This window comes from Arthrobacter sp. TJ-265 (assembly GCF_058269135.1).
Map to the genome: position 1 here is coordinate 1,010,310 of NZ_JBZCND010000001.1, position 112,176 is coordinate 1,122,485.

The 112,176-nt window shown below is 69.5% G+C and carries 105 protein-coding genes, 5 tRNA genes and 1 other RNA gene (2 of these 111 running past the window's edge); 67 read left to right on the plus strand and 44 right to left on the minus strand.

Going from position 1 to position 112,176, the window contains the following annotated elements:
- On the plus strand, positions 1–804 hold the 3' portion of the coding sequence (locus AC4D2E_RS04845) for a C40 family peptidase (protein ID WP_490951823.1). 39 nt of this gene lie to the left of the window's left edge; the window shows 804 of its 843 coding nt (coding positions 40–843); its start codon lies beyond the left edge, outside the window; its stop codon occupies positions 802–804.
- Positions 805–967: 163 nt separating this feature from the next.
- On the opposite strand, the gene AC4D2E_RS04850 is transcribed toward AC4D2E_RS04845, so the two are convergent.
- From AC4D2E_RS04850 to AC4D2E_RS04860, 3 genes are read right to left on the minus strand one after another with little or no spacing between them, the layout of a single operon-like run.
- A complete protein-coding gene (locus tag AC4D2E_RS04850; RefSeq protein WP_490951824.1) occupies positions 968–1,933 on the minus strand; it encodes an NAD-dependent epimerase/dehydratase family protein in 966 nt (321 codons plus the stop codon).
- Positions 1,930–4,551, minus strand: a complete 2,622-nt coding sequence (locus AC4D2E_RS04855; protein ID WP_490951825.1) for an alpha/beta fold hydrolase — start codon at positions 4,549–4,551, stop codon at positions 1,930–1,932. The genes AC4D2E_RS04850 and AC4D2E_RS04855 overlap by 4 nt, the downstream gene beginning before the upstream one ends.
- Positions 4,545–5,570, minus strand: a complete 1,026-nt coding sequence (locus tag AC4D2E_RS04860) for a 3-oxoacyl-ACP synthase III (protein WP_104165406.1) — start codon at positions 5,568–5,570, stop codon at positions 4,545–4,547. Before AC4D2E_RS04860 ends, AC4D2E_RS04855 begins: the two co-directional genes overlap by 7 nt.
- Before the next feature lie 230 nt (positions 5,571–5,800).
- Between AC4D2E_RS04860 and smc the strand changes: the two genes are divergently transcribed.
- A complete protein-coding gene (smc, locus tag AC4D2E_RS04865; protein ID WP_490951826.1) occupies positions 5,801–9,406 on the plus strand; it encodes a chromosome segregation protein SMC in 3,606 nt (1,201 codons plus the stop codon).
- Here smc and AC4D2E_RS04870 read toward each other — a convergent pair.
- Positions 9,403–10,767: an MFS transporter gene (locus AC4D2E_RS04870; protein ID WP_490951827.1), complete on the minus strand. Its 1,365-nt coding sequence runs from the start codon at positions 10,765–10,767 to the stop codon at positions 9,403–9,405. The genes smc and AC4D2E_RS04870 overlap by 4 nt on opposite strands.
- A gap of 75 nt (positions 10,768–10,842) precedes the next feature.
- On the opposite strand from AC4D2E_RS04870, the gene ftsY reads away from it, so the two are divergent.
- The 5 genes from ftsY to AC4D2E_RS04895 all read left to right on the plus strand — a co-directional run bounded on the left by ftsY (position 10,843) and on the right by AC4D2E_RS04895 (position 14,945).
- Complete coding sequence (ftsY, locus tag AC4D2E_RS04875; protein ID WP_104165401.1) at positions 10,843–12,033, plus strand: signal recognition particle-docking protein FtsY; 1,191 nt, start codon at positions 10,843–10,845, stop codon at positions 12,031–12,033.
- Positions 12,034–12,230: 197 nt separating this feature from the next.
- Positions 12,231–13,571: an ammonium transporter gene (locus tag AC4D2E_RS04880; RefSeq protein ID WP_490951828.1), complete on the plus strand. Its 1,341-nt coding sequence runs from the start codon at positions 12,231–12,233 to the stop codon at positions 13,569–13,571.
- Positions 13,568–13,906 carry a P-II family nitrogen regulator gene (locus AC4D2E_RS04885; RefSeq protein ID WP_043445797.1) on the plus strand — a complete coding sequence of 113 codons (339 nt, stop codon included), beginning with the start codon at positions 13,568–13,570 and terminating at the stop codon, positions 13,904–13,906. Before AC4D2E_RS04880 ends, AC4D2E_RS04885 begins: the two co-directional genes overlap by 4 nt.
- Before the next feature lie 203 nt (positions 13,907–14,109).
- Positions 14,110–14,466, plus strand: a complete 357-nt coding sequence (locus tag AC4D2E_RS04890) for an ArsR/SmtB family transcription factor (protein WP_490909508.1) — start codon at positions 14,110–14,112, stop codon at positions 14,464–14,466.
- Entirely contained in the window at positions 14,463–14,945 is a 483-nt protein-coding gene (locus AC4D2E_RS04895) for an SRPBCC family protein (RefSeq protein ID WP_490909507.1), read from the plus strand. The genes AC4D2E_RS04890 and AC4D2E_RS04895 overlap by 4 nt, the downstream gene beginning before the upstream one ends.
- Positions 14,946–14,966: 21 nt before the next feature.
- Here AC4D2E_RS04895 and AC4D2E_RS04900 read toward each other — a convergent pair whose 3' ends face one another.
- Positions 14,967–16,409, minus strand: coding sequence for a glucose-6-phosphate dehydrogenase (locus AC4D2E_RS04900; protein WP_490951829.1), 1,443 nt, complete (start codon positions 16,407–16,409; stop codon positions 14,967–14,969).
- Positions 16,410–16,592: 183 nt separating this feature from the next.
- On the opposite strand from AC4D2E_RS04900, the gene ffh reads away from it, so the two are divergent.
- The 13 genes from ffh (at position 16,593) to AC4D2E_RS04965 (ending at position 26,641) form a co-directional block, all read left to right on the plus strand.
- The gene (ffh, locus tag AC4D2E_RS04905) at positions 16,593–18,176 is read left to right on the plus strand and encodes a signal recognition particle protein (RefSeq protein ID WP_104165394.1); all 1,584 of its coding nucleotides are present in this window, start codon (positions 16,593–16,595) and stop codon (positions 18,174–18,176) included.
- Between the two features lie 62 nt (positions 18,177–18,238).
- Positions 18,239–18,946: an alpha/beta fold hydrolase gene (locus tag AC4D2E_RS04910; RefSeq protein ID WP_490910515.1), complete on the plus strand. Its 708-nt coding sequence runs from the start codon at positions 18,239–18,241 to the stop codon at positions 18,944–18,946.
- A gap of 24 nt (positions 18,947–18,970) precedes the next feature.
- Positions 18,971–20,077: an amidohydrolase family protein gene (locus AC4D2E_RS04915; RefSeq protein WP_490951830.1), complete on the plus strand. Its 1,107-nt coding sequence runs from the start codon at positions 18,971–18,973 to the stop codon at positions 20,075–20,077.
- 54 nt (positions 20,078–20,131) lie between these two features.
- A complete protein-coding gene (locus AC4D2E_RS04920) occupies positions 20,132–21,031 on the plus strand; it encodes a VOC family protein (RefSeq protein ID WP_490951831.1) in 900 nt (299 codons plus the stop codon).
- A gap of 154 nt (positions 21,032–21,185) precedes the next feature.
- Complete coding sequence (gene rpsP, locus AC4D2E_RS04925) at positions 21,186–21,590, plus strand: 30S ribosomal protein S16 (protein ID WP_104165388.1); 405 nt, start codon at positions 21,186–21,188, stop codon at positions 21,588–21,590.
- A 1-nt stretch (position 21,591) separates the two neighbouring features.
- Complete coding sequence (locus AC4D2E_RS04930; RefSeq protein ID WP_104119805.1) at positions 21,592–21,837, plus strand: RNA-binding protein; 246 nt, start codon at positions 21,592–21,594, stop codon at positions 21,835–21,837.
- A gap of 135 nt (positions 21,838–21,972) precedes the next feature.
- A complete protein-coding gene (rimM, locus tag AC4D2E_RS04935; protein ID WP_490909503.1) occupies positions 21,973–22,575 on the plus strand; it encodes a ribosome maturation factor RimM in 603 nt (200 codons plus the stop codon).
- Entirely contained in the window at positions 22,575–23,363 is a 789-nt protein-coding gene (gene trmD / locus AC4D2E_RS04940; protein WP_104165384.1) for a tRNA (guanosine(37)-N1)-methyltransferase TrmD, read from the plus strand. The genes rimM and trmD overlap by 1 nt, the downstream gene beginning before the upstream one ends.
- A 214-nt stretch (positions 23,364–23,577) precedes the next feature.
- On the plus strand, positions 23,578–23,937 hold the full coding sequence (rplS, locus tag AC4D2E_RS04945) for a 50S ribosomal protein L19 (protein ID WP_104166690.1): 360 nt from the start codon (positions 23,578–23,580) through the stop codon (positions 23,935–23,937).
- A gap of 87 nt (positions 23,938–24,024) precedes the next feature.
- The gene (lepB, locus tag AC4D2E_RS04950; protein ID WP_490951832.1) at positions 24,025–24,624 is read left to right on the plus strand and encodes a signal peptidase I; all 600 of its coding nucleotides are present in this window, start codon (positions 24,025–24,027) and stop codon (positions 24,622–24,624) included.
- Positions 24,625–24,709: 85 nt separating this feature from the next.
- On the plus strand, positions 24,710–25,558 hold the full coding sequence (lepB, locus tag AC4D2E_RS04955; RefSeq protein WP_490951833.1) for a signal peptidase I: 849 nt from the start codon (positions 24,710–24,712) through the stop codon (positions 25,556–25,558).
- Positions 25,555–26,307, plus strand: coding sequence for a ribonuclease HII (gene rnhB, locus AC4D2E_RS04960; protein ID WP_490951834.1), 753 nt, complete (start codon positions 25,555–25,557; stop codon positions 26,305–26,307). The genes lepB (AC4D2E_RS04955) and rnhB overlap by 4 nt, the downstream gene beginning before the upstream one ends.
- Before the next feature lie 7 nt (positions 26,308–26,314).
- On the plus strand, positions 26,315–26,641 hold the full coding sequence (locus AC4D2E_RS04965) for a DUF2469 domain-containing protein (protein ID WP_043445771.1): 327 nt from the start codon (positions 26,315–26,317) through the stop codon (positions 26,639–26,641).
- Between the two features lie 24 nt (positions 26,642–26,665).
- On the opposite strand, the gene AC4D2E_RS04970 is transcribed toward AC4D2E_RS04965, so the two are convergent.
- Positions 26,666–26,968 (minus strand): Rv3202a family protein, encoded by a 303-nt coding sequence (locus AC4D2E_RS04970; protein ID WP_490951835.1) that lies wholly within the window; start codon positions 26,966–26,968, stop codon positions 26,666–26,668.
- A 183-nt stretch (positions 26,969–27,151) separates the two neighbouring features.
- Between AC4D2E_RS04970 and AC4D2E_RS04975 the strand changes: the two genes are divergently transcribed.
- The 6 genes from AC4D2E_RS04975 to AC4D2E_RS05000 all read left to right on the plus strand — a co-directional run bounded on the left by AC4D2E_RS04975 (position 27,152) and on the right by AC4D2E_RS05000 (position 32,778).
- On the plus strand, positions 27,152–27,517 hold the full coding sequence (locus tag AC4D2E_RS04975) for a YraN family protein (protein WP_181033540.1): 366 nt from the start codon (positions 27,152–27,154) through the stop codon (positions 27,515–27,517).
- Positions 27,517–29,052 carry a YifB family Mg chelatase-like AAA ATPase gene (locus AC4D2E_RS04980; RefSeq protein ID WP_490909498.1) on the plus strand — a complete coding sequence of 512 codons (1,536 nt, stop codon included), beginning with the start codon at positions 27,517–27,519 and terminating at the stop codon, positions 29,050–29,052. Before AC4D2E_RS04975 ends, AC4D2E_RS04980 begins: the two co-directional genes overlap by 1 nt.
- Positions 29,049–30,248 (plus strand): DNA-processing protein DprA, encoded by a 1,200-nt coding sequence (gene dprA, locus AC4D2E_RS04985; protein WP_490951836.1) that lies wholly within the window; start codon positions 29,049–29,051, stop codon positions 30,246–30,248. Before AC4D2E_RS04980 ends, dprA begins: the two co-directional genes overlap by 4 nt.
- A 93-nt stretch (positions 30,249–30,341) precedes the next feature.
- Entirely contained in the window at positions 30,342–30,965 is a 624-nt protein-coding gene (locus AC4D2E_RS04990; protein WP_490951837.1) for a methylated-DNA--[protein]-cysteine S-methyltransferase, read from the plus strand.
- A 151-nt stretch (positions 30,966–31,116) separates the two neighbouring features.
- A complete protein-coding gene (locus AC4D2E_RS04995) occupies positions 31,117–32,049 on the plus strand; it encodes a tyrosine recombinase XerC (protein ID WP_490951838.1) in 933 nt (310 codons plus the stop codon).
- 225 nt (positions 32,050–32,274) lie between these two features.
- Positions 32,275–32,778 carry a DUF3145 domain-containing protein gene (locus AC4D2E_RS05000; RefSeq protein ID WP_104165366.1) on the plus strand — a complete coding sequence of 168 codons (504 nt, stop codon included), beginning with the start codon at positions 32,275–32,277 and terminating at the stop codon, positions 32,776–32,778.
- 71 nt (positions 32,779–32,849) lie between these two features.
- On the opposite strand, the gene fabF is transcribed toward AC4D2E_RS05000, so the two are convergent.
- From fabF to aceE, 6 genes are all read right to left on the minus strand, one after another.
- Positions 32,850–34,085 (minus strand): beta-ketoacyl-ACP synthase II, encoded by a 1,236-nt coding sequence (fabF, locus tag AC4D2E_RS05005; RefSeq protein WP_104165365.1) that lies wholly within the window; start codon positions 34,083–34,085, stop codon positions 32,850–32,852.
- Positions 34,086–34,200: 115 nt separating this feature from the next.
- Complete coding sequence (locus tag AC4D2E_RS05010) at positions 34,201–34,446, minus strand: acyl carrier protein (RefSeq protein ID WP_104118510.1); 246 nt, start codon at positions 34,444–34,446, stop codon at positions 34,201–34,203.
- 76 nt (positions 34,447–34,522) lie between these two features.
- Positions 34,523–35,578 carry a beta-ketoacyl-ACP synthase III gene (locus AC4D2E_RS05015; protein WP_490951839.1) on the minus strand — a complete coding sequence of 352 codons (1,056 nt, stop codon included), beginning with the start codon at positions 35,576–35,578 and terminating at the stop codon, positions 34,523–34,525.
- Positions 35,575–36,540, minus strand: coding sequence for an ACP S-malonyltransferase (locus AC4D2E_RS05020; protein ID WP_490951840.1), 966 nt, complete (start codon positions 36,538–36,540; stop codon positions 35,575–35,577). The genes AC4D2E_RS05015 and AC4D2E_RS05020 overlap by 4 nt, the downstream gene beginning before the upstream one ends.
- A gap of 78 nt (positions 36,541–36,618) precedes the next feature.
- Complete coding sequence (locus AC4D2E_RS05025; RefSeq protein WP_490951841.1) at positions 36,619–37,935, minus strand: PucR family transcriptional regulator; 1,317 nt, start codon at positions 37,933–37,935, stop codon at positions 36,619–36,621.
- A gap of 114 nt (positions 37,936–38,049) precedes the next feature.
- Entirely contained in the window at positions 38,050–40,803 is a 2,754-nt protein-coding gene (gene aceE / locus AC4D2E_RS05030; RefSeq protein WP_490951842.1) for a pyruvate dehydrogenase (acetyl-transferring), homodimeric type, read from the minus strand.
- Positions 40,804–41,151: 348 nt separating this feature from the next.
- Here aceE and AC4D2E_RS05035 point away from each other — a divergent pair, with 348 nt between their 5' ends.
- The 6 genes from AC4D2E_RS05035 to AC4D2E_RS05060 all read left to right on the plus strand — a co-directional run bounded on the left by AC4D2E_RS05035 (position 41,152) and on the right by AC4D2E_RS05060 (position 45,097).
- Complete coding sequence (locus tag AC4D2E_RS05035; protein ID WP_104165356.1) at positions 41,152–41,571, plus strand: DUF3052 domain-containing protein; 420 nt, start codon at positions 41,152–41,154, stop codon at positions 41,569–41,571.
- Between the two features lie 3 nt (positions 41,572–41,574).
- Complete coding sequence (locus AC4D2E_RS05040; RefSeq protein ID WP_104165355.1) at positions 41,575–42,039, plus strand: redoxin domain-containing protein; 465 nt, start codon at positions 41,575–41,577, stop codon at positions 42,037–42,039.
- A gap of 23 nt (positions 42,040–42,062) precedes the next feature.
- Positions 42,063–42,998 (plus strand): NAD-dependent protein deacetylase, encoded by a 936-nt coding sequence (locus AC4D2E_RS05045; RefSeq protein ID WP_490951843.1) that lies wholly within the window; start codon positions 42,063–42,065, stop codon positions 42,996–42,998.
- Positions 42,999–43,113: 115 nt separating this feature from the next.
- Positions 43,114–43,710 (plus strand): hypothetical protein, encoded by a 597-nt coding sequence (locus AC4D2E_RS05050; protein WP_490951844.1) that lies wholly within the window; start codon positions 43,114–43,116, stop codon positions 43,708–43,710.
- A 46-nt stretch (positions 43,711–43,756) separates the two neighbouring features.
- Positions 43,757–43,969, plus strand: a complete 213-nt coding sequence (locus AC4D2E_RS05055) for a hypothetical protein (protein ID WP_490951845.1) — start codon at positions 43,757–43,759, stop codon at positions 43,967–43,969.
- 96 nt (positions 43,970–44,065) lie between these two features.
- Entirely contained in the window at positions 44,066–45,097 is a 1,032-nt protein-coding gene (locus AC4D2E_RS05060) for an acyltransferase family protein (RefSeq protein ID WP_490951846.1), read from the plus strand.
- Positions 45,098–45,187: 90 nt separating this feature from the next.
- Here the strand turns inward: AC4D2E_RS05060 and AC4D2E_RS05065 are convergent.
- Positions 45,188–45,263: transfer RNA gene (locus AC4D2E_RS05065), tRNA-Val, on the minus strand.
- A 90-nt stretch (positions 45,264–45,353) separates the two neighbouring features.
- On the minus strand, positions 45,354–46,580 hold the full coding sequence (gene rlmN / locus AC4D2E_RS05070; protein ID WP_490909489.1) for a dual-specificity RNA methyltransferase RlmN: 1,227 nt from the start codon (positions 46,578–46,580) through the stop codon (positions 45,354–45,356).
- Positions 46,581–46,809: 229 nt separating this feature from the next.
- Here rlmN and gnd point away from each other — a divergent pair, with 229 nt between their 5' ends.
- Entirely contained in the window at positions 46,810–48,246 is a 1,437-nt protein-coding gene (gnd, locus tag AC4D2E_RS05075) for an NADP-dependent phosphogluconate dehydrogenase (RefSeq protein ID WP_490909488.1), read from the plus strand.
- Positions 48,247–48,323: 77 nt separating this feature from the next.
- Here gnd and epsC read toward each other — a convergent pair whose 3' ends face one another.
- From epsC to msrA, 3 genes are all read right to left on the minus strand, one after another.
- Positions 48,324–48,911 (minus strand): serine O-acetyltransferase EpsC, encoded by a 588-nt coding sequence (gene epsC, locus AC4D2E_RS05080; protein ID WP_104165343.1) that lies wholly within the window; start codon positions 48,909–48,911, stop codon positions 48,324–48,326.
- Between the two features lie 45 nt (positions 48,912–48,956).
- Complete coding sequence (cysK, locus tag AC4D2E_RS05085; protein WP_104165342.1) at positions 48,957–49,892, minus strand: cysteine synthase A; 936 nt, start codon at positions 49,890–49,892, stop codon at positions 48,957–48,959.
- 111 nt (positions 49,893–50,003) lie between these two features.
- On the minus strand, positions 50,004–50,528 hold the full coding sequence (gene msrA / locus AC4D2E_RS05090) for a peptide-methionine (S)-S-oxide reductase MsrA (RefSeq protein WP_104165340.1): 525 nt from the start codon (positions 50,526–50,528) through the stop codon (positions 50,004–50,006).
- A gap of 105 nt (positions 50,529–50,633) precedes the next feature.
- On the opposite strand from msrA, the gene AC4D2E_RS05095 reads away from it, so the two are divergent.
- The 3 genes from AC4D2E_RS05095 to AC4D2E_RS05105 all read left to right on the plus strand — a co-directional run bounded on the left by AC4D2E_RS05095 (position 50,634) and on the right by AC4D2E_RS05105 (position 53,346).
- Positions 50,634–51,542, plus strand: coding sequence for a Nif3-like dinuclear metal center hexameric protein (locus tag AC4D2E_RS05095; RefSeq protein WP_104165339.1), 909 nt, complete (start codon positions 50,634–50,636; stop codon positions 51,540–51,542).
- Between the two features lie 86 nt (positions 51,543–51,628).
- Positions 51,629–52,378: a zinc ribbon domain-containing protein gene (locus AC4D2E_RS05100; protein WP_490951847.1), complete on the plus strand. Its 750-nt coding sequence runs from the start codon at positions 51,629–51,631 to the stop codon at positions 52,376–52,378.
- Positions 52,375–53,346 (plus strand): reverse transcriptase-like protein, encoded by a 972-nt coding sequence (locus tag AC4D2E_RS05105; RefSeq protein ID WP_490951848.1) that lies wholly within the window; start codon positions 52,375–52,377, stop codon positions 53,344–53,346. The genes AC4D2E_RS05100 and AC4D2E_RS05105 overlap by 4 nt, the downstream gene beginning before the upstream one ends.
- Before the next feature lie 69 nt (positions 53,347–53,415).
- On the opposite strand, the gene AC4D2E_RS05110 is transcribed toward AC4D2E_RS05105, so the two are convergent.
- Entirely contained in the window at positions 53,416–54,177 is a 762-nt protein-coding gene (locus AC4D2E_RS05110; protein ID WP_490951849.1) for a YaaA family protein, read from the minus strand.
- Between the two features lie 80 nt (positions 54,178–54,257).
- On the opposite strand from AC4D2E_RS05110, the gene rnpB reads away from it, so the two are divergent.
- Together rnpB and AC4D2E_RS05120 are read left to right on the plus strand one after the other, a co-directional pair.
- An RNA gene (gene rnpB, locus AC4D2E_RS05115) (RNase P RNA component class A) lies at positions 54,258–54,656 on the plus strand.
- Positions 54,657–55,218: 562 nt separating this feature from the next.
- Positions 55,219–56,511: an MFS transporter gene (locus tag AC4D2E_RS05120; protein ID WP_104165333.1), complete on the plus strand. Its 1,293-nt coding sequence runs from the start codon at positions 55,219–55,221 to the stop codon at positions 56,509–56,511.
- Positions 56,512–56,540: 29 nt separating this feature from the next.
- On the opposite strand, the gene def is transcribed toward AC4D2E_RS05120, so the two are convergent.
- The 4 genes from def to orn form a co-directional block, all read right to left on the minus strand.
- Complete coding sequence (gene def, locus AC4D2E_RS05125; RefSeq protein ID WP_490951850.1) at positions 56,541–57,113, minus strand: peptide deformylase; 573 nt, start codon at positions 57,111–57,113, stop codon at positions 56,541–56,543.
- 5 nt (positions 57,114–57,118) lie between these two features.
- Positions 57,119–58,291 carry an acyl-CoA dehydrogenase family protein gene (locus AC4D2E_RS05130; RefSeq protein WP_104165329.1) on the minus strand — a complete coding sequence of 391 codons (1,173 nt, stop codon included), beginning with the start codon at positions 58,289–58,291 and terminating at the stop codon, positions 57,119–57,121.
- Positions 58,292–58,443: 152 nt separating this feature from the next.
- Positions 58,444–58,516: transfer RNA gene (locus AC4D2E_RS05135), tRNA-His, on the minus strand.
- A gap of 138 nt (positions 58,517–58,654) precedes the next feature.
- Positions 58,655–59,257: an oligoribonuclease gene (gene orn / locus AC4D2E_RS05140; RefSeq protein WP_104165327.1), complete on the minus strand. Its 603-nt coding sequence runs from the start codon at positions 59,255–59,257 to the stop codon at positions 58,655–58,657.
- 260 nt (positions 59,258–59,517) lie between these two features.
- Here orn and mptB point away from each other — a divergent pair, with 260 nt between their 5' ends.
- From mptB to ettA, 6 genes are all read left to right on the plus strand, one after another.
- Positions 59,518–61,038, plus strand: a complete 1,521-nt coding sequence (mptB, locus tag AC4D2E_RS05145; protein ID WP_490951851.1) for a polyprenol phosphomannose-dependent alpha 1,6 mannosyltransferase MptB — start codon at positions 59,518–59,520, stop codon at positions 61,036–61,038.
- Between the two features lie 49 nt (positions 61,039–61,087).
- Positions 61,088–61,507, plus strand: a complete 420-nt coding sequence (locus AC4D2E_RS05150; RefSeq protein ID WP_490909484.1) for a DUF3224 domain-containing protein — start codon at positions 61,088–61,090, stop codon at positions 61,505–61,507.
- Positions 61,508–61,575: 68 nt separating this feature from the next.
- Positions 61,576–61,648 (plus strand) — tRNA-Arg (locus AC4D2E_RS05155).
- Between the two features lie 256 nt (positions 61,649–61,904).
- Positions 61,905–62,510 carry a single-stranded DNA-binding protein gene (gene ssb, locus AC4D2E_RS05160; protein ID WP_490951852.1) on the plus strand — a complete coding sequence of 202 codons (606 nt, stop codon included), beginning with the start codon at positions 61,905–61,907 and terminating at the stop codon, positions 62,508–62,510.
- A gap of 36 nt (positions 62,511–62,546) precedes the next feature.
- Positions 62,547–63,089 carry a DUF6993 domain-containing protein gene (locus AC4D2E_RS05165; protein ID WP_490909480.1) on the plus strand — a complete coding sequence of 181 codons (543 nt, stop codon included), beginning with the start codon at positions 62,547–62,549 and terminating at the stop codon, positions 63,087–63,089.
- 117 nt (positions 63,090–63,206) lie between these two features.
- The gene (gene ettA / locus AC4D2E_RS05170; RefSeq protein WP_104165318.1) at positions 63,207–64,889 is read left to right on the plus strand and encodes an energy-dependent translational throttle protein EttA; all 1,683 of its coding nucleotides are present in this window, start codon (positions 63,207–63,209) and stop codon (positions 64,887–64,889) included.
- A gap of 105 nt (positions 64,890–64,994) precedes the next feature.
- Here ettA and tesB read toward each other — a convergent pair whose 3' ends face one another.
- On the minus strand, positions 64,995–65,915 hold the full coding sequence (gene tesB / locus AC4D2E_RS05175) for an acyl-CoA thioesterase II (RefSeq protein WP_490951853.1): 921 nt from the start codon (positions 65,913–65,915) through the stop codon (positions 64,995–64,997).
- 186 nt (positions 65,916–66,101) lie between these two features.
- Here tesB and AC4D2E_RS05180 point away from each other — a divergent pair, with 186 nt between their 5' ends.
- Both AC4D2E_RS05180 and AC4D2E_RS05185 read left to right on the plus strand, forming a co-directional pair.
- Entirely contained in the window at positions 66,102–66,575 is a 474-nt protein-coding gene (locus tag AC4D2E_RS05180; protein ID WP_490951854.1) for an acyl-CoA thioesterase, read from the plus strand.
- Entirely contained in the window at positions 66,572–67,228 is a 657-nt protein-coding gene (locus AC4D2E_RS05185; protein ID WP_490951855.1) for a DUF8185 domain-containing protein, read from the plus strand. Before AC4D2E_RS05180 ends, AC4D2E_RS05185 begins: the two co-directional genes overlap by 4 nt.
- Positions 67,229–67,275: 47 nt before the next feature.
- Here AC4D2E_RS05185 and AC4D2E_RS05190 read toward each other — a convergent pair whose 3' ends face one another.
- The 4 genes from AC4D2E_RS05190 to pepN all read right to left on the minus strand — a co-directional run bounded on the left by AC4D2E_RS05190 (position 67,276) and on the right by pepN (position 71,625).
- Positions 67,276–67,770 carry a globin gene (locus AC4D2E_RS05190; RefSeq protein ID WP_490951856.1) on the minus strand — a complete coding sequence of 165 codons (495 nt, stop codon included), beginning with the start codon at positions 67,768–67,770 and terminating at the stop codon, positions 67,276–67,278.
- Positions 67,767–68,402, minus strand: coding sequence for a mechanosensitive ion channel family protein (locus tag AC4D2E_RS05195; protein ID WP_490951857.1), 636 nt, complete (start codon positions 68,400–68,402; stop codon positions 67,767–67,769). Before AC4D2E_RS05195 ends, AC4D2E_RS05190 begins: the two co-directional genes overlap by 4 nt.
- 110 nt (positions 68,403–68,512) lie before the next feature.
- On the minus strand, positions 68,513–68,992 hold the full coding sequence (locus tag AC4D2E_RS05200; RefSeq protein WP_490951858.1) for an OsmC family protein: 480 nt from the start codon (positions 68,990–68,992) through the stop codon (positions 68,513–68,515).
- 80 nt (positions 68,993–69,072) lie between these two features.
- Positions 69,073–71,625: an aminopeptidase N gene (gene pepN, locus AC4D2E_RS05205; protein ID WP_490952322.1), complete on the minus strand. Its 2,553-nt coding sequence runs from the start codon at positions 71,623–71,625 to the stop codon at positions 69,073–69,075.
- 217 nt (positions 71,626–71,842) lie between these two features.
- On the opposite strand from pepN, the gene AC4D2E_RS05210 reads away from it, so the two are divergent.
- On the plus strand, positions 71,843–72,313 hold the full coding sequence (locus tag AC4D2E_RS05210) for a ribose-5-phosphate isomerase (protein WP_104166680.1): 471 nt from the start codon (positions 71,843–71,845) through the stop codon (positions 72,311–72,313).
- Positions 72,306–73,187, plus strand: a complete 882-nt coding sequence (locus tag AC4D2E_RS05215; protein ID WP_490951859.1) for an Fpg/Nei family DNA glycosylase — start codon at positions 72,306–72,308, stop codon at positions 73,185–73,187. The genes AC4D2E_RS05210 and AC4D2E_RS05215 overlap by 8 nt, the downstream gene beginning before the upstream one ends.
- Before the next feature lie 55 nt (positions 73,188–73,242).
- Here AC4D2E_RS05215 and AC4D2E_RS05220 read toward each other — a convergent pair.
- Positions 73,243–73,313 (minus strand) — tRNA-Gly (locus AC4D2E_RS05220).
- A gap of 114 nt (positions 73,314–73,427) precedes the next feature.
- Between AC4D2E_RS05220 and AC4D2E_RS05225 the strand changes: the two genes are divergently transcribed.
- The 5 genes from AC4D2E_RS05225 to clpX all read left to right on the plus strand — a co-directional run bounded on the left by AC4D2E_RS05225 (position 73,428) and on the right by clpX (position 78,158).
- Positions 73,428–73,501: transfer RNA gene (locus AC4D2E_RS05225), tRNA-Pro, on the plus strand.
- 69 nt (positions 73,502–73,570) lie between these two features.
- Positions 73,571–75,109, plus strand: coding sequence for a trigger factor (gene tig / locus AC4D2E_RS05230; protein ID WP_490951860.1), 1,539 nt, complete (start codon positions 73,571–73,573; stop codon positions 75,107–75,109).
- A gap of 246 nt (positions 75,110–75,355) precedes the next feature.
- Positions 75,356–75,982: an ATP-dependent Clp protease proteolytic subunit gene (locus AC4D2E_RS05235; protein WP_306738385.1), complete on the plus strand. Its 627-nt coding sequence runs from the start codon at positions 75,356–75,358 to the stop codon at positions 75,980–75,982.
- A gap of 46 nt (positions 75,983–76,028) precedes the next feature.
- A complete protein-coding gene (locus AC4D2E_RS05240) occupies positions 76,029–76,703 on the plus strand; it encodes an ATP-dependent Clp protease proteolytic subunit (RefSeq protein ID WP_043445666.1) in 675 nt (224 codons plus the stop codon).
- Between the two features lie 162 nt (positions 76,704–76,865).
- Positions 76,866–78,158: an ATP-dependent Clp protease ATP-binding subunit ClpX gene (clpX, locus tag AC4D2E_RS05245; RefSeq protein WP_490951861.1), complete on the plus strand. Its 1,293-nt coding sequence runs from the start codon at positions 76,866–76,868 to the stop codon at positions 78,156–78,158.
- A gap of 54 nt (positions 78,159–78,212) precedes the next feature.
- On the opposite strand, the gene AC4D2E_RS05250 is transcribed toward clpX, so the two are convergent.
- Positions 78,213–79,637, minus strand: coding sequence for a glyceraldehyde-3-phosphate dehydrogenase (locus AC4D2E_RS05250; protein WP_490952323.1), 1,425 nt, complete (start codon positions 79,635–79,637; stop codon positions 78,213–78,215).
- A 273-nt stretch (positions 79,638–79,910) separates the two neighbouring features.
- Here AC4D2E_RS05250 and AC4D2E_RS05255 point away from each other — a divergent pair, with 273 nt between their 5' ends.
- Positions 79,911–80,528 carry a mycothiol-dependent nitroreductase Rv2466c family protein gene (locus tag AC4D2E_RS05255; RefSeq protein WP_490951862.1) on the plus strand — a complete coding sequence of 206 codons (618 nt, stop codon included), beginning with the start codon at positions 79,911–79,913 and terminating at the stop codon, positions 80,526–80,528.
- 65 nt (positions 80,529–80,593) lie between these two features.
- On the opposite strand, the gene valS is transcribed toward AC4D2E_RS05255, so the two are convergent.
- A complete protein-coding gene (gene valS / locus AC4D2E_RS05260) occupies positions 80,594–83,218 on the minus strand; it encodes a valine--tRNA ligase (RefSeq protein WP_490951863.1) in 2,625 nt (874 codons plus the stop codon).
- Positions 83,219–83,305: 87 nt separating this feature from the next.
- On the minus strand, positions 83,306–84,829 hold the full coding sequence (locus AC4D2E_RS05265; protein WP_490951864.1) for a SulP family inorganic anion transporter: 1,524 nt from the start codon (positions 84,827–84,829) through the stop codon (positions 83,306–83,308).
- A 178-nt stretch (positions 84,830–85,007) separates the two neighbouring features.
- Here AC4D2E_RS05265 and AC4D2E_RS05270 point away from each other — a divergent pair, with 178 nt between their 5' ends.
- Positions 85,008–85,370 (plus strand): MerR family transcriptional regulator, encoded by a 363-nt coding sequence (locus AC4D2E_RS05270; protein ID WP_490952324.1) that lies wholly within the window; start codon positions 85,008–85,010, stop codon positions 85,368–85,370.
- A gap of 17 nt (positions 85,371–85,387) precedes the next feature.
- Here AC4D2E_RS05270 and AC4D2E_RS05275 read toward each other — a convergent pair whose 3' ends face one another.
- From AC4D2E_RS05275 to AC4D2E_RS05285, 3 genes are all read right to left on the minus strand, one after another.
- Positions 85,388–86,923: an arsenic transporter gene (locus tag AC4D2E_RS05275; RefSeq protein WP_490951865.1), complete on the minus strand. Its 1,536-nt coding sequence runs from the start codon at positions 86,921–86,923 to the stop codon at positions 85,388–85,390.
- 80 nt (positions 86,924–87,003) lie between these two features.
- Positions 87,004–87,426, minus strand: coding sequence for an arsenate-mycothiol transferase ArsC (locus AC4D2E_RS05280; RefSeq protein WP_490951866.1), 423 nt, complete (start codon positions 87,424–87,426; stop codon positions 87,004–87,006).
- 43 nt (positions 87,427–87,469) lie between these two features.
- Positions 87,470–87,754 (minus strand): ArsR/SmtB family transcription factor, encoded by a 285-nt coding sequence (locus AC4D2E_RS05285; RefSeq protein ID WP_258069789.1) that lies wholly within the window; start codon positions 87,752–87,754, stop codon positions 87,470–87,472.
- 289 nt (positions 87,755–88,043) lie between these two features.
- On the opposite strand from AC4D2E_RS05285, the gene AC4D2E_RS05290 reads away from it, so the two are divergent.
- The 5 genes from AC4D2E_RS05290 (at position 88,044) to AC4D2E_RS05310 (ending at position 92,577) form a co-directional block, all read left to right on the plus strand.
- Positions 88,044–88,514, plus strand: a complete 471-nt coding sequence (locus AC4D2E_RS05290; protein WP_490951867.1) for an arsenate reductase ArsC — start codon at positions 88,044–88,046, stop codon at positions 88,512–88,514.
- A 59-nt stretch (positions 88,515–88,573) separates the two neighbouring features.
- A complete protein-coding gene (trxB, locus tag AC4D2E_RS05295) occupies positions 88,574–89,560 on the plus strand; it encodes a thioredoxin-disulfide reductase (RefSeq protein ID WP_490951868.1) in 987 nt (328 codons plus the stop codon).
- Positions 89,553–90,977, plus strand: coding sequence for an NAD(P)-binding protein (locus AC4D2E_RS05300; protein WP_490951869.1), 1,425 nt, complete (start codon positions 89,553–89,555; stop codon positions 90,975–90,977). The genes trxB and AC4D2E_RS05300 overlap by 8 nt, the downstream gene beginning before the upstream one ends.
- Before the next feature lie 84 nt (positions 90,978–91,061).
- On the plus strand, positions 91,062–91,712 hold the full coding sequence (locus AC4D2E_RS05305) for an arsenate-mycothiol transferase ArsC (protein WP_490951870.1): 651 nt from the start codon (positions 91,062–91,064) through the stop codon (positions 91,710–91,712).
- 70 nt (positions 91,713–91,782) lie between these two features.
- On the plus strand, positions 91,783–92,577 hold the full coding sequence (locus AC4D2E_RS05310; protein ID WP_104165269.1) for an SDR family oxidoreductase: 795 nt from the start codon (positions 91,783–91,785) through the stop codon (positions 92,575–92,577).
- A gap of 40 nt (positions 92,578–92,617) precedes the next feature.
- Here AC4D2E_RS05310 and AC4D2E_RS05315 read toward each other — a convergent pair whose 3' ends face one another.
- Positions 92,618–93,946 carry a cytochrome P450 gene (locus AC4D2E_RS05315; RefSeq protein ID WP_490951871.1) on the minus strand — a complete coding sequence of 443 codons (1,329 nt, stop codon included), beginning with the start codon at positions 93,944–93,946 and terminating at the stop codon, positions 92,618–92,620.
- A 404-nt stretch (positions 93,947–94,350) separates the two neighbouring features.
- On the opposite strand from AC4D2E_RS05315, the gene ileS reads away from it, so the two are divergent.
- From ileS to AC4D2E_RS05345, 6 genes are all read left to right on the plus strand, one after another.
- On the plus strand, positions 94,351–97,650 hold the full coding sequence (ileS, locus tag AC4D2E_RS05320; protein ID WP_490951872.1) for an isoleucine--tRNA ligase: 3,300 nt from the start codon (positions 94,351–94,353) through the stop codon (positions 97,648–97,650).
- The gene (locus AC4D2E_RS05325; RefSeq protein WP_490951873.1) at positions 97,643–99,046 is read left to right on the plus strand and encodes a bifunctional folylpolyglutamate synthase/dihydrofolate synthase; all 1,404 of its coding nucleotides are present in this window, start codon (positions 97,643–97,645) and stop codon (positions 99,044–99,046) included. The genes ileS and AC4D2E_RS05325 overlap by 8 nt, the downstream gene beginning before the upstream one ends.
- Before the next feature lie 8 nt (positions 99,047–99,054).
- Positions 99,055–99,501: a DUF4233 domain-containing protein gene (locus AC4D2E_RS05330; protein WP_490951874.1), complete on the plus strand. Its 447-nt coding sequence runs from the start codon at positions 99,055–99,057 to the stop codon at positions 99,499–99,501.
- Between the two features lie 70 nt (positions 99,502–99,571).
- Positions 99,572–99,988, plus strand: coding sequence for a nucleoside-diphosphate kinase (gene ndk / locus AC4D2E_RS05335; RefSeq protein WP_490951875.1), 417 nt, complete (start codon positions 99,572–99,574; stop codon positions 99,986–99,988).
- A 61-nt stretch (positions 99,989–100,049) separates the two neighbouring features.
- Complete coding sequence (locus tag AC4D2E_RS05340) at positions 100,050–101,015, plus strand: aldo/keto reductase (protein ID WP_490909454.1); 966 nt, start codon at positions 100,050–100,052, stop codon at positions 101,013–101,015.
- A 285-nt stretch (positions 101,016–101,300) separates the two neighbouring features.
- Positions 101,301–102,785 (plus strand): DHA2 family efflux MFS transporter permease subunit, encoded by a 1,485-nt coding sequence (locus AC4D2E_RS05345; RefSeq protein ID WP_490951876.1) that lies wholly within the window; start codon positions 101,301–101,303, stop codon positions 102,783–102,785.
- 10 nt (positions 102,786–102,795) lie between these two features.
- Here AC4D2E_RS05345 and AC4D2E_RS05350 read toward each other — a convergent pair whose 3' ends face one another.
- Positions 102,796–102,942: a hypothetical protein gene (locus tag AC4D2E_RS05350; protein WP_181033538.1), complete on the minus strand. Its 147-nt coding sequence runs from the start codon at positions 102,940–102,942 to the stop codon at positions 102,796–102,798.
- 185 nt (positions 102,943–103,127) lie between these two features.
- Between AC4D2E_RS05350 and AC4D2E_RS05355 the strand changes: the two genes are divergently transcribed.
- The gene (locus AC4D2E_RS05355) at positions 103,128–104,564 is read left to right on the plus strand and encodes a hypothetical protein (protein ID WP_490951877.1); all 1,437 of its coding nucleotides are present in this window, start codon (positions 103,128–103,130) and stop codon (positions 104,562–104,564) included.
- Positions 104,565–105,072: 508 nt separating this feature from the next.
- Here AC4D2E_RS05355 and AC4D2E_RS05360 read toward each other — a convergent pair.
- The 8 genes from AC4D2E_RS05360 to AC4D2E_RS05395 all read right to left on the minus strand — a co-directional run.
- Complete coding sequence (locus AC4D2E_RS05360; protein ID WP_490951878.1) at positions 105,073–106,035, minus strand: sugar kinase; 963 nt, start codon at positions 106,033–106,035, stop codon at positions 105,073–105,075.
- Entirely contained in the window at positions 106,032–106,709 is a 678-nt protein-coding gene (locus tag AC4D2E_RS05365; RefSeq protein ID WP_490951879.1) for a bifunctional 4-hydroxy-2-oxoglutarate aldolase/2-dehydro-3-deoxy-phosphogluconate aldolase, read from the minus strand. The genes AC4D2E_RS05360 and AC4D2E_RS05365 overlap by 4 nt, the downstream gene beginning before the upstream one ends.
- 61 nt (positions 106,710–106,770) lie before the next feature.
- On the minus strand, positions 106,771–107,538 hold the full coding sequence (gene kduD / locus AC4D2E_RS05370) for a 2-dehydro-3-deoxy-D-gluconate 5-dehydrogenase KduD (protein ID WP_104165248.1): 768 nt from the start codon (positions 107,536–107,538) through the stop codon (positions 106,771–106,773).
- Positions 107,535–108,560, minus strand: coding sequence for a zinc-dependent alcohol dehydrogenase (locus AC4D2E_RS05375; RefSeq protein WP_490951880.1), 1,026 nt, complete (start codon positions 108,558–108,560; stop codon positions 107,535–107,537). Before AC4D2E_RS05375 ends, kduD begins: the two co-directional genes overlap by 4 nt.
- Before the next feature lie 56 nt (positions 108,561–108,616).
- Complete coding sequence (locus AC4D2E_RS05380; protein ID WP_490951881.1) at positions 108,617–109,483, minus strand: fumarylacetoacetate hydrolase family protein; 867 nt, start codon at positions 109,481–109,483, stop codon at positions 108,617–108,619.
- A gap of 36 nt (positions 109,484–109,519) precedes the next feature.
- Complete coding sequence (locus AC4D2E_RS05385; protein WP_490952325.1) at positions 109,520–110,269, minus strand: SDR family NAD(P)-dependent oxidoreductase; 750 nt, start codon at positions 110,267–110,269, stop codon at positions 109,520–109,522.
- A gap of 48 nt (positions 110,270–110,317) precedes the next feature.
- Complete coding sequence (locus tag AC4D2E_RS05390) at positions 110,318–111,031, minus strand: GntR family transcriptional regulator (RefSeq protein ID WP_490951882.1); 714 nt, start codon at positions 111,029–111,031, stop codon at positions 110,318–110,320.
- Positions 111,028–112,176, minus strand: partial view of a fumarylacetoacetate hydrolase family protein gene (locus tag AC4D2E_RS05395; RefSeq protein WP_104165239.1) — the 3' portion only. Its footprint extends 51 nt past the window's final position; only the last 1,149 of its 1,200 coding nucleotides appear in the window; its start codon lies beyond the right edge, outside the window; its stop codon occupies positions 111,028–111,030. The genes AC4D2E_RS05390 and AC4D2E_RS05395 overlap by 4 nt, the downstream gene beginning before the upstream one ends.

Genomic DNA, 112,176 nt, shown 5'->3' on the forward strand with positions numbered 1-112,176 from the left:
ACGCGCATCAACCCCTTCATCACGGCATCCCGCGCCGTCTCCGCAAGCGCCTCCGTCGCCGGCAAGCCTGCCGCCGCCGTCGCCGTCGCTTCGGGCATCATGTTCGGCGCATCGCTTCCCGCGAACGCCGCAGGCGAGATCAGCACCCAGCCGGCCGCAGCCTCCACTGCTGCCGCAGGCACCCACACCGTGCAGGCCGGCGACACCCTCGGGTCCATCGCGGCGATGCACGGCCTGAGCGTCGACAGCCTGTTCGCCGCCAACGGACTCGGCTCCGCCTCGGTGATCTACCCCGGCCAGTCGATCTCCCTCGGCGGTTCCGCTGCTCCCGCGCAGTACTCCGTGCAGTCGGCATCGATCGTCGCCGTGCCTGCTGCGGCCCCCACTGCAGTGCCCGCCGCGGCGCCTGCCGCTGCTCCGGCAGCGACCCCCGCGGTCAGCTTCCAGTCCACCCCGTCGATCACCCCTGTGGGTAACGGCGGCGTCGTCGGAGCGGCGATGCAGGGTGTCGGCTCGGGCTACGTGTACGGCGGGACCTCCTTCGGTGCCTGGGACTGCTCGGCCTTCGTGCAGTGGGCCTACGCCCAGAACGGCGTCAACCTGCCGCGCACCACCTGGGCCCAGTTCGCTGCCATGACGCCCACCAGCAACCCCCAGCCGGGTGACCTGGTGAGCCAGAACGGTGGCAGCCACGTGGGGATCTACCTCGGCAACGGCCAGATGGTCAGCGCCCTGAACCCCTCGCAGGGCACCGTGGTCCACTCGGTCAACGCCATGTCCGTGGATGGTTACTACACCCGCTAACTGAGCCGCCGGCCGTACGGCCGGCGCCACCAGTGAGACGGTCGGAAGGACGGGATGCATCGCGCATCCCGTCCTTCTGAGTATCCGGTGGGAGCACGTCGTGCACGTGGGGTGGGTGGTCGACGGCGACACCCGCCACACCCGCGCACTCAGGCGGAGAGCCTCAGCGGTAGTACGCCGCCAGGCGCTCGAGCCCTTCATCGACGCTCACGGACGGGCGCCAGTCGAGCACGCTGCGCGTATCCCGCTGGTCGAACCAGTGCGCGGTCGAGAGCTGTTCCGCCAGGAAGCGGGTCATGGGAGGCTCATCCGTCCTGCCGAGCCGCAGCCAGGCCCGCTCGATCACGGATCCCGCGCCGCGAGCCAGTGCTCCCGGGACGGACCAGGCGGGTGGCTCCACGCCGCCGGCGCGGCAGATCCCGCCGAGCAGTTCGGCGATGGGACGGGGCTCGCCGTTGGTGACGACGAGGGCCCGGCCCTGCGCCGCATCCATGCGCCGCAGGCACGCGACGATGGCCGAGGCCGCATTGTCCACGTAGGTCGTGTCGATCAGGGCCGTGCCGCCGTCGAGCAGGGGCAGGCGTCCGTGCCGTGCGCGCTCGATCACGCGTTCCACCAGCTGGGTGTCGCCGGGGCCCCATACGATGTGCGGCCGCACCGCGGCGACGCGGAACGCCGGCGTCGAGCGACCCAGGGCGAGCAGCTCGGCCGCGGCCTTGGTCCGGGCGTAGTCCCCGCGTGCGTGTGCCGGGTCCGCGGGGCCGGCGGGAGCACCGACGAGCGAGGAGCCGGCGTGTGCCACGGACGGCGAGGACACGTGGACGACGTCGGCGACCCCGGCCGTACGGGCGGCGTCCAGCAGGATCCGGGTCCCGTCGATGTTGGTGCGGTCGAACTCGGCGGAAGTCCCGGTGAAGGAGACCTTCGCCGCCAGGTGGATCACGGCGCGGCAGTCCTGGACCGCTGAGGCGACGGCGTCCGGATCGGTGATCGAGCCCAGGACGTCCTGCGCGCCGGACACGGAGGATGGCCGGCGCTGGAGGCACCGGACCTCCTCCCCGGAGGCGACGAGGTGTTCGGCGACGGCGCGCCCCAGCATCCCGCTCGCACCGGTGACGAGGACCGTCACAGGGACCCCGCGCGGGCACCGGAGAGGAACCGGCTGCACCACTGCGCGATGCGCGTGCGGTCGATCTTCGCGTTGTGCCGGATGTCCACCGGGAGGCCGGGAACGGCGACGACCGCGGCGAGGCCGACACCGTGCCTCAGCGCGGCAGCCCGTGCCGCCTCCGCGAGCGGAGCATCCGCCAGGGCCGGGCGCCGTCCTGCGGCGTCCGTCTCGAGGACCGCGACGACGGCCTGGGTGCCGGCGGGTCCGACGCCCACGAGGGCAGCCAGCCGGACGCCGTCGATCGTCTCCAGCGACTGCTCGAGGGCGACGGGCGTCAGGACGCCGGAGGCCGCCGTGATGATGTGGCCGAGCCGGCCCTCGACCCACAGGCGCCCCTCGGCGTCGAAGTGGCCGACGTCACCGGTCCGGTGCCACGGGGGAGTCCGCGCGGACTCGCGCTGCGTCCTCCACAGCCGGAAGTAGCGGTCCTTGACGTGGGGGGCGTCGACGAGGATCTCGCCGGTCCGCCCGGGCGCCGTCGTCGCCTCGCCCGTCGCCGCACCGTCGTCGTCGAGCGGACTGACGGCGACGCGGGCGCCGTGCACGGGGAGGCCGACGCACACCCCGCCGCCGGCGCCGTCGAGCCCGTCCCGCGCGTCAGCCGACGCGCGACGGATGCCCGCGAGGTCGATGTCCGCGACGAGGAGGGATTCCGTCATGCCGTAGGGCGTGTGCAGGGCGGCCGACGGCACGAGGTCCTGGACGGCTTCGAGGAGCGGGACGGGGATCGGCGCTCCGGCCAAGAGCAGCAGGGAGATCCGGCCGAGGGCCGTCCTGCCCTCGTCGGTGAGCGCACCGGCGGTGGCGAGCACGTTGCGCAGGGCGGCCGGTGAGGCGAAGACGACGGTCGCGTCGATCGCGGCCGCGGCGTCGGACAGCGCCTGCGCGGTCAGCGTCCTGGGGGCCGTGACGTCCATGGCCGGGGTGACGGAGGTGGCCCCGAGTGCCGGGCCGAGCAGCGCGAACGGCGCGAAGCCCGCGACGAGCGAGGCACCCTCGCCGAGGCCGAGGGTCGCCGCGACGGCGTCCCGCATGGCGGAGAGCTGCCGGTGCGTGTAGACGACGCCCTTCGCGGGGCCTGTGGAGCCCGAGGTGAAGAGGATGGCGGCGTCGGCGTCGGCGGCGGGCGCCTCCACGGCGGACCGGGCCGGGCGTGCGGCGCGCAGGTCGTTGAGCGAGGCCTCCACGCGCAGTGCCCTGCGCCTGGCCGGGGACAGGGGAGCGGCACTGATGCGCCGTCCGGGCCACCCGAAGGCGCGGGCCGCGACCAGGGCGCGTTCGATGCCGATGACGACGTCGGGCGCCGACCCCTTCACGGCACGGCTGAGTCCACGGGCGCCGAGGCCGGCGTCGGCGACGACGATCACGGCACCGATGCGCAGGCAGGCGTAGATGAGCACGGTCAGGTCCACGCCGGGCGGGACGAGGAGGCTCACGCGGCTGCCGGGACCGTAGCCGAGCGCGGTCAGGCCGGCGGCGACGGCGGCGACGTCGTCGTCGAGCTCCCGCCAGGACAGGGTCCGGGGCGGGCCGGAGGGCTTCATCTCCGCGACGGCGGTCCGTGCGGCGTCCCGCCCGGCGGCCAGGTCGGTGAGCCGCCGGCCGAGCGGGGCGTAGGGCGCATCATCGCGCGGCGGGACGTCAGCGCGGGGCGCGGGGTGCCCGACCGACCGTTCGGCCAGCCACTGCAGGGCCGTCGACGCCGTGTCGGCGTCCTCCTGCACGAGATGGCCCGCATGCTCGAAGCGGTGGACGTCGGCTCGGGGGAGCCGGCGGGCGAGGTCCTCCAGGTAGGGGTCCGAGAAGATCGGGTCGTGCGGTCCCCACATCATGAGCACGGGGACGTCCAGGGTGCGGATGCCCTCGGCCGTCGCGGTCAGGGCCGGGTAGCTGGGATGCGACGGATCCGCGGGGATGTCCGAGACGAAGTGCGCGATGCCCTGGCGGTCGGCGGCGGTGCGGTACGGGTCCCGGAAGGCGCGGCGCACGTCCGGGGCGAGGGCGGGTCGGGCGAGGGCGAGGGTCACGTCGAGGAACGCGCTGGTGGTCCGGGTGCCGAGGCCGTGGACGCCCGGGGCGAGGGCGAGCCTGAGCGGTGCGGGGATGCGACGGTCCGGGTCCTGGTGGATGGCGGTGTTCGTGAGGACGACGCCGGCCAGGTCCTCCCGGTTCCGGTCGGCGTAGCCGAGGCTGACCACGCCGCCCCAGTCGTGCCCCACGGTGACCACGGGACCGGTGAGCCCGACGGCGGCCGCGAAGTCCTCGAGGTCGGTGATGCGGTCGGCCAGCCGCCGGAACACGCCCGTCCGCTCGGAGTAGCCCATGTCGAGCTGGTCCACGGCGACGACGCGCCAGCCCGCGGCGCGGCCGGCCGCCAGGTAGGTCCGCCACAGGTAGGACCAGGTGGGGTTGCCGTGGACGCAGAGCAGTGTTCCCCGGACCGTGCTGTCGGCGAGGTCGGCGCCGTTGTCGAGGTAGTGCCAGCGATGACTGGTGCCGGGGCGGTCCGCCCCGCTGGTCGAGGGCACGTCGATGTACGTCGACCAGGAGGGGTCGACGCCGGGGAGTGCTACCACGCAATCTCCATCATCGACGTGTTCAGTCCGGACCCGACGCCGAGGCACAGGACGCGGTCCCCGGATCTCAGGGACGAGGCTTCCTGGGCGAGGGTCATGGGCAGGGACGCAGGCCCGACGTTGCCCCAGTGCGGGAAGGTGATCGGCACCCGATCGCGCTCGAGGTCGACGGCCTTGATGATCGCGTTGGTATAGGAATTGGAGACCTGGTGGGTGACGTAGCGGTCCATGGAGTCCCACGCCCAGCCGTCCGCCTGCGCCTCGTGCCACGCGGTGACCACGAGGTCCAGGCCGCCTTCGAGCAGGCCCTTGGTGTCGGTGTACATGCCGTCGATCCCGCCGACGCAGAGTTCGTGGTGCTCGGTCCCGGCGCGGGAGACGCCGCCGAGGATCCGGTGCGAGCCCGGGTGCAGATCCGCGGGGCCGAGGACGGCGGCGGCCGCCCCGGAACCGAGCGTGAGGGTCGCGAATTCGCTGAGGAAGTCCTGGCGCGTCGAGTCCTCCCGGTTGAGCCGCCGGAAGGTGGCTTCCTGGGTCTTCTGGGCGTCCTCGCCCGCGACGATCAGCGCGTACTTGATCTGCCCCGAGTCGATCATGTTCGCCGCGAGGGTCATGCCGTTGACGAACCCGAGGCAGGCGTTGGCCAGGTCGAAGTTCATGGCCGAGGAGGGGAGGCCGAGCGAGTGGTGGATCTTCACGGCGACGGACGGCTCGAGGTTGCGCCGCGTCACCGAGGTGTTGATGAGGAGGCCCACCTCGCCCGGCTCGATGCCCGCCTCGGCCATGGCCTTGGCGCCGGCCTCGATGGCGGCGTCGTCGAAGTCGGAGCCGGGGGACCACCACCGGCGTTCGGTGACGCCCGCGACGCGCTCGAGGAGCCGCTTGGAGAGGCGCAGCCTCTTCAGGCTGGGGGCGAGCCGTTCGTCGAACTCTGCGGAACTGACGACTACCGGCGCCTCCACAGTCGTGACGGCGAGCAAGGCCGTGTTGTCATGTCGGAAGGTCGCGTTACCGGTCAAATTTCCTGCCTCGTCAACTGATAGCGCCGGTCTGTGGCCGGGAAGGACCCACGAATGGGTCAGCCTGGACGCCTTCGGATACTGCTGAAACTTTCGTAAGCCTACTTGGTAATACTGCGGCGGTCATTCCGGAGGCGTCCGGGACGGACATCCTGGCTACCTGCTACCGATACCGTCGGTGTACTCCGGTAGATTAGGTAGGTCCTACCCCATCTGGAGAGCCTGCCACCGTGCATCTGAAGAGTCTAACCGTGCGAGGGTTCAAGTCTTTCGCCTCGGCAACCACCTTCGACTTCGAGCCGGGCGTCACCGCCGTCGTCGGCCCCAACGGGTCAGGCAAGTCGAACGTCGTCGACGCGCTGGCGTGGGTCATGGGCGAGCAGGGGGCCAAGACGCTCCGCGGCGGCCGGATGGAGGACGTCATCTTCGCCGGGACGACCGGCCGGGCCCCGCTCGGGCGCGCCCAGGTGTCGCTCACCATCGACAACGCCGACGGCGCCCTGCCCATCGAGTACGCCGAGGTGACGATCTCCCGCACGCTCTTCCGGGCGGGCGGCTCCGAGTACGCCATCAACGGCAGGAGCTGCCGCCTCCTCGACATCCAGGAGCTCCTCTCCGACTCCGGGCTGGGCCGCGAGATGCACGTCATCGTCGGCCAGGGCCAGCTGGACAAGGTGCTGCATGCCACACCCGAGGAACGGCGGGGCTTCATCGAGGAGGCCGCGGGGATCCTCAAGCACCGCCGCCGGCGCGAGAAGACCGTGCGGAAGCTCGACGCGATGGAGACGAACCTCGCACGGCTGTCCGATCTCACGGGGGAGCTGCGCCGCCAGCTCACCCCGCTCGGGAAGCAGGCCGAGGTCGCCCGGCGGGCCCAGCAGGTGCAGTTCGCTGTACGGGACGCGCGGTCGCGCCTGCTCGCCGACGAGCTCGTGGCCCTGCGTGCCGGGTTCCAGCGGGACACCGCGGCCGAGGCCGCCCTGCAGGCGCGCCGCGACGAGATCGGGACGCTGCTCGGCGTCGGCCAGGAGCGGCAGGCGGACCTCGAGCAGGCCGCGGCCGCGTCCGTCCCCGCGCTCGACCGGGCACGCGAGGCCTGGTACGCGCTCTCGAGCGCCCGGGAGAAGCTCGGCGCCCTGGCCACGCGCGCCGAGGACCGCGGACACCTCCTCGGGCAGGCAGTCGAGCCGGACCGGGGGCGCGATCCCGACCACCTCGACCGGCAGGCCGGGCGCGTCCGGGCGGGGGTCGCCGGGCTGGAGGAGGAGGTGGCCTCCCTCCGTCACGCCCTCGAGCAGACCCTCGCGGCCCGTCGCACCGCGGAGGAGGCATCGGCCGCCGAGGATGCGAGGCTCGCGCTCCTCCTGCGGGCCGCCGCGGACCGGCGCGAGGGAGACGCCAGGCTCGCCGGCGCGGTGGGCGCGGCTCGCTCCCGCGTCGAGTCCGCGGTCGCCGAGCTCGGGCGCCTGCGCGCGTCCGTCACCGCGGCCGAGGAACGACGGCGGACCGCCGAGCGCGAGTTCCAGGCGCTCGAGGGCCGGGTCGCGGGGGACGAGGCGGGCGAGGAGGGCCTCGATGCGGAGTACGAGGCGGCGTCGGACGTCCTCTGCTCCCTCACCGAGGACGTGGCAGCGCTCGTGGAGGAGGAGCGTGCCACGGAGCGGGAGCGTGGTGCCCTGGCCGCGCGGCTCGAGGCGCAGCGCGAGGGTCTGCAGCAGCGCGACGGCTCCGCGGCCCTCCTCGCCGCCGGGCTCGACGGCGTGCTGGAGCCGCTCGCCCAGCTCCTGCACGTGGTGCCGGGCTTCGAGAAGGCAGTCGTCGCGGCGCTCGCCGGTTCCGCCGACGCCGTCGCCGTCGGGAGCATCGCGGCGGCGGAGCGAGCGGTGGAGCTCATGAAGCGCGACGACGCCGGCCAGGTCTCGCTCGTCGTCGCCTCCGGACCCGGTGCGGCCACCCGGCCGGACAAGGCGGGCGCGGGACCGGGACCCGGCTCCGCCGTCGTCCCCGCGCTCGCCCTCGTGACCGCCCCGCCCGCGCTGCAGCCGGCCGTGGCCGCGCTGCTCGACGGCGTGGTGGTGGTCGCGGATCTCGGGGCGGCGCGTCGTGCCGTCGAGGACGGCACCGCCCGGACGGCGGTCACCCACGACGGCGACGTCCTGTCCCGCCACACGGCCCGCGGGGGCACCCCGGGTGCGGCGGGATACCTCGAACGGCGGGCCGCCGTCGAGGACACGGAGGAGAAGCTGGCCCGGACCTCCACCGCCGCCGACCGGCTCCGGTTCCGCCTGACCGCGGCGCGGACCCGCCGGCAGGAAGCGCAGCACCGCGTCGACGCCGCGCTCGAGCGCCTGCACGAGTCCGACGCGCGGATGGCCGCGGTCGCCGAGAAGCTCGGCCGGCTGCACGGCGAGCTCCGGTCCGCGGGCGGGGAGGCCGAGCGGCTGGCCGTCCTCGTGCGTGCGGCCGAGGCCAATCTCGCGCAGGAGGAGGCACGGCTGCGGGAGGCCGCCGAGCGGCTGTCGGACCTCCAGGAGCAGCCCGTGGAGGCCGAGCCCTCGAGCGAGCACCGCGACGCCCTGCGGCGCGCCGCGGCGGATGCCCGCCAGGCCGAGCTCGAGGCCCGCCTCGCGCTGCGCAGCCGGGAGGAACAGCTCGCCGCGCTCGGGAACCGGGCCGCATCGCTCGAACGCGCGGCGCAGTCCGAACGCCGCGCACGGGAGGAGGCGGCGGAGAAGGCGAGGATCCGTGAGGTCCGGGCCGTCCGGGCCGTGGCGGTCGCCGCGGCGGCGCGGCGGGCGGAGCAGCGCGCGGCGCGGTCCGTGGCCGTTGCGGCGGACCAGCGTGACGCCGCCGAGCGGCTGCGCGCGCAGCAGGATGCCGACCTCCAGGAGGTGCGGGGGTCCAACGCAGCCCTCGGCGTCGAACTGGCACGGCTCACGGACTCGGTGCACCGGGACGAGCTCGCCCGCGCCCAGCAGCGCCTGAGGATCGAGGCGCTCGAGAACCGCTCCATCGAGGAGCTCGGCCTCACCCCGGACCACCTCGTGGACGAGTTCGGGCCGCACCTGCCCGTACCGGGGGACGCGGCGACGGAGGACAAGTGGGCCGCGCTGCGCGCACCGGTCGACGACGACGGCAACCCCGTGCCGCAGGGCGTCCCGTTCGTGCGCCAGGAGCAGGAGAAGAGGCTGAAGCGGGCCGAACGGGATCTCGCCGCGCTCGGCAGGGTGAACCCCCTCGCCCTCGAGGAGTTCGCGGCGCTCGAGGAGCGGCACCAGTTCCTGAGCACCCAGCTCGCCGACCTCAGGGCGACCCGGAAGGACCTGCTGGACATCATCCGGGAGGTCGACGAGCGCGTGGAGCAGGTCTTCACGGCTGCCTACCTGGACACCGCCGAACAGTTCGAGCGCGTCTTCGCCACCCTGTTCCCGGGCGGCGAGGGCCGGCTGGTGCTCACGGACCCGGCGGACATGCTCGCCACCGGCATCGAGGTCGAGGCCCGCCCTGCCGGCAAGAAGATCAAGCGGCTGTCGCTGCTCTCGGGCGGCGAACGGTCGCTGACCGCCGTCGCGCTGCTCGTCGCGATCTTCAAGGCCCGGCCCTCCCCGTTCTACGTCATGGACGAGGTGGAGGCCGCCCTCGACGACACCAACCTCGGGCGGCTGATCACGATCTTCCAGGAGCTGCGGGAGTCGAGCCAGCTGATCATCATCACCCACCAGAAACGCACGATGGAGGTCGCCGACGCCCTCTACGGCGTGACGATGCGCGGCGACGGCGTGTCCACGGTCATCAGCCAGCGCATCGGCGTCGCGAGGCAGGACGCCCTCGGCTAGGACCCCGGGGTGCCCTGCTCCTCCGCGGACGGGCCGGCGCGGCGGGCGCCCGGGTCGTCGCCGGCGGGCCCGTCCGGTGCCGTGCGCTCCGTCCGCGGGAGCGTCTCCCGGGACAGCATCCACACCCCGGCGGCGAGGGCGGTCAGGACCCCGGTCACGGTGAAGGCGAGGGCGAAGGAGCCGAAGGCGAGCTGGTCGATGATGAGGCCGGCGAGGATCGGGCCGAGGATCGCGCCGAAGTCGGAGCTCATCTGGAAGGTCGCGAGGACCCTGCCGCCGCTGCGGTCGTTGCCGACGACGTCCGCCACCGCCGCCTGCTGCGCGGGATTGAGGATGCCCGTGCCGAGGCCCGCGACGACGCACAGGGCGAGGAAGACGACCACGTTCCCGGAGAAGCCGAGCGCGATCATCGCGGCCCCGTTCACGAGGAGGCCCGTGATCACGAGCGGCCGCCGGCCCAGCGAGTCGGCGAGCCCGCCGGACACCGTGAGGGCGAGCGCCGTCCCCGCGGCGAAGAAGGCCAGGGAGATGCCGGCGATCTCCGTGCCCGCTCCGAGGACCGCATCCGCGAAGAGCGGCACGAGCGCCATGCGGACGCCGAAGGAGGACCAGCCGTTCGCGAAGCTGGACGCGAGCGCCGCGCGGTACCCGGAGTCCGTGACCGCCTCACGCACCGTCAGGGCCGGCTTTCCGCGCGCCGCCGTGCGGTCCGAGAGCGAGGTGTCCTTCAGCTGGAAGAAGACGACGGCGGAGGCGACCAGCAGGGCCGCCGCGTAGACCAGGAACGGCACCCGCAGGCCGAAGCGGGCGAGCAGGCCGCCCACGATCGGACCGCCGATGCTCCCCAGCAGGAACGCTGTGGCATACGCGCCGGAGACACGGCCGCGGATGGCCGGCGGGGCGAGCCGCACGATCAGGCCCATCGCGGAGACCGTGAACATCGTGGAGCCGATACCGCCGAGGGCGCGGAAGACGAGGAGCTGCCAGTAGTCAGCAGCGAAGGCACAGGCGGCGGTGGACAGCGCCACGATGAGCAGCCCCACGATATAGACGGGCCGTTCGCCGAGCCGCTCCACGAGCCGGCCCCCCGCGGGTGCGAAGACGAGGCGCGTGAACGCGAAGGCGCTCACGATCACCGCCGACGCCGTGACGCCGACGTCGAAACTCTGCGCGAACTGCGGCAGGATCGGCGCCACGAGGCCGAACCCGATCGCGATGACGAACGCGGCCGCGATGAGGACCCTGATCTCCCGCGGGATCCGCTGCCGCTCCCCGACGGGTGCGGTACCGTCCCCGGTCCGGTGTCCCGGACGGGGGATGCGGAAGGGGGAGCGCTTGGGTACGCGAGGGAATCCGGCCATGGTCCTCGCATTCTGTCACCGCCCCGGCGCCGGGGTTCAATCCGTGCGCGCAGGGCCGTGTGAGAAGGTGGATCAGTGAACGACATCCTCCTGCCTGTCATCTTCGTCATCCTCGCGATCGCCGTGCTCGGCTCGCTCGCCGTCGTCCTCGTGCGCGGCAGACGGACCCCTCCCGGCCTGTACTCCTCGCCCCGGGACCCCGATGACCAGGTGGAGGGCGGGGCGCACGGCGCCACGTCCACGGACGTCCTGGAACGGCCCGACGGACTCCCGACGGACGTGCTCGTCCCGAACGACCTCAGCGGCCTGGAGGAAGCGCCGGCCCCGAGCCTGGACACCGTCGACCCGGTGCAGGGGCGGCTCGCACGGCTGCGTGCCCGCCTGGTGCGGTCCAACAACGCCCTCGGCAAGGGCCTCCTCGCCCTCCTGTCCCGGGACAGGATCGACGAGGACGTCTGGGACGAGGTGGAGGAGACCCTCCTCATGGCGGACCTCGGCACCGAGCCCACCATGGAACTCGTGGACGCGCTGCGTGAGCGCGTCAAGGTGGCGGGCAGCCGCAGCCCGGCCGAGGTCAAGGACATGCTCCGCGAGGAACTCGTGAAGCTCGTCGACCCCACCATGGACCGGTCCCTGGCGACCCACCGCCACGCGGACCGCCCCGCCATCGTCATGGTGGTCGGCGTCAACGGAGTAGGCAAGACCACCACCGTCGGCAAGCTCGCCCGCGTCCTCGTCGCCGACGACAAGGACGTGCTCCTCGGCGCCGCGGACACGTTCCGTGCGGCCGCCGCCGAGCAGCTGGCCACCTGGGGCGCGCGCGTCGGCGTGCCGACGGTCAAGTCCGACGTCGACGGCGCCGATCCCGCGTCCGTCGCCTTCGAGGCGGTCAAGACCGGCATCGAGCAGGAGGTCGACGTCGTCCTCATCGACACCGCCGGGCGCCTGCAGAACAAGGTGGGCCTCATGGACGAGCTCGGCAAGGTCAAGCGCGTGATCGAGAAGCAGGGCACCGTCGACGAGGTGCTCCTCGTCCTGGACGCCACGACCGGCCAGAACGGGCTCAGCCAGGCCCGCGTGTTCGCGGAGGTCGTGAACATCAGCGGCATCGTGCTCACCAAGCTGGACGGGACCGCCAAGGGCGGCATCGTCGTGGCGATCCAGCGCAGCCTCGGCGTTCCCGTGAAGCTGATCGGTCTGGGCGAGGGTGCGGACGATCTCGCGCCGTTCGACGCCGAGGGGTTCGTCGACGCCCTCCTCAGCTAGAGCGGAGCGGGCTGCGACCTGCCCCGCGTCAAGGCCCGGGGAGCCGGGAAACCTGCAGGAAACACGATCGACACGGGGTCTTTACTCCAGCGCTCGCCCTGTAACCTGCGCGCAACGCGATGCCCCCGGGATCGAAACACGTCCATCGCATTCTGGAGGAGCGGGAAGTCCCCGCCCCTTTGGAAGGATCGTGTTTGATGGATCTGACAGCAGGCCACGTCTGGGTGATGATCTCAGCCGCCCTCGTACTACTCATGACCCCCGGGCTCGCCTTCTTCTACGGCGGCATGACCCGCGCCAAGGCCGCACTGAACATGATGATGATGAGCTTCATCGCCGTCGGACTCGTCGGGATCGTGTGGGTCCTCTGGGGCTACTCGATGACCGGCGGCGACGGCGTCGCCCAGCTCTTCGGTAACCCGTTCGCCTCGTTCGGCATGAGCGGACTCATCGGCACCGAGGACCTCATCGGCGCCGGCTACGGCGCGACGTTCGCCATCATCACCGTGGCCCTGATCAGCGGTGCCATCGCCGACCGCGCGAAGTTCGGTGCCTGGGTGATCTTCGTCCCCATCTGGGTGACCCTCGTCTACTGCCCGCTCGCGTTCATGGTGTGGGGCGGGGGTCTCCTGAGCGCCGACGGCGCCGTCGGAGGCGCGGTCGGCGAGGCTGTCGACTTCGCCGGCGGCACCGTGGTGCACATCAGCGCCGGCGTGGCGGCCCTCGTGCTCGCCGTAATCCTCGGCAAGCGCCAGGGATTCGGCAAGGACCCGGCGCAGCGCCCGCACAACATCCCGTTCGTGATGCTCGGAGCCGCACTCCTGTGGTTCGGCTGGTTCGGCTTCAACGGCGGCGCGGCCGGATCGGCCGAGGAAGCGGGGCTGATCTGGATCAACACCATGGCAGCCCCTGCTGCCGCGATGGTCGGCTGGCTCATGACCGAGCGCATCCGTGACGGACGCCCGACCTCGCTCGGCGCCGCGTCCGGCATCGTGGCCGGACTCGTGGCCATCACCCCGGCCTGCGCGAACGTCAGCCCCGTCGGCGCCATCTGCCTCGGCATCGTCTCCGGCGCGGTCTGCGCGCTCGCCGTCGGCATCAAGTACCGGCTCGGGTTCGACGACTCGCTCGACGTCGTCGCCGTCCACCTCGTCGCCGGCATCGTCGGCACCCTGTCCCTCGGGTTCATCATGCTGCCCGTCGAGGGTGAGGGCGGCGGCCTCTTCTACGGCGGCGGCGCCGGCCAGCTGGTCGCGCAGATCGTCGCCGCGGCCATCGCGATCGCCCTCTCCGCGATCATGACCGCGATCATCGGCCTCGCCATCCACAAGACCATCGGCTTCCGGATCAGTTCGGACGACGAGGTGTCCGGCGTCGACCTCACCGAGCACGCGGAGACCGCCTACGAATTCGGCGGGCTCGGTGTCGGTGGATCCTTCCACCCGTTCGCCGACCAGGTGGTCAGCCAGCAGGGCGCCAAGCACAGCAGCAAGCAGAACTCCGCACAGCAGGACGTCACGGAAGGCGCGCATTCATGAAACTCGTCACAGCAATCGTCCGGCCCGACAAGCTCGACGGCGTCCGGGGGGCCCTGGAGAACTACGGCGTGCAGGGCCTCACGGTGAGCCAGGCGAGCGGTTACGGCCGCCAGCGCGGTCACACCGAGGTCTACCGCGGGGCGGAGTACACGGTGGACCTCCTGCAGAAGGCGCGCGTCGAGGTCCTGGTCGCCGATGCGTGGGTGACCGACATCGTCGACGTCCTGGTCTCCACGGCCAACACCGGCCGCGCGGGGGACGGCAAGGTGTGGGTCATCCCCGTCGAGGAGGCCGTGCGCGTCCGCACCGGCGAACGGGGGGAAGCCGCCCTGTAGGGCAGGCCCCGCCGCACGAAGAGCGCAGGACGCACCTTCTCAGAACGCCCGACCGGGCAATCCGGCCGGGCGTTCTGCGTCCGCGCGCTCTTGCCGTCACCGGGCATCGGGCATATCCTTGGACAACCTTCTCATTGATCAACGAATACATTGATTAATGGGACAGTGATCAATGAGGAAGTGCAACTTCAGAAGAGGACCCCGTGACCGACGACGAGCACCTCGACATCGCCTTCCTGGCACTTGCCGATCCCGTCCGCCGCCGCATCATCGCCCGGCTCAGCCGGGGCCCGGCCACGGTCAACGAACTGGCGGAACCCTTCGCGATCACCAAGCAGGCGGTCTCGAAGCACATCCAGGTCCTCGAGCAGGCGGGGCTCGTCACGCGCACGCGCGACGCCCAGCGCCGGCCCGTCCACCTGAACCCCGCACGGCTGGAGGCGCTCACCGCCTGGATCGACCAGTACCGGCTGATCCACGAGGAGCAGTTCCGCAGCCTCGACGCCGTGCTATCCACCCAGGCCGCGGCACGCGGCCCGCAGGCAAAGGACTCGACATGAGCAACGCCCTGACACTCACCGTCCCGGAGGGCCTCCCCTTCATCGACCTCGACCGCGAGTTCGACCATCCCGTGGCGGAGGTGTTCCGCGCCCACAAGGAGCCCGACCTCGTTGCACAGTGGCTGGGCCCGCGGCGTCTCCGCCTCGGCATCGACCAGTACGACTTCCGGACCGGCGGCAGCTACCGCTACACCCACACCGGTCCGGACGGCGTCGACCACGTGTTCAGCGGTGTCTTCCACACCGTCCGGGAGAACGATTTCGCGATCCAGACCTTCGAGTACGACGGCTACCCGGACGTCGTCAGCATCGAATTCCTGACCTTCCAGGACGTGGGTGGCGGCAGGACCCGGCTGACCGCTCATGCCGTCTACCCGAGCATGGAGGCCCGCGACGGCATGGTGCAGTCGGGGATGGAGGGCGGTCTGTCCGAAGCGTACGAGCAGCTCGACGAGTTGCTGCGTCGCGCGACGGTCTGAGCGGGCGGGCCTCGTGCGGCCCTACTCCTTCCGGCCGTGCGAGGACGGCCACCCCTCCGGCCCGTCCGAACCCGCCCGGTACTCCTCGAGGGGCACGCGGCCCTCCGACCACGCCTTCAGGACCGGCTCCACGATGCGCCAGCAGTCCTCTGCGGTGTCGCCGCGGACCGAGAGCGTCGGATCGCCGGCGAGGACACCTTCGATCACCTCACCGTAGGGGAGCAGGTCCGTCTCGTTGAGGTCGGCGCTGAGGGTCGCCCGGTCGAGGGAGAAGATGTCCCCGGGCCCGTTGACGTCGATCTCGAGCTGCAGCGTGTCGGGGCCGAACCCGATGCGCAGCTTCGTCGGCGCGTCCTGGCCCGTGAACCCGACGGGCAGGTGGCTCACCGGACGGAAGGTGATCACGGCCTCCTTGCGCTTGACGCCGAGCGCCTTGCCGGAGCGGAGGACGAACGGTACGCCGGACCAGCGCTCGTTGTTGATGGACACGGTGATCTCCGCGAGAGTCTCCGTGCCTTTCTCCGGGTCGACGCCGGGCTCGGCGGCGTAGTCGGGGACCTCCCGGTCGCCGATCGTGCCCGCCGCGTAGCGTGCCCGCCGGCTGCTGCCCGGGCTGTCCAGGTCCACCGTGCTGGCCCGGAGGACGGAGCCGATGTGGTCGCGGAGGTCCCTCTCGTGCAGGGTGGACGGCGCGTTCAGGGCCAGGAGCGCCATGACGTGCAGCAGGTGGCTCTGGATCATGTCGCGGAGCGCGCCCGCGCCGTCGTAGTACCGGGCCCGGTTCTCGAGCGCGAGGTCCTCGTCGAAGATCACCTCGACCTTCTCGATGTGCAGGTTGTTCCAGACCGGCTCCAGGATGCGGTTGGCGAACCGCAGGCCGAGGATGTTGAACACCGTCGCCTTGCCGAGGAAATGATCCACACGGTGGATGTTCTGCTCGGGCACCAGCTTCGAGAGCTTCTCGTTGAGGCGGTGCGCACTGGCCTGGTCCGTGCCGAAGGGCTTCTCCATCACGAGACGGGTGCTCGTCGGCAGGGAGCCCGGCCCGAGCGCGCTGCAGGCGAGCTGGCTGACGGCCGGGGGCAGCGCGAAGTAGATGGCCACGGGACCCTCGAGGCCCTGCACCAGGTCGGCCAGCCCGTCCTTCGTGACATCGAGGAGGTGGTACCGGCTGTCGTCGCGCACCTGCTGCAGCGACGCCCGTCCGGCGTCGTCCGCCTTCTCGCGGGCGACGGCGAAGGAGCTGTCCAGCCGCTCACGCCACTGCTCGTCGGTCCAGTCGTCGGAACCCGCGCCCACGAGCTTCAGGCCGTCGGCGCGTCCGAGGCGGATGAGCCGTGCGAGTCCCGGCAGGAGCAGGCGCCCGGTCAGGTCGCCGGAGGCGCCGAGGATCAGGAGCGTCCTGACGCGGGTGTCGGCGTCGGCGGGAATGGTGTCGTGCTCTGCGAGCGAGGAAGTATCCACCTCCTCACCTTGCCACTTCTGCCCCCGGGTGTCCTGTGCCGGCGGGGTGCGTCGTGGTTTGCGCGCGGCGGTCCGGCGGGGCAGGAGGCGTCGGAGGGCGGGACGCCGAGCTCCCGAGCGCCCCCAGTTGATACCCTTGGGAGTTGAGTCTCCAAAGTCCCCGATGAAAGTAGTGCACGGCACGTGTTCAATTCACTCTCCGACCGGCTGACTGCGACCTTCAAGAATCTCCGCGGCAAGGGCCGCCTCACCGAGGCGGACATCGATGCCACGGTGCGCGAGATCCGGCGCGCCCTGCTCGACGCCGACGTCGCCGTTCCCGTGGTGCGCGCCTTCACGGCCGCCGTCAAGGAACGCGCCCTCGGCCTCGAGGTCTCGCAGGCCCTGAACCCGGGCCAGCAGATCGTCAAGATCGTCAACGAGGAGCTCGTCGGGATCCTCGGCGGCGAGACCCGGCGCATCCGGCTCGCGAAGAACCCGCCCACCGTGATCATGCTGGCGGGCCTCCAGGGCGCGGGAAAGACCACGCTCGCGGGCAAGCTGTCCAAGTGGCTCAAGGGCCAGGGCCACAGTCCGCTGCTCGTCGCCTGCGACCTCCAGCGCCCCAACGCCGTCCGCCAGCTCCAGGTCAACGGCGAGCGGGCGGGCGTGCCCGTCTACGCGCCGCACCCCGGCGTCAGCTCCGAGTTCGAGGCCGCCACCGGCGACCCGGTCGCGGTCGCCCGCCAGGGTGTCGCCGAGGCACGGGCCCGCCTGCACGACGTCGTCATCGTCGACACCGCCGGTCGCCTCGGCGTGGACGCCGAGCTCATGCAGCAGGCGGCCGACATCCGGGCGGCGATCAGCCCCGACGAGGTGCTGTTCGTCATCGACGCGATGATCGGCCAGGATGCCGTGAACACCGCGCTGGCCTTCAACGAGGGCGTGGACTTCACCGGCGTCGTCCTGACCAAGCTCGACGGCGACGCCCGCGGCGGCGCCGCCCTCTCGGTCGCGTCCGTCACCGGCAAGCCGGTCATGTTCGCCTCCACGGGTGAAGGGCTCGGCGACTTCGAGCTGTTCCACCCCGACCGCATGGCCTCCCGCATCCTCGACATGGGTGACGTCCTCACCCTCATCGAGCAGGCCGAGCAGTCCTGGGACAAGGACGAAGCCGCCCGGATGGCGAAGAAGTTCGCCGACCAGGAGGACTTCACCCTCGACGACTTCCTCGCGCAGATGCAGCAGATCCGCAACATGGGCTCCATGAAGAAGATGCTCATGATGATGCCGGGCGCCGCCAACATGCGGGAGCAGCTGGAGAACTTCGACGAGCGCGAGATCGACCGCGTGGAGGCCATCGTCCGCTCGATGACCCCGCACGAGCGCGTCGCCCCGAAGATCATCAACGGCTCCCGCCGCGCGAGGATCGCCCGCGGTTCCGGCGTGCACGTCTCCGAGGTCAACGGCCTCCTGGAGCGCTTCACGCAGGCACAGAAGATGATGAAGAAGATGGCTTCGGGCGGGGGCATCCCGGGCATGCCGGGCATGGCCGGTCCGGGAGGCTTCGGTGGCCCGCGCAAGACCAAGGCAGCCGCCGCCAAGGGCAAGAAGAAGCCGCGCTCGGGCAACCCCGCGAAGGCCGCGCAGGAGCTGCAGGAAGCGGAAGCGCGGCGCGCCGCCGCACGCACGGCCACGCCCACCGGTGCCGCCTTCGGCGGCCAGCAGGACTTCGACCCGTCGGCGATGAACCTCCCCAAGGGCTTCGAGAAGTTCCTCGGGAAGTAGCGCGCGCGTGCCCTGCGAGGATCCGACCCGCCGAGGCCCTCACTGATGGGTGTCGGGCTGTGATGGGCGCCGAGCGCGTGGTGTTCGTGCACGGCAGCGGTCCCTTCGGTGCCGCGGCGTGGCCCCGGCAGCACGGCCTGTCCATCGACTTCGACTGCCTGTACGTCCGCCGGCACGGGTTCTCGGCCACCGAGGAGCCCGCCGCCACCGATCATGACCGGGACCAGGAGATCGTCGCCGACGCCCTGGGCGGTGGGGGACACGTCGTCGCCCATGCCCAGGGCGCCGTGGCGGCCATGATGCTCGCCGTCGAGCGTCCCGACCTGGTGCGCTCGCTCACCCTGGTGGAGCCGGCGTGCTTCTCCCTCACGGCGGAGCTCCCGGCGACGGCGGCGCACATCGCGCTGATGAAGCCCCTCTTCGCGGAGCGCCATGCGATGTCCGACGACGACGTCCTCCGTGCCTTCGCGCGGCAGGTCGTCGACGACGATGCTCGGACGCCCGCCACGGCCGAGGCCCAACGCGACGCCGCGAGGCTCCGTCTCCAGAGCCCTCCCTGGGAGGCACCGCTGGCCATCGTCCCCGGCGTGCCGACCCTGGTGCTGACCGGAGGGTGGGAACCCCTGTACGAGGAGGTCGCTGAGTACCTCGCCGGCACCGGCGCGATCCACCGGGTAGCACCCGGCGGACACCGGCCGCACGACACCGCCGAGGGGGATGCGCTCATCCGGTCCTTCCTGCGCGCCGGGCGGCACCAGGCCGCCGCATGAGGACCGTCGCCGGACCGTCCCGTGGTGCCTGACGGACCCGGGTTCCTGCATCTCACCGGGACGGTGCTGCTGTCGCCGACGTGGACGGTGCCGGACGTCTACGTGCAGGAGGGCCGCTTCACCTTCCGGCGTCCGTCCGGCCGTCCGCTCCGGACCATCGAGGGGTGGGTGCTGCCCGGCCTGGTGGACGCGCACTGCCATGTCGGCCTCGACCGGCGCGGACGGGTGCCCGACGAGCTGGCGGAGCAGCAGGCCCTGCAGGACCGCGATGCGGGCACGCTGCTCATCCGCGATGCGGGCGTCGTCAACGACACGCGGTGGGTGCAGGACCGCGCGGACCTGCCGCGCCTGGTGCGCGCGGGCCGGCATGTGGCACGGACGCACCGCTACTTCCGCGACTACGCCGTCGAGGTGGAGCCCGCGGACCTGGCCGGGGCCGTCGCGGAGCAGGCGCGGCGCGGCGACGGGTGGGTCAAGATCGTGGGGGACTGGATCGACCGCTCCCTCGGCGACCTCGCCCCCGCCTTCCCTCCCGAGGCCCTGAAGGACGCCGTCGACGCCGCGCACGCGGAGGGTGCCCGGGTGACGGCCCACTGCTTCGCGGCAGAGACACTCGACGGCATGCTCGACGCCGGGATCGACTGCATCGAGCACGCCACCGGCATGCTCCCGCGCCACGTCCCCCGGTTCGTGGAGCAGGGCGTGGCCATCGTCCCCACGCTGATCAACATCGACACCTTCCCTGCCATCGCCGACGGCGCCGCCGGCAAGTACCCCGACTACGCGGCGCACATGCGCCGGTTGTGGGGCGGGCGTGAGGCGATGGTCCGGCGGGCGTACGACGCCGGGATCGCCGTCTATGCGGGCACCGACGCCGGCAGCGTCATCGCCCACGGCCGGCTCCCGGACGAGGTGACGGCACTGGCCGCTGCGGGCCTCGGCCCGGCCGCGGCCCTCGACGCGGCCTGCTGGTCCGCCCGCGCCTGGCTGGGCTTCCCGGCGATCGAGGAGGGTGCGAGCGCCGACGCCGTCGTCTGCGCGGCAGATCCGCGCCTCGACGTGGGTACCCTCGCCTCCCTCCGGGCCGTGGTGCTGCGCGGAGAGGTCATGGCGAGAACACCGCCGGAATAAGTTGAAGCTTCAATGAGTTGGACGGGGGGAGACCTTCTACTCCGAGGAGCCGACATGCCCGTGCAGGACCTGCTGCCCACCGACACCGCCATGGGACCGCTGACGCTCAAGGTCGGCGACCTGGCCGGACTGGCCCGCTACTACACGGCCGCGCTGCGCCTGGAGGTGATCGACGACGGGACGGACGCCGTCGTCCTCGGAAGGCGGGGGAGCGCCGTCCTCCGCCTCGAATCGGCCCCTCATCTGCACCTGCCCCAGCGTGGGGACGCCGGCCTCTTCCACACCGCCCTCCTCTTCGCGGACCGCGCGGACCTGGCCGCCGCCGTCGCTTCCGCCGCGCGGCATCCCCTCAGTGCGTACGTGGGCAGCGCCGACCACCTCGTGAGCGAGGCGTTCTACTTCACCGACCCCGAGGGGAACGGCATCGAACTGTACGTCGACCGGCCCCGGGACAGCTGGAACTGGACGAGCGACGGGCGCGGCACCCGCTCGGTGGTGATGGACAACCTCCCCTTGCCCCCGCGGGACTACATCGAGCGGCACCTCACCGAGGACGCCGTGTCACAGGCGGAGTCCAGGGCGGCCGGCGTGGGCCACGTCCACCTACAGGTCGGTGACGTCGGGACGGCCCAGAACTTCTACGTGGACGTCCTCGGTTTCGAGCGCACGACGGGATGGCACGACCAGGCCCTGTTCGTCTCCGCCGGCGGGTACCACCACCACATGGCGATGAACGTCTGGAACAGCAGGGGCGCAGGTCCGCGGAAGGACACCCTCGGCCTCGGGGAGGTCCTCATCCGGGTACCGTCGGAGGACGAGGTCGGGGCACTGGCGGACCGCCTGGCCCATGCGGGCGTCGCGAACCACCACACGGGGGCCGAACTGCGTTTCGAGGACCCCTGGCGGAACCGGCTGCGGGTCGCCGTCGACGCCGCGCCGGGCGGAATCGCCTAAAGAACGGCCGTCTGGCACAATGGTTCCGTACTCGATCCGTGCAGCCCCTCTCTCTGCGCGTGCATTGTGTCCTTTGAACCCTCATGAATGGCCCGCCCCACGGGAGCAGGATGACGGGTTCGCCCCTTTTCATTTACAAGGAGTGACCACACAAGTGGCCGTAAAGATTCGCCTCAAGCGCATGGGCAAGATCCGCGCACCGTTCTACCGCGTCGTCGTCATGGACTCACGCTCCAAGCGTGATGGCCGTGCCCTCGAAGAGATCGGCAAGTACAACCCCACCGAGGAGCCCTCGTTCATCGAGATCAACTCCGAGCGTGCGCAGTACTGGCTCGGTGTCGGCGCGCAGCCCACCGAGCAGGTCTCCGTCCTGCTCAAGATCACCGGTGACTGGCAGAAGTTCAAGGGACTCAAGGGCCAGGAAGGCACCCTGAGGACCAAGGCCGCCAAGGAGGCGTTCGTCGCCCCCGAGAAGGGCTCCGTGATCGTCCCCGAGGCCATCACCCCGAAGGCGAAGAAGAACGACGACGCCGCCGCGGAAGCCACCGAGGCAGAGTAACTTGCTGGCCGAAGCTCTGGAGCATCTCGTCCGCGGCATCGTCGACAACCCTGACGACGTCAGGGTCTCCGCGAAGACCAACCGCCGCGGCGAGACGCTCGAGGTCCGCGTGCACCAGGAGGATCTCGGTCGCGTGATCGGCCGGCAGGGGCGCACCGCCCGCGCCCTGCGCACCGTGGTGTCGGCCCTCGCGGACGGCGAGCCCGTGCGGGTCGATGTCGTCGACACCGACCGCCGCCGGGACTGACCGGCCCCGAGCTTCACGGCACACAGCATGCTGAACGGCCCCACCACCAGGACCTGGTGGTGGGGCCGTTTCCGTCCACCCATGCAGTACCCAGGTAGTACCCATGTATCAGCCAGACAAAGCAGGAGCACCACGATGGACGTACTCGTAGCCAGGATCGGGAAGCCCCACGGCATCCGTGGAGAGGTGACGGTGCAGCTTTTCACCGACGCCCCCGAGGACCGCTTCGAGCCGGGCGGGACCTTCCGCGTGGAGGGCGCCGCCGTCACCGAACTCACCGTCGTCAAGGCTCGGTGGAACAAGGACATCCTGATCGTCGGCTTCGAGCAGGTGGCGGACCGGAACCAGGCCGAGACCCTGCGCGGCGCCCAGCTCTTCGTCGACACCGCCGGTGCCCAGGAGAACGACGACGACGCCTGGTACGAGCACGAGCTCGTCGGCCTCGATGCCCGTGTCGACGGGACGTCCGTGGGCAAGGTCACCGCCCTGCGAACCATGGCGGTCCAGGACCTCCTCGTCGTCGAACTCGCCGACGGCCACGAAGCGCTGGTGCCGTTCGTCACGTCGATCGTGCCCGAGGTGGACCCGGAGGCCGGTTTCCTGACCATCGTGCCGCCGGCAGGCCTCTTCGACCTCAACACCCCGGGCTCCAACCAGGCGCCCGACGACGGCGACGACGTCGCGCGCGACCCGGCCGCCGACTCGCCCCACCCTGCGCCGGGCCGGACACGCGACTAGTGCGCATCGACGTCGTCTCCATCTTCCCGGAGTACCTCGCCGCTCTCGACCTGTCCCTCATCGGGAAGGCGCGCCAGGACGGCGTGCTGGACGTGCGGATCCACGACCTGCGCGCGTTCACGACCGACAGGCACCGTACGGTCGACGACACCCCCTACGGCGGTGGCGCCGGCATGGTCATGAAGCCCGAACCCTGGGCGCAGGCGCTCGAAGCGGTCCGGTCCGAGGCTCCTGCCGGCTCCCGGCCCGTCCTCATCGTGCCGTCCCCGGCCGGCGCCGTGTTCGACCAGGCGATGGCCCATGAGCTCGCCGAGGTGGACCACCTCGTCTTCGCGTGCGGCCGGTACGAGGGCATCGACGAACGCGCGGTGGACTGGGCCCGCGAGGAGTTCGACGTCCGGCCCGTGTCACTCGGCGACTACGTCCTCAACGGCGGGGAAGTGGCGGTGCTCGCCATGGTCGAGGCCGTCGCGCGGCTCATCCCCGGCGTCGTCGGCAACCCGGAATCCCTCGTGGAGGAATCCCACGCGGACGGCCTGCTCGAGTACCCCGTGTACACCAAACCGTCGTCCTGGCGCGGCCGCGACGTCCCCGAGGTGCTGCTGAGCGGCAACCACGCGAAGATCGCACAGTGGCGGCGGCTCGAGCAGTTCCAGCGCACCGCCGACCGGCGGCCCGACCTCCTCGGCCGGGTGGATGTCGCCGCCCTCGGGAAGGCCGACCTCACGGCGCTGCGCGCGGCGGGTTTCGACGTCGTCGACGGCAGGCTCACGAGACCGCAGCATTAACGGTTGGCGTCCGCGCTGTGGAATAATCGTGCTTTGTGTCCACTGGGCCGGACCCTGCCACAGGGGGCGTGCGGCCAACAGTTCAACACACCGACCACCGAATCATCGGATCGGCCGGAAAACCTACTTCGGCGGTATCGCCCGGGCCGTGCGCCCTGTCCTTGACCGCCGTGACCAACGTGGATGACCTGTGGCGTCCACCAGGAGCATGACCATGCATATTCTCGACTCAGTCGACGCCGGATCCTTCCGCGACAACGTCCCCGACTTCCGCGCCGGCGACACCGTCAACGTCCACGTCAACATCATCGAAGGCAAGAACACCCGTGTTCAGATCTTCAAGGGCTTCGTCGTCGGCCGCCAGGGCGACGGCATCCGCGAGACCTTCACGGTCCGCAAGGTGAGCTTCGGTGTCGGCGTGGAGCGTACGTTCCCCGTCCACAGCCCGGTCCTCGACAGGATCGAAGTTGTCTCCAAGGGCGACGTGCGCCGCGCCAAGCTGTACTACATGCGCGAACTGCGCGGCAAGGCAGCGAAGATCAAGGAGAAGCGCGACCCCAAGACGGTCAAGTAACCTCCTCTGGTGCATGAAACGCCCGCTCCCCGGTCCCCGGCCGGAGGGCAACCGAAACGCCGGCCCCACTCTGTGGGCTGGCGTTTCGTGTTCTCCGTCGTGCTGGTCGCCGTCATGGTCACCGGACTCGTGCGCGGCTTCCTCCTGGACGTCTACTTCATCCCGTCCGCGTCCATGGAACCCCTGCTCGCCGAGGGCGACCGCGTGCTCGTGGAGAAGCTCGCGGATTCGGACGTCCGGCGCGGCGACGTCGTCGTGTTCGACGGCCGCGGGTCCTTCGACCCCATCACGGACCCGCGGAGCCTTCCCGAGCAGGTCCTCGCCGGCGCGGGGCAATGGCTCGGGCTGGCGGGCAGCGACACCACGTACGTCAAGCGCGTGATCGGGGTCGGCGGGGACCACGTGGTGTGCTGCAGCGGGGACGGATCACTGACGGTGAACGGGGACACCCTCGAGGAGCCGTACGTCCATCAGGGCGACGCCGCCAGCACCACGAGGTTCGACGTCGTCGTCCCCGAGGGGCGGCTCTGGCTCCTCGGCGACCACCGGTCGGCGTCGATGGACTCGCGGTCCCTGCTCGGCGCACCCGGCGGGGGGCTCGTCGCCGAGGATCGGATCATCGGGCGGGCCTTTCAGCTAGTCTGGCCACTGGACCGGTCCGGCCCGATCGACCGACCGTCCGGCTGACGTCCCGGTGGCCAGGTCGCCCGTCGGAGGCCGTTCCCCGCACCGGCGGCCGCCGGTCATCACGAGTACAGAGGAAACTGTTCACATGGCACGGAGCTTCCGCAGGAAGTCCTCTTCGCGGGCCGAGGCCCCTGCACCACCGGCGTCCGGTCCCGACGCACCGTCCGCGGACGGTGCCGTGCCCGATGCCCCCCGGGAGCGGCAGCGCGGCGGCAAGGACCGCGATCGCGGCTTCGGTGCGTGGCTGAAGGAGATCGGCACGATCATCGTGATCGCGCTGGTGCTCTCGTTCCTCATCAAGACGTTCCTCTTCCGGGCGTTCTTCATCCCCTCCGGTTCCATGGAGGAGACCCTGGAGATCGACGACCGCATCTTCGTCAACCAGCTGGTGCCGCAGCCCTTCGACCTGCAGCGCGGGGACATCGTCGTCTTCAGCGACACCGGGAACTGGCTCCCCGCCCAGGCCGACGCGCAGGTCAGCTGGTTCAAGGAAGCGCTCATCTTCATCGGGCTCGCCCCCGACGAGTCCCAGCAGCACCTGGTGAAGCGCGTCATCGGGCTGCCGGGCGACCACGTCGTCTGCTGCGACGCCCAGGGCCGCCTCACCGTCAACGGTGAGCCGCTCGACGAGCCCTACCTGTACCCGGGCGCCAACCCCTCCGACCTGCCGTTCGACGTCGTCGTACCCGACGGCAGGCTTTGGGTGATGGGGGATCACCGCAACGCCTCCGCCGACTCGCGGGCCAACCAGGACAAGACCGGCGCGGGCTTCGTGGCCATCGACGACGTCGAGGGCAAGGCCGCGGTCATCGCCTGGCCGCTGAGTCGCCTCGGCTTCCTCGCCACGCCCTCGGACGTGTTCGAGGGCGTGCCCGATCCCCAGCCCGGCGCGCAGCCCACCCCTGGTCCCACCCCTTCACCCTCGGGGCCATGACGGCCCTGCGCAGGAAGCGCTCCACCGCCCCGACCCTGAGCGTCGAGAAGTCCTTCGCCTCCGCGGGTCACCGCTACGTGGCCGGATGCGACGAGGTGGGCAGGGGGGCCCTCGCCGGACCCGTGTCGGTGGGCATCGTCGTCGTCGACCTCGGCGCGCCCGCCCCGCTGCGGGGGGTGCGGGACAGCAAGCTGCTCCCTCCGGCGGAGCGCGAGGCGCTGGTGCCCCGCATCCGCCGCTGGTCCGTCGCGTCCGCCGTCGGCCATGCCTCGGCGGCCGAGATCGACGCCCTGGGACTGATGTCCGCGCTACGCGCGGCCGGGAGCAGGGCATGGGCCTCCGTCCTCGACACCGTGACCCCCGACGTCGTCATCCTCGACGGCAACCACGACTGGCTGTCCGCGCGGTCCCAGGGGGTGCTCTTCGGGACGGACGACGGCGAGTACGCCGCGGTCGAGCAGGTAAATCCGGCCGGCTGTACAGCCCCGGTGCACACGCGGATCAAGGCCGACCTGAAGTGCCTGAGCGTCGCGGCGGCCAGCGTGCTCGCGAAGGTGGAGCGCGATGCCCTGATGGTGTCCCTCGCCGCCGATCATCCGGACTTCGGGTGGGACGTGAACAAGGGCTACGCGACGGAGAGCCACCGTGCGGCCATCGACTCGGCCGGGCCGAGTGAGTACCACCGAAGGACCTGGCGTCTGGGAAGCCTGGAGCGGCCCGACGCAGCCCGTATGGAAAGTGGAGGATGATGATCGAATGAGTGCCGAGGATCTTGAGAACTACGAAACCGACATGGAGCTCCAGCTCTACCGCGAGTACCGCGACGTGGTGGGGCTGTTCAGCTATGTCGTGGAGACGGAGCGCCGGTTCTACCTGGCGAACCACGTGGACCTCCAGGCGCGCTCGGCCGACGGTGAGGTCTACTTCGACCTGACGCTGCAGGACGCCTGGGTGTGGGACGTGTACCGCTCGGCCCGCTTCGTGAAGAACGTCCGTGTGATCACCTTCAAGGACGTCAACGTCGAGGAGCTCGCCAAGTCGGACGACATCGCCCTGCCCAAGGACGGCACGCTGGGCAACTGACGCCCTCCGCGGGTCCTGACGCCGTCAGGACCCGTCGTCCTCCCCGCCTCCGTGCGGGAAGGCGTCCTCGGCATCGAGCGGCACGTCGGCGGCCTGCTCCAGGCGGTCGGCCTCCGAGCCGCCCGTCCCTTCGCCGGCGATCCCCACGCCGTCCGCGGTGGCCCCGGCCTCGAGCGGCGTGTCCTGTTCCTGCCGGTCGGCCTCCGAGCCTCCCGTTCCGCTGCCGGCCGGAGCCCTGGTCCCCGCCCCGGCGTCCTGGGCCGGGGTCCGTTGCTCCTGGAGGTCCGCTTCGCTCCCACCGGGCACGACGTTCCTCTGCTCTGACACGGTGTCCTCCATCCGTCGTCGGGCGCGGCCGCCGGCCGGCTGCCGCTGCACCCCCACGCTAGGCCGACGCGCGGCCGTCCGCCAGTGTTCCGACCGCCGAGGGGGACGGCGTCGCCCGGTTGTCCACATAGCCGCCTGCCGCAGCTCCGGGACTCCCTCCCTCGACGAGCCTTGGGGGCGGAGGTGACAGCCATGGTGGCGAAGGATCAATTGGGGCGTCGAGGGGAAGCGGTAGCCGCCGCCTTCCTGGAGCGGGCCGGTCTGACGATCGTCGACCGGAACTGGAGATGCCCGGCGGGGGAGATCGACCTCGTGGCGGTGGACGGGTCCACCCTCGTGATCGTGGAGGTCAAGACGCGCAGCTCGGATGACTTCGGGCAGCCCCTCGAGGCCATCACGGCCACCAAGCTCGAGAGGCTCTACCGGCTCGCCTCGCAGTGGGCCCGCGCGCACCACCTGCGGTTCAGCGGCTTCCGCATCGACGCCGTCGGCGTGCTCGACGACGGCACGGGAGCGCCGCGTATCGAACACGTGCGGGCCGTGATCTGATGGCGCTCGGACGGACCTACGCCGTGTCCCTGGTCGGCATGAACGGGCACGTCGTCGAGGTCGAGGCGGACATCGGGCAGACCCTGCCTGCGTTCGTGCTGCTTGGCCTCCCGGACGCGTCGCTCAACGAGGCCAAGGACCGGATCAGGGCCGCGGCCCGCAATGCCGGCGTGCCGCTCAGCCGCCGGAAGATCACGGTCAACCTCATCCCCGCATCCCTGCCGAAGCGCGGGTCGTCCTTCGATCTCGCCATCGTCATGTCGGCGCTGGCAGCGGCGGGGGACGTCCGCGGTGTCGGGTCCACGGTCTTCATCGCCGAACTGGGACTGGACGGGCAGCTCCGGCCGGTCCACGGGGTGCTGCCCGCCGTGATGGCTGCCGTGGAGGCCGGGCACCATCGCATCGTCGTCGCGGAGGAGAACGCGCCGGAGGCGGCTCTCGTCCCCGCAGCCGAGGTCGGGTCCTACCGCACGCTCGCCGAGGTGGCGCTGGCCTTCGGGGCGGATGCGGCGCGGGTCGCGCTTCCCGAACCCTCCGTCCGCAGCGAACCGGTCCTGCCGGTGGTCCGGTCCGGTCCCACCCGGGATCTCTCCGACATCGCGGGCCAGCACGAGGCCCGGTTCGCTCTGGAGATCGCTGCCGCAGGGGCGCACCACCTCCTGATGGTCGGACCACCCGGCGCCGGCAAGACGATGCTCGCGGAGCGACTGCCGGGCATCCTCCCGGATCTCGAGGACGACCACGCGATGGAGGTGACGGCGATCCACAGTCTGTCGGGCGAGCGGCACTGCACCGAGCTCGTGCGGAAGCCGCCCTTCGAGAGCCCGCACCACACGGCGACACCCGCCTCCATCATCGGGGGTGGCAGCGGCATCCCGAGGCCGGGGGCAGCATCCCGGGCGCATCGGGGCATCCTGTTCCTCGACGAGGCGCCGGAATACGAGAGGCGCGTCCTCGAGGCGCTGCGCGAGCCGCTGGAGAGCGGCAGGCTGGTCCTGCACCGGGCCTCCGGTACGGCGTCATACCCCGCCCGCTTCCAGCTCGTCCTGGCCCTGAACCCCTGCCCCTGCGGTCTAGCGAACGGCAAGGGGATCGACTGCCTGTGCACCGCGCAACAGCGCCGGAGATACTTCAACCGCCTCTCCGGGCCGCTGCTGGACCGCGTCGACCTGCAGTTGGCCGTCCAGCGTCTGAGTCTGGCCGACTACGTGGACGTACGGTCGCCGGAGACCTCCGCCGCTGTCGCCGGCAGGGTCGCCGAGGCGCGTGCCGCCCAACGGGAACGCCTCCTCCGATGGAACTACGCGACCAACGCGGAGGTCCAGGGCCGGATCCTCCGGGGTGAGCTGGCGCTCCCGCGGGCCGTCACGGCCTCGCTCGACCGGGCGCTGGACCGGAACCTCGTCAGTGCGCGCGGGTGGGACAGGGTCCTGCGCGTGGCGTGGACCATCGCGGACCTCGGGGGGCGCTCCCGTCCGGACGCGGACGACGTCGTCACCGCCCTCGGCTTCCGCCTGCAGGAGCGTGCCGCGTGAGTGGGGCGCAGCAGGATCTCCGTCTAGCCAGGGCCGCACTGTCACGACTGTTCGAACCCTCGGACATCGTCGGCCTGGCCCTGGTGTCGGTCGTCGGACCCCGGGATGCCCTGCGCATCGCCCGCCGCGAGACCGGGGTGGGTGTGGACGTCCACCGCCGGCTGGGCGAATCCCTGGACGTCCCGGACGGCGGACGCCGTCCCCTGGAGGACGGGCTGGAACGATGGGCGCCGCGCTTCCGCGACCTCGCACCCGAGAGGGATCTGGCGACCCTGGACCGGCTCGGCGGACGCCTCGTCGTCCCGGAGTCCGCCGACTGGCCGGCGGCGCTGGACGACCTGCAGCAGGCGGCACCGCTGTGCCTCTGGGTGCGGGGCCGGCACGAGGTGCCGCCGTCCGCGCGTCTCGCCGCCCTGGTCGGGTCGCGGGACAGCACCGCCTACGGCTCCTTCGTCACCGCCGACCTGGCCTCGGGACTCGCCACCCGCGGCTACACCGTCGTCTCCGGCGGCGCCTACGGCATCGACGCTCAGGCGCACCGGGCCGCGCTCGCCACCACAGGGGGTGGGGACCACGCGGCCACGATCGCCATCCTGGCCTGCGGTATCGACCGGTACTATCCGGCCGGGAACGAGGACCTGCTGCGTGCGATCGCTGACCAGGGCGTCCTTGTCTCGGAAGTCCCGCCCGGCAGCTCCCCGACGCGTTGGCGGTTCCTCCAGCGCAACCGGCTGATCGCGGCGCTCAGCGCGGTCACGGTCGTGGTCGAGGCGCGGTGGCGCTCGGGGGCACTCAACACGGCCCATCATGCCGCCGGACTCGGCCGGCCGGTCGGAGCGGTACCGGGCTCCGTGCAGTCGGCGAACTCCGCAGGGTGCCACCGCCTGCTGAGGGACGGTACGGCGGTATGCGTCACGGACGCCGCCGACGTCGTCGAGCTCGCCGGCCCCCTCGGCGCCGAGCCGCTCGGCGACCGGGCTCGAGCCGACGCCGCTCCCGTTCTGGACCACGACGGCCTGACCATCCCGGACCTGCTGCTGCTGGACGGCCTCCCTGTGCGGGCGCCGACGACGGTGGACAGGCTGTCTGTCGTCGCGGGTCTCTCCACGCGGGAGGTCATCAGCGGACTCGCGCGACTCGAGCTGGCAGGACTCGCCGTCAGGGCCGGTGGCGGGTGGTGCCGCCGGAGACCCTGACGCCGTCGCACTGCCGAACACACCGGCGCGTGCCGCAGCCGACACCGCCGCTGAGACCCCGCCGTCCAGACCCCACTCCCCAGGAGGACTCCCATGACCAGCACCCGTCCCGCCGACCCGGGGACCGACCGGTGGCACCATGAGCTCCAGTCACAGGTGGGGCCCCTGGTGATCGTCGCCTGTGCCGGAGCGATCGTCGGTCTCTATCACGCGGGGCACGCCCCGGCGCCGGACCCGGTGCGTCTCGGGCACCGCGCCGTCGCTGATCAGCTCGGCGGGCGGGGTGCCCCGCCGACAGCAGAGGACCGGGCGATCACACCTCCCGCCGCTACCGTCGCTCTGCTCCTCCGGGCGGACCGGGAGCTGGGTGAGTACTTCGCAGGGTCGCGGCGCGCCTTCGGGTCCCCGGTCGAACTCCACGGCACGACCTTCCAGCTACGGGTCTGGGCCGCACTGAGGGCGATCCCCTACGGAGAGACCCGCAGCTACCGCGACCTCGCCACCCGGCTCGGCAACCCCCGCATGGGTCGCGCGATCGGGGCGGCAGTGCGCAGCAATCCCGTATCGATCATCGTGCCGGGCCACCGGGTGGTCGGCAGCACCGGCGCCGTGGTCGGATATGCCGCGGGAACCGCGACCAAGACCGCACTGCTGGAGCTGGAACGCGCCCACGGTGCGCCTCCCGATCCGGTGACCGCGGCAGACATCCGGTGGTGATCCGGCCCGGGGCCGTGGTGGTCCGGACCGCCGGTCCGAGGCGGGTCGCGGTGGCGATCCGGCCGGCCGCCGCCGGAACCGCGGACGCCCCGCCGTGTCGGAGCACCCAGGGGACGCGGGATGCCGTGGATACTGGGGAGCGGAGGATTTCATGGCAGACAGCGGCGCGGTACTGGCGGGCGAGCTCCGCGCCGGCCTCGAAAGATTCGGGGACTACCTGACGCGGGAGCGCAACCGTTCGGAGCACACCGTGCGGGCATACCTGAAGGACATCGAGCTCTTCCTGCTGCACGCGGGGGACTCGGGCGTCACCACGCTGGTGCAGCTGGAACTGCGGCACTTCCGCGCGTGGCTCGGTGCGCTCGACACCGCGGGGCTTTCCCGGGCGACGATCGCCCGGCGCGCCGCATCCGTCCGCACCTTCATGGACTGGGCGGTCCGCGAGGAACTGATCCCCGCCAACCCGGCCCTCCGCCTGCGCGCCCCCAAACGCACCAGCAGCCTGCCCGCCGTCCTCAGCCAGCCGCAGGCCGCCGCGATGTTCACGAACGCGGCCGAGCGGAGCGGGCCGGGGGACCCGCACGAACTGCAGCTGCGGGCGATGCTCGAGCTGCTGTACGGGACGGGTGTCCGGGTCGGCGAGCTGGTGGGTCTCGACATCGACGACCTCGACACCGAGCGACGGACGCTCGTCGTGCTCGGCAAGGGAGCGAAGGAGCGCACCGTCCCCTACGGCGTCCCTGCCGCGCACGCCGTCGACGACTGGCTCCGCCGCGGACGGCCGCAGTGGGTGACGTCGAAGAGCGGTCCCGCCCTCTTCCTCGGACGGCGCGGAGGACGCATCGACCCGCGCGCCGTGCGAGCCCAGGTCAGGACGACCCTCGACGCGCTGGGCGACACCGCCGCGCGCGGGCCGCACGCCCTGCGCCACAGCGCTGCGACCCATCTGCTCGACGGCGGTGCCGATCTCCGTGCCGTCCAGGAGATCCTCGGACACTCCAGCCTGGCCACCACGCAGCTGTACACGCATGTATCCGTCGACCGGCTCCGCCGCAGCTACGAACAGGCGCATCCCAGGGCCTGACGCACCGACGCCCGGGGGCGCCGCGTCCGACGCACCCTGTCCACGGGATAGGCGCGCGGGCGCCGAAGTGGCGAAATTCACTCCTCTCGTGCAGAATGAGCAGGAGTCAGGCGGATCCCGCGTGGTATCGCGGGAGGGTCTCGGGAAGCTCTGCCAGGTTCATCGCACTGTCATCATCCGTTGCAGGTCGTTGGGGAAGACGTACCTACAGCTATGGAGGATGGAATGTCTGTTGTGATGGCGCGCGGTGTCTTGTACGTGCACTCAGCCCCTACTGCGTTGTGCCCCCATGTCGAATGGGCGATCGGCTCGGTGCTCGACAAGCGCATCGACATGGAGTGGACACCGCAGCCTGCCGCGCCCGGAATGCTGCGCTCGGAGCTCTCCTGGGTGGGCCCCCAGGGAGCGGGCGCGCAACTCGCCTCCGCCCTCCGTGGCTGGGCGCACCTGCGCTACGAGGTCACCGAGGAGCAGAGCGCCGGTGCTGACGGCGGCCGGTGGTCGCACACGCCCGAGCTCGGGATCTTCCACGCCACGACGGACGTCCACGGCAACATCATGGTGACCGAGGACCGCATCCGCTACGCCTACGAGGCGGGAGCCGGCGATCCCGCCGCCGTCTATCACGAACTGTCCCTCGCACTCGGGGAGTCGTGGGACGAGGAACTCGAACCCTTCCGCCACGCCGCCGAGGGCGCCCCCGTGCGCTGGCTGCATCAGGTGGGCTGACCGCCCGGATACGCTCCCACACACGGGAAAGGCGCCACCCGCGCGGGTGGCGCCTTTCCTGCTGTCCGGGGTCAGACGTTCCGGACCACGATGACGGCGTTGTGGCCGCCGAACCCGAAGGAGTTGCTCAGGGCGACGATGTCGCCCTGAGGCAGGTCGCGCGGGGCGGTGACGACGTCGAGGGGGATCTCGGGGTCCTGGTTGTCGAGGTTGATCGTCACGGGGGCCTTGCGCTCGTGGATGGCGAGGACCGTCATGACGGCTTCCACGGCACCGGAGGCTCCGAGCAGGTGACCGGTCTGCGACTTCGTCGCCGAGACCGCCACGTCATGCACGTGGCTGCCGAGGGCCGCCTTCAGCGCGGTGTACTCGGGCTTGTCGCCGACCGGCGTCGAGGTGGCGTGCGCGTTGACATGGACGACGTCCTCCGCCTGGGCGCGGGCATCGAACAGGGCCGCCTTGAGGGCGCGGGTCGCGCCCAGGCCTTCGGGATCGGGGGCGGTGATGTGGTAGGCGTCCGCGGTCACGGAGGTGCCGGCAAGCTCGGCATAGATGCGGGCACCGCGGGCCAGGGCGTGCTCCTCGGCCTCGATGACGAGTGCGCCCGCACCCTCGCCCATGACGAAGCCGTTACGGTCCGTGTCGTAGGGGCGCGATGCCAGCTCGGGCTCGTCGTTCCGCCGGGACAGGGCCTGCATGGCCGCGAACGCGGCGATCGGCATGGGGTGGATCGCGGCCTCCGCGCCACCGCACATGACGACGTCGGCCTTGCCGGACCGGATCAGGTCGAGGCCGACGTGCAGTGCCTCGGTGCCGGAGGCGCAGGCGGACACCGGAGTGTGGGCGCCGGCGCGGGCGCCGAGGTCGAGGCTGACGGCTGCCGCGGGACCGTTGGGCATCAGCATGGGCACGGTCATCGGCAGGACCCGCCGGGGGCCCTTCTCGCGCAGCGTGTCCCAGGCGTCGAGCAGCGTCCACACGCCGCCGATGCCGGTGGCGAACGCGACGGCCAGGCGATCCTTGTCGACCTCCTCGATGCCCGAGTCCCGCCACGCCTCGCGGGAGGCGACGACGGCGAACTGGGTGGAGGGGTCCATCCGCTTGGCCTCGACCCGGGTGAGGACCTCCGACGCGGGGGTCGTGATCTGGGCGGCGAAGGTGACCGGCAGCTCGTACCTCTGCACCCAGTCGGCTTCGATGGTCCGTGCGCCCGAGACCCCCTTGAGGGAGTTGGCCCACATGGTCGGGACGTCCCCGCCGATAGGGGTGGTGGCACCGAGTCCGGTGATGACGACTTTGCGTGGCATGGTCACTCTTTCGAAGCTGGGAGGTGCGCCGGCACGACCGGGGCGGGGGGATTACGAGTACGGCCGCTCACGGCGGGGACGCCGGGAGCGGCCGCAGCGCTCGGAACCGCAGGAACTAGGCCTGTGCGCCCGAGATGAAGTTGACGGCGTCGCCGACGGTCTTCAGGTTCTTGACTTCCTCGTCCGGGATGCGCACGCCGAACTTCTCCTCGGCGTTGACGACGATGGTCATCATCGAGATGGAGTCGATGTCCAGGTCATCGGTGAAGGACTTGTCCATCTCCACGGACTCGGGGGCAAGACCGGTCTCCTCGTTGACGATCTCGGCGAGACCGGACAGGATTTCTTCGTTGCTAGCCATGGTGGCTCCTTTTCTGTTCTTGCCGGTGCACCGGCGGGGATGGTCAAACCGCACTCTCGCGGTCTGGGCTTGAAAACTAGGGGAGAACGACGACCTGCGCGCCGAACACGAGGCCCGCGCCGAAGCCGATCTGCAGGGCGAGCTTCCCGCTGAGCGTCGGTTGTTCCTTGAGGGTGCGGTGCATGGCGAGGGGGATCGAGGCTGCCGAGGTGTTGCCGGCGTCCACGATGTCCCGCGCCACGTAGACGTGCTCGGGGAGCTTCAGCTGCTTCACCATCTCATCGATGATACGGATGTTGGCCTGATGGGGGAGGAACACCGCGAGGTCGTCCGCGGTCACGCCGGCCGCGTCGAGGGCTCTCTGGGCGACCTTGGCCATCTCCCAGACGGCCCAGCGGAACACCGTGGGGCCGTCCTGGACCATGGTGGGCCACAGGCTCTGGCGCTCGGCGTCGGCCTCGCGCTCCGCGTCCGTGGCGACGGCACCGATGGCGTAGTCGCGCACGTCGATGAGGGATCGGTTCATGCGGATGGCCTCGTGCTTGCTGCCGTCCGATCCCCACACGGAGGGGCCGATGCCCGCGGTGTCGCCGGGGCCGATCACCACGGCTCCGGCGCCGTCGCCCAGGAGGAACGAGATGGTGCGGTCGGCGTTGTCGATGAAGTCGGAGAGCTTCTCGACGCCCACCACGAGGACGTACTCGGCGGTGCCGGCATGCACCAGGGCGTCACCCTGCGCGATGCCGTAGCAGTAGCCGGCGCAGGCCGCGGAGATGTCGAACGCCGGTGCCGGCGTCGCCCCCAGCCGGTCGGTCAGCTGCGCGGCCGCCGACGGCGTGGCGTAGGGGTGGGTCACCGTCGAGACGAGGACGGCGCCGAGCTGTGACGCGTCGATCCCCGCGGCTTCCAGCGCCTCACGGGAGGCGGCCTCCGCCATGTCGATGACGCTGACATCGCGGGGCGCACGGTGCCTGGTGACGATGCCGGTCCGCTGCCGGATCCACTCGTCGGAGGAGTCGATCCACTGGCACACGTCTTCGTTGGTGACGATGACCTCCGGCCGGTACGCGCCGACGCCGAGGATGCGGGTGTGCTCGCGGAGGGGGGCTTGCTTGATGGCGGTGATGCTCACTGAGGTCCTTCGGAGGTAAGGGACGGATCCAGGTCCGGGGTCCGCGAGTGCTCCGTGATGAAGCTGCGGGCGGCGTCGAGGTCCTCGGGCGACTTTACTGCGAGTGCCGCCGTACCGCGCATTCCGCGCTTGGCCAAACCGGTCAGCGTGCCCGCGGGCGACAGCTCGACCATCCCGGTGACACCCATCGCCTGCATCGACTCCATGCAGAGGTCCCAGCGCACTGGGCGCGACACCTGCGCGATCAGGCTGTCCAGGTTGCCCTCCCCGGCGGCGACCGGCCGGCCGTCATAGTTGGACACGAGGGTGGCGAGCGGGTCGCTGGGCGTGAGGCTGGGGCGCAATGCCTCGAGGGCCGTCACGGCCGGGGCCATGTGAGCGGTGTGGAAGGCCCCGGCGACCTTCAGGGCGATGACGCGGGCTTTGGCCGGGGGAGCGTCGGCGAGGGCCGCCAGCTGCTCGAGGGTCCCGGCGGCGACGACCTGCCCGCCTCCGTTGGCGTTCGCGGCAGTGAGCCCGAGGTCCGCGAGCACGGCGGCCACCTCGTCGGGATCGCCGCCCAGGACGGCGCTCATGCCCGTCGGCAGGGCGCCGGCGGCCTGGGCCATGGCATTGGCACGCACACGGACGAAGGCGACGGCGTCGTCCTCGCTGAGCGCTCCCGCGACGGCCGAGGCGGTCAGTTCACCCACGGAGTGCCCTGCGACCACGGTGGCCGCGGTGAGCGGGTGGTCCTGGAGGAGCAGGCGCGCGGTGACGAGGCCGGCCGCGACGATCAGCGGCTGGGCGACGGCGGTGTCCTTGATGCTCTCCTCGTCGGAGACGGTGCCGTGACGAATGAGATCCGTGCCGGCACGGTCGCTGAGCTGTTCCAGGTGCTCGCGGACTCCCGGGAGCTCGAGCCAGGGGCTCAGGAAGCCCGGTGTCTGTGAGCCCTGTCCGGGGCAGGCAATTGCAAGCACTCTTCCAGCTTTCCAAATGGGCGGAGCATTATCGGGTGTTCGGCCGAACCAAGCTCACTGATGGTCTTTGTGGGAAGTCTACAAGGACACCGCCCGCGGGGCGGCCGTCGTCGCTCCCTGGTCGGCGGGTGCGGCACGTGCCGCACGCCCCGTTGCGGGCACCGCTCCCGGGCTGGCCGCCTGGGGTGGAGCTAGGCGGCCGACGACCAGCGCCGTCTGGAGGACGTACGCCTCGCGGGGGACGAGAGGATCCCAGCCGGTCACGTCGCAGACGCGGCGGAGCCGGTACCGGACGGTGTTCGCGTGCACGAAGAGGGACCGCGCGGTGGCCTCCAGCGAGTGCCCGAGGCTGAGGTAGGCGGACAATGTCTGCTCCAGCCCGTTCGAGGCCGCGAGGAGCGGGCGGTAGATCATCCTGACCAGGGCGCGCCGCGCGGTGTCGTCGCCGGACATGACGCGCTCCGGCCACAGGTCCTCGGAGGAGACGGGCCGGGGTGCTCCCGGCCAGGCGCGGGCGGCGGTCAGCCCGGCGAAGGCCGCCTGGGCCGAGCTGCTCGCGGCGACGAGCGATTCCGCCTCGGGGCCGAACACGACGGCGCCGTCGCCGAAGAGTTCGCTGATCCTCGGATACGCCTTGTCCGCGTCGCGGACACCGCCCAGCACGAGGATGAGCCGCTCTCCCTGGATACCCACGAGGACGTCCTCGGCCAGCCGGCCGGTCACGCGGCGGAGTTCGTTGAGGAAGCCGGCGTTGGGTTCCTGCGGGGCGCTGCCGACCATCACCGTGATGCGGGCCTGGGACTTCCACCCGACGGCGGCGATCCGGGAGCGGAGGGCGTCCGAGCTCTCGCCGCGCAGGATGGCGTCCACCACGAGCGCTTCGAGCCGCGTGTCCCAGGATCCGCGAGTTTCGGCGGCCCGGGCGTAGACGTCGGCCGCGGCGAAGGCGACCTCGCGCGAGTAGCGGAGCACGGCCTCACGCAGGGGCCCCTGGTCGGCGGCGGGCGCGAGGAAGGGCACGTGGTCCTCGACGACCTGCACCACCACGCGGATGAGCTGCAGGGCCTTCTGGAGGCTGATGGAACGGGTGAGCTCCGTGGGCGCCGTGCCGAAGACGTCGCTGAGGACCCAGGCCGGTGAGACGGGCTTCTGGTACCAGTTGACGAAGGACGCGATGCCCTTCTGCGCCACCATCCCGAGCGCGGAGCGCTCGTCGGGCCGCAGTCCGCGGTACCACGGCAGGTCGGCGTCGAGCTGCCGCAGCGTCGCGGTGGACAGCGACCCGATGGTGGCGCGCAGCTTCTCGACGGTCGCCGGATCCGGGGGAGCGGCGCCCGCGTTCGTCGCCCCTCCCGTCGTCGGGACGCTGGGAGGGACGTCGTCAAGCTGCGGCATCCTCCGAGCATACGGTCTCCGGCCCGTGGCCTCCCATTTGTGTGAAGGCTACAAAAAGGGCGACGGCGGGCGCAGTATGCACTGCTCCCGCCGTCGCCCCTGGGGAACCGGGACCTAGGCGTCGCCACCCGTGTTGCCGGTGGTTCCGGCGTTCACATCGAGCAGCCGGTACTTCTCGATCGCTTCCTTCGGCGCGTTGGCGTCGACCTCGCCGCGGCGGGCGAGCATCTCGAGCGCCCGGACCACGACGGAGTGGCTGTCGATCTTGAAGAACCGGCGTGCCGCCGCGCGGGTGTCCGAGAAGCCGAAGCCGTCGGCTCCGAGGGTCGCGAACTCGTTCGGCAGGAACTGCCGGATCTGGTCGGGGACGGCCTTCATGAAGTCGGAGACCGCGACGATCGGACCCGTGGCGCCTTCGAGCTGCTGCGTGACGAACGGCTTGCGTGCCTCGGCGCCCGGGTTGAGGAAGGCGTCCTCCTCGGCGTCCAGGCCGTCGCGGCGCAGCTCGTTCCAGGAGGTCACGGACCAGACGTCGGCCGAGACCCCCCACTCGTCGGCGAGGATCTGCTGCGCCTCGAGGGCCCACGGAACGGCGACACCGGAGGCGAGGAGCTGGGTCCTCGGTCCGTCGACCTTCGCGGGCTTCAGGAGGTAGATGCCCTTGAGCAGGCCCTCGACGTCCAGTTCCTCCGGCTCGCCGGGCTGCTGGAACGGCTCGTTGTACACCGTGATGTAGTACATGACGTTGCGGAAGGATTCCGGCTTGTCGCCGATGTCCCCGTACATCCGGTTGAGCCCGTCGCGGACGATGTGCCCGATCTCGTAGCCGAACGCCGGGTCGTACGTGATGACGGCGGGGTTCGTCGAGGCGAGGATCGGCGAGTGGCCGTCGGCGTGCTGGAGGCCCTCACCGGTCAGCGTGGTGCGTCCGGCGGTCGCCCCGATGATGAATCCCCGCGCCATCTGGTCGGCTGCGGCCCAGATGGAGTCGCCGGTGCGCTGGAAACCGAACATCGAGTAGAAGACGTAGATCGGGATCAGCGGTTCGCCCTGGGTGGCGTAGGCGGTGCCGGCGGCCGTGAAGGCTGCCATGGATCCCGCCTCGTTGATGCCGGCGTGGAGGATCTGGCCCTGGATGGACTCCTTGTAGGCGAGGACGAGGTCGCGGTCCACGGACAGGTAGTTCTGGCCCTTGGGGTTGTAGATCTTGGCCGTCGGGAAGAACGAGTCCATGCCGAAGGTGCGTGCCTCGTCGGGGATGATCGGCGTGATGCGCTTGCCGAACTCCTTGTCGCGCATGAGGTCCTTCAGGATGCGCACGAACGCCATGGTGGTGGCGGCCATCTGCTTCCCGGACCCCTTCTTGGCGGTCTCGTACGCCTTGTCGCCGGGCAGCACGACGTCCGCGTGCTTGGTCCGGCGCTCGGGGACGAAGCCGCCGAGCTCACGGCGGCGCTCGAGCATGTACTTGATCTCGGGTGCGTCGGCGCCCGGGTGGTAGTACGGGGCGTTGTAGAGGTCGTCGTCGATCTGCTCGTCGGTGACCGGGATCCGCAGGTGGTCGCGGAACGCCTTCAGGTCGGCGTTGGTGAGCTTCTTCATCTGGTGGGTCGCGTTGCGGCCCTCGAAGTGCGGGCCCAGGCCGTAGCCCTTGACCGTCTTCGCCAGGATCACCGTCGGCTTGCCCTTGAACTCGGTGGCGGCCTTGTACGCCGCGTACACCTTGCGGTAGTCGTGGCCGCCGCGCTTGAGGTTCCAGATCTCGGCGTCGGTGAGGTCCTCGACCATGGCCTTGGTCTCGGGCGACTTGCCGAAGAAGTGGTCACGGACGAAGCCGCCGGACTCGGCCTTGTAGGTCTGGTAGTCGCCGTCGGGCGTCTGGTTCATGATGTCCACCAGGGCGCCCTCGTGGTCCTTGGCGAGCAGCGAGTCCCACTCGCGGCCCCAGACCACCTTGATGACATTCCAGCCGGCGCCGCGGAAGAAGGCCTCGAGCTCCTGCATGATCTTGCCGTTGCCGCGGACCGGCCCGTCGAGGCGCTGCAGGTTGCAGTTGATCACGAAGTTGAGGTTGTCCAGGTTCTCGTTCGCGGCGAGCTGGAGCAGGCCGCGCGATTCGGGCTCGTCCATCTCGCCGTCGCCGAGGAACGCCCAGACCTGCTGCTCCGAGGTGTCCTTCAGGCCGCGGTTGTGCAGGTAGCGGTTCGACTGCGCCTGGTAGATGGCGTTCATGGGGCCGATGCCCATCGACACGGTCGGGAATTCCCAGAAGTGCGGCATCAGGCGGGGGTGCGGGTAGGAGGAGAGGGCGTGGCCCTCCTTCGACTTCTCCTGACGGAACCCGTCGAGGTCCTCCTCGGTGATGCGTCCCTCGAGGTAGGCACGCGCATACATGCCGGGGGAGGCGTGTCCCTGGAAGAAGATCTGATCGCCGCCGCCCGGGTGGTCCTTTCCCCTGAAGAAGTGGTTGAAGCCCACCTCGTAGAGGGTCGCCGCGCCGGCGTACGTCGAGATATGACCGCCGACGCCGATCTCGGGGCGCTGCGCGCGGTGCACCATCACGGCCGCGTTCCAGCGCATCCAGGCGCGGAACTTGCGCTCGATCTCCTCGTCGCCCGGGAACTCCGCTTCCTGGTCCGCCGGGATGGTGTTGACGTAGTCGGTCGTCGTGACCATCGGCACGCCGACGGACTGGGCGCCGGCCCGCTGGAGGAGCGAGCGCATGATGTACTGCGCACGTTCGGTGCCCTGGACGCGAATCAGCTCGTCGAGGGATTCGATCCACTCGGCGGTCTCCTCGGGGTCCCCGTCGGGTTTGCCAACGGTCAGACCGCTGAGGATGTCCGCCGTACCTTGTTCTGCAGCCACGTGATGTCTCTCCACTTCCACAGATTCTGTCTGTGTCGCTTTATGCCTGCACACGGCTCGTAGGCCCGCGCAGAGATGTATGCCCGGCGTAAGCCACCCAGGCCATATAGTGCCTTACTCTATCGCCGCCGTGCGTCCGATGCGTAGCGGGAGCCGGGCCGCCGGACAGATTACGCCGAGGGCGTGTAGGGGGCGTCCCCCGCAGGAGAGCCGGACGTGCGCGGCGACGCCGCACCCGAAATCCGCCCGCTGGCTTGATGCTGGGCGCAGAAAGGTGTTGGCTGGTAGACATGCACATCTATAGCAGGACCCGTCGGGCGACAGTCCCGTCTTTCCAGGAGGAGACAAGTGAGCGAGGCTGAAGCCGCCACCGCGGTCGACGTGGCAGGCAAGTTGGGTTTCAAGCAGGGGGATCTTGTCCAGGAACTCGGGTACGACGACGACGTCGACTTCGACTTCCGCGAAACCCTCGAGGACGGCATCGGGTCCGAATTGCTCACGGAGGACGACCAGGACGTCGTCGACGGTGTCCTCCTCTGGTGGCGGAACGGCGACGGCGATCTGGTGGACGCTCTCGTGGACGCCCTGACCTCGCTGGGCGGCAACGGGGTCGTCTGGCTCCTCACCCCGAAGTCGGGCCGACCCGGATACGTACCGCCCGCCGACATCCAGGAAGCCGCCCCGACGGCAGGACTGCACTCCACGTCCTCCGCCGGTGTGTCCAAGGAATGGGCCGCCACCCGGCTCGTCAACCGCCGGAAGCAGTAGGACGTGCCCCTCGACGTCGGAACGGTGGCACCCGGGTTCGCCCTGGCGAACCAGTTCGGCGAGACCGTGACGCGGTCGTCCCTTGTCGGCGGCTCCGTCGTCGTCTTCTTCCCCTTCGCGTTCTCCCGCGTCTGCACCGACGAGCTCGGCCAGCTCCGGGACAGTCTGGAACTGTTCGACGCCGCCGGCGTCACGCTCGTGGCGGTCTCGGTGGACCACAAGTACACGCTGCGGGCCTTCGCCGACGCGAATGACATCTCCTTCGACCTCCTGGCCGATTTCTGGCCGCACGGCGCGACCACGCGCGCCTATGGGGCGTTCGACGAGGAGCAGGGCTACGCCGAACGCGTCAGCTACGTGCTCGATGGTGCGGGCGTGGTCCGTGCCGTCGTGTCCTCACCCCATGGGCAGGGCCGGCCGATCGCCGACTACGCCCAGGCGCTGAGCTCGGTCGAAGCGGCCCTGTGACCGGTCCGGGCGGCGGCATGCGGATGCGTGACGACCTGCCCGGACCGGAATCGAACCCGGGGCTCGGGCTGACGGGGTTCGTGCGCGAGCCCCCGGCGTCGGTCCTCCCGGTGCTGCAGCCGGCCGAGCTCGGCCCCCTCGACGAGGCCGTCGCCCTGCTCGGCGGGCTGCGACTGGTCGTGCTGACCGGTGCCGGGCTCAGTACCGACTCCGGCATCCCGGACTACCGCGGCCCGCAGTCGGTGCCCCGGAACCCGATGACCTACCAGCAGTTCGTCGGTGACGAGGCGCTCCGGCGCCGCTACTGGGCGCGAAACCACCTGGGGTGGCGGCACCTCCGCCGGGCCGACCCCAATGCGGGGCACGCCGCCGTCGCCCGGTTGGAGCAGCGGGGCCTGCTGTCCGGCCTCATCACGCAGAACGTCGACAGGCTCCACTCCTCGGCCGGCAGCATCAACGTCATCGACCTGCACGGGACGTTCGACCGCGTGGTATGCCTGCAGTGCGCCTCACTCTTTGCGCGGTCCCGGATCGCGGAGATCCTCGAGGCACTGAATCCGGGCTACCTCGAGCGGGAGTCCGGCGCCGGGGACATCGCCCCCGACGCCGATGCCGACGTGGACGACACCGGCGATTTCCTGATGGCCCCGTGCCCCGCGTGCGGCGGCATGCTCAAGCCCGACTTCGTGTACTTCGGCGAGAACGTGCCCAAGGGCCGCGTCGCCGACGCGTACGCCATGGTCGACGCCGCCGCCGCGCTGCTGGTCGCCGGTTCCTCGCTGACCGTGATGAGCGGGCTGCGGTTCGTCCGCCACGCGGCGAAGGCGGGCAAGCCCGTCGTCATCATCAACCGCGGATGGACGCGCGGGGACGAGTTCGCCTCGCTCAAGATCGAGGCGGGTGTCTCCGAGGCGCTCACCTACCTCGCCGGACGGCTCCCGGACCTGACGCAGCCGTAGGGAGAGCACTGCGTCCCCAGGTAGTCAACTTTCCGTCCGAGTAGTGGCTTCGGTGTCGGCACCGCACGCACCGCCGTAGCGTCGGTCCATCAGGTCTCTCAAGCAAGGTGGAACAATGCGGCACACGACACGATCTCTTCTGCTGGCTTTCGGATCCGCCGCGGCGTTGGTCGCGGCACCCCTGGCGCTGGACGTCCAGGGCGGGACGGTCGCGGACCACGCCGTGGCAGGCCCCCGCGCGGCGACCACCCCGTCGATGGCGATTCCTGCGGTCCCCGGGGCCGCGGATGGTCCTCCTGCCGTAGGCGCATCCACCGAGGACCCGGTCGAGGTGGTTCCGGTGACCACGACGACGGTCCAGGTTCCGCCTCCCGTCGACGCCGGACCGGAGGGCGACCTCCTGTCGGAGGTCCCGCCTCCGCCTCCCTCCCCGCAGTGCCCGATCACCGAGGAGGGCGCCTGGTGGACCGACCCCGCCGATCCCCATACCTGCCTGCGGCCCGGGTCCATACCGTTCTTCGAGCCCACGCCCCCCGGCATCGCGCCCGAGCTCCTCGAACCGATCTTCGAGGACCCGCCGACGTCGCCCGGTGCGGGCGAGGACTGCCGCCTCACCGGGGCGCAGGAGTGCGTCGTCGGCATCATGGGCCAGGACTACGTGGTCACCTTCGCCGACGGCAAGCCGGTCGGTGTGGTCGAGGCGCAGCGGTAGGAGCGCGCGAGCCCGTCGCGGTCAGGTTGCGGCTAGAGTGGACGGCGTGCTGGGACAGTGGCGGTGGGATCGGAGGACGGCGGTCTTCGTGGCGGGCGCGAGCATGATCGCGCTGTCCATCGCCGCCCGCAGGCTGGGTCTCGGCGTCGACGACGACGGCGGGCCGGCTCTGTGGCTCGCCCTTCTCTTCGTGGTGGGCGCGTCCCTGATGCTCATCGTCCTGGCCGGGAGGCTGATCGCCGTTCTGAAGAAGCGCTGACCGTCGCCGCAGCGGGGACCCCGGACTACTTGTCCCCGCGGTGTGCGGCAGCGAAGGTTGTGAACCCACACCTCAAGGGGCGACGCCTACCTTGGGATGGACCACTTCGACCGGGAGGAGCACGTGGCGACCCTGCGCGCACCAGCACCAGGCGCCACAGCGACCCGATCCGGAGCCATTGACGCTCTGCGTGTCCTCGCGGTCGTCGGTGTCGTCGCCGGGCATGTCTGGTCGGGTCCGCTCGTCGACGCAGGGCTCTACACGTGGCACGTCCCTGTGTTCTTCCTGCTCGCCGGATACCTCTGGAGGACTCGGAGGCCGGGTGCTCGACGGGCGGAGGTGACGGAGGCGAAGAAACGCTTCCGGACGATCATGACGCCGTACCTGGCATGGTTGGCCGTGACCCTGATCGTTCATGTCGGCATCCTTCGTCAGCGCGGGTCGCTGGCACCCGAAGCCGTGATCCTGCCTCTCATGGGCGGGTCCCTCAACGCGGGACCGTTCGGTGCGTACTGGTTCATGACCGCGCTGTTTCTTTCGGCCCTCATGTTCCGGGCACTAGAGCGTGTCCCCCTCGTCCTCCGGACCGCGCTCATCGTCGATCTTGCGGTCGTCACGCACGTGTTCAGGGAGGTCCTCGCCCCGCTGCCCTTGTCCATCGGGGTGGCCGGCGCCGCGCTCGTCTTCATGCTCGCGGGTCAGGCACTGCAGCACCTCCGCAGTCGGGTGCGCGGGCCGGTCCGGGTCGGGGCGGTGTGCCTCGTCGTGGGGGTCGTGCCTGTCGTCGCCGGGGTGTCGGCACCACTGGACATGAAGTACGGCGAGCTCGGCACGCCGGTTCTCAGTGTTGTCGTAGCGGTGCTGATCACCGTCGGCCTCTTGTTGATGCTCGAGGGCGTCTTTCCCCTGCTGCCCGGATCGGTCCATGTCCTGTCCGAAAGGTTTGCTGCGGGCTGCCTGATGGTGGTGCTGACCCACACCTACGTTCTGTGGCTCCTTGCCGTACCGGACACGGAGAGGTCGTTCTGGGTACTGGTTGCGGCGCTGGTCCTGCCGTGGGCTGTCGCCATGATCCTCCATCGGACACCACTCTCCCAGGTGTTTCTCGGGATGCCACGCGCCACCTGATCGCGGGGTTTCCTGCTGCCCGGGAATGACGCGGGCAGCAGAAAACCCCGCCCATCCCGGGAGTCGTCCCAGGAATGGCGGGGTTTCGAGTGGTGGGTCCTACCGGGATCGAACCGATGACATCCACGGTGTAAACGTGGCGCTCTACCAGCTGAGCTAAAGACCCTCATCCCGTGACACCGGACCATCGGCCAGGGCGGCATCACGAGGATCGACTATACCGGCTCGCCGATCGTCCGCGCCAATCCTGGCACGCCTACTCCTCGGCGGCGAGCTGGCCGCACGCGCCGTCGATCTCCTTGCCGCGGGTGTCGCGGAGCGTCGTCGGGATACCGGCGTCCCGCAGCCGGTTGATGAACTCGGTGGAGACGCTCTTCTCGGAGGCCGTCCAGATGGATCCGGGCGTGGGGTTGAGCGGGATCGGATTGACGTGCACCCAGCCGCGCCCGCGCTGGTTGAGCTTCTTCGCCAGCAGGTCCGCGCGCCAGGGGTGGTCGTTCATGTCCTTGATGAGCGCGTACTCGATGCTGACGCGCCGTCCGGTGACCCGGTAGTAGTTGTAGGCGGCGTCCAGCGCCTCGTCGACCTTCCAGCGCGTGTTGACCGGGATCAGCTCGTCGCGGAGCTCGTCGTCGGGCGCGTGGAGGGACAGCGCGAAGGTGACCGGGAGGGACTCCGCGGCGAGTTTGTTGATCGCCGGCACGAGGCCGACCGTCGACACCGTGATGTTGCGTGCGGACATGCCGAGGCCCTCGGGGGAGTCGTCCACGAAGCGGTGGAGGGCGGCCATGACGCGCTTGTAGTTCGCCAGCGGCTCACCCATGCCCATGAAGACGATGTTGGTGACGCGGTCGGCGTCGTGCCCGCCGTCCGTGCGCAGGTCGCCGAGGGCGCCCTCGGCCAGGGCGCGGTTCGCGGCGACCACCTGGTCGACGATCTCCGCGGTCGACATGTTGCGCGTCAGGCCCGCCTGGCCGGTCGCGCAGAACGGGCAGTTCATGCCGCAGCCGGCCTGGGAGGACACGCAGAGCGTCACCCGGCCCGGGTAGCGCATCAGCACCGACTCCACGAGGGCGCCGTCGAAGAGGCGCCACAGGAACTTGATGGTGTCGCCGTTGTCCGTGGTCAGGCGCTTCACCTCGGTGAGCAGCGGCGGGAACATGGCCGCGACCAGTTCCTCGCGCCCGGCCTTCGGCAGATCGCTCATCGCCGCGGGGTCGGTGCTGTAGTGCGAGAAGTAATGAGTGGACAGCTGCTTGGCGCGGAAGCCCTGGTGTCCCAGTTCCTTCAGCCGCTCCTGCCGCTCCGGCAGGGTCAGGTCCGCCAGGTGTACCGGCGGCTGGCTGACCCGCGGGGATTTGAACTGCAGGAGCGGCCTGCCGTCGCTGGCGACGATCGGCTGGGCGCCCTCCACCTCGGGGCGCACCTGGGGGCGCGAGGAGGCGGGGGCAAGGGCAGGAGGGGTAACGGTAACGTCGGACATCCTTATCATTCTTTCACGGATGGCACCAGCGTCCCAGCCGGGGGCACGGTGGACAGCTCACGGAATGCGTGAGCCGGGCGACACATAACGCCGCGGAGGCCCGCGGGTGTGGCGGCGCGGAGCGCGACGGTAATAGTGTGAAAGCGACCGGAGGAGCCGCGTGGGAACGCGCCCGAAGCACCGGCACATGCAGCGCGTTGCATGCAGTCGACCAACGACGGAGAACACATTGAGCGCACAGATCGGCGTCACGGGCCTGGCAGTCATGGGAGCCAACCTCGCCCGCAACCTGGCCCGCAACGGCTACACCGTGGCCCTGCACAACAGATCCAACGAGAAGACGTACGCCCTGCTGGAGAAGCATGGCGGGGACGGCGAGTTCATCCGCACGGAGACCATGCAGGAACTCGTCGACGCGCTGGAGAAGCCCCGCCGGGTGCTCATCATGGTGAAGGCCGGCAAGCCGGTGGACTCCGTGATCGAGCAGCTGGTGCCGCTGCTGGAGCCCGGGGACATCGTGATCGACGGCGGCAACTCCCACTACGAGGACACCCGCCGCCGTGAGGCGGCCCTGTCCGCGCACGACCTGCACTTCGTCGGTGTGGGTGTCTCCGGCGGGGAGGAGGGTGCGCTCCTGGGCCCGTCCATCATGCCCGGCGGGTCCCGCGAGGCCTACGACTCGCTGGGTCCCATGCTCGAGAAGATCTCCGCCAAGTACAACGGGGAGCCCTGTTGCCGCTGGATCGGCACGGACGGCGCCGGCCACTTCGTGAAGATGGTGCACAACGGCATCGAGTACGCGGACATGCAGGTCATCGGGGAGGCCTTCGACCTCCTGCGCTCCGGCGCCGGCATCGAGCCGGCCGACCAGGCGACGATCTTCACGGACTGGAACGCCGGGACGCTGTCCTCGTTCCTCATCGAGATCACCGCCGAGGTGCTCGGCCACACGGATGCGCGCACCGGCAGGCCGTTCGTCGACGTCGTCGTCGATGCCGCCGGGCAGAAGGGGACCGGCCGGTGGACCGTCGTGTCGGCGCTGGAACTGGGCAGCCCGACGTCGGGCATCGCCGAGTCCGTCTTCGCGCGCGCCCTGTCCTCCCAGCTCGAGCAGCGCCTCCAGGCCCAGGACGTCCTGCAGGGGCATGAGGGGACGGTGGAGCTCCCGGACACGTTCGTGGAGGATGTCCGACTCGCGCTGTACGCCTCGAAGCTCGTGAGCTACGCGCAGGGCATCGACATGCTCACGGCCGCGGCGAAGGAGTACGGCTGGGACCTGAGGCTCGACGAGATCGCGTCCCTGTGGCGGGCCGGCTGCATCATCCGCGCCGAGCTCCTCGACGACATCATGAAGGCGTACGCCGGCAGCGACCGCCCGGCCAACCTCCTGCTGGCCCCCGCCTTCGCCGAGGCGATCGCCGGCGCCGTGCCGGCCTGGCGCCGCGTGGTCGCCACCGCCGTCCAGCTGGGCATCCCCGTACCGGTCTTCTCGGCGTCGCTGGCCTACTACGACGGCCTGCGCCGCAAGCGCCTGCCGGCCGCCCTGACGCAGGGCCTGCGCGACCTCTTCGGCGCGCACACCTACAACCGGGTCGACGGCGAGGGCACCTTCCACACGCTGTGGGGCGAGGACAAGTCCGAGATCGAGGCCGTCGACACCCACTGACCGGGCCGTCAGCGACGGCACGGACGACGAGAGCCCCGGACCTCGGTCCGGGGCTCTCGTCGTCCGACGGTGCCGCGTCAGATGTAGATGGCCGGGTCCACGTACTCCGCGGGATCGACGGCCGGCTGTGTCTCCCGGCGCGAGTCCCGGTGGCGGAACGTCGCCGGGATGCCGGTGATGATCGAGTCCGGGGGCGTGTCCTTGACCACGACGGCGTTCGCGCCGACCGCGCTGCCCGCACCGATGGTGATGGGCCCGAGGACCTTCGCGCCCGCGCCGATCGTGACGCGATCCCCGATGGTGGGATGGCGCTTGACCTTCTCAAGCGAGCGTCCGCCCAGGGTGACGCCCTGGTACAGCATGACGTCGTCGCCGATCTCCGCGGTGCTCCCGATCACGACCCCCATCCCGTGATCGATGAAGAACCGACGACCGATGGTGGCCGCCGGGTGGATCTCGACGCCGGTGAGGGCGCGCGCCAGCTGGGCCAGCGCGCGAGCGGGGAATCGGAGCCTCTCGTCGCGCCACATGCGGTGGGTCAGGCGGTGGACCCAGATGGCGTGCAGCCCCGAGTACACGACGGTGGTCTCGAACGGGCCACGCGCAGCCGGATCGTGGGTGCGCGCGGTCTCGAGGTCCTCACGCAGTCGTTCTAGAAAGCTCACCGGCTACCTTTTCGTGGAGTGGTTGGGACGGACGTCGCGGCGGGATCAGCCGCGGATGTCGTCGAACAGGATGGTGGAGATGTAGCGCTCGCCGAAATCGCACACCACGGCCACGATGAGTTTACCGGCGTTCTCGGGGCGCTTCGCGAGTTCGAGCGCCGCCCAGACGATGGCCCCCGACGAGATCCCGCCGAGGATGCCCTCCTGGGTACCGAGCGCGCGGGCCACCCGCACGGAGTCCTCCACGGTCGCGTCCATCACTTCGTCGTAGATGTCGCGGTCGAGGTTGTCCGGGACGAAGTTGGCGCCGAGGCCCTGGATCTTGTGCGGGCCGGGGGCGCCGCCGTTGAGGATGGGCGAGTCGGCGGGCTCGACGACGACGATCTGCACGCCGGGCTTGCGCTCCTTGAGGACCTGGCCCACGCCGGTGATCGTCCCGCCGGTGCCCACACCGGCCACGAAGATGTCCACCTCGCCGTCGGTGTCCTCCCAGACCTCCTCGGCGGTGGTGGTGCGGTGGATCTCGGGGTTCGCCGCGTTCGCGAACTGCTGGGCCCAGATGGCGTTCTCGGTCGTCGCCACGATCTCCTTGGCGCGGTCGACGGCGCCCCGCATGCCCTCGGATCCGGGGGTGAGGACGATCTCGGCGCCGTAGGCCCGGAGCATGACGCGCCGCTCGGTGGACATGGTCTCCGGCATGGTCAGCACCACCTTGTACCCGCGGGCCGCCCCTACCATCGCCAGGGCGATCCCCGTGTTGCCGGAGGTCCCCTCCACGATCGTGCCGCCGGGGCGCAGGGCGCCCGCCTTCTCGGCGGCGTCGATGATGGCGACGCCGATGCGGTCCTTGACGCTGTTGGCGGGGTTGTAGAACTCGAGCTTGACGGCGACCTGCGCCCCGAGTCCCTCGGTCAGCCGGTTGAGGCGGACGAGGGGGGTGCGCCCGACCAGTTGAGTGACGTCGTCGTAGATCTTTGCCATGGGGAGCCTGCCTTTTCGGGGGTTCAGCGTACGGGGAGTCGTCGTGGGTGGGGCGGCGCGGGCGCGCCCCGGGGCAACGGCGGTCAGCCTAACGGCCGGGCGCCGGTGCTCCTACGCGGCCAGCCACTGGGCGTAATACTTCCGGGCCTTCGCGAGCTTCGGGTTGATGATCACCTGGCAGTAGCCCTGCTCGGGGTGCTTCGCGTAGTAGTTCTGGTGCCAGTCCTCGGCGACGTGGAAATGGGGGAGCCGGCTGACCTCCGTGACGATCGGGTTCTTCCAGTTCTCCTGGTTGCGGCGGATGGCGTCCTCGAAGAGTTCCTTCTGCGCGGCGTCCTGGTAGTACATGACGCTGCGGTACTGGGTTCCGACGTCGTAGCCCTGCCGGTTGAGGGTGGTGGGGTCGTGGGACACGAAGAACATGTCCAGGATGACGTCCTCGGGCACGACGTCCTCGTCGAAGCTGACCGCGACCACCTCGGCGTGTCCCGTGATCCCCGAACACACGCTGTCATAGTCCGGGTGCCTCGTATGGCCGCCGGTGTATCCGGAGACGACCTCCGTCACGCCGCGGGTCTTCTGGTAGACGGCATCGAGGCACCAGAAGCAGCCCCCTCCAAGCACAAAAGTCTTCATGACTGTGTCAATGCGCGCCACGTGCCGATGATTCCCGCGCCTGTTCCGCCGCCGGTGGACGGGGCGGACTTGGCGGGCCCTGCTTCGGCGGGTATTACTGGTGTCATGGACCAGAACGAGCACGACTCCGGCGTCGCTCCGTCCGGCATCGACGCACCCGAACCACCGGGCATGCATGCTCCGACCGTCGGCGACGTACTCCTGGCCATCGAGGAACTATGGCCCGAGAGCCTCGCGGAGGACTGGGACGAGGTGGGGCTCGTGGCCGGCCGGTCGGGGAAGCGGGCGGACAGGATCCTCTTCACCGTGGATCCCACGGCGGCCGTCCTCGACGAGGCCCTCGACTGGGGCGCGACGATGATCGTGTCCCACCACCCGCTGCTTCTCAAGCCCGTCTCCTCCGTCGCGGCGTCGGGGTTCAAGGGGGAAGCCATCCATCGGCTGATCGAGGCAGGCTGCGCCCTGGTCACGGTCCACACCAACGGCGACAGCGCGGTGGGCGGAGTGTCCGACGTGCTGGCGGACGCCCTCGGCCTGCAGGACGTGCAGCCTCTCACCCCGGCGGCGGACGGGCTGCCCGAGGAGGGCATCGGCCGGGTCGGGAACCTCGGATCGCCGGTGACGCTCGGTGACTTCGCGGAAGTGGTGTTCTCCATCCTTCCCGCCGTGGCGGGCGGTGTGCGGGTCGCCGGCGACAAGGACGCGCTGGTGCGGCGGGTCGCCGTCTGCGGCGGCGCGGGCGATTCCCTGTTCGACCGCGTCCGGTCGAGCCGGGCCGACGTCTATGTGACCGCGGACCTCCGGCACCACCCGGCGTCGGAGGTTCGGGAGGCAGCGGCCGGTGCCACGCCCTACCTGATCGACGTCTCGCACTTCGGCAGCGAGTGGCTGTGGCTGACGCCCGCCGCCGAAGCCCTCGCCGGCGTCCTCACCGATCAGGGCTTCACCACGGACATCCGGGTGAGCGGGGTCAACACCGACCCGTGGGACTTCGTCCTGACACCCGGTCACTGACCGCCGCCCCGGGCGGCGTGGCCTAGGCTGGGACGACGCCAACCCCCGCTCGTCGTGCCCCATCCGACCCATCCTGGAGGTTTACCGTGGCCAAGGCTGCACCCGAGGAACAACTCCGCCTGCTCGACCTGCAGGCCCTCGATTCGACCCTCAACAAGCTTTCTCGCCAGGCCGCCGCCGCGCGCAGCAATCCCGAGATCGGGATCGTCGCCGGCCGGGTGGCGGACGTGGACGCCGAACTCGTCCGGGCGACCACCGAGCTCGGGGACCTGCAGCGCGAGCTCACCCGCGCGGAGGACGAGGTCCAGTCCGTCGTCAACCGGCTCGAACGCGACGAGAAGCGGCTCAACAGCGGAACCGGGACCTCGAAGGACCTCACCGCGCTGCAGCACGAGGTCGCCACCCTCACGAAGCGGCGGTCGGACCTCGAGGACGTCGAACTCGATGTCATGGAGCGGGTGGACACGGCGCGGGCCGCGCAGGCCGAGGTGCAGGGGCGCACGAACGGCGTCCGCGCCGAGCTCAAGGCCCTCGAGGACGCCCGGGACGCCGAACTGGCCGACGTCGATGCCCAGCGCGCCCGGGTGCAGGCGCAGCGGGACGAGCTCGCCGCCACCTTCGACGCAGGGCTCCTGACGATCTACGAGCGGATCCTCGCCCGTCGCGGCGTGGGTGCCGCGCGGCTCTTCCACGGCAAGTCCGAGGGATCGGGCATGCAACTGAGCCCCGGCGATCTCGCCGACATCTCCGCGGCCGCGCCCGACGACGTCGTCCTCTGCCCCGACTCGGGTTGCATCCTCGTCCGCTCGAGTGACTGGGGAAACCAGCAGCCGTGACGGATCAGCAGTTGTTCGACCCCTATGCGCAGGACCAGGACGCGGCCCAGGACCACGTGCGGCAGGACCTCCCCGCGCGCCTCGTCGTCGAGGCCGACGGCGGGTCACGGGGCAATCCCGGACACGCCGGATACGGCGCCCTCGTGCGCGATCCCGACACGGGCCGCATCCTCGTGGAGAAGGCGGCCTACATCGGCAAGGCCTCCAACAACGTCGCCGAGTACTCCGGACTTGTGTCCGGACTGGAGCTCGCCCGGGAGATCAACCCGCAGGCGGCCGTGCACGTGAAGATGGATTCCAAGCTCGTCGTCGAGCAGATGTCGGGGCGCTGGCAGATCAAGCACGCGGACATGCGCGTCCTGGCGGCGAGGGCGCGGAAGGTCCTGGATCCGCGGCGCGTGACGTACGAATGGATCCCGCGCGAGCGGAACAAGGACGCCGACCGGCTCTCCAACGAGGCGATGGATGCCGGGATGGCCGGCGTCGACTGGAAGCCCCGCGCCACCGCCGGGGCCTCGACCGCGGCGTCGAGCGCACCCTCGACGGCGCGCGACGCCCCCGTGCAGGAGGCGCCCCGCCGTGCGGGTCGGTTGCACCACGTCGAGGTATGGACGAGGGATCTTCCCGCGGCGGACGCCAGCCTGGGCTGGCTGCTCGAGCGGCTCGGTTTCCCCCGCAGGGAGTCGTGGAAGAACGGCGTGAGCTTCGGCTCCGAGGAGTTCTACGTGGTCCTGGAGAGCGGCCCGGATGTCGCGGCGGGCGGCCACGACCGCCGTCGTCCCGGGGTGAACCACCTCGCGTTCCGCGCGGGCTCACGCGCCGACGTCGACCTCCTGGTCCGCCGCGCAGCCAGTCACGGCTGGTCGCTGCTGTTCGCCGACCGCCATCCCTTCGCGGGCGGCCCCGACCACTACGCCGCGTACCTCGAGAACGCCGAGGGGTTCGAGGTGGAGCTCGTCGCCGACTGACCGCCGGCTTCACGCTTCGGCACGGCGTTTCACGCTTCGGCACGTCGTCGCGGCCGGCGGAGCGAGGCGTCAGTCGAGCACGATGTCGAGCTGCGCGGGCTTCCGCGAGGTGGCCGGCTGCAGGTCGGCCGTCCACTTCTCGCGGGCCGCCCCGAGCAGGGCAGCCGGCGTCGCGGGGACGGCGCCGCGCCGCGTGAGCAGGTGCCGGGCGAGCTCGCCCCGGGTGTGCTTCGCGAAGTGCGAGACGACCGTCCGCTTCCCGTTCCGGATCTGGAACACGTTGACGGCAGCGCTCTGCTGCGGTGGCGAGGTCCAGGCCGCCGCATAGGTGCTGGACCGGCAGTCGACGATCAGGCCGTCGCCCGCGTGGAGCGCCAGGGGAGCCGCGAGGTGCTTCCTCCAGTAGGTGGCGAGCCGCCCCGTGCCCGGGAGGTCCACCGCCATCGACAGGCGGTAGGCGGGGATCCGGTCGCCGAACGCCACGGCTCCCCACAGGGCGGAGACGACGACGCACTGCTCCCGTGCCTTGCGTCTCTGCACGGCGGTCATCCCGGCGTAGCCGAGGGCGTCGTACAGGACCCCCGAGTAGATGTCGTGGGCGGGAGCGGCGGGCGCGACGTCGAGCACCAGGTTCCTCGCCACGTCCTCGGCGAGGGATGCCCCGACGCCGAGGACCGCATGCGCGTCGTCTGCAGCACTGGCGGCCCTCAGGGCGCCGAGCACGGCCCTGCGCGCGTCGTTGAGTTCGGGGAAGTGGAGGTCGTCCAGGTGGAGCGGTGCACCCGTACGGGCTGCGGACTTGCCTTCGGACGGGGGGAGCAGGATCAGCACCGATCCACTGTATCCAACCCGGGCAGGCCGTCCGTGCGCGGCAGCCGGCGGTGTCCTGGTCACCTAGAATGGGAGCTGGATGGGTCGACCAGGCGGCCGCGTTGGACGGTGCGAGAGCACCCGCTCCACCGAGGAACGTCCGGGCTCCGCAGGGCAGGGTGGTGGGTAACGCCCACTCGGGGTAACCCGCAGGCCAGTGCCACAGAAAAGAGACCGCTTCCGCCGCAGGCTTCGGCCGGCGCGGGCAGTAAGGGTGAAAAGGCGGTGTAAGAGACCACCAGCGTGCCGGGTGACCGGCGCGGCTCGGTAAACCCCACCCGGAGCAAGGCCAGACAGTGCGCGCTCGAGGGCTGCCCGCCCGAGTGCACGGGTAGGCCGCTGGAGGGCGTCGGCAACGGCGTCCGTAGATGGATGGTCGCTACTCGCGCGTCGGTGACGGCGCGCGATGACAGAACCCGGCGTATCGGTCGACCCATCCCTCGACCTGCCATCCACCCATCGGCCGGCTCCCCGGATCGGATGCGGTCCCCGTGCGATCCGGAAGCACGGCACGGTCTCCGGCGCGTCATACGTTGTCGCGGGACCCCGCTCGTCCTACTGTGTGAACATCGCTGCGGGTCTCGTACGCAAGCGCTGCGGTATGAACGGGTCGGCCTTCTGCTGGGGCTCGGGGTCGGCCCGTTCGCCTCGACCCGGCTGCGCGGTCACCGTCATTAAACGGTCCCCCGTACCCGGTCTCAAGAGGTAGGGGGACCGCCCGGCGTCTATAGCCGCCTCGGGAGCTCGTCGACCGCGATACTGCTGGGGGAACGACCGCGGGACGCACTCCCACCTCCATGGTGCGCTTCCGCCGATCACGCTGCAATCGCAGGGCCCCGGCTAAGCCGAGGGAGGAATCGGGAACAACGGTCCCACTTTTCCGTTGCCCAGTCGAAACATTATCGGTGGTCTCCGGGAACTCGTCAAGACCCGATGAACCATCGGCCGGCAAGTGGTCACGGCCTGCCTGTCACACGAGGAGCTCTGGCTTAGGGTGATCGGATGAGCACTGGGGGCGCTGCCGAACGACACCTGTTGGTGCGCAACGGGAACTTCCGCGCGCTGATGGTCTCCAGCACGTTCGGTGTGCTCGGCAACGCCGTCGCAGCGGTGGCGCTGCCCGTCATCGCCGCGGTGGAACTCGATGCCAGCAACTTCGAGGTCGCCGCCCTCGCCGGCATGACCTTCTTGCCCTGGCTCCTCTGCGGGCTGCTCATCGGCGTGTGGGTCGACAGGCTGCCGCGTAAGCCGGTGATGCTCGCGTCCCTCTCCGTCCGCGTCCTGGTCCTCGCCCTCCTGCCCGTCGGCTACTGGTGGGGTTTCCTCAGCACTCCCTTGCTGTTCGCCGCCGCCTTCGTCGCGGGTGTGGCCGGCGTCTTCTTCCAGCTGGCGGACGCCGCCCTGGTGCAGCAGGCCGTCACCCCGGACGAGCTCATGGAGGGCAACGGCCTGATCACCGGGTCCGGTGCCGCGGCGGACGCGGCAGGACGCTCCGCCGGGGGGTGGCTCACCGGTGCGGTCGGCGCCTCCAACACGCTGATCGTTCAGGTGACGACGTCGGTCATCGCGCTTGCGGCCATCCAGCGCCTCGATGTGAAGGAAGTGGTCCGCCCGCGGAGTGATCCTCGGATCGTCCGGGAGATGTGGGACGGATTGCGCTACACCTTCAGCACGGCCCCGCTGCGCGCCCTCCTGCTCAACGCCGCGCTCTGGAACCTCGGCGGCAACATCTCCGCGTCCCTGCTCGTGCTGCTGGTGCTGAGGACCCTGGGGGAGTCGGAACTGTGGCTGGGCCTGCTGCTGGCCGCGTCGTCCGTCGGAGGAGCCGTCGGCGGGGTCACGGCCAACTCCCTGGGCGAGCGCTTCGGGTCGGGGCCGCTGTGGCGCTGGTCCATGGTGCCCGGCGTGCTCGGCTACGCCTCCCTCCTGATCCTCACGCCCGGCGCCGGGATGCTCTGGGGACTCCTCGGCATGTTCGTGATGGGCGCCAGTGTCTCCTGGAACATCGTCGTCGGTACGAGCTTCCGCCAGCGCGTGTGCCCGCCGGACATGATGGGCCGTCTCGGGGCTGCGTCGCGCACAGTGAGCTGGGGCATGCTCGCGCTCGCCAGCCTGCTGGCGGGAGTCCTGGCGGAGACCGTCGGCATCCGTGATGCGGTCCTGATCGGGGTCCTCATCGCGTGCACCGCTCCGCTGGTGGCGCTGCTGGGCCCCCTGCGCGGCGTGAAGCGGTTGGAGGACCTCGCCCAGGCCCCGGCTCCGGCAGCCCGGGTCGAAGCGGCGAGGAAGCCCTGACGCCGGAACCCGACCCCGATCCGGTCCTGCTAGTGACCGAACGGGTCCGGGTCCACGCCGGGCAGCCAGGTGAGGCCGGGCACGCCCCAGCCGTTGTTCTTCATCGCCTTACTCGCCTTGCGTCCCTGCCGGTTGTCGAGGCGATCCACGTAGAGCCTGCCGTCCAGGTGGTCGTACTCGTGCTGCATGCAGCGGGCGAACCACCCCGTGGCCTCGAACTCGACGGGCACGCCGTCGCCGTCGAACCCGGACACCCGCGCCCAGTCGGCCCGCTTGAGGGCGAAGGACTCGCCCGGGACGGACAGGCAGCCCTCCGCCTCGTCCTCAGGATCGGGATCGGATCCGGGAACCTTCGAGATCACGAGCGTCGGGTTGACGAGGACACCGCGCGGGGCGACGTCGTCGTCGTTCTCCATCCCGTAGACGAAGACGCGCAACCCCACGCCGATCTGCGGGGCGGCGAGGCCCACCCCGTTGGCGACGTCCATCGTCTCGAACATGTCGGCGATGAGGGTGCGCAACGCGTCGTCGAACGCCTCCACAGGGAGGGCGCGCCGGTGCAGGACCGGCTCGCCGGCGATCGTGATGGGGTGGACGGTCATGGAACCTACCTGTTCTGGGTGGGGCGGTCAGCGATCGATCGGCCGATGGACTCGCGCATGATCTCGCTGGTCCCGCCGAAGATCGTCAGCAGCCGCGCGGCGAGGAACGCCTGCGAGACCGGGTATTCGAGGATGTAGCCGTACCCGCCGTGCAACTGGAGGCAGCGGTCCGTGATGGACTTGGCCCGCTCACTCGCCCATAGTTTGGCCTGGGCGGCGCCCGTGGGCGTCAGTGCGCCGGCGTTGAAGGCCAGCACCGCCTGATCGACGAAGGTCTCCGTCACCTGCACCTCGGTGAGGATGTCGGCGAGCACGTGGCGGGTGTTCTGGAAATCGAGCACCCGCTCGCCGAACGCACTCCGCTCGGTCACGTACCGCAGCGTCTGCTCGTAGGTTGCGCGCGCGAGCGCGGCGGAGGCGACGGCGATGCCGAGGCGGCCCTGCGGGATCTGCTCGAGGCTGTAGCGCAGGCCCTGGCCCACCTCGCCCACGAGATCGGCGCCGGGTACGCGCACGTCGTCGAAGAAGAGCTCGGCGGTGTCGGATGCGCGGAGGCCCATCTTGTCCAGCTGGCGGCCGGGCGCATAGCCCTCGCCCTTGCTCACCATGAACAGGGAGAACGAGTCGCTCGAGCCCCGTCCGGAGCTGCCATCGGTGCGCGCGAGCACGAGGGACGCGTCCCCGCTGATCCCGTTGCCGATGAACACCTTCTGACCGCTGATCAGCCAGTCGTCGCCGTCGCGTACCGCCCTGGTCCGGATGCCACGGAGATCGCTGCCGGCTCCCGGCTCGGTCCACGCGCAGGACGTCACGATCTCACCGGAGACCATGCCCGGCAGCCACCGCTCCTTGAGGTCGTCCGAACCGTAGGCGAGCAGGTGCGGGAGGACGAGATCGTCGTGCAGGTGGAAGGCGAGGCCGACGGCGAGGTGATTGCTGCGGGCGAACTCCTCGTCCAGCACCGTCCGGAACCGGTAGTCCGGCATCCCCGCTCCGCCGAACTCCTCGGGGACGGCGAGCCCGAGCAGTCCCTGTTCACCCGCCGCGGTCCAGACCGAGCGGTCCATCAGGTGCTGCCGGTCCCAGTCGGCGTAGTGGGGAGCGACGGCGCGGTCGTTGAACTCGCGGGCGACATCGCGGAAGAGCTCGTGATCTTCTTCGAACACTGTGCGTTCCATGACGTGGGTCCTTCGGATGCTCGCAGCCGTGAAGGCGCAGGCCGGGACGGCCGTTCTCCAGGGCTTGGGCTTGATGGGGCCTGAATGACGTATGCCGCCCCGGACGATCTCCGGGACGGCATACGTGGTCAGGATCATCCCTGACGACTGAGGGTGAGTAACGGGGGTTGAACCCGCGACCTCCTGGACCACAACCAGGCGCTCTGCCAACTGAGCTATACCCACCATGTGTCTCCACAGCGCACCCCGGTGCCGGGTGACCCCGCCGGGCTGTCCGTGGAAGGCAGCGGATACAAGTTTACACACTTTTCGGTGTGGTCCTGACAACGCCGCAGGAGCACCTCGGGGGCGCCGCCGGAGCCCTCAGGACGCGATGGTGCGCGCGATGTTCTTGCTCGTGGCGGAGTCGGGTCCGGGGGACGGCACGAAGACCGCCGACCGGTAGTACCGCAGTTCCCTGATCGAATCCTCGATGTCCCCCAGGGCCCGGTGGCCGCCGGTCTTCGCGGGAGCCTGGAAGTAGGCGCGTGTGTACCACCGACGGGCCAGTTCCTTGATGGTCGACACGTCGATGACGCGGTAGTGCAGGTGGTCGACGACCAGCGGCATGTCCCGGACGAGGAAGTTCCGGTCCGTGCCCACCGAGTTGCCTGCCAGCTGAGCCTTGCGGGGCTCGGGGACCCACTTCCGGATGTACGCGAGGACCTGCTGCTCGGCGTCCTCCATGGTGATGCCGCCGTCGAGCTCCTCCAGCAGGCCCGACGTCGTGTGCATCGTCCGCACGAAGTCACCCATCTGGGCGACGGCCTCGGGTGTGGGCTTGATCACCACGTCCACGCCGTCCCCGAGCACATTGAGCTCGGAATCCGTCACGAGGACGGCGACCTCGATCAGGGCATCGTTGATGAGGTCCAGCCCCGTCATCTCGCAGTCGATCCAGACGATGGGGTCATTCGATATCGGCATTCGACCAATGTACCGCCCGGCACCCCTGCTTCCGTGCCCGACCCTGCACGCCCTCACCGCGGCTCGTACAGGGTCGCGCTCGGGGCCCGGTGCTAATATTCGAACAGTTCGCTCAGGGCTGCGGGGAGATCTGGGAAACCCTGCCGCTTCCGGTAAGGGCACCGCTCGCGGGCCGCCCGCCGTCGGGTCGTCACCGGCCGACGGCCCGAGGACGGGGCGTTCGACGCCGACTTCTGCCTGCCGACGATTGGATTTCCCCGATGCCCTCCCAGGTCCCGCTCTCCGAGGTCGCGACGCAGCAGGGACCGGACCGACCGAACATCGCCATCGTGCAGGGATTCGTCGGATCACTCCTCATGTGGATGGGGTCGCTCGGCGTCGGGTGGCTGTCGCTCGCGTCCGCCGAACTGAGGCGCACCCCGATCATCATCTGGCTCCGTTTCGAGCCTGCCGGCGCCGTGCTCTCCGTGCTCCTCCTGGCGCTCGGCGGCATGCTCCTCGTCCGCTCCTGGCTGCGGTTGGGACAGCGACTGAACGGCTGGTCGGACGACACGAGACCGTACCTGATGACCGCCATCGTCGCGTGGACCATCCCGCTCGCTGCCGCGCTACCGCTCTTCAGTCGCGACGTCTTCGCGTACATCGCCCAGGGCCAGGTCATGGTGGCCGGGCTCAACCCCTATGTCGACGGGTATTCGCAGATCTCGAACTACCTGCAGATCGGTGCCGACGACCTGTGGGCGCAGAGCCCCACACCCTACGGGCCTGTTTTCCTCTGGATCGAGGAAGGCATCGTCAGGATCACGGGCGGCCACCCGGATACCTCGATCATCCTGTTCCGCGTCGTCGCGCTCGTGGGAGTGGCCCTGTGTGTCTACGTCATCCCCAAGCTCGCGGCCCTCCACTCCATCAATGCGAATCGCGCCCTCTGGCTCACCGCCGCCAACCCGCTGTTCCTCATCAACTTCGTGGCGGCCATCCACAACGATTCGCTCATGATCGGTCTCGCCCTGGCGGGGCTGTACCTGGCAGCGACGAAAAGGCCCGTCCTCGGGATCCTCCTGATCACGCTCTCGATCGGCATCAAGCCGATCACGCTGATCTTCCTGCCCTTCGCCGGCCTGATGTGGGCGGGCAGGGGTGCCTCCTGGCCACGCCGGTTCCTCTACTGGTTCCTCACCGCCGGCATGTCGCTCGGGCTCCTCTGGATCATGGGGCTGGTGAACACCTTCGGGTTCGGCTGGGTCGGCGCCCTCAGCACCCCGGGCAGCGTCTGGATCTGGTACGCGCCGGTCGGCTTCATCGGCCTCGTCATCGCCTCGCTCGGCGACGCCGTCGGCCTGCCCGGCTGGGACCTCGCCGGCGCCTTCCACACCCTCGCCCGGGTGGCCTCGCTCGCGATCATCGCCCTCCAGATCTTCCGCGGCGACCACAGCCGCCTCGTCCACCGGCTCGCCATCGCGTTCGCGGCCATCGTGCTGCTGGCGCCGATGATCCAGTCCTGGTACGTGGTCTGGCTGATCCCGCTCTTCGCGGTCACCGGCATCCGCGACGACTGGCAGGTGAAGTTCCTCTACTTCACGGTCGCGTTCTTCATGGTGTACGCCATCTCGGACCAGCTCGACATCTTCCCGTACTTCGACTTCAGCCTCATGATGGCGCGTCAGATCGCGGCCGTCATCGCGCTCGGATTCGCGCTCTACCTCGTGTTCATCGACCGCAGCACCAAGGTCCTGTTCCTCCGGCGGTATCGGCCGTCCACGCCCGGCCTGACGCACTGACCCCGCATCCCGGCATGCGGGACCGTCCCTGACCGGCGATACTGAACAGATGATTGAAACAGGAACGACGACGTACAACGGCGAGTTCGAGATCACCCACTGGGATGCCGAGCCGTATGCGGAGCCCGGCAGCACGGGCGAGCTCTCCCGCGTTCGGGCCTCGAAGGTCTTCGAGGGCGAGATCACCGGGACCAGTACGGCGGAACTGCTGATGGCAGGGAACGACGTCGGCGCGGGCTACGTCGCGTCCGAACAGTTCGTCGGGACCGTCGGGGACCGGACGGGCGCCATGACGGTGCAGCACTGGGGCGTCGCCGAGGGCGCTGATGCCGCGAGTTCGGGGCACATCATCCCCGGCTCCGGGACGGACGGGCTCCGCGGCATCGCGGGCAAGGCCATCTACTCCCAGGACCCGGACGGGCAGCACCGGCTGGAACTGAGGGTCAGCTTCCCCGCCGACACCGAGTAGGCCTTCCGGGCCGGCCCGCGATTGCGGTCGGTCCAGCGCCGGACCGCCCATAGTAAACTGGCTTGACTGCCTCCGTAGCTCAGGGGATAGAGCAGGGGCCTTCTAATCCTCTGGTCGCAGGTTCGAATCCTGCCGGGGGCACAGCATGAGGGCCGGACGCCGAGGCGTCCGGCCCTTCGCATTGCCCGTCGGTCATATTGCCCGTTCCTCGCATTGAGGGTTCGCCGTCCTGCGACGTCCGGGCCGGCAGGCCTGCCGCGCCGTGCGGTCATCCGGCAGCAGTGAGCTCGGTTGTCCACATAGGGCCGACAGCCTCCCCGTCAGAGGCTTCCCGTCCGAAGACTTGGTCGGGGCCGGCACCGGACGCCGCCTACCGGGATCTACGGAAGGACGAATCATGACCGACATCATCACCGTGCGGGGCTACGTCGCCACGGACGTGCGGCTCACCTCGGCGCAGAGCGGACTGGCCGTCGCCGGGTTCCGTATGTGCTCCACCGACCGCCGCTTCGACAGGGAGTCGAACGCCTGGGTGGACGGACACACGAACTGGTACTCGGTATCCATGTTCCGCCAGCTCGCCACCAACGCCGGCGCCAGCCTGAAGAAGGGCGATCGTGTGATCGTCACCGGTCGGCTCAAGGTGCGCCCGTGGATCAACGCGGACGGCCGGACGGGGACGTCCGTCGACATCGACGCCGACACCGCCGGACACGACCTCATGTGGGGCACCGCGAACTTCAAGCGCACCACGGCCGACCGCAGCGAGGCGCACACCGACGCCGGCCCGGACGATCCCGCCGGCGGTGATCCCGCCGGCGGTGATCCGGCCGGGGATGCCCTTCCCGCCGGCATGGACGCGGCCACGGGGGAGCTGTTCGGGCCGGCTCCGGGTGTCGCCGCGGATCGGGACGACGACGGCTCGGGCGCGGGGGACAGTCCTCCGGCGGAGGAGGCGGGCGGTGACGAGGACGCCCGCGAGGAGGAGTCCGTCCCGTTCTAGCAGGGGCCGACGGGCGATCGGTGGCAGGATGAGCGGGTGCCTGCTGACTTCCCTCATACCTGGCCCGACCGAACGGTTCGGGTGATCGTGGCGCTCGCTGTCGGACTGACCCTCGGCCTCACCTCCTGCACGGACAGGCCCGTCGGGGCGCCGGACCCATCGGGCACCGCACCCACTTCCGGGGCAGCGGAACTCCGCCCGGCCCCGACGTCGCCCGGCGACGGCGTATCCGCGACGCCCTCCTCGGCGTCCGCACCGGCCGCTCCGGACGGGGACACGCCGGGCATCGCCCGCGCTGTCGAAGGCGAGCTCACCAGCCTGGCGAGTGGTGGAGACGCGGTCACCCGTGAGGGGGTCCGGGCCGCCATCGAGCGGGGCTTCGCGGAGGCGGGCGCCGCTCCGGCATCGGTCGAGGTGTCCATCGACAGCACGCCCACCGGGCTGGACGTCGACGCGATCCAGGGCGCCGGTCTGATCGACGGGAGCTGCGTCTTCGGGGAGGTGCGCGAAGGGACGGTGACCGTCGCGGTCCTTCCCGCGCTCGCCTCCGGCCTGTGCTTCGTCGGTGACCAGCGCTGATCCGGAGAGGGCGCCGATCCGAAGCGGCGCCGATTCGGGGACCCGGGCGGCCCGACGGTTACCCGCCCGGATCACCCGAGTGTGAGATCGGTCCGGCCAACCACTAGCCTTAGGTGCATGGCGGAATTTATCTACACAATGAGCAAGGCCCGCAAGGCCGTTGGCGACAAAGTAATCCTCGACGACGTCAGCATGTCGTTCTTCCCTGGCGCGAAGATCGGTGTCGTGGGGCCGAATGGTGCGGGTAAGTCCACCATCCTGAAGATCATGGCAGGCATGGATACGCCGTCCAACGGCGAAGCGCGCCTCAGCCCCGGGTACACGGTCGGCATCCTCCTGCAGGAGCCACCGCTGAACGAGGAGAAGACCGTGCTCGGCAACGTCCAGGAGGGCGTCGGCGAGATCTTCGGGAAGATCCAGCGTTTCAACGAAATCTCCGAGGAAATGGCCTCCCCGGACGCCGACTACGACACACTGCTCGACGAGATGGGCAAGCTGCAGGAGGCCATCGACGCCGCGGACGCGTGGGACCTCGACTCCCAGCTCGAGCAGGCCATGGACGCCCTCCGTTGCCCGCCGCCCGAGGCCGACGTCCGTGTCCTCTCCGGTGGTGAGCGCCGCCGGGTGGCGCTCTGCAAGCTGCTGCTGCAGAAGCCGGATCTGCTCCTCCTCGACGAGCCCACCAACCACCTCGACGCCGAGAGCGTGCTGTGGCTGGAGCAGCACCTGAAGTCCTACGCCGGCGCCGTCCTCGCCGTCACCCACGATCGCTACTTCCTCGACCATGTCGCCGAATGGATCGCGGAGGTGGACCGCGGTCACCTGTACCCCTACGAGGGCAACTACTCGACCTACCTCGAGAAGAAGCGCGCGCGCCTCGAGGTGCAGGGCAAGAAGGACCAGAAGCTCTCCCGGCGCCTGACCGAGGAACTCGAATGGGTCCGGTCGAACGCCAAGGGACGCCAGACGAAGTCCAAGGCACGCCTGAACCGGTACGAGGAGATGGCGGCGGAGGCGGAGCGTACCCGGAAGCTCGACTTCGAGGAGATCCAGATCCCGCCGGGCCCCAGGCTCGGCAGCCAGGTCATCGAGGCGCACGACCTCCGCAAGGGATACGACGAGCGCATCCTCATCGACGGCCTGTCCTTCTCGCTGCCGCGCAACGGGATCGTCGGCGTCATCGGCCCGAACGGCGTCGGCAAGACGACGCTGTTCAAGACCATCGTGGGTCTGGAACCCCTCGACGGCGGCGAACTGCGGATCGGCGATTCGGTGAAGATCTCCTACGTGGACCAGTCCCGCGGCGGCATCGACCCCAACAAGAGCCTGTGGGAGGTCGTGTCCGACGGCCTCGACTTCATCCAGGTGGGCCAGGTCGAGATGCCCTCGCGCGCGTACGTGTCGGCGTTCGGCTTCAAGGGACCGGACCAGCAGAAGAAGGCCGGTGTCCTCTCCGGTGGTGAGCGCAACAGGCTGAACCTCGCGATGACCCTGAAGCAGGGTGGCAACCTGCTGCTCCTCGACGAACCGACCAACGACCTCGACGTCGAGACGCTCTCGAGCCTCGAGAACGCCCTGCTCGAGTTCCCCGGCTGCGCCGTCGTCGTCTCGCACGACCGCTGGTTCCTCGACCGGGTGGCCACCCACATCCTGTCCTACGAGGGCACCGAGGAGAACCCGGACCACTGGTACTGGTTCGAGGGCAACTTCGACGCCTACGAGCAGAACAAGGTGGAACGGCTCGGAGCCGACGCCGCGAAGCCGCATCGCGTCACGCACCGCCGCCTCACGCGCGACTAGCAGGAGCCCGCACCGGCCGGAAGCAGCTGACCGGCGGAAGCGGACAGCGGAAGGGACACGGCTCCAGCCGTGTCCCTTCTTTCCTGGGTGGTGCAGGCGTGGAGGTCAGCCGGGCGGGATCCTGACCATGCCCTCCTGGGCCACGCTCGCGACCAGTGCACCGCTGCGATCGTAGATGCGGCCGGCGGCGAGCCCGCGCGAGCCGGACGCACTGGGGGAGCTTTGCACGTAGAGCAGCCAGTCGTCCACCCGCACGGGTCGGTGCCACCACATCGCGTGGTCGAGGCTTGCCACGTTCATGCCGGGATGGATCCAGCTCAGGCCGTGCGGTCGCAGGATCGATTCGAGCAGGGTGTAGTCGCTCGCGTACGCGAGGGCGGCCCGGTGGATGTTCGGATCGTCCGGCATGGGTCCGAGGCTCCGCATCCAGACCGCGTTCCGGGGTTCCCGTGACCCCTCGTTGGACAGGTAGAGCGGGGCGTCGACGTGCCGGATGTCGAACGGCCGGTCGAAGGCCCACGCCTGCGCGACAGGGTGGTCGAAGGCGCCGAGCAATTCGGCCGTCGACGGCAGGCTCTCGGGGTCGGGGATGCCGGCGGGCATCGTGTCCTGGTGGGTGATGCCCTCGTCGGGCTCCTGGAAGGACGCGATCATGGACAGGATGGGCACGCCGTTCTGGTAGGCGTGCGTGCGGCGGGCGGAGAACGACCGCCCGTCACGCAGGCGCTGGACGCCGAACGTGATGGGCTGGTCGGCGTCGCCCGCCCGCAGGAAGTAGCCGTGCATGGAGTGGACGTCCCGCGTCGGCTCGACCGTCCGCATCGCCGCGATCAGTGACTGCGCGAGCACCTGGCCGCCGAAGACGCGCCGGCTCGGCTGCCGGGCGGAGCTCCCCACATAGATCTCCTCGTCCGTCTGCGCCCCCTCCGCGCTGCTCAGGTCGAGCAGATCCAGGAGGGCCCGGGTGGGGTCCTTCGCCTGCGCTCCCCGCGCCGGTGCCTCTGATGCTGGCGCGTGTTCTGCCATGGTTCGGTGTCTCCTCGTAGGGCGGGGGCGGGGGAAGCGGTGCGCTCCCGGGCATCTACTGACAGTAGACGCCGCTCCATGCGCACTCAATACGGGCACGCGGCCCCGCCCATGGTGTTCCTCACACCCGGATCCGCGGGCCACGGCGAATCGTCGGGTGGTGGCCGGGTTTGAGAGGATGGCGCTATGTCCCCGGTGCACACCTTCCCCCTTCAGCTGCGGTTCGGCGACGAGGATTCCTACGGCCACGTCAACAACGTCCGCTTCCTCCAGTTCCTCGAGGACGCGCGCCTGTCGCTGATGCACGAGCCGCGGCCTGAGGGGTCGTTCATCGAGCTCATCGACCCCGACCACTACACGCTCGTGGGCCGCCAGGAGATCGAGTACCGCTCGCCGCTGACCGTGAGCATGGAGCCGGCCGCCGTCGATCTCTGGGTCACCGCGGTGGGCGGCTCCAGCTTCGACCTCGGCTACGCGGTCCGGGACCGGGTGGCGGTGGACGGGAGCACCGTGAGTGCGATCGCCGCGACCACCATGGTGATGGTCAGCCGCAGCACCGGTCGTCCGGTGAGGCTGTCCGGCACGCAGAAGGCCATCCTCCTGTCCTGGCAGGGACCGCCCGTTCCCTTCCGCCGTGCGCGGGGCGGCACGCGGGCATGACCTCCTCGTCCCTGCGCTTCGCGGACCCGCACACCGTCGCCGACCTCCGCACCTTCACCGCCCGTGCCCGCGCCAACGACGACGGCGGGATGAGGCTCGTGGGCGCCGGCCGGGTGCTCGCCGCGTACGTGTGCACGCTCCGCCCGACCGTGCTCGGCGAGGCCGTCCCCACCGTGCTGGGGCTCAGGACCATGGCCCTCGCGGAGGAGGCCGACGTCGACACCACGGTCGCGCTCGGCTCGGTCCTCGACCGGCTCGCCCGCATGCCCGACGGCGACGTCGTGTTCCCCGTCCCCACCGTGACGGTCACCGAGAACTGGGCAGGCGTCCTTCCTCCGCGGTCGGGATGGGAAGCGGCGGGGACCGTGGCGGCCGAGGTCCTCGACCAGGCTGCGCAGCAGGGCATCGGGGAGGTGGCCCGCAGCCTGCCCGAGCGCGCGGGCGCACCCCTGGTGAGCAGCGCGAGGATCGCGGTATGGGGGCGCCCCCTGGCGGGGGTGCCCGGCGCGGTCCCGGCCGGGGCGGCCTTCGGCGCGTTCAGCCTCGGCTTCCTCCAGCCCGGGACGTCGGCGACCGTCCACACGAACGGGCGCTGGTCACGTGTCAGCACTGCGCGCGGCCACGTCCTCGTCCGCGCCGCCGCCGTCCTCTGACCGGCTGACGTTCGTCCGCGCCGCCGCCGTCCTCTGACCGGCTGACGTCAGTCCGCTGCGTTCACCATCGAATGCGCGGCGCGCTCGAGGTAGTCCCACAGGGTCGTCTCGTGCAGGGGGGCGAGGTCCAGGGTGTCCATGGCGGCGCGCATGTGCTGCAGCCACCGGTCGCGTGCCTGCGGCCCCACCCGGAACGGCATGTGCCGCATGCGGAGCCTCGGATGGCCCCGCTGCTCACCGTAGGTCTTCGGCCCGCCCCAGTACTGCTCGAGGAACAGCAGCAGGCGCTCCTTCGCCGGACCGAGATCCTGCTCCGGATACATGGGACGCAGCACGTCGTCGGCCGCCACGCCGTCGTAGAAGGCGTCGACCAGCCGTACGAACGTGGGGTGGCCTCCGACGGCCTCGTAGAAGTTGTCCGTGTACTGCGGCTGGGTGAAGCCCTGCCCGGCGGCGACGAGCCGCTCCACGGGCAGGGCCGTCCGTGCCCCTGCGGGGGGAGTCCCGTCCGGTGCCTGTGCCGGGTTCTCCTGCGCGCTCATGACTGCTCCTGGACGAGGGCGGGTCCTGCCGGGACGGCGGGTTCGGGGGTCGGCTCCACGTAGTCGCCCTGGGACCGGTTGCCCACCTTGGTGATGTCGCCGTTCCGCACGTACCAGATGGCTCCGTCCTTATCGACCATGCGGGTGATGCGCAGGCCGAGGGACTGGACCACGCCGACGGTCTCTCCCACCTCGATGGTGTCGCCGATGCCGTACTGGTCCTCGATCGTGATGAAGAACCCGAGGAAGGCGTCGCGGATCACCTCGCGCGCACCGAAACCGATGGCGATGCCGACGATGCCGACGCTCGCGAGTATGGGCCCGATGTTGAAGCCGAGTGTGTCGATGGCCATCAGGCCCGCGATGATCGCGATGGTCAGGGCCGCCACGCTGGAGAGCAGGCCGCCGATCGTCTCCGCACGCTGGACCCGCCGGGCGCCGTCGAAGGGGCGCAGCGCGGGCTGGGCCCATTTGAGGTGCGGCTTCTTGAAGACGCTGTAGCCGCTCTGGACGCGCTTGACCGAGCGGTTGATCACGGCGCGGATCACGAGCCACAGGATCAGGGCGCCGAGCAGGATGACCAGCGCGGAGATGACCTGGCCGCCATAGCCGAGGGAGGTGAGGAATGTCATGGGAATCGCTTTCGTGCGGGCATCCGGGGTCCGCCGAAGGTGGGCGCGGTAGGCGCGGGGATGCCTTAACAGGCTACAGCGGAGGGGGTTGCCCTGTGGTCCTGTCGTCCTCAGCCCGGGCCCGCGCCGGAGGTGGGTTCATGATGGACCGGGAAGTTCAGGGACCGCGCGATGAAGCACAGGCGGTTCGCCTCCGCGTGCAGGGAATCCGCGAGGCCGCTCTGGCCCGCGTCCTGCAGGTCGACGGCGGGGTGCAGCACGATCCCGGTGAACTCGCCGCTGCCGTCCCGGTTCAGGCGCATGGTGCCCGTCGCCGTGTCCCGGTAGCCCGTGACCACGACGCCCGCCTTCACCGCGACGTGGAGATAGGACAGCATGTGGCACTGCGCGACGGCGGTCAGCAGCAGCTGCTCGGGATTCCAGCGGTCCTTCGCTCCGTGGAACGTGGGGTCCGCCGTCCCCAGGAGGAGGCCCGGGCCGTCCACGTCCACCTCGTGGTCGCGGCTGTAGGCACGGTATCCGGAGGTCCCGGTGCCGAGGTTCCCGGTCCAGCGGACGCGCGCCGTGTAGTGGTGTTCCTGCAGGTTCATGACACGACCCTAGCGCCGGCGCCCCGGACCGCGCGGAACGCGCGGCGGGGAGGACGATGGTCCTCCCCGCCGGCGAGTACCTAGCGGTCGGCGGCCTGCGCCTTCAGGGCGCGGACGACGCCGTCCCGGCTCTCCAGCACGAGGCGCCGGAGCGACGGCGACTCGTCGCCGAGCGCGGCGAGGAAGGCGTCGGTGCGGTCCAGCGTGTCCTGCGTGGTCAGGAGCGACGGGTAGAGGCCCACGACGATCTGCTGGGCGATCTCGTGCGTGCGGGTCGCCCAGACCTCCTGGATGGAGGCGAAGTACCGTCCGACGAAGGGCTCCAGCAGCGACCGGTCGTGGACGCGCGTGAACCCGCCGATCATGGACCGCTGCGCGGCGTTCGGCAGGTCCGCCGAATCGACGAGTGCCGCCCAGGCGGCCTCCTTGGCCTCCGGCGTCGGCACGGCCGCGCGGGCCGCGGCCGCCGCGAGCTGGCCGGTGGCCGTCGAGTCCTTCGCGAGCTCCCCGTCGATCTCCTGCTCCCCGGCGCGCCCGCCGGCCACCAGGCTGGTGAGCAGCTCCCACCGCAGGTCCTGGTCCACGCTGAGCCCCTCGGGGACGCGCTCACCGGAGAGCAGCGCCGCGACGGTGTCCAGCTGGGGGGCCGTGCGGGCGTGGGCCGAGAAGGCCTTCGTGAACTGCAGCTGGGCATCGGAGCCCGCCTCGGCGGCAAGGGCGAGCTCCAGCAGGCTGTCCGCCGCGGCGTCGCCCATCGGCTCCCGGTCCTCCGGGGTGACGTAGAACGCGAGGGTCGAGGCGAGCTGCCGGAGCAGCACGAGCACCACGGACGAATCCGACTCCGCCCCGATGTTCTGCAGCACGAGCTCCACGTAGTCGCGTGCCGGCGTCTCGCCGTCGCGGGCCGCGTCCCACGCCGAGGCGAGGACGAGGGTGCGGGGGAGTGAGTCCCGGAAATCCCTGACGTGGCGCACGGAGGTGCGCAGGGACGCCGGGTCGAGGCGGATCTTCGCGTAGGCGAGGTCGTCGTCGTTCAGGAGCACGAGGGCCGGCTGCCTGCGTCCCACGAGATCCGCGACCTCCGTGCGCTCGCCGTCGACGTCGAGCTCCAGCCGGTGCACCCGGACGAGCGCGCCGTCGTCGTCGTGGTCGTAGAAGCCGACCGCGAGGCGGTGGGGCCGGATGGTCGGGAACGCCTCGACCGCGCTCTGGAGGATCGCGAACGAGGTGATCGTACCGGTCCCGTCCGTGGTGAACTCGGGGCGGAGCGTGTTGACGCCGGCGGTCTCCAGCCAGAGGGCGGACCACGCCTTCAGGTCGCGGCCGCTGGCTGCCTCGAGCTCGGACAGCAGGTCCACCAGCTCGGTGTTCTTCCAGGAGTGCTTCGCGAAGTACTGGCGCACGCCCTGCATGAATTCTTCCTGGCCCACCCAGGCCACCAGCTGCTTGAGCACCGACGCGCCCTTCGCGTAGGTGATGCCGTCGAAGTTGACCTGGACGTCCTCGAGGTCGTTGATCGTCGCGACGATCGGATGGGTGGAGGGCAGCTGGTCCTGGCGGTAGGCCCAGCCCTTCTCGAGGATCGCGAACGTGGTCCACGCCTGCTCGAACTCCGTGGCCTCGGCGGCCGCGAGGGTGGACATGAACTCCGCGAAGGACTCGTTCAGCCAGAGGTCGTTCCACCAGCGCATGGTGACGAGGTCGCCGAACCACATGTGGGCCAGTTCGTGGAGGATCGTGATGGCGCGCCGCTCGACGGTCGCGTCGGGGACGCGTCCCCGGAAGACGTAGGTCTCGACGAAGGTGACGGCGCCCGCGTTCTCCATGGCGCCGGCGTTGAACTCGGGCACGAACAGCTGGTCGTACTTCGCGAACGGGTACGGGGCGCCGAACTGCTCCTCGTAGAACGCGAAGCCCTGGCGCGTCAGGGCGAAGATGTTCTCCGCGTCCAGGTACTGCATGAGGGACTTGCGGGCGAACACCCCGAGCGGGATGGTGCGGCCGTCCGAGCTCGTCAGCTCGCTGCGCACCGACTGGTAGGGCCCCGCGATCAGCGCCGTCACGTAGGAGGACATGACCGGTGTGGGCTCGAAGGACCACGTGGAGGCGGCGCCGCCGTCGGCGTCGGATCCCGCCCGGACGGGATCCGGGGTGGCGGTGTTCGAGATGACGTCCCAGTGCGAGGGCGCGGTGACCGAGAAGCGGAACGTCGACTTCAGGTCGGGCTGCTCGAAGACGGTGAACACGCGGCGGGAGTCCGGGACCTCGAACTGCGTATACAGGTAGACCTCCCCGTCCACGGGATCGGTGAACCGGTGGAGGCCCTCCCCGGTGTTCATGTAGAGCATGTCGGCCTCGACCACGAGGACGTTGCTGGCGGCCAGCACGGGAAGCTGGATCCTGACGCCGTCGGCGACCTCCGCCGGGTCCAGTGCGACGCCGTTCAGCTCCACCCGGTACACGGTGTCCGTCACGGCGTCGATGAACGTCGAGGCGCCCTGGCGTGCGTCGAAGGAGACCACCGTCGTCGAGCGGAACACCCGCTCGCCGCGCGTGAGGTCGAGGGTGACCTCGTAGGAGTGGACGGTGAGCAGATCGGCGCGCGTGCGTGCTTCGTCGCGCGTCAGGTTCAGACCGGGCAAGGATCGCCTCCAGGGGTGGGATACGGATACTCCGCATGTGATGGGGGTTACGCAGCGGTTCGATTCTCTCACTCCACCCGGCGCGGCCGCGCACGTCGACCCCTCCGGCCCCGCGGTCTAGGCTGGAACCCTCCCGTCCTGCTGCGCGGACATCTCCCGCAGTGACCATCGCCCGCTCCCCGGCACCATCCAGAAGGAACCGATCATGATGCGCGTCCACCTCGCCACCGACCACGCCGGCATGGAGCTGAGCGCCCACCTGCTCTCGCACCTCACCGCGGCAGGCTACGACGTCGTCGACCACGGTCCGACGTCCTACGATCCCGAGGACGACTACCCCTCGTTCTGCATCGACGCTGCGCGGGCCGTCGTCGCGGACCAGGCTGCGGGCACCCGGGCCCTGGGGATCGTCCTCGGAGGCTCCGGGAACGGCGAGCAGATCGCCGCGAACAAGGTGCGCGGCGTCCGGGCCGCCCTCGCCTGGAGCCTCGACACGGCACGCCTGGCACGCCAGCACAACGACGCGAACGTCGTCGCGGTCGGCGGCCGGCAGCACTCCGTGGAGGAGGCGACCGCGATCATCGAGGCGTTCCTCTCCGAGCCCTTCAGCGGCGCCGAGCGGCACAGCCGCAGGATCGCTCAGGTGGCCCGGTTCGAGGAAACGGGAAGCGTTGCCTGAGGGCCACTCGGTCCACCGGCTCGCCCGGCAGTTCGGCTCCGTCTTCACCGGTGAGCGCCTCGCCGTCTCGAGCCCGCAGGGACGCTTCGCCGCCGGAGCCGCGCAGCTCGACGGCGCCACGCTGGTCAGCGCGCTCGCGCACGGCAAGCAGATGTTCCTGCGGTTCGACAACCGCCGCGTCCTGCGCGTGCACCTCGGCCTGTACGGGGCGTGGACCTTCGGCGGCGACGAGACGTTCCGCGGGGCCTCGAGCATCGGGGCCCCGCGCCGGGTGGGGGAGTCGGAGCAGCCCTCCGAGGACGGCGTCGCCCTCGGCTACGCAGGCCCTCCCGCCCCTGTCGGCGCCGTCCGTGTCCGGTTCGTGTCGGCGCACGGCTGGGCGGACCTCCGGGGACCCACCGCGTGCGAGGTGATCACGGGGGCCGAGGAGAAGGCGGCCCGCGCGAAACTCGGTCCCGACCCGCTCCAGCCGCGGTCGGACGGCACGCGGTTCGCGCAGAGACTCCTGTCCAGCATCACCCCCGTGGGCACCCAGCTGATGAACCAGGCTGTGATCGCAGGGATCGGCAACATCTACCGGGCCGAGGTGCTGTTCCTCCAGGGCATCAACCCATGGCGACCGGGCAAGCAGGTCCGCGACGACGAAGCGGCAGGCCTCTGGGCCGAGACGGTGCGACTGATGAAGGACGGGGTCCGGGACGGGCGCATCGTCACGACGACCCCGGAGGCGCGGAACGGGCGGCCGAAGCGTTCGGCCCCGCACTACGTCTACAAGCGGACGGGCCAGCCGTGCCGTCGCTGCGGGACCCCCATCCTCACCGCGGTGATGGCGGCCCGGAACGTCTACTGGTGCCCGCGGTGCCAGGAGGTTTAAAGAGAAGAACCCGGACCTAGGGTCCGGGTGATGCGACCTCCAGGGCCGGGAGAAGAGGGGATGACGGGAATCGAACCCGCGTAATCAGTTTGGAAGACTGAGGCTTTACCATTAAGCTACATCCCCGCAACGGGCGCCTTTCGGTGCCCCGTGGAACGCCTATAACTACATCACAGCCGGCGTGCTATCGCCAAATGTGCGAGGTCAGCGTAAAGGTGCGTAGACTGGCACTCGCACTTACGGGGTGTAGCTCAGCTTGGTAGAGCGCCTGCTTTGGGAGCAGGAAGTCGCAGGTTCAACTCCTGTCACCCCGACTCTGTTGTGTGATGAGGAAAGTGCCTCCGCTGCAGAACCAATCCCAATCATTTCAGGAGTCCTACGCTGTGAAGAGCGCTGTTGAAACCCTTTCCCCCACCCGGGTGAAGCTGAACGTCGAGGTACCTTTCGAGGAACTGAAGCCCAGCATCGACGAGGCCTACAAGACCATCGCGACCCAGGTGCAGGTTCCAGGATTCCGCAAGGGCAAGGTTCCCACGCAGCTCATCGACCAGCGCGTCGGCCGCGGCTACGTCATCGAGACCGCCATCAACGACGGCCTCAACGGGTTCTACCAGAGTGCCGTGCAGGAGACGGGCATCCGCCCGCTCAGCCGCCCCGAGGTCGAGATCACCGAGGTCCCCGATCCCGCGAAGAAGGACGGCCAGCTGACGTTCAGCGTCGAACTGGACATCCGCCCCGAGATCGAGCTGCCCGACTACAAGGGCATCGAGGTCACCGTCGAGCCCGTCGAGGCCTCCGACGAGGACATCCAGAAGGCCATGGACGAGCTGCGCGGTCGCTTCGGCACCCTGACCGCCGTGGACCGTCCCGCCCAGGACGGCGACTTCCTCACCATCGACCTGACCGCGTCGGTCGGCGACGACGAGGTCGACTCCGCCCAGGACCTGTCCTACCAGATCGGCTCGGGCACCATGCTCGAGGGCATGGACGAGGCCGTCACCGGACTCTCCACCGACGAGGACGCCACGTTCGAGACCAAGCTGGCCGGCGGCGAGCACGCAGGTGCCGACGCGCAGGTCAAGGTCGTCGTCAAGGCGGTCAAGGAGCGCGAGCTCCCCGCGGTCGACGACGAGTTCGCCCAGCTGGCGTCGGAGTTCGACACCGCCGAGGAGCTGCGCGCCGATCTGTCGAAGCAGGCCTCCGAGTCCAAGCTGATGGACCAGGGCGTCGAGGCGCGCGACAAGGTCCTCGACAAGCTCGTCGAGCTCGTCGCCGTGCCGGTCCCCGCGAGCGTCATCGACGAGCAGCTCGAGCAGCACTTCAACGGCGAGAACGCCCACAGCGCCGGCGAGGACCACGACACCGAGGAGCACCGCGCGGAGATCCGCACGAACACGGAGCGTGCCTTCCAGAACGAGGTCATCCTCGACGCCGTCGCCGAGAAGGAAGAGGTCGGCGTCAGCCAGGCCGAGCTGATCGACTACATCGTCTCGACGGCCGGTCAGTACGGCATGGAGCCGAACCAGTTCGCCCAGATGCTGGACCAGAGCGGCCAGGTCCCGATGATCGTCGGAGAGGTGCGTCGCCGCAAGGCCCTCGCCAAGGTCCTCGAGTACGCCACGGTCACCGACACCAACGGCGCCTCCGTCGACCTCAGCGAGTTCGTCCGGCCCGTCGGCGACGACACCGAGACCATCAGCGCGGAGGACCTCGAGACCGAGCAGGACGTCGTCGAGGACGGTCAGGCGACCGAGGTCGCAGAGGCGCCCGAGGGCGACGTGGCCGACGTCGAGCAGACCGGGACCGAGGCCCCCGAGGCCGTAGCGCCGGAGGCTGCAGCGCCGGAGGCTGCCGAGGATCCCGAGGCCGCAGAGGCACCGAAGAAGAAGAGGGCGCCGCGCAAGAAGGCGGCCTCCGAGTAGCCAGCAGTGCAACCAGCGGTGCCGCAGCCTCCGGGCGGCGGCACCGCTGTTTTTTAAGCCCTGAGGAGACGGGCGAAAGCCCTCGGCGAACGGCATCCGGAGGGCCGCGGCACGACCGTGCGCCGTCAGCGAACAGTTCCCGGAGCGGGAGCAATTCGTCACGCCAGCGGGTTAGTGTCCAAGGAGAGACAAACGGACGGGTCGGCCGAAGCGGCAGCGGCCCGCCAGAGTGAGAGGTTAACGTCAATGGCAACCGAACCAAGCACCCCGAGCATGGCCGGCCCCGAGATGGGCGGTCGTGACGACTACATCTACAACAGGCTCCTCAAGGAGCGCATCATCTGGCTCGGTTCGGAGGTCCGCGACGACAACGCGAACGCCATCTGCTCTCAGCTCCTGCTGCTGTCGGCCGAGGATCCCGAGCGCGACATCTTCCTCTACATCAACTCGCCGGGTGGCTCGGTGACCGCCGGGATGGCGATATACGACACCATGCAGTTCATCCCCAACGACGTCGTCACGGTGGCCACCGGCCTCGCCGCCTCGATGGGCCAGTTCCTGCTCTCCTCGGGCACCAAGGGCAAGCGCTACGCCACCCCCCACGCCCGGATCCTCATGCACCAGCCGTCCGGCGGCATCGGCGGAACCGCGACGGACATCCGGATCCAGGCCGAGCTGATCCTGCACATGAAGCGCGTCATGGCCGAGCTCACGGCGGAGCAGACGGGTCAGACGGTCGAGAAGATCCTTAAGGACAACGACCGCGACAAGTGGTTCACGGCCCAGGAGGCCCTCGACTACGGGTTCTTCGACCACATCTCCGCGCACTCGGGCTCCGTGGCCGGCGGCGGCGGAACCGACCAGACCTCCTAGTCCGCGCCCAGCCCCTATCTTCACCAGTCGTCCTACAGGAGACACCATGAACCACGAATTCCAGGCAGCAGCGGGATCGACGGCGCAGAACCTGCCGACCAGCCGCTACATCCTTCCCCAGTTCGAAGAGCGCACGCCCTACGGCTTCAAGCGCCAGGACCCGTACACGAAGCTGTTCGAGGACCGCATCATCTTCCTCGGCACGCAGGTGGACGACGCCTCAGCGGACGACGTCATGGCCCAGCTGCTCGTCCTCGAGTCCACGGACCCCGAGCGCGACATCACGCTCTACATCAACTCGCCCGGCGGCTCGTTCACGGCCATGACAGCGATCTACGACACCATGCAGTTCATCCGGCCCGAGGTGCAGACCGTGTGCCTCGGCCAGGCTGCCAGTGCCGCGGCGGTCCTGCTGGCCGCGGGAGCCCCGGGCAAGCGGCTGGCCCTGCCGAACGCGCGCGTGCTGATCCACCAGCCGGCCCTCTCCGGAGGACAGGGCGGGCAGGCCTCCGATCTGGAGATCCAGGCCAACGAGGTCATGCGCATGCGCACCTGGCTGGAGGACACCCTGGCCCTCCACTCGGGTCGCAGCTCGGAGCAGGTCAACATCGACATCGAGCGCGACAAGATCCTCACGGCGGCCGACGCCGTCGAGTACGGACTGGTCGACGAGGTCCTGACCTCGCGGAAGATCACCCCGCCGAAGATCAACACCCCGTAGCAGGACGGCGGATCCGGGGGCGAACCGGGCCCGGATCCCGCCGCCCGGTCCGTTCCGCGCCCGTGGTGCCGCATGGCACCACGGGCCTTTTGATACTGGCTCCCGCGCCCGGGTGGCCTAGAGTGGTGATAGCAATCGCGATATACCTAAGGGGACTGGACCATGGCTCGCATTGGTGAGAGCACGGATCTGCTCAAGTGCTCTTTCTGCGGGAAGAGCCAGAAGCAGGTCCGCAAACTGATCGCGGGCCCCGGCGTGTACATCTGCGACGAGTGCATCGACCTGTGCAACGAGATCATCGAGGAGGAGCTGTCCGAGGTCGCCGACCTCGGGACGTTCGAGCTCCCGAAGCCCCGCGAGATCTTCGACTTCCTGCAGGAGTACGTGGTGGGCCAGGAGCCCGCGAAGCGCTCCCTCGCCGTCGCCGTCTACAACCACTACAAGCGCATCCAGTCGGGTAACGGGCCCCGCGCGGCCGGTACCCTGGCCGACGCCGTCGAGACCGAGGACGTCGAGATCGCGAAGTCCAACATCCTGCTCATCGGGCCCACCGGATGCGGCAAGACCTATCTCGCGCAGACCCTCGCCCGGCGGCTCAACGTGCCCTTCGCCGTGGCCGACGCAACGGCTCTCACCGAGGCGGGCTATGTCGGCGAGGACGTGGAGAACATCCTGCTGAAGCTGATCCAGGCCGCCGACTACGACGTCAAGAAGGCCGAGCAGGGCATCATCTACATCGACGAGATCGACAAGATCTCCCGCAAGAGCGAGAACCCGTCGATCACGCGTGACGTCTCGGGTGAGGGCGTCCAGCAGGCGCTGCTAAAGATCCTCGAGGGCACCGTCGCCTCCGTTCCGCCGCAGGGCGGGCGCAAGCACCCGCACCAGGAATTCATCCAGATCGACACCACGAACGTCCTCTTCATCGTCGCCGGCGCCTTCGCCGGTCTCGAGGAGATCATCGGTTTACGTGCGGGCCGCAAGGGCATCGGCTTCGGCGCCCCGCTGAGCTCCCTGAAGAACGAGGAGGCGAGCTACGGGGACGTCATGCCGGAGGATCTGCTGAAGTTCGGCCTCATCCCCGAGTTCATCGGCCGGCTGCCCGTCATCACCACCGTCACCCACCTCGACCGCCCGGCCCTGATGCAGATCCTGACCGCGCCGAAGAACGCCCTGCTCAAGCAGTACCAGAAGATGTTCCTGCTCGACGGCGTCGAGCTCGTCCTCGAACCGAAGGCCCTCGAGGCCATCGCCGACCTCGCGCTGGATCGCGGGACCGGCGCGCGGGGCCTTCGCGCCATAATGGAGGAAGTCCTCCTACCGGTCATGTTCGACCTCCCCAGCCGCGAGGACATCGCGACGGTGGTCATCACCGACGACGTCGTCGCCAAGCGCGCCGAACCCACCCTCATCTCGCACGAGGTGGCGTCCAAGCGCCGCAACAAGTCCGCCTGATCGTCCCATGCGAAAGGCCCGGCCGGACGGCCGGGCCTTTCCCATGTCCGCAGGTCAGGGGTTCGCTGCCACGGCGGCGTCGAGGGCGGCGTCGAGGGCGGCGACGGGGTACGACGGCGGATGTACCGCAGCCATCTCCTCCAGCACCCGCACCACCTGGCAGCTGTACCCGAACTCGTTGTCGTACCAGACGTACAGGACGAGGTAGGTGCCGTCGGCGATCGTCGCGAGGCCGTCGACGATGCCCGTGCGTCGTGAGCCGACGAAGTCCGTCGAGACCACCTCCGGGCTGTCGATGTAGTCCACCTGCTTCCGCATGCCCGAGTGGAGGGACATCTCGCGGAGGTAGGTGTTGACCTCCTCCTTCGTGGTCCCGTGCTCGAGGGTCAGGTTGAGGATGGCGATCGAGACGTCCGGGGTCGGCACGCGGATGGAACTGCCGGTGAGCTTGCCCGCCAGTTCGGGCAGCGCCTTCGCCACCGCCGTCGCCGCTCCCGTCTCCGTGAGCACCATGTTGAGTGCCGCCGAGCGCCCGCGCCGGTCGCCGCGGTGGAAGTTGTCGATCAGGTTCTGGTCGTTCGTGAAGGAGTGGACGGTCTCCACGTGCCCGTGGATGACGCCGAAGCGGTCGTTGACCGCCTTGAGGACGGGCGTGATCGCGTTGGTGGTGCAGGATGCGGCCGTGATGATGCGGTCGGTGTCCTCGATGGCGGCGTGGTTGATGCCGTGCACGATGTTCTTCAGGCTGCCCTTGCCGGGCGCGGTCAGCAGCACCTTGGCCACGCCGCGGCTCCTCAGGTGCTGGGACAGTCCGTCGGCGTCGCGCCAGCGGCCCGTGTTGTCCACGACGATGGCGTCGTGGATGCCGTAGGCCGTGTAGTCGATGGTCGCGGGATCGTCGGAGTAGATGACCTGGATGCGGATCCCGTTGGCGGTGATCGTGTTCGACGCCTCGTCCACCTGGATGGTCCCCTCGAAGGGTCCGTGGACCGAATCGCGGCGCAGCAGGCTCGCACGTTTGGCGAGGTCGTTGTCCGAGCCGCGGCGGACGACGACGGCGCGCAGCCGCAGCCCGTGGCCTCCGCCGGCCTTCTCGATGAGGAGGCGGGCCACCAGGCGCCCGATCCGCCCGAAACCGTACAGGACGACGTCGGTGCTCGTGCGTTCGTCGCGCCCGCCATGGCCGACGATGTCTGCGAGCTCCGCGCGAAGGAACTTCTCGAGGGTCAGGCCGTCCCCGGCACGGTCGTAGGCGAGGCGGAGGCGTCCGATGTCGATCGCTGCTGCTCCGAGGTCCAGGTCGACGAGGACCTGCAGCAGGGGAGCGGTGTCCTCGAGCAGGAGCTCCTCGGTGGTGATGCGGCGCGCGAAGCGGTGCGCCTTGAGGATGTTCATCGTGGACTTGTTGATGAGGCTGCGTCCATGGATGCTCGTCACGACGTTGTTCTCGCGGTACAGGCGTCCGATGAGCGGGATCATGGCTTCGGCGAGTGCCTCGCGTTCGAGCCAGGTGTCGTGGGTCTCGGTCCGGTGGTGCTGCACAGCGGCATCCTTTTCGGCACCGGGGTGGCCGGTGCGAGCTCATCCAGCCCGATGGCGACGCAGGGATAGCGCCAGGCATCCTCGACTGGTCGTGTCCTCTCATTAGACCGCCTCCTGCGGGCCTGCACCAATTCGGCCGGAATAGCGGGCCGCCGGGGCGGGTTGCACCCGGAAAGGCCTCGGCCTCACCAACCCTGCAAGGAGCACCCTATGAGCGCGTCCACGACCGTCGAGAAGGCCGATTTCTGGTTCGACCCCCTGTGTCCCTTCGCCTGGATCACGTCCCGCTGGATGGGCGAGGTGGAGCAGGTGCGTGACATCTCGGTCGCCTGGCACGTCATGAGCCTGTCCGTCCTCAACGAAGGACGGGACCTCCCCGAGGAGTACCAGGCCATGATGGTGCAGGGCTGGGGCCCGGTGCGCGTCATCATCGCCGCAGCCGAGCTGCACGGCGACGAGTACATCAAGAAGCTGTACGACGCGATGGGGACCCGCATTCACATCGGCCAGAACAGGGACTTCGACGTCGTGATCCGGGAGTCGCTGGACGAGGTGGGCCTGCCGGCCGACCTCGCCTCCTACGCGCACACCGACGAGTACGACGCGCAGCTGCGCGCGTCCCACAAGGACGGCATCGACCGTGTGGGTGACGAGGTCGGCACGCCCGTCGTGGCTTTCAACGGCACCGCGTTCTTCGGTCCGGTCCTCACCAGGATCCCCCGTGGCGAGGAGGCCGGCAGGATCTTCGACGGCGCCGTCCTGATGTCCGAGTTCCCCGGATTCTTCGAACTCAAGCGCTCCCGCACGGAGAGCCCGCGGTTCGACTAGCCTCCAGTCGGCCCGAACGCAGGAAGGGACCCGCCCACCGGCGGGTCCCTTCCTGCGTCGGGGGGCTACTCCGCGGGCTGCGGCACCAGTTCGACCTCGGAGACGCTCAGTGCGCCGTCCCCTTCGACGACCTGGAGGTCCCGGGCGTTGCCGGCCGCGAGGAGGTCTGCCAGGCCCGCACGGATCTGCCCCACCTGGGCGGCGGACGCCGTGACGACGGCGCGCTCCACCTCGGTGCGCTGCTTGACCTTGGCCTCGGACTTGGCCTTGCGGATACCCCCGAGGGCCAGGGCCACGGAGGTGAGGACGCCGGCGTCGGCCGTGTCCGGCAGGGCCGTGAGCGCGTCGGCGCCGGGCCAGGCCGCCTGGTGCACCGATCCCTCGCGCCACCAGCTCCAGACCTCTTCGGTGGCGAACGGCAGGAACGGCGCGAACAGGCGCAGCAGGGCGTCCAGCGTCGTCGCCAGCGCGGCCTGGACCGACTGCGTCCCGGCGTCACCCGCGTCGCCGTAGGCACGGTCCTTGACCAGTTCCACGTAGTCGTCCGTGAAGGTCCAGAAGAAGGACTCCGTGAGCTGGAGGGCACGGGCGTAGTCGTACTTCTCGAAGGCTGCCGTGGCCTGCTCGGTCACCGTGCGGAGCTGGACGAGCAGGGAGGTGTCCAGCGCGTTCGAGACACGGTCCAGTGCACCGGAGCCGATGGACGCCTCGGTGACGCCGAGGTTGAGGACGAACTTCGAGGCGTTGAGCAGCTTGATCGCCAGGCGGCGGCCGATCTTCATCTGGTTCACCTCGTAGGCGGTGTCCGCGCCGAGTTTCGCCGACGCGGCCCAGTACCGCACGGCGTCAGCGCCGAACTGCTCCAGGACGTCCGTGGGGACCACGACGTTCCCTTTGGACTTCGACATCTTCTTGCGGTCGGGGTCGAGGATCCAGCCGGACAGGGCCGCATGCTTCCAGGGCACCGAGTCCTGGAGCGCATCCGCGCGGACCGCCGTCGAGAACAGCCAGGTGCGGATGATGTCGTGCCCCTGCGGGCGCAGGTCGAACGGGAACACCTTCCCGAAGAGATCCTCGTCCCGCGCCCAGCCGCCCACGATCTGCGGGGTCAGGGACGACGTCGCCCAGGTGTCCAGCACGTCGCTGTCGCCGATGAAGCCGCCGGGCCGGTTGCGGGCGGATTCCTCGAACCCCGGAGCCGGGTCGGCGGCCGGATCGACGGGCAGGGACTCGAGGGCCGGGATGATCGGGTCCTCGTACTCCGGTTCGCCGTCGCCATCGAGGCGGTACCAGACGGGGACGGGGACGCCGAAGAAGCGCTGTCGCGAGACGAGCCAGTCGCCGTTCAGTCCCTCGATCCAGTTCTCGTAGCGGGACCGCATGAAGGAGGGGTGGAAATCGATCTCGCGACCCCGCTGGATCAGTGCCTCCCGCTTGCCGGCGTCGCGCCCGCCGTTGCGGATGTACCACTGGCGGCTGGTCACGACCTCGAGGGGCTTGTCGCCCTTCTCGTAGAAGTTGACCGGGTGCATGATCTTCTGCGGCTCGCCCTCGAGGTCCCCGCTCTCGCGGAGCAGGGCGACGACGGCCTCCTTGGCGCTGAAGATGGTCTTGCCGGCCAGCCGGGTGTAGTTCTCGCGGGCCTTCTCGGTGGTGATCCACTCGGGTGCCTCGGCGCGGAGCCGGCCGTCGCGGCCGACGACGGCGCGGGTGGGCAGCTGCAGTTCCCGCCACCAGGTGACGTCGGTCAGGTCGCCGAACGTGCAGATCATGGCGATACCGCTGCCCTTGTCGGGCTTCGCCAGGGGATGCGCCTTGATCTCGACCTCGACGTCGAACAGCGGGCTGGTGACCGTGGTGCCGAAGAGCGGCTTGTAGCGCTCGTCGTCGGGGTGCGCCACGAGGGCCACGCAGGCGGGCAGCAGCTCGGGGCGCGTGGTCTCGATGTGGATCTGCGAGCCGTCGGGGGCGTGGAACGCGATGCGGTGGTAGGCGCCGGGCTGCTCGCGGTCCTCGAGTTCGGCCTGCGCGACCGCGGTCCGGAAGGTGACGTCCCACAGCGTCGGCGCCTCCGCGAGGTAGGCGTCCCCGGCCTTGAGGTTCTCGAGGAAGGCGCGCTGCGAGACGGCGCGTGAGGTGTCATCGATGGTCCGGTAGGTCAGGTCCCAGTCCACCGAGAGGCCCAGGGTGCTGAAGAGGTTCTCGAAGACCAACTCGTCCTCGACCGCCAGCTCCTCGCAGAGTTCGATGAAGTTCTTCCGCGAGACCGCGTCGAAGTCCCGCTGGTTCTTCGCGGGCTCGGCGGGGGGCCGGTAGTCGGCGTCGTACGGCACGGAGGGGTCGCAGCGGACGCCGTAGTAGTTCTGGACGCGGCGCTCGGTCGGCAGTCCGTTGTCGTCCCAGCCCATCGGGTAGAAGACGTTGGCGCCGCGCATGCGTTTGAACCGCGCCATGACATCGGTCTGCGTGTAGGAGAACATGTGCCCCACGTGGAGCGATCCCGAAGCGGTGGGCGGGGGAGTGTCGATCGAGTAGACGTCCTCGCGCGTCGTGTCACGCTTGAAGGCGTAGGTGCCGTCCTCGCGCCACTGGCGGGACAGTCTCTCCTCGAGGCCCTCGAGCACGGGCTTGTCGGGAACGGAAACGGGCTGGGGGGAGGGCGTGTCTGTGCCCTGGGTGGTATCGGCCATTCCTCCATTGTTCCCTACTGTCCGCGGACTCCGGCACGCCGGTGGCTTCCATGCCGGAAGTACGCCGGCTGCTCCCGGCGCGGCCGGTCAGTGGCCGGCGCCGAGCTTCCCGCCCAGACGTTCACGCATCATCGTGGAGGCCTCGTTGAGTCCGACGATCGTGACCTCGGTGCCGTGGGTGCGGTACTTCTCGGTGATGGCGTCCAGCGCGGCGATGGTGGAGGCGTCCCAGAGGTGGGATCCGTGCAGGTCGATGGTGACCCGGTGGGGGTCTGTGGCGTACTCGAACTGGGTGTAGAGGTCGTTGGAGGACGCGAAGAACAGTTCGCCGTCGACCGTGTAGGTGGCGTGCCGGTCCCCGTCCACGGTGGTCTCGGTCCGTTCGACGGTGACGAAGTGCGCCACGCGGCGGGCGAACGCGACCATGGCCACGAGGACGCCGACGCCGACGCCGATGGCGAGGTTGTGGGTCCATACGGTGACGATGACGGTCGCGAGCATGACGGCGGTCTCGCTCCTGGGCATCCGCCGCAGGGTCGAGGGCTGGATGCTGTGCCAGTCGAAGGTGGCGATGGCCACGAAGATCATGACAGCGACGAGGGCGGCCATCGGGATCAGGGCGACGATGCCGCCGAGGACGACGACGAGGACGAGCAGGAAGATCCCGGCGAGGAACGTGCTGATCCGGGTGCGGGCGCCGGAGGCCTTCACATTAATCATGGTCTGGCCGATCATGGCGCAGCCGCCCATGCCGCCGAAGAACCCGGTGATGATGTTCGCCGTGCCCTGGCCCCAGGACTCGCGGGTCTTGTCGGAGCGGGTGTCGGTGATGTCGTCGACGAGCTTGGCGGTCATGAGGGACTCGAGGAGCCCGACGGCGGCCAGCGCCAGGGAGAAGGGGGCGATGATCTGGAGGGTCTCGAGGGTCAGCGGCACGTTCGGGAAGACCAGGGACGGCAGGCTCTCCGGCAGCTCACCCTTGTCCCCGACGGTCGGGACGAGCACATTGGCGAGGACCGCGAACACGGTCAGGACCACGATGGCCACCAGGGGTGCGGGCACTGCCTTCGTGAGGCGGGGCAGGCCGAAGACGATCAGCAGGCCGACGGCGACCATCGGATACACGAGGAACGGCACGTCCACGAGCTCGGGGACCTGGGACAGGAAAATGAGGATGGCGAGGGCATTGACGAAGCCCACCATGACGGAGCGGGGGATGAACCGCATGAGCCGGGCGACGCCGGTGACGCCGAGGATCACCTGGAAGAGACCGCCGAGGATCACTGCGGCGATGAAGTAGTCCACGCCGTGGCTGGCGACCAGCGGGGCGATGACCAGGGCGACCGCGCCGGTCGCTGCGGAGATCATGGCCGGGCGTCCACCGAGGAAGGCGATGGAGACCGCCATCGTGAACGAGGCGAACAGGCCCAGCCGCGGGTCGACGCCGGCGATGATCGAGAAGGCGATGGCCTCCGGGATGAGGGCGAGGGCGACGACGAGGCCGGCGAGGACCTCGGTCTTCAGCAGACGCGGGTTCCGAAGCGTTCGGGCGACCGACTGGCGTTCGACCGGGGTGAGTTCTGGTCTCGCAGTGGGTGCGGCTGCTGACATGGCGGGATCCTTCGGGCGTTCGGCGAAGTGGCGAGGTGGCGAGGTGCAGAGTGGCGGGGGGACGGTACACGCCGCTGTGCCCGGGCTCGTCCGACATCAACCCTAACGTAAGGGTAGGGTTGTGGGAAAAGGAAGGCAGGCCGTGACCGAACCACGTTCCACCGCAGCGCCCCGGACCATGCACATCGGCGAGCTCGCCGAACGCACCGGGCTGTCCCTGCGGACCATCCGCCACTACGACGACGTCGGTATCCTCCCGGCCACCGCCAGGACCGACGGCGGGTTCCGCGTCTACTCCGAGGAGGACCTCGAGCGGTTGATGGTCATCCGCCGCATGAAGCCGCTGGGCTTCACCCTCGAGGAGATGAAGGACCTCCTGGCTGTCCTGGATGCGCTGCAGCGGGAGAAGGACGACGCGGCCGCCCGGGAACTGCGTGCACGCCTGGCCGCCTACCGCAGCATGGCCCACGAACGGCGGGCGAAGCTGGTCGAGACCCTCGCCCGCGCCGATGAGTTCATCGCCGTCCTCGCCCGCTACTAGCCGCGTCGGACCTGCCGTCAGACGCCGACGACGGTGAGCCATCCCGCGAGCGCGAGCAGGGTGATGACGAGGACCGGGATGGTGAGCACGATGCCGGTGCGGAAGTACTGGCCCCAGCCGATGTGGATGCCCTTGCGGTCCAGGACGTGGAGCCACAGGAGGGTCGCGAGGCTGCCGATAGGTGTGATCTTCGGGCCGAGGTCGGAGCCGATGACGTTGGCGTAGATCATCGCCTCCTGCGTGAGGCCGGTGGCGCCGGCGGACCCGATCGCGAGGGACGCGATGAGGACGGTGGGCATGTTGTTCATCAGGGACGCGAGGACGGCGACGATGACACCGACGCCCAGGGCGGTGATCAGGACGCCGTCGGAACCGACGGCCGAGAAGACGCCGGCCAGCTCGTCGGTGAGGCCCTGGTTCCGCAGGCCGTACACGACGAGGTACATGCCGAGGGAGAACAGGACGACCTGCCAGGGCGCTTCCCTCAGGATCCGCGGCACCGAGATCCGGGCCGCCGGAGCGGGCACCGCCGCTGTCCCGTCAGCCGACGCCTGCAGGTCTCCGTTGGCGTCGGCGGGGCCCGTGCGGGAGGCAGCGGATGCGAGGGGGCCGGCCGTGGTCCGGCGCCCGATCCCCGCGGTCTCGTAGTCGAGGTCTTCCGCCCGATCCGCGGCGTGCGGTGATCCCGGTGCTCCGTGCTGCGTGTGGGGGGCGCCGACGGGGGTGCTCGTGCGCGGGAAGAGGAAGGCGGGTCGGCGGGAAGCGACGATCATGAGGACGACGGCGCCGAGGCCGGCGACGGCGGAGAGCGGGATGTGCAGGGGTTCCGCGGCGAAGTAGCCGATCAGCAGGACACCGAGGACCACCCAGCCGGTCCTGAAGGTCAGGGGGTCCGCAATCGCCGATCTCGGGGTCGCGAGGACGGCGACGTCGTAGTGGCGCGGGATGGCCTTCCGGAAGAACAGGAGGAGGACCCCGAGGCTGGCGGCGACCGACACGAGGCCGACCGGGACCATGACGAGCGCGTAGCGGGCGAAGCTGATGTCGAAGAAGTCCGCCGTGACGATGTTCACCAGGTTCGACACGACCAGGGGGAGGCTGCCGGCGTCGGCGATGAACCCGCACGCGATGACGAACGCGAGGGACGCCCTGGCCGGGAACCTCAGGGCGAGCAGCATCTGGATGACGATCGGGGTGAGGATCAGCGCCGCTCCGTCGTTGGCGAACACTGCCGCGATCGCTGCTCCGAGCAGGACGATCAGGGTGAACAGCAGGTGGCCGTTGCCCCGCCCCCACCGGGCGACATGCAGCGCGGCCCAGGTGAAGAATCCGGACTCGTCGAGGATCAGCGAGATGATCACGATCGCCACGAACGCGAAGGTCGCGTTCCAGACGATGTCCCACACGATGGGGATGTCCGACAGGCTCACGACGGTGGTGAGGAGCGCGACCGCGGCCCCGCCGAGAGCGGACCAGCCGATGCCGAGGCCCTTGGGTTGCCAGATGACGAGGGTCAGGGTGGCGAGGAAGATCAGGATGGCGACCACGGTCATGGCAGCAGGACTCCTAGCAGGAGGAACTCACGAAAGAACCAGGGCAGGGACGAGCGGGGAAGTGCAGCAGGCGGGGAGCGCTACGGGGTGGTGAGGGTGGCGTGCAGGGCGGTGACGCGTGCCAGGATGTCGTCGCGGACCAGGCGCATGCGGTCGATGCCGTCGATCCCGCGTTCGCTGGGCTCGTCGGTGGTCCACCGTTCGTAGCGTGTGCCGTCGACCTCGTCGATCTGCGCTTCGGGGCCGAGGATCACGACGACGTCCGCCCGGCCCTGGTCCTCGGCGGTGACCTGGCGCGGGGTGTTCCGGCTGATGTCGACCCCGACCTCGGCCAGGACCTCGGCGGAGAGGGCATTGACGGCGGAGCCCGGCTTCGACCCCGCTGACGCCGTCGTCACCGAGTCGCCGGCGACCTTGTCCATGAGGCCGGCCGCCATCTGGGACTTGCCGCCGTTCTTGACGCAGACGAACAGGACGGAGGGCTTGTCCGTTTTGAAGCTCACAGGGGTCTCGATTCGTGGTGGAGGGCAGCGGCGTGAGGGGGTGTCACCGGGTCTCGATGAGGACGCCGGCGAGGGAGTTCAGGGCCCCGGGCACCAGGGAGTAGTACGCCCAGACACCTCGCTTCTCGCGGTGCAGGATGCCGGCGTCGACGAGGATCTTCAAGTGATGCGACACCGTCGGCTGGCCGAGATCCAACGGCTCGGTGAGGTCACACACGCACGCCTCGTTGGCGGCGCTCGCCGAGATGAGCGAGACCAGGCGCAGCCGGTTCGGGTCGGCGACGGCCTTGAACTGCTTCGCGAGTTCCTCGGCGCGATCCGCACTCATCGCAGGAGTCCCGGAAGGCACGCAGCAGCGACCCTCCTCGGTTGCGCCGGGGAGCGAGGCGGGAACCGGTTCGGTTGCTGCGAGGCCCGCTGTTCCGGGCTCGGAGATGGTGGTCATGGGCTCAGCATACCCGTGCATTGACATTCATCGATGTATTTCCGCATACTCGACATCGAAGCCAGTCGATCTTCGGTGGGATGCCGGTACACGAGGTATCGGACCCGGGGCTCGGCTCCTCTCCATCCAGACGCCCGGCCCTCCGGCACGAGGCGAAGAAGCAAGGACCATCATGAGCACCGAGACAGCAGCTACGACGACCGCCGATCACAGGAAGCCCTCGGTCCTGTTCGTCTGCGTCCACAACGCCGGTCGGTCACAAATGGCTGCCGCGTACCTGAGCCACTTGTCCGAGGGGCGCATCGAGGTCCTCTCCGCCGGTTCGCAGCCCGCCGACCAGGTCAATCCCTCCGCGGTCGAGGCGATGAAGGAGGAGGGCATCGACATCACCGCCGAGACCCCGAAGATCCTCACCACCGACGCCGTGAAGGCCTCCGACGTCGTGGTCACCATGGGCTGCGGGGACGAGTGCCCCTACTTCCCCGGCAAGCGGTACGAGGACTGGGTCCTCGAGGATCCGGCAGGCAAGGGTGTCGACTCGGTCCGTCCCATCCGCGACGAGATCAAGGGCCGCATCCAGCAGCTCATCCGCGAGCTTCTGCCCACCGGCGCCGGAACATCGGGCACCAGTACCACGGCCTGACCTCGCCGCAGCACATGGAGCGGCACACCAGCACGACCCCCGATTCGAGAGGCACTGCCATGACGGACGTCCAGAGCGAGAAGATCATCGTCGTGGGCTCCGGCCCCGCCGGGTACACGGCGGCGATCTATGCCGCCCGGGCCGGCCTGGCGCCCAGGGTCATCGCGGGTGCCGTCACCGCGGGTGGGGCGCTGATGAACACGACGGAGGTCGAGAACTTCCCCGGCTTCACCAGCGGTATCCAGGGCCCCGAGTTGATGGAGAATCTCCGCCGGCAGGCCGAACGCTTCGGCGCCGTGATCGAGTACGACGACGCCGCGAGCGTGGAGCTGACCGGGAACCTCAAGACCGTCACCACCCTCAGCGGCACGACGTACCAGGCGCCCGCGGTGATCCTCGCCACCGGCTCCGCCTACAGGGAACTCGGCCTGCCCGACGAGAAGCGCCTGTCCGGCCGGGGCGTGTCCTGGTGCGCGACCTGCGACGGGTTCTTCTTCCGCGGCCAGGACATCATCGTCGTCGGCGGCGGGGACTCCGCCATGGAGGAAGCCCTGTTCCTCACCCGCTTCGCGGACACGGTCACCGTCGTCGTCCGCGGTTCTGCGCTGCGTGCGTCGAAGATCATGGCGCAGCGGGCCCTGGACAACGAGAAGATCCGCTTCGAGTACACCAGTGCCATCACCGCCATCCATGGGGATGCGAAAGTCACCGGCGTCACCCTCTCGGATACCGTGACCGGTGATGCCCGCACCATGGCTGTGACCGGGATCTTCGTGGCCATCGGCCACCTTCCGCGCACGGATCTCGTCGACGGACAGGTCACCCTCGACGACGACGGGTACATCGTCGTCGACTCGCCCACGACCCTCACGAACCTCCACGGCGTCTTCGCCTGCGGCGACGCCGTGGATCACCGGTACCGGCAGGCCATCACCGCCGCAGGCTCCGGCTGCGCCGCAGCCCTGGACGCCGAACGGTACCTCGCCGCACTCGAGGACGCCCCCAGCATCGCCACCGCACTCATCGAGGAGACCGCCCATGCCTGACATCACCGACGCATCGACCACCATCGCGACCTACCTCCCGGTAGCTGTCATCGGCGCCGGACCGATCGGCCTGTCCGCGGCGGCCAACCTCCTCGAGCGGGGGCTCACCCCGATCGTCTTCGAACAGGGCGACAGCGTCGGTGCCGCGATCCGGCAGTGGGCTCACATCCGCCTGTTCTCGCCCTGGCAGTACGACATCGACCCCGCAGCCCGTCGCCTGCTCGAGCCCACCGGATGGGCCGAGCCACGCCGGACCGCCCTGCCGTACGGGCGTGACCTGGTGGAGTCCTATCTCGAACCCCTCGCCGCCGTCCCGGCCATCGCCCGGACGCTGCGGTTCGACAGCACCGTCACGGCCGTCACCCGGCTCGGGATGGACAAGACCCGCACCCAGGGCCGGGACACGACGCCCTTCCTCGTCCGCGTCACCGGCCCCGAGGGCACCAGCGATCACACCGTGCGTGCCGTCATCGATGCCTCCGGCACGTGGGGTCAGCCCAACCCGCTCGGCCAGGCAGGACTGCAGGCACCCGGCGAGGACGCCGTGGCCCACCTCGTCACCTCCGCGCTGCCCGACGTCGTCGGAACCGAGCGGGCGCGCTTCGCGGGGAAGACGACCATGGTCGTCGGCGCGGGGCACTCGGCCGCCAATACGCTGATCAATCTCGGTCAGGTCGCCAGGAACGAGCCCGGCACCAGGATCCTGTGGGCCGTCCGCGGCAGCGGATCGGCCCAGCGCCTCTACGGCGGCGGGGACCTCGACGGGCTGCCCGCCCGGGGCGCCCTCGGCAGCCGCCTGAAGACCCTCGTCGGCGACGGCGTCGTCGAACTGGTCACGGACTTCACCGTCACCGGCCTCGCCCGACGTGGAACGCGTCTCGCCGTGACGGCGTCGACGCCGGACGGCGACCGCACCGTCGAGGTCGACGTCCTCGTCCCGGCCACCGGATTCCGCCCGGACCTCGGGATGCTGCGCGAACTCCGGCTCGAACTGGACCCCGCGGTGGAAGCACCGCGGGCGCTCGGGCCGCTGATCGACCCGGAGTTCCACTCCTGCGGGACGGTCCCCGCCCACGGCGCGGACGTCCTGGCGCACCCGGAGAAGGATTTCTACCTGGTCGGCATGAAGTCCTACGGACGGGCCCCCACCTTCCTGCTGGCCACCGGATACGAGCAGGTCCGCTCCGTCACCGCGGCGCTCGCCGGCGACACCGAGGCCGCGTCCCGTCTCCAGCTCGAGCTGCCCGAGACGGGAGTCTGCAGCACCGACCTCGGGGGATCCTGCGACACCCCTGCTGCCGCGGCGACGGAACCCGAGGGCACTGCCGATGCCGGATGCTGCGGCGTACCGCAACTCGTCAGCATCGGCTTCCCCACCGGGACCGCCCACGGGCGGTCGGGTGACCCTGACTACTGATCCGCCTCACAGCGGGCAGAGGGACAGGAGAGAAACCGGCAGGCGGCCCCGCCTGCCGGTCAGTGCACCAGAAAGGACAGCACGATGAGCACGTCACCGATCCCTGATGCCCCTACCGGCAGCCATGAGCACCTCCTCCACCGCATCTCCGACGAACTCGCCGCATCCTTCGACGGAGTGTTCGGTCCCGAGATGGTCGAGCGCTACGTCTTCGAGTCCTACACGGCTCTCGCCCGTACAGCGAAGGTCAGGACCTACCTGCCGATCATCACGCGTCGATTCGCCCGCGATCGCCTCTCCGCGCTTGCCCACGCCGAGGGCAAGCGGCCCAGCGGAGTCCCGGAGGTCCTCTTCGTGTGCGTCCAGAATGCGGGACGCTCGCAGATGGCTGCGGCCCTGCTGAAGGACCTGACCCGGGGATCGATCAACGTCCGCTCCGCCGGATCGATGCCGGCCGAGCACCTCGACGGGAACGTCATCACCGCCATGCAGGAGATCGGACTCGACCTCGGTGAGGAGTTCCCGAAGCCCCTGACCGACGACGTGGTGCGGGCAGCGGACGTCGTGATCACCATGGGGTGTGGAGACACCTGTCCCATCTACCCGGGGAAGAAGTACGAGGACTGGCAGATCTCGGATCCGGCGACGATGGACCTGGACGGAGTGCGCACCGTCCGCGAGGTGCTCACGACGCGCGTCCGGAACCTCGCCTCCACGCTGATCACCGTGCCCTGACCGGCACGGGGTCGAGCCCGGTGCAGGCGCGGCACGGGTGCGCCCGGCCCCCACTGGCTACAGTGGGCCCATGACCGAGACATCCAGGGCGCCGCTCGGCGCCCCCGCTGACCCAGCCCCTTCCGCCCTGCGCGCGATCGTCACCGGCGCCAGTTCCGGGATCGGCGCCGCCACCGTCCGCGCCCTCCGCCGGGACGGCTGGGACGTGGTGGCAGCCGCCCGACGGCTCGACCGCCTGCAGGCGCTCGCCGAAGAGACCGGGGCGACGCCGTTGGCCCTCGACGTCACCGACCAGGCGTCCGTGGACGCCTTCACGGCCGAGGTCACGGCGACCGGCCCGGTCCATGCGCTGGTCAACAACGCCGGGGGTGCCTTCGGAACGGAGCGGGTGGCCGAGGCCAGGACCGAGGACTGGGAGTGGATGTACGACGTGAACGTGCTCGGCTCCATGCGCATGACCCGGGCGCTGCTCCCGGCGTTGCGCGACGGCGGCCAGGGGAGCGTCCTGTTCCTGACGTCCACGGCGGCGCTCGCACCCTACGAGGGCGGCGCCGGATACTGCGGCGTGAAAGCGGCGCAGGAGTCGATGGCCCGCTCGCTCCGCCTCGAGGAGGCCGAGCACAACGTCCGCGTCATCGAGGTGTCCCCGGGCATGGTGCGCACCGAGGAGTTCTCCCTCAACCGGCTCGGCGGCGACCAGGGCGCGGCCGACCAGGTCTACGCCGGGGTCGAGTACCCCCTGACCGCCGACGACGTGGCTGCCGCCGTCGCGTTCACGCTCAATGCGCCGCACCACCTGAACATCGACCACCTCGTCCTCCGACCGCTCGCCCAGGCCGCCAACCACAAGGTCCTCCGCGCCTGAGTCCCGAGCGGACAGCGCAGATCCTGTCCTGCGGCGGTGGTCAGGCCCTGGGAGAGACGCCCAGCCGGACGCTGTAGTTGTCCATGGTCCCCGGCAGGGGTCGGACCGGATCGAGTGCCTGCCCTGCCTCCACCTGGAAGTCGTGTCCCGCCACGAGCGCCGCCAGGGCAGCGCTCGTCACGAGCAGCACCAGCTGCTTGCCCGGGCAGACCACCGGTCCGCCGCTGAAGGGAACCAGCGGCCAGCCGTCGTCCTCCTCGGTCAGCCAGCGCTCGGGCGAGAAGCTATGCGCGCTGCGCAGGGAACGCTCGTCCCGGTGGAAGTACGGTGCGTAGATCAGAACGCCGCAATCGGCCGGCATCAGTCCCTGCTCCCACTGCACCGGCTGCGTCGTCTGCCGGAGGATCATCGGGGTGGTGGGCCACAGGCGCAGCGACTCGAGGATGCCGGCCCGCAGGTAGGGGAGGAGCCGGCGTCCCGAGGTGTCGCCGTCGACCTCCCGCCGCGCCGCGGCCATCGCCTCCGGATGGGTGGCGAGTACGGTCAGGGCACGGAACGTCGCCATGCCGGCGGGATCGAACGCGAAGAGCCACTGCGGTACCTGGTCGGCGGGCTCCGCGCCGTCGCCCTTGGGCGCGCCGGCCATCACGGAGGCGAGGCTGCCCGGCTCGGCGTTCGCGAGTTCCTCGTTGATCCGCGCCAGGAAGCGCCGGCGCGTCTTCTTCCGCACCGGCTTCATGAACGCCCAGTTCCCGTCCTTGCGCAGCCGGATCACCATGCCCGTGAGGTCCTTGTCATCGCGCGCGTGGTCGCCGAACACCACGCGCCGCACCACCCGGTACCACGCGTCCTGGAAGTCGTCCCAGGGCAGGGATCCGCTGCGGACGGCGTCGGCCAGCACCTGCCGCATCTCCTCCTCCACGACGGGCACGAACCGGTCGGCGAGGTGGTGCACGGGGTGGTCCGTGTCGAGGACCTGTTCCTGCAGGGCGCGGCGCACCGTCCGGAGGGGACCACGCGTGATCAGCACGTTGGAGGGCTGGAAGTGGGAGAGCGCCGCACGCTTCTCGCTGCTGGCCGCGGTGAACGGGTCGGGGGACTGCGCCAGGACGGTGTTGGCGTCGCCCGGCGCCAGGACGATGGCCTGCTTGCGGATCGGCAGCCTCAGCATCAGCGGACCATCCGGGTGCTTGGCATGGATCCTCCTCACGATCCCCGCCGCCCTGGTGTCCAGGTCGAGGCGCGCTGCGAGTCCCACCGCCCACGGGCGCCGGATGATGGGGCCCTTCACGAAGGTCGGCAGGAGCACGCCGAGGAGCAGGCGGGCCGTGTCCGGGGCGGACGCGGTGGGCAGGGCGGGTGATGTCATCCTTCCACCCTGCCAAGCCGCACAGCCCACCACAACGGATTTCGGCGCGTGCGCCGGCGGCACCGGGTGTGCTTCAGCCCTTTCGACAACGATTTCGGAGCCGGGATAGACTGGATGCACAAGCGTCGACCCGGCCATCACCGGTGAGCTTCCGGAAGAAAGGCCGGCCTCCTGCGAGGCGGCCCGTAGAACCGGACGGGGAGCCCGTCACAGCCTGGAAACGAGCGGCAGCCCCGGCCCGCGCGACCGCGATGAGCGGAACGGCGGACGACGGCGGCAAGTGAGGTGGTACCGCGGGTCCTGGACCCTCGCGGCCGGTCAGGCAACCGGTGGCGGGAGACAGGTCCCGTCCTCACGGCAGGACTCCTGCACCACCCGACGCCGCCGCACACAGGATGAGACCCATGCCGCAGATCTACCCCAAAGCAGTGTCGCCCGACGACGGCGGCACCCCCTCCGCCGGGACCAGCGCCTCCCCGCGCTTCCCCGAGCTCGAAGAGCGAGTCCTCCGCTACTGGCAGGAGGACGGCACCTTCCAGGCGTCCATCGACCACCGCGACGCCGGCGTCGACGGTTCCAACGAGTTCGTGTTCTACGACGGACCGCCGTTCGCCAACGGCCTGCCGCACTACGGCCACCTCCTCACGGGCTACGCCAAGGACCTGGTGGGCCGCTACCAGACGCAGCGCGGACGCCGCGTGGAGCGGCGCTTCGGCTGGGACACGCACGGCCTGCCCGCCGAACTCGAGGCGATGAAGCAGCTCGGCATGACCGACAAGCAGCAGATCCTCGCGATGGGCATCGACAAGTTCAACGACGCCTCCCGCGCGTCCGTCATGAAGTACGCGGGGGAGTGGCGCGACTACGTGACCCGCCAGGCGCGCTGGGTCGATTTCGACAACGACTACAAGACGCTCAACCCCGAGTACATGGAGTCCGTCCTCTGGGCCTTCAAGACCCTGCACCAGAAGGGCCTCACCTACAACGGCTACCGCGTGCTGCCGTACTGCTGGAACGACGAGACGCCGCTGTCCAACCACGAGCTGCGCATGGACGAGGACGTCTACCAGGACCGCCAGGACCAGACCGTCACGGTCACGTTCCCCATCCTCCCCGGCGACTCGGCCCTCTCGCAGGACCTCGCCGGTGTGCAGGCCCTCGCCTGGACCACCACGCCCTGGACCCTGCCCACCAACGCGGCGCTCGCGGTCGGACCGGACATCAGCTACGTCGTCGTCGAGGGCCGGCGCGAGGACGAGGGCGGGCGGTACCTGATCGCCGAGGAGCTCCTCGGCCACTACGCCAAGGACCTCGGCTTCGCCGATGCCGCGGCCGCGCGCGACGCCGTCACCTCCCGCCACCTCGGCACCGAGCTCGCAGGCCTCACCTACCAGCCGCTCTGGGACTACCTCGCGGACCCGGAGGAGGGCGGTTACCGCAACGCCTTCCGCATCCTGGCCGCGGACTACGTCACCACCACCGACGGCACCGGCCTCGTCCACCAGGCGCCCGCCTACGGCGAGGAGGACCAGAAGATCTGCGAGGAGGCCGGCATCCAGGTGATCCTCTCGGTCGACGAGGGCGCGAAGTTCCTGCCCATGTTCGGCAAGGGACCGCTCGCGGAGATCGTGGGCCTGCAGGTCTTCGAGGCCAACCGGCACATCACGCGTGTCCTGAAGTCCGAGGGGCGCCTGGTGCGCCAGTCCAGCTACGTCCACAGCTACCCCCACTGCTGGCGCTGCCGCAACCCGCTGATCTACCGCGCCGTGTCCTCCTGGTACGTCGAGGTGACCAAGATCCGCGACCGCATGGTGGAACTGAACCAGGACATCACCTGGATCCCCGGGAACGTCAAGGACGGCCAGTTCGGGAAATGGCTCTCCAACGCGCGCGACTGGTCCATCAGCCGCAACCGCTTCTGGGGCAGCCCCATCCCCGTGTGGGAGTCGGACGACCCCGAGTACCCGCGCACCGACGTCTACGGGTCGCTGGCCGAGCTGCAGGCCGACTTCGGGCGCCTGCCCCTGAACAAGCAGGGCGAGGTGGACCTCCACCGGCCCTTCATCGACGAGCTCACGCGCCCCAACCCGGACGACCCGACCGGTCGCTCCACCATGCGGCGCGTCGAGGACGTCCTCGACGTCTGGTTCGACTCCGGGTCCATGCCCTACGGCCAGGTGCACTACCCGTTCGAGAACGGGCAGTGGTTCGACACGCACAACCCGGCCGACTTCATCGTCGAGTACATCGGGCAGACCCGCGGCTGGTTCTACATGCTGCACATCCTGTCCACCGCGCTCTTCGACCGGCCGGCGTTCCGCAACGTCATCAGCCACGGCATCGTCCTCGGCTCCGACGGGCAGAAGATGTCCAAGAGCCTGCGCAACTACCCGGACGTCTCCGAGGTCTTCGACCGGGACGGCTCGGACGCCATGCGCTGGTTCCTCATGGCCTCCCCGATCCTCCGTGGCGGCAACCTCGTTGTGACCGAGCAGGGCATCCGCGACGGCGTCCGCCAGGTCATCCTGCCGATGTGGAACGTGTGGCACTTCTTCAGCCTCTACACCAACGCGGCGAACGGCGGCGAGGGCTACGAGGCCAGGACGGTGACGCCGGAGGCGGCCGCGCTCCTGACCGAGCCGATCGACCGCTACATCCTGGCGAACACGGGGAACCTCGTCCGCGACCTCACCGGGGCGCTGGACGCCTTCACGATCAGCGACGCCTGCGAGTCCCTGCGCCGGTACCTGGACACCCTCACCAACTGGTACGTGCGCCGCAGCCGCCAGCGCTTCTTCGACGAGGACACCGACGCCTTCGACGTGCTCTACACCTGCCTCGAGGCGGTCTGCCGGGTCGCGGCCCCGCTGCTGCCCCTGGTCACCGAGGAGATCTGGCGCGGTCTCACGGGTGGCCGCTCCGTCCACCTCACCGACTGGCCCGAGGCGACGTCGTTCCCCGCCGCCCCGGATCTCGTGGAGCAGATGGACCGCACGCGGTCCGTGTGCTCCGTCGGCTCCAGCCTGCGGAAGGCCGCGAACCTCCGGGTGCGGCTCCCGCTCCGGGAGCTCACCGTCGTCGCGCCGGCCGCCGCGGACCTCGCCGGGCAGTACGCGACGATCATCGCCGACGAGCTGAACCTCAAGGGCGTGCGCCTGGTGGACGCGGCGGATGCCGAGCCGGCCGAGTTCGGCATCACCCAGCGGCTCGTGGTCAACGCCCGCGCGGCAGGACCACGCCTCGGCAAGAACGTGCAGACGGTGATCAAGGCCTCGAAGTCCGGGGACTGGCAGGTCGACGACGACGGCGGCGTCACCGCGGGCGGCCTCGCCCTCGAGCCGCACGAGTACACCCTCGACACGGTGGTGGAGGGCAACGATGCCGCCTCGAAGGCGGTGACGGTCCTGCCCGGCGGCGGGTTCCTGGTGCTGGACACCGAGGTGACCGCCGAGCTGGCTGCGGAGGGGACGGCCCGCGATGCGATCCGCGCCATCCAGCAGGCACGCCGCGACGCCGATCTCGACATCAGCGACCGCATCCGGACCACCGTCGGCGTCGCCGCCGAGCAGGTCGGCGCGCTCGAGGCGAATGCCGGACTGATCCAGGCCGAGACCCTGACCCTCGAGCTGCGCATCGAGGCCGTCGCCGAGGCGGGCGACGAATTCACCATCACTGTCGAGAAGCAGGAGCAGCAGCATGGATGACACGACCGGCATCGACGGCACCGACGGCACGGGGAGCAGCGCCGAACTGGACGCCTTCTCGGTCGAGAGCGTGTACGCGGAGCTCCTCGGGCGTGCCCCGGAGAACAGGATGGAGCCGCGCCTGGCGCCGCTCCACCGGGCGATGGAGATCCTGGGTGAGCCCAACAAGGCGTTCCCGATCATCCACATCACCGGTACCAACGGGAAGACCTCGACCGCACGCATGATCGAGAGCATCCTGCTGGCGCACGATCTGCGGACCGGCCGCTTCACGAGCCCGCACCTCTCGCGGGTCACGGAGCGCATCAGCATCGACGGGGAGCCCGTCCCGGACGAGACGTTCGTCCGGGTCTGGGACGAGATCAAGCCCTACCTGGACATCGTCGACGGCGAACTCCTCGTCGCCGGGGAACCCCGCCTGACCTACTTCGAGTGCGTCACCATCCTCGCGTTCGCGATCTTCGCGGACGAGCCCATCGATGTCGGCGTCATCGAGGTGGGACTCGGCGGGATCACCGACGCCACGAACGTCGGCGACGGACAGGTGGCCGTCGTCACCCCGATCTCCCTCGACCACACGGAGCTCCTCGGTGACACCGTCGAGGACATCGCCCTCGAGAAGGCCGGCATCATCAAGCCCGGCTCCTTCCTGGTCAGCGCGATCCAGCCCCGCGACGCCGCGCAGATCCTCCTCGAGCGGGCCCGCGAGGTCGGGGCGGAGTTCCGCTTCGAAGGGGTCGAGTTCGGCGTCGAATCCCGCACGGTCGCCGTCGGCGGCCAGGTGGTGTCCCTCACCGGGCTCGCCGGCCGCTACGGTGAGCTGCTGGTACCCCTGCACGGCGAGCACCAGGCGGAGAACGCGGCCGTCGCCGTCGCGGCCGTCGAGGCGTTCCTCGGGGGTGGAGAACGCGAGCTGGAGACGGAGCTCGTCCGGAACGGGCTGAGGGCCGTCACCTCGCCCGGCCGCCTCGAGGTGGTCCGGACCGCGCCGAGCATCATCGTGGACGCAGCGCACAACCCCGCCGGGGCGCGGGCCGCGGCGAAGGGCATCAACGAGGCGTTCGACTTCAGCCGGCTCGTCCTCGTCATCGGAGCGCTGCAGGACAAGGACGTGGCGGGCATGCTGGCCGAACTGCACGAGGAACTCGGCGGCATCCTCGAGGACGTCTGCCTGACGCAGTCGACGTCGCCCCGCTCCGTCCCCGCCGCCGACCTCCTGCAGCCAGCCCTGTCGGCCGGGTTCGCGGAGGAGAACATCACCATCCTCCCCGGGCTCGACGACGCCCTGGAGTGGGCGGTGATGAAGGCCGAGGAGAACAACGACCTCTCCGGGGGCGTCCTCGTGACCGGATCCATCACGGTGGTCGGGGAAACCCGCACGCTCCTGGGAAAGTAGGCCCACGCATGGCACGACGCATGACCAAGGCGCAGCGCGAGTGGCGGCCCGGCATGCCGAAGAAGCGGCGGTCCACGAAGGTCCTGTTCGCCTCGACGGTCCTCTGCCTCGAGGCGTTCGTGGTGTTCTTCGCGACGCTCGCTGTCTTCGGCCTGCGGCGCGACGAGATCTCCCCGGCCCTCATCCTGACCTCCGGGCTCCTCCTCAGCGTGGTGCTGGTGCTCACCTGTGCCGTCCTGACGAAGAAGTGGGGCATCGCGCTCGGCTGGATCCTCCAGCTCGTCCTCATCGCCGGGGGCTTCCTCGAACCCGTCATGTTCGTCGTCGGCCTCGCGTTCGCCCTCACCTGGCTGTACGGGATCCGGCAGGGCATCCGCGTGGACCGCGAGAACGTGGAGCGGGACCGGCTGCAGGCGGAGTGGGAGAGGGCGAACCCCGAGGAGCAGGGCCTTTAGTAGAGTCGACCCCGGTACCAGTTGTCCCATCCGCGCCGTCCGCGACGGCGCACGCACCCCAGGAGTCCCCATGAGCGTTGAGCGCACCCTTGTCCTCGTCAAGCCCGACGGCGTGTCCCGCGGCCTGACCGGCGTCGTCCTGTCCCGCGTCGAGGCGAAGGGCTACACCATCGTCGAACTGAAGCGCGTGCATGCCACCCGCGAGCTGCTCGAGGAGCACTACGCCGAGCACATCGGGAAGCCGTTCTACGAGCCGCTCGTCGAGTTCATGCTGAGTGGCCCGATCGTCGCCGCCGTCTTCGAGGGCGAGCGCGTCATCGAAGGGTTCCGCTCCGTGGCAGGGACCACGGACCCGACGACGGCGGCGCCCGGCACCATCCGCGGCGACTTCGGCCGCGACTGGGGACTGAAGGTCCAGCAGAACCTCGTGCACGGCTCCGACTCGGCCGAGTCCGCCGCACGGGAGATCGGCATCTGGTTCGCCTGACGCGCGTCCACCGTCGCCCCGGGTCATGTGCCTGGGGCAACGGTGTTGGTAGGTTAGGGGCATGATGACCTATCGCAGACTGGGCTCCTCGGGGCTCAGCGTTTCCACCGTCGGGCTCGGCTGCAACAACCTGGGCCGGGCCGGCACCACCTCCGAGTCGCAGGAGGGTACCGACGCCGTCGTGCATGCAGCGATCGACGCCGGGATCACCCTGTTCGACGTCGCGGACATGTACGGCAAGGCACCGGGCATCAGCGAGGTGCAGCTCGGCAAGGCCCTCGGCAGGCGTCGCGACGACGTCGTCCTCGCGACGAAGTTCGGCCTCGACATGGACGGCGTCAACGGACCCGACTGGGATGCCCGCGGATCCCGCCGCTACATCATCCGCGCAGCCGAGGCCTCCCTGCGGCGCCTCGGCACCGAGTGGATCGACCTGTACCAGTACCACGCGCCGGACACACGGACGCCGATCGAGGAGACCCTCGCGGCCCTCGACGACCTCGTGACGAGCGGCAAGGTGCGCTACCTCGGGCACTCCAACTTCGCAGGCTGGCAGATCGCCGAGGCCGAGTTCACGGCACGCAGCGGCGGGTACACGCCCTTCATCTCCGCGCAGAACCCCTACAACCTGCTGGACCGACGCCTCGAACGCGAGGTGGTCCCCGCCGTCGAGGCCTACGGACTGGGCATCCTGCCGTACTTCCCCCTCGCCAACGGCCTGCTCACCGGCAAGTACCGGCGTGACGAGGTACCCGCCGGCAGCAGACTCACCCACTCACGCAAGAACGTGCTCGAGACAGCGGACTGGGACCAGCTCGAAGCCTTCGGCGCCTTCGCGGCCGGGCGCGGCCTCACCGAGGTCCAGGTGGCCTTCTCGTGGCTCGCGGCCCAGCCGTCGGTCGGTTCCGTGATCGCGGGCGCCACATCGCCCGAGCAGGTGCGGCAGAACGCGGCGGCAGCCGACTGGACGCCGTCGGACGAGGACCTCGCCGCGCTGGACCGGATCTTCCCGCGCCCGGCCGCCTGAGCCCGATCGGCGGAGCCGCCGGGACAATCAACACCTATGCCGACCGGTCCGGCGCTGCTGTCCCGGTCGCGGACGACGAAGCCCTCACTCCGCGGGAGGGCTTCGTGCTCGGCAGGCCGCCCGGTCGGGGCGATGGCCCACCATGCCGCACACAGCCGGCGGCGCGGCACACGATGTACGAGGTCGAAAGCTCAGCCGATCGCACGGCGATGGCATGGGCGCGACGACGGTGCCACACTGTTCCCTGTGCCCGCGGCTCGGCGGGGCGTGGACGGATGGTGAACCATGAGCGAGATCCGCGTGAGGACGGCGTCCGGCCGGTGGATCCTCCTGGCAACAGTGCTCGGGTCGGGTATCGCGGGGATCGACGCCACGGTCGTGAACATCGCGTTGCCGACGATCGGCATGGACCTGGGCACGGACTTCGCAGCCCTTCAGTGGATGGTCACGGGATACACCCTGACGCTTGCCTCCTTCATCCTCCTCGGCGGCTCCCTGGGCGACAGGTTCGGACGCCGGCGTATCTTCATCGTCGGTGTCGTGTGGTTCGCCGTAGCCTCCCTGCTCTGCGGGCTGGCACCGAACGCCGGCCTGCTCATCGCGGCCCGCGCCTTGCAGGGGGTCGGAGGGGCACTGCTCACGCCAGGCAGTCTTGCCATCATCCAGGCCAGCTTCGCCGGTGAGGACCGCGCACGAGCCATCGGCGCCTGGTCCGGACTGGGCGGTGTGGCCACCGCCATCGGACCCTTCCTCGGCGGCTGGCTCGTGGAGAGCGTCTCCTGGCGCTGGATCTTCCTCATCAACGTGCCCATCGCCGCCACCGTCATCTGGATCGCCGCCCGGCACGTCCCCGAGACGCGCGACGCCGACGCGACGGGCCGGCTCGATATCGCCGGAGCCGTCCTCGGGGCGCTGGCGCTCGCGGGAACCACCTACGCCTTGATCGAGGCGCCGACCCAAGGGGTCGGCTCTCCAGCGGTCCTCGCATCAGGAGCCCTGGGCCTCACCGCCGCCGTGGCTTTCCTCGTGGTCGAATGGCGCTCCGAGCATCCGATGCTTCCGTTGCGGATCTTCGGTAACCGCCAGTTCAGCGCCGCGAACGCCGTCACCTTCCTCATCTACGCCGTGTTCGGCGGCATCTTCTTCCTGCTCGTCGTCCACCTCCAAGTCGTGGCGGGATTCAGCCCGCTGGCGTCCGGGACCGCCATGCTCCCCATCACGGCTCTGATGCTGGTCCTGTCACCCCGCGCAGGGGCGCTCAGTTCCCGGATCGGGCCGAGGATGCCGATGGCTGTCGGACCACTGCTGTGTGCTGCGGCACTTGTCCTCATGCTACGGATCGGGCCGGGTGCGTCCTACCTTCTGGACGTGCTGCCGTCGGTGATCGTGCTCGGCCTCGGCCTGTCACTGCTCGTTGCTCCCCTGACATCGACCGCGCTGTCCGCTGTGCCGGAACGCCGGGCCGGGTTGGCCTCCGGCGTGAACAACGCTGTGGCGCGGGCCGCGGGCCTGATCGCAATCGCTGTCCTGCCGGCCGCCGTGGGCCTGACCGGCGACGCCTACAGCAACCCGCAAGTGTTCGAGGCAGGTTTCGACGCCGCCTGCATGATCGGCGCGGTCGTCCTGGTGCTCAGCGGCATTCTTGCGGCCGTCACCGTCCGGAACCCCGCCCTGCCGGAGACCGATCATCCGACGCACTGCGCGGTTGACGGCACGCCCGCTGCTCCCGGGGCCCTCCGCGAGGCTCGCAGTGGGGCGGACCGGGCCTGATGTCCCGCTCCTATCCGATCGACGGGGAAACTTTTCCTACTCCCTGCGGCAGGCGCGGATCAAGTCGCCAGTCGATGCCGGACCGGTCAAGGTTCATGAGCTTCGCTCCATCGATGCCGAGCGCCATGACGGCTGCCAGACGTTTGTCGGAGCGCATCAGGACAAAGAAGTGCGTGTAGGGCAGCAGGACCTCCTCGGCCTATTTTTCCGGCTCAGGCGTCTCCTACTGGTCCCCCTTGTCGCGCTGGGGGTTTCCGCTTGCAGCAGCAACACGGTGAGACTGGGCCGAACGGCAGCAGACGATGGTCCTAGGGTCGTGGGTAGGACAGGGATGAGGTGGCGATGAGCCAGGATGACCTGAAACGGCTCATTGCGCAACATAACGTCAGTGAAGAGGCCGTGAGGAAAGTTGCTCCCTCCGCACAATCTTCGCCTCGTTGGGCCAAAGTGCAGGACGGAATGGAGAACGTCTCGAGGGCGGCAGATGACGCGCGTGAGGCGGCTGATGCTATTGGAGTTGCCTGTGACGCCGTTTCTGGCGAGAACTTAGGCGATTCACTAGGTTCCGTGTCGGGAGGAATGAGCAGAACCTATGCCCAGGACTTACTCAAGCAACTCAAGACCTGTACCGGGACAGGGAACAGATCTTTCGGGGTAGGTAGTCGGCCCTTCACTGAGGTGGTGCACGCTCTTGACGCTGATCTGCGGCGGGAGCAGGATGCGGGCATGGTACATCCGACCCAGGATGCGGTTCCTTCCACTGGGGCACGAGGCACGGTAGTTATATCGCAGCACGACTACGAAGACATGCGGATCACCTACAACCTCTTGCGGTGGATGATGATCGGTCTTCCCGCACTTCTGTTTGCGGTCACTTTTTTCCATGCGGTGAAGGCCGGAAGTTTCGAAGGTTCAATCAGCGCATACTACGGAGGCGCGGTCCGCGACGTTTTCGTCGGGGTGCTCATCGCTACCGCCGCATGCATGGTGGCCTACCGCGGCCGGTTCGCGCTCGAGGACTTCGCGCTCAACGCAGCCGGCTTTTTTGCCGTCTTCGTGGCACTGGTACCAGCCGGGCTTGACACCATCATGGGCGACTTGCGCGATCGAGAAGAGGCCCTGGAGGCTTTGAAGACCAGTGGCGCACTCACGGGAGAGCGGCCAGCTGCCCCCGAGAACGCTCAGCTGGCGTTCACCGCCGAGGAGTACGGCTGGTCCCTGCGGGCAGCCCTGACCGCAGTTGCTCTGCTGTGCGCTTGGCTGGTGTGGAACGAGTGGAAACAGTCCCGCCGCACCCGTGACCTATTCAAGCGCGGCGGATGGAGTAAGCGAACGGTCATCTGCACGACAGTGGTGGCGTTCTTGTTCGTCGGCTTGACGTACGGGCAGCTGTGGTTCGGCCCCGCAGACCACGTCGAGCTGCCCGGAATTACCATGGGACCGTTTCAGCTCGAAGTGCACGCTATCGCAGCGATCCTCATGATCGCCTCGTTGCTGGTGGTGGTGGCAAGCCACGGGTGGCCCCAACAGGCAGCGCAGGCGGACCCGAAACGTTCTTCGGCGCCCGCCGACGATCATTCGCGGCTTACCTACAAGATCATCTTCGGCCTGATGTTTTTGGGCGCGGCCTGCATCTTTGTTCTCGGTCTGATGTTCTTTCGGCCGCAAGTCGTGTTGGTGCTGGAGTGGTACGAAATTTTTCTCTTCTGCGGGTTTTGGATTGTGGAAACGAGAAGAGTCAGTAGGTATCGTCTCGACGTCAATATGGCAACTATGTAGTGAGTAAGAAGTCACCGATGACCCACCTTGAGTCAACCAATGTTGACGACGCCCCTCTCCGCAGTCGTTCGAGCCGACTTGGTCGAACGCTGCGGTGAAATCGTCGGCCGCATGCAGGGCACGTCGCTCCGCAGCCGACAGGTTCTCATCCGTGTAGGTGGAGACGGCCGTCGGCGACTCCGATCGACCGAGGGAGTAGAGGACGGTGTGGTCGTCCTTGCTGCCGCGGATCAGGATCTCGACGGTGTAGTTGCGCGCGGCCCGGCGGAGCTTGTCGACGACCAGGGCTCAGGTACTCGTCATCGAACAATCCCTCCAAACCGTCGGGGTCGGCATCGACGAGGTCGGCGTGCCGTTGCATTCTCAGTACCTCATCCATGTATGAGCCTGGCACAGGACCGGGCGTCTCCGGCAGCCTCTAGAGGTGGACACGGCGACGGAGCACGCCTGACACTCATGACAAATGAGAATCGGGGCGTGTCCTGTCACCTCAATACGCAGGAACTCCTCACCGTGTAACTGATTCGTCTTGGTAGAGGAGTGCGAGTTCTGAGCGTGTTGGAAGTCCTTCCCAGTCACCATAGGCGAGGCAGGCGAATGCTCCTGTCTTGGCTGCGAGCTCGAGTCGTTGCGCCGGGCTCTTGCCGGTCATCAGTTCGGTAAGGTATCCGGCGACGAAAGCGTCACCGGCTCCGACGGTGTCGATGGGTTCGATGGGTACGGCGGATTGGTGGTGCAGTTCGCCGTCGATACTGGCGACGGCGCCTTTGTTACCCAATTTGATGATTGCCTGCGAAGGGCCGAGGTCGGCCAGCCGTTGGGCGAGGTCAGCGGGGTCGGCGGCTGGGCCGACGGCAAGGGCTGCCTCTTGGTCGCCGGCGAAAACGATATCGACGAGGGGTATCAGTTCTTTGTACGAGCGTCCGGCGTCCGTCGCCGTCCAGAGGTTGGCCCTGTAGTTGAGGTCGAATGAGACCGTAACGCTTGCTAACCGGGCAATCTCGATGGCTGTGTTGATGGTGCGTGCCGCGGAGGGTGAGAGAGCAGGCGTGATGCCGCTGATATGAAGGATCGCGGCTCCCGTGATGAGTGAGGAATCCAGATCCTCAGGAGTGAGTCTGGAACCGGCGCTGCCCGAACGGTAGTAGCTCACCTTCTGTGTGGACATCGTCCGGCGTTCTTTGAGCATCAGGCCCGTGGGTGCGTCCGGGTCCTCGCTGGCACGAACGGTGACGCCCTCGGCTCGGATTTCACGCCGTACGAGTTGGCCCAGGGAATCGGCCCCTGTTCGGCCGCACCACACGGCGTTCCCGCCGAGCCGCTGCATACCGATGGCGACGTTTGATTCGGATCCGCCGATCCCAAGACTCATCGAGGAGACGTGGGCGAGCGGCCCGGGATGCTCCGCGGTGAGCAGTGCCATCGTCTCCCCGATGGTCACAAGGTACGGAGCCGGAATGGTGGTGCTCATAGGGCGGCCCGTGCTTCCTCGACGACGCCCCGCAGCCGGATTGCGCGTTGGGTGAGCTGCCCCAGGTCTCCGCCCTTGAAGGCGTCGCCGAGGAGCGGGCCGCCCAGACTGACTGCCAGCGCTCCGGCTTTCATCCAGGCGCCGGCGTCGTCGATATCAACGCCTCCGGAGGGGACCACCTGAATGCCGGGGAACGGGCCCCGCAGCATGGACACGTATCCGGCTCCAACCACTGATGCGGGAAAGACCTTTACCGCTGTTGCGCCTGCCGACCACCCGTTGAACAGCTCGGTGGGAGTCAGTCCGCCGGGGTAGATGGCGACGCCGCGTTGCGTTGCTGCGGCGATGAGTGCCGTGTCGGTCATGGGAGTGACCAGATAGGCTGCACCGGCGTCGATTGCCCGTACGGCCTCGTCGACCGTGGTGACGGTGCCGATGCCGAATTCAGCGGTGCTACCGAATCGTTCCTGCAGTAGCGGGAGTTCCTCGAAAACCCCTTGCGTGCTCAGGGTCAATTCGATGCTGAGCACCCCGCCGCGAACCAGTGCTTCCACGACAGGCGCATAGGCGCGCGCGTGAGGTGCCCGTAGGACGGCTATGGTCGCGGTCTGTTGCAGGATCCGAGATGCCGCAATTCGTTCTACGCCGACCGGCGGCTGTTCGGTGGGGGACAAGACAAGCCCTTCATTCGGTGTGCGGGATATCGATGGCGAGGACGGACTGGACAGGGAGGCGTCAGCGGCCGAGCCAACCGCCGTCGACGGGGAGGACGACGCCGTTGACGTAATCGGATGCATGAGAGGCGAGGAACACCGTAGCGCCTCCGAGGTCTTCGGGGCGCCCCCACCGCGCTGCGGGAATCCGCTCGAGGATGCTTTTCTCGCGGTCCGGATCATCCTGGAGCGCCTGCGTGTTATCGGTGGCGATGTAGCCGGGAGCTATCGCGTTCACGTTTACGCCGCGTGACGCCCACTCGTTGGCGAGAGCTTTGGTCAGGCCGGCAATGCCGGACTTCGACGCCGTGTAGCCGGGAACGTTGATGCCGCCCTGAAAGCTCAACAGCGAGGCGGTAAAGATGATTTTTCCGCTGCCCCGTTCAAGCATCTGTTGTCCGACGTCCCGGCTGAGGATGAACTGGCTTGAAAGATTGACCTGGATGACCTGATCCCACAGCTCGTCCGGGTGCTCGGCGGCAGGCGTGCGGGCGATCGTGCCGCCGTTATTCACCAGGATGTCGATAGGGCCGGCCGCGATCAGGTCCGCGGCGAGTGCGCGCACCGCAGCGCGGTCGGCGAAGTCCGCGCGCATCGCCGCGAAGTCGCGCCCGAGTGCGGTGACACGCTGCTCGACGGTGCTACCTTCGGCTTCGAGGTTCGCGGAGACTCCGATGATGTCGGCGCCGGCTTCGGCGAGGGCCACGGCCATGGCCAGCCCGATGCCCCGCCGGGCTCCTGTGACAACAGCGGTCTTCCCGGTCAGGTCGAATGGGTTCGTCGTGCTCATGCCGTCGCCTCGCGGCAATCCACGAGGACCTTCATGACTCCACCGGATTCGAGGGCGAGGAAGCCCTGCTCGACATCATCCAGTGACACGACTCGGGAGATCAGCTGACGGGCGGGGATCGCACCGTCCGCTACCAGCCGCACGGCTTCCTCGAAATCTTCACGCTGATACAGGCGGGCACCGAACATCTCCAGCTCGCGCCAGAAGAAACGGTGGAGGTCGATTTCCTTCGGCTTGGGGTGGATCGCCACCATGACGAGCCGCCCCCGTGTCGCCAGGACCTCGACGGCCGAATTGACGCCGGCCGCCGCCCCGGAAACCTCGAACGCCACGTCCGCTCCCGCCCCATCCGTCTCCCGCAGTACATAGTCGACGAGGCTCTCCTCGCGCGGATCGAGCGCGGTAATGCCGAATCCCTTCGCGGTCTCCCGCCTGCCGGCGTCCAACTCGACCAACACGACCCGGGCGCCCTGCCGCAAAGCGACGGAGGCGATGAGCTGACCGACCGGGCCGCCGCCAATGACGACGACGAAGTCCGAGGCGACGAGCTTGGAACGCCTGACATCGTGCACGGCGACCGCGGTGGGCTCGATGAGCGCCGCCTCGTCGAGTGCGAGGCCTTCGGGCAGGGCGATCAGGATCTCGGCCGGAACGTTCCAGGTGTTCTGCATCGACCCCTCAGAATCGATGCCGACGAAATTCAAGTTATGGCAGACATGGGTGTTTCCGCGACGGCATGCAGGGCAGGACCCGCAGGAGAGCGTAGGCATGACCGTCACCGGCTGCCCGACAAACCACCCGGTGACGCCCTCACCCAAGGCGGCAATCGTTCCCGACATCTCATGCCCGATCACTGCGGGCATCGTGACCCGTGCATCCATGTCCCCGTGGAAGATATGCAGGTCCGTGCCGCACAAGCCCGTGTAGGCCACGGCGATTTGCACCTGGCCCGGTCCTGGAGGAGCGACCGTGGGCGCCGCGGTGGTGAAGGTTCGTGCTCCCGTATAAGTTGCAGCAGTCATGGGGTTGGTCCTAACGAAGGTGGAGGGGGCGGGTACGCCATGGCGGGTGGCGCGGATTAGCGGGGAGAGTGTTCGTGCATTACCACTTGTTGGTGCTGCTCGCCCAGTCCTTCGATGCCGATTGTCATGCTGTCCCCCCGGGCCAGGTAGGGGAATCGTCCTGAGAGGGCCACGCCTTGGGGTGTTCCCGTATTCACGATGTCCCCTGGATCGAGCGTCATGTAGTGGGAGAGGTCCCGGATGATTTCGGTCACGCTGAAGACCATGTCGGCGGTTGTCGAGTTTTGTCGTTCCTCGCCGTTCACCTTGGAGTACAGCCGTAGCGACTGAGGGTCTGGTACATCGGCAGCAGGAACCAGCGCAGGGCCGAGCGGGTTGAACGTGGGGGCGCATTTGCCTTTTGACCACTGTCCCCCGGAATGCTGGAGCTGGTAGTCCCGTTCGGATACGTCATTGCTGATGGTGAACCCGGCTATGCAGTCCAGTGCCTCCTCGTAGCTCTGCAGGTAGGAGGCACGCTTGCCGATGACCACCGCCAGTTCGACCTCCCAGTCGACCTTCTGGGCGCCAGGCGGGAGGACTACGTCGTCGTTCGGGCCGACAACGGAGTTGGGGTGCTTGAAGAAGATAACGGGCGCCGCAGGCGGGCGGGCGCCGGTCTCGGCGGCGTGCGCTGCGTAGTTCATGCCGACGCAGATCACGGCTCCGATACTGGAGATCGGAGGCCCTACCCGTAAGGACGTAGCGTCCTTCAGCTCCGGCAGGGAGCCGCTCTGGAGAGCGGCGCGCACCTGCCCGATGAGGCCGGCATCGAGTGCGGCACCCGTGATGTCCCGTGTTATTCCTCTCAGATCGTAGTACGTTCTTCCTACCCGGACGGCCGGCATTTCCTGTCCGGTCTCGCCCAGTCTCATCAGGTCCATAGAAGTTCTCCTGGCTCGTAGTGGTTCAGTAGTGACTTAGGTGGGGCGCAGGAGAAGGCTGTGCATGCCTCCGTCCACAGCGAGCGAGACCCCCGTGGTGGATCCGTTGGCGGGATCGGCCAGGAACATGATCGAGGCTGCTACCTCCTCGGCGGCCACGAGCCTGCCGTGGGGTTGCCGGGCTTCCAACGCCTGGCGCTCACCATCCGGGTCGGCCGCCGCGCCCAGTAGGCGATTCACCCAGGGCGTGTCAGCTGTACCGGGATTCACACAATTGACCCGGATACCTTCGCGCAGATGATCCGCAGCCATGGCGCGGGTAAGGGCATCGACGGCTCCCTTACTTGCTGAGTACAGGGCGCGTTGAGGAAGGCCGTGGGTGGCGGCGATGGATCCGGTGTTGACGATCGCGGCACAGTCCGATTGCCTCAGGTACGGTAGCGCGGCCGCCGACACTCGCGCGATGCCCACGACGTTCACGCTTAGAACGCGCAGCCAGTCGTCGTCGTCATTGTCCGCGATCGTACCGATGGCGCCCATGCCCGCGTTGTTGATGACGACGTCGATCCCGCCAAAGGAGTTGGCAACCGCTGCCACGGCAGCGTCAACGGATCGGCGGTCGCTTACGTCGCACTGTTGGCCCAGCGCAGTGTCGGGCAGGCCGACCGGATGGAGGTCAAGGACGGCGACGTGCGCTCCGCGGTTGAGGAGTGCTGTGGTCACGGCTGCACCGATGCCGGATGCCCCACCTGTGACAATGGCTCGAACGCCGGTGAACGAATCGATGATGCACCCCTTTAGGTGGTGGAAAGGAAGCCTGTAGAGGCGGACGGATCAGCAGAGCTTGGCTGGCGGAGGAACCCGCAGGCCCTTTCCGGGGTCCTGGGAGAACGCTTCTGCGAAGCGGTGGTACGCGCCGATGAGGTGGGCATGCATCGCGGCCTCGGCTGCGTCCGGGTCACAGGCCCCGACGGCGTCGACGATGCTGCGGTGTTCCTCCACCGTCTGTCGTCCCTGGTAGTCCGCTGGGTGGAGGCGGAAGAGGTGCAGGTGGCAATGTGTGGCGCGGTAGGCGTGCAGTGCGAACTGGTTGCTGCTGGCGCTCAGGATGCTGTCATGGAACTGGGTGTCGTGCGCCACGAGGAGGTGTCGTACGTTGGGCTCCGTTTCCATGCCGTCCTCGAAGCTCGACAGTGATTTCTGCAGCAGGCGGGCCGGGTTGCTCAAGCGGTTCGCCGCTGCCACCCGGGCCGCCCAAGGCTCCACCATGAGACGGAACTCGAAGAGCTCGCGGAGTTCGGCCATGCCCAGGAGTTGGGTTGTCCGGTACCCCTTGCCCGGGGTCTTGATGATGAGCTTGTCGCCCTCGAGTTGGCTCAGTGCTTCCCGGACGGGTGTTTGTGACACCCCGAACTCCCGGGCGAGGGCATCGATGTTCACTTTCTCGTCGGGTGGTAGTTGCAGGTCGAGGATCTTGGCCCGCAACGCCGCATAGACGTCGACCGAGGGCCTCGCCCGGGATTCGAGGTCGAGGGAGTTGTCAGTCATGGTGTCCCAGCAGGGGCCGGGTGCCGGGTGTTTGCGTCATGCAAGAGGTACTCCAGGAGGTTGCCGATGCCATACGTCCACGGTTCAAGGTCCTCGGTTGGGTGCACTGTGTTGATAAGGGAGCCGAGCCGGTTGCTGCTGATCTCGACGATATCGCCGGCTTCGTGGGTGAAGCCCATGCCGGGAGCGTTCCTGTCCTCGTTCGGGGCGAAGAGCGTCCCGGTGAACAGGGCGAATCCGTCAGGGTACTGGTGGTGTCGACCATAGGCCGCGCCCACGAGCTCCTCAAACGGCCGGCTCAGCCGCTGCACGCTGTTGGTCCCGGTGAGCGTGTACCCGTCGATGCCACGTACCGTGAGCCGAATCGTTTCCTGCCGGGCGTCATCCAGCGTGTAGGAGTCGTTGAACAATCGGATGAAGGGTCCGAGCGCGGCTGACCCGTTGTTGTCCTTCGCCATCCCGAGCAGGAGGGCGCTCCGCCCCTCGACATCGCGCAGGTTCACGTCGTTGCCCAACGTGCAGCCGCGGATCTGCCCTTGGTTGTCGACCATGAGCACCAGTTCGGGTTCGGGGTTGTTCCAGGAGGAAAAGGAGGGAATGCCGATGCGCACGCCATAGCCGACTGTCGAGAGGACAGGCGCTTTGGTGAAGACCTCCGGGTCCGGTCCGATACCGACCTCGAGATACTGCGACCAGAAGCCTTCCTGGACGAGTAATTCCTTGACTCGTTTGGCTTCCTCGGAACCAGGCCGCACCCCGGCAAGGCTCCCACCGATCGATCCCAGCACTTGTGCGCGCATCTGCTCCGCAAGTGTCAGATCACCGGCACAGCGTTCTTCGATGACGCGCTCGATCAGGCTGTCGACGAACGTGACACCGCAGGCTTTCACGGCCTGCAGATCCACCGGCGAGAGAAGGTGTGGTGCTTCGTTGCTGCTCCCGACCGGTGGATTCAGGACATCGCGGAGATCCCAGCAGCGGGCACCTTTACGCTGTGCCTGCTGCAGCACGGTGGGAAGATCGCTGCGATTGAGCAGAGCGGACACCGTCTGCGTATGGTCGAAGAGGTCGATCAGATTTCCCTCGTGGACCAGGACGGGTCGGGGACCTTTCGTCTCCGGATCCCATAGGCGTCCGATGAGCAG

What these genes read in the sequence shown, in the direction of transcription:
- AC4D2E_RS05330 (WP_490951874.1), top strand. Translation starts at nt 99,055, where the DNA reads ATGGCACGACGCATGACCAAGGCGCAGCGCGAGTGGCGGCCCGGCATG.
- trxB (WP_490951868.1), top strand. Translation starts at nt 88,574, where the DNA reads ATGACGGACGTCCAGAGCGAGAAGATCATCGTCGTGGGCTCCGGCCCC.
- cysK (WP_104165342.1), bottom strand. Translation starts at nt 49,892, where the DNA reads ATGGCAAAGATCTACGACGACGTCACTCAACTGGTCGGGCGCACCCCC.
- AC4D2E_RS04980 (WP_490909498.1), top strand. Translation starts at nt 27,517, where the DNA reads ATGGCGCTCGGACGGACCTACGCCGTGTCCCTGGTCGGCATGAACGGG.
- AC4D2E_RS05315 (WP_490951871.1), bottom strand. Translation starts at nt 93,946, where the DNA reads ATGACATCACCCGCCCTGCCCACCGCGTCCGCCCCGGACACGGCCCGC.
- AC4D2E_RS04910 (WP_490910515.1), top strand. Translation starts at nt 18,239, where the DNA reads ATGGGCGCCGAGCGCGTGGTGTTCGTGCACGGCAGCGGTCCCTTCGGT.
- AC4D2E_RS05240 (WP_043445666.1), top strand. Translation starts at nt 76,029, where the DNA reads ATGAACCACGAATTCCAGGCAGCAGCGGGATCGACGGCGCAGAACCTG.
- clpX (WP_490951861.1), top strand. Translation starts at nt 76,866, where the DNA reads ATGGCTCGCATTGGTGAGAGCACGGATCTGCTCAAGTGCTCTTTCTGC.
- AC4D2E_RS05195 (WP_490951857.1), bottom strand. Translation starts at nt 68,402, where the DNA reads ATGACATTCCTCACCTCCCTCGGCTATGGCGGCCAGGTCATCTCCGCG.
- AC4D2E_RS05390 (WP_490951882.1), bottom strand. Translation starts at nt 111,031, where the DNA reads ATGACTGACAACTCCCTCGACCTCGAATCCCGGGCGAGGCCCTCGGTC.
- AC4D2E_RS05360 (WP_490951878.1), bottom strand. Translation starts at nt 106,035, where the DNA reads ATGAGCACCACCATTCCGGCTCCGTACCTTGTGACCATCGGGGAGACG.
- AC4D2E_RS04870 (WP_490951827.1), bottom strand. Translation starts at nt 10,767, where the DNA reads ATGGCCGGATTCCCTCGCGTACCCAAGCGCTCCCCCTTCCGCATCCCC.
- AC4D2E_RS05235 (WP_306738385.1), top strand. Translation starts at nt 75,356, where the DNA reads ATGGCAACCGAACCAAGCACCCCGAGCATGGCCGGCCCCGAGATGGGC.
- valS (WP_490951863.1), bottom strand. Translation starts at nt 83,218, where the DNA reads ATGGCCGATACCACCCAGGGCACAGACACGCCCTCCCCCCAGCCCGTT.
- AC4D2E_RS05300 (WP_490951869.1), top strand. Translation starts at nt 89,553, where the DNA reads ATGCCTGACATCACCGACGCATCGACCACCATCGCGACCTACCTCCCG.
- rimM (WP_490909503.1), top strand. Translation starts at nt 21,973, where the DNA reads ATGGACGTACTCGTAGCCAGGATCGGGAAGCCCCACGGCATCCGTGGA.
- ettA (WP_104165318.1), top strand. Translation starts at nt 63,207, where the DNA reads ATGGCGGAATTTATCTACACAATGAGCAAGGCCCGCAAGGCCGTTGGC.
- AC4D2E_RS05255 (WP_490951862.1), top strand. Translation starts at nt 79,911, where the DNA reads ATGAGCGCGTCCACGACCGTCGAGAAGGCCGATTTCTGGTTCGACCCC.
- def (WP_490951850.1), bottom strand. Translation starts at nt 57,113, where the DNA reads ATGACCGTCCACCCCATCACGATCGCCGGCGAGCCGGTCCTGCACCGG.
- AC4D2E_RS05345 (WP_490951876.1), top strand. Translation starts at nt 101,301, where the DNA reads ATGAGCGAGATCCGCGTGAGGACGGCGTCCGGCCGGTGGATCCTCCTG.
- mptB (WP_490951851.1), top strand. Translation starts at nt 59,518, where the DNA reads ATGCCCTCCCAGGTCCCGCTCTCCGAGGTCGCGACGCAGCAGGGACCG.
- orn (WP_104165327.1), bottom strand. Translation starts at nt 59,257, where the DNA reads ATGCCGATATCGAATGACCCCATCGTCTGGATCGACTGCGAGATGACG.
- ileS (WP_490951872.1), top strand. Translation starts at nt 94,351, where the DNA reads ATGCCGCAGATCTACCCCAAAGCAGTGTCGCCCGACGACGGCGGCACC.
- AC4D2E_RS05060 (WP_490951846.1), top strand. Translation starts at nt 44,066, where the DNA reads ATGGACCACTTCGACCGGGAGGAGCACGTGGCGACCCTGCGCGCACCA.
- AC4D2E_RS04885 (WP_043445797.1), top strand. Translation starts at nt 13,568, where the DNA reads ATGAAACTCGTCACAGCAATCGTCCGGCCCGACAAGCTCGACGGCGTC.
- AC4D2E_RS05095 (WP_104165339.1), top strand. Translation starts at nt 50,634, where the DNA reads ATGGACCAGAACGAGCACGACTCCGGCGTCGCTCCGTCCGGCATCGAC.
- AC4D2E_RS05150 (WP_490909484.1), top strand. Translation starts at nt 61,088, where the DNA reads ATGATTGAAACAGGAACGACGACGTACAACGGCGAGTTCGAGATCACC.
- AC4D2E_RS05045 (WP_490951843.1), top strand. Translation starts at nt 42,063, where the DNA reads ATGCGTGACGACCTGCCCGGACCGGAATCGAACCCGGGGCTCGGGCTG.
- AC4D2E_RS05285 (WP_258069789.1), bottom strand. Translation starts at nt 87,754, where the DNA reads ATGAGTGCGGATCGCGCCGAGGAACTCGCGAAGCAGTTCAAGGCCGTC.
- AC4D2E_RS05185 (WP_490951855.1), top strand. Translation starts at nt 66,572, where the DNA reads ATGACCTCCTCGTCCCTGCGCTTCGCGGACCCGCACACCGTCGCCGAC.
- AC4D2E_RS05210 (WP_104166680.1), top strand. Translation starts at nt 71,843, where the DNA reads ATGCGCGTCCACCTCGCCACCGACCACGCCGGCATGGAGCTGAGCGCC.
- AC4D2E_RS05250 (WP_490952323.1), bottom strand. Translation starts at nt 79,637, where the DNA reads ATGATCCCGCTCATCGGACGCCTGTACCGCGAGAACAACGTCGTGACG.
- rnhB (WP_490951834.1), top strand. Translation starts at nt 25,555, where the DNA reads ATGACGGCCCTGCGCAGGAAGCGCTCCACCGCCCCGACCCTGAGCGTC.
- msrA (WP_104165340.1), bottom strand. Translation starts at nt 50,528, where the DNA reads ATGAAGACTTTTGTGCTTGGAGGGGGCTGCTTCTGGTGCCTCGATGCC.
- AC4D2E_RS05180 (WP_490951854.1), top strand. Translation starts at nt 66,102, where the DNA reads ATGTCCCCGGTGCACACCTTCCCCCTTCAGCTGCGGTTCGGCGACGAG.
- AC4D2E_RS05270 (WP_490952324.1), top strand. Translation starts at nt 85,008, where the DNA reads ATGCACATCGGCGAGCTCGCCGAACGCACCGGGCTGTCCCTGCGGACC.
- AC4D2E_RS05355 (WP_490951877.1), top strand. Translation starts at nt 103,128, where the DNA reads ATGAGCCAGGATGACCTGAAACGGCTCATTGCGCAACATAACGTCAGT.
- lepB (WP_490951833.1), top strand. Translation starts at nt 24,710, where the DNA reads ATGGCACGGAGCTTCCGCAGGAAGTCCTCTTCGCGGGCCGAGGCCCCT.
- AC4D2E_RS05340 (WP_490909454.1), top strand. Translation starts at nt 100,050, where the DNA reads ATGATGACCTATCGCAGACTGGGCTCCTCGGGGCTCAGCGTTTCCACC.
- fabF (WP_104165365.1), bottom strand. Translation starts at nt 34,085, where the DNA reads ATGCCACGCAAAGTCGTCATCACCGGACTCGGTGCCACCACCCCTATC.
- AC4D2E_RS04995 (WP_490951838.1), top strand. Translation starts at nt 31,117, where the DNA reads ATGGCAGACAGCGGCGCGGTACTGGCGGGCGAGCTCCGCGCCGGCCTC.
- AC4D2E_RS05190 (WP_490951856.1), bottom strand. Translation starts at nt 67,770, where the DNA reads ATGAGCGCGCAGGAGAACCCGGCACAGGCACCGGACGGGACTCCCCCC.
- AC4D2E_RS05310 (WP_104165269.1), top strand. Translation starts at nt 91,783, where the DNA reads ATGACCGAGACATCCAGGGCGCCGCTCGGCGCCCCCGCTGACCCAGCC.
- ndk (WP_490951875.1), top strand. Translation starts at nt 99,572, where the DNA reads ATGAGCGTTGAGCGCACCCTTGTCCTCGTCAAGCCCGACGGCGTGTCC.
- AC4D2E_RS05350 (WP_181033538.1), bottom strand. Translation starts at nt 102,942, where the DNA reads ATGCGCTCCGACAAACGTCTGGCAGCCGTCATGGCGCTCGGCATCGAT.
- AC4D2E_RS04990 (WP_490951837.1), top strand. Translation starts at nt 30,342, where the DNA reads ATGACCAGCACCCGTCCCGCCGACCCGGGGACCGACCGGTGGCACCAT.
- AC4D2E_RS05010 (WP_104118510.1), bottom strand. Translation starts at nt 34,446, where the DNA reads ATGGCTAGCAACGAAGAAATCCTGTCCGGTCTCGCCGAGATCGTCAAC.
- rplS (WP_104166690.1), top strand. Translation starts at nt 23,578, where the DNA reads ATGCATATTCTCGACTCAGTCGACGCCGGATCCTTCCGCGACAACGTC.
- AC4D2E_RS04880 (WP_490951828.1), top strand. Translation starts at nt 12,231, where the DNA reads ATGGATCTGACAGCAGGCCACGTCTGGGTGATGATCTCAGCCGCCCTC.
- AC4D2E_RS04895 (WP_490909507.1), top strand. Translation starts at nt 14,463, where the DNA reads ATGAGCAACGCCCTGACACTCACCGTCCCGGAGGGCCTCCCCTTCATC.
- ssb (WP_490951852.1), top strand. Translation starts at nt 61,905, where the DNA reads ATGACCGACATCATCACCGTGCGGGGCTACGTCGCCACGGACGTGCGG.
- tesB (WP_490951853.1), bottom strand. Translation starts at nt 65,915, where the DNA reads ATGGCAGAACACGCGCCAGCATCAGAGGCACCGGCGCGGGGAGCGCAG.
- AC4D2E_RS05120 (WP_104165333.1), top strand. Translation starts at nt 55,219, where the DNA reads ATGAGCACTGGGGGCGCTGCCGAACGACACCTGTTGGTGCGCAACGGG.
- AC4D2E_RS05325 (WP_490951873.1), top strand. Translation starts at nt 97,643, where the DNA reads ATGGATGACACGACCGGCATCGACGGCACCGACGGCACGGGGAGCAGC.
- kduD (WP_104165248.1), bottom strand. Translation starts at nt 107,538, where the DNA reads ATGAGCACGACGAACCCATTCGACCTGACCGGGAAGACCGCTGTTGTC.
- AC4D2E_RS05000 (WP_104165366.1), top strand. Translation starts at nt 32,275, where the DNA reads ATGTCTGTTGTGATGGCGCGCGGTGTCTTGTACGTGCACTCAGCCCCT.
- AC4D2E_RS05305 (WP_490951870.1), top strand. Translation starts at nt 91,062, where the DNA reads ATGAGCACGTCACCGATCCCTGATGCCCCTACCGGCAGCCATGAGCAC.
- AC4D2E_RS05050 (WP_490951844.1), top strand. Translation starts at nt 43,114, where the DNA reads ATGCGGCACACGACACGATCTCTTCTGCTGGCTTTCGGATCCGCCGCG.
- AC4D2E_RS05265 (WP_490951864.1), bottom strand. Translation starts at nt 84,829, where the DNA reads ATGTCAGCAGCCGCACCCACTGCGAGACCAGAACTCACCCCGGTCGAA.
- AC4D2E_RS05380 (WP_490951881.1), bottom strand. Translation starts at nt 109,483, where the DNA reads ATGGACCTGATGAGACTGGGCGAGACCGGACAGGAAATGCCGGCCGTC.
- AC4D2E_RS05025 (WP_490951841.1), bottom strand. Translation starts at nt 37,935, where the DNA reads ATGCCGCAGCTTGACGACGTCCCTCCCAGCGTCCCGACGACGGGAGGG.
- AC4D2E_RS04920 (WP_490951831.1), top strand. Translation starts at nt 20,132, where the DNA reads ATGCCCGTGCAGGACCTGCTGCCCACCGACACCGCCATGGGACCGCTG.
- AC4D2E_RS05275 (WP_490951865.1), bottom strand. Translation starts at nt 86,923, where the DNA reads ATGACCGTGGTCGCCATCCTGATCTTCCTCGCCACCCTGACCCTCGTC.
- AC4D2E_RS05130 (WP_104165329.1), bottom strand. Translation starts at nt 58,291, where the DNA reads ATGGAACGCACAGTGTTCGAAGAAGATCACGAGCTCTTCCGCGATGTC.
- rlmN (WP_490909489.1), bottom strand. Translation starts at nt 46,580, where the DNA reads ATGTCCGACGTTACCGTTACCCCTCCTGCCCTTGCCCCCGCCTCCTCG.
- AC4D2E_RS05200 (WP_490951858.1), bottom strand. Translation starts at nt 68,992, where the DNA reads ATGAACCTGCAGGAACACCACTACACGGCGCGCGTCCGCTGGACCGGG.
- AC4D2E_RS05375 (WP_490951880.1), bottom strand. Translation starts at nt 108,560, where the DNA reads ATGACTGCTGCAACTTATACGGGAGCACGAACCTTCACCACCGCGGCG.
- AC4D2E_RS05290 (WP_490951867.1), top strand. Translation starts at nt 88,044, where the DNA reads ATGAGCACCGAGACAGCAGCTACGACGACCGCCGATCACAGGAAGCCC.
- AC4D2E_RS04965 (WP_043445771.1), top strand. Translation starts at nt 26,315, where the DNA reads ATGAGTGCCGAGGATCTTGAGAACTACGAAACCGACATGGAGCTCCAG.